Annotated in this window: 98 protein-coding genes, 3 tRNA genes, 2 rRNA genes and 1 riboswitch (1 of these 104 running past the window's edge); of the genes, 52 read left to right on the top strand and 51 right to left on the bottom strand. The window is 58.3% G+C overall.

Going from position 1 to position 115,343, the window contains the following annotated elements; all coding sequences use genetic code 11:
* From dnaA to C1N84_RS00055, 11 genes are all read left to right on the top strand, one after another.
* A complete protein-coding gene (gene dnaA / locus C1N84_RS00005) occupies positions 1–1,404 on the top strand; it encodes a chromosomal replication initiator protein DnaA (RefSeq protein ID WP_031279599.1) in 1,404 nt (467 codons plus the stop codon).
* Between the two features lie 5 nt (positions 1,405–1,409).
* Entirely contained in the window at positions 1,410–2,510 is a 1,101-nt protein-coding gene (gene dnaN / locus C1N84_RS00010) for a DNA polymerase III subunit beta (protein ID WP_010617831.1), read from the top strand.
* A 171-nt stretch (positions 2,511–2,681) separates the two neighbouring features.
* A complete protein-coding gene (recF, locus tag C1N84_RS00015; protein WP_211727252.1) occupies positions 2,682–3,767 on the top strand; it encodes a DNA replication/repair protein RecF in 1,086 nt (361 codons plus the stop codon).
* Positions 3,768–3,784: 17 nt separating this feature from the next.
* Positions 3,785–6,193 (top strand): DNA topoisomerase (ATP-hydrolyzing) subunit B, encoded by a 2,409-nt coding sequence (gyrB, locus tag C1N84_RS00020; RefSeq protein WP_058758200.1) that lies wholly within the window; start codon positions 3,785–3,787, stop codon positions 6,191–6,193.
* A 174-nt stretch (positions 6,194–6,367) separates the two neighbouring features.
* Positions 6,368–7,177, top strand: coding sequence for a sugar-phosphatase (gene yidA / locus C1N84_RS00025; RefSeq protein ID WP_058758197.1), 810 nt, complete (start codon positions 6,368–6,370; stop codon positions 7,175–7,177).
* A gap of 216 nt (positions 7,178–7,393) precedes the next feature.
* A complete protein-coding gene (locus tag C1N84_RS00030) occupies positions 7,394–8,092 on the top strand; it encodes a FadR/GntR family transcriptional regulator (RefSeq protein ID WP_058770730.1) in 699 nt (232 codons plus the stop codon).
* The gene (locus C1N84_RS00035; protein ID WP_264441836.1) at positions 8,089–8,967 is read left to right on the top strand and encodes a 2-dehydro-3-deoxygalactonokinase; all 879 of its coding nucleotides are present in this window, start codon (positions 8,089–8,091) and stop codon (positions 8,965–8,967) included. Before C1N84_RS00030 ends, C1N84_RS00035 begins: the two co-directional genes overlap by 4 nt.
* Positions 8,951–9,568: a 2-dehydro-3-deoxy-6-phosphogalactonate aldolase gene (locus tag C1N84_RS00040; RefSeq protein WP_264441837.1), complete on the top strand. Its 618-nt coding sequence runs from the start codon at positions 8,951–8,953 to the stop codon at positions 9,566–9,568. The genes C1N84_RS00035 and C1N84_RS00040 overlap by 17 nt, the downstream gene beginning before the upstream one ends.
* Positions 9,565–10,713: a galactonate dehydratase gene (dgoD, locus tag C1N84_RS00045; RefSeq protein WP_394541695.1), complete on the top strand. Its 1,149-nt coding sequence runs from the start codon at positions 9,565–9,567 to the stop codon at positions 10,711–10,713. The genes C1N84_RS00040 and dgoD overlap by 4 nt, the downstream gene beginning before the upstream one ends.
* A 244-nt stretch (positions 10,714–10,957) precedes the next feature.
* Positions 10,958–12,250 (top strand): MFS transporter, encoded by a 1,293-nt coding sequence (locus tag C1N84_RS00050; RefSeq protein ID WP_264441839.1) that lies wholly within the window; start codon positions 10,958–10,960, stop codon positions 12,248–12,250.
* Positions 12,251–12,356: 106 nt separating this feature from the next.
* The gene (locus C1N84_RS00055) at positions 12,357–13,619 is read left to right on the top strand and encodes a DUF3748 domain-containing protein (RefSeq protein WP_264441840.1); all 1,263 of its coding nucleotides are present in this window, start codon (positions 12,357–12,359) and stop codon (positions 13,617–13,619) included.
* Here the strand turns inward: C1N84_RS00055 and C1N84_RS00060 are convergent.
* Positions 13,597–13,956: a YceK/YidQ family lipoprotein gene (locus C1N84_RS00060; protein ID WP_040679624.1), complete on the bottom strand. Its 360-nt coding sequence runs from the start codon at positions 13,954–13,956 to the stop codon at positions 13,597–13,599. The genes C1N84_RS00055 and C1N84_RS00060 overlap by 23 nt on opposite strands.
* Before the next feature lie 285 nt (positions 13,957–14,241).
* On the opposite strand from C1N84_RS00060, the gene ibpA reads away from it, so the two are divergent.
* A complete protein-coding gene (gene ibpA, locus C1N84_RS00065) occupies positions 14,242–14,658 on the top strand; it encodes a small heat shock chaperone IbpA (protein WP_010617843.1) in 417 nt (138 codons plus the stop codon).
* A 58-nt stretch (positions 14,659–14,716) separates the two neighbouring features.
* Here ibpA and C1N84_RS00070 read toward each other — a convergent pair whose 3' ends face one another.
* The 6 genes from C1N84_RS00070 to C1N84_RS00095 are packed head-to-tail and all read right to left on the bottom strand — an operon-like array spanning position 14,717 to position 20,435.
* Entirely contained in the window at positions 14,717–15,622 is a 906-nt protein-coding gene (locus C1N84_RS00070) for an EamA family transporter (RefSeq protein ID WP_021506902.1), read from the bottom strand.
* Between the two features lie 21 nt (positions 15,623–15,643).
* Complete coding sequence (locus C1N84_RS00075; protein WP_058775617.1) at positions 15,644–16,144, bottom strand: YbaK/EbsC family protein; 501 nt, start codon at positions 16,142–16,144, stop codon at positions 15,644–15,646.
* A 26-nt stretch (positions 16,145–16,170) separates the two neighbouring features.
* Entirely contained in the window at positions 16,171–16,971 is an 801-nt protein-coding gene (locus C1N84_RS00080; protein ID WP_159377278.1) for a 2OG-Fe(II)-dependent halogenase WelO5 family protein, read from the bottom strand.
* Positions 16,972–16,975: 4 nt separating this feature from the next.
* The gene (locus C1N84_RS00085) at positions 16,976–17,686 is read right to left on the bottom strand and encodes a class II glutamine amidotransferase (protein WP_058758189.1); all 711 of its coding nucleotides are present in this window, start codon (positions 17,684–17,686) and stop codon (positions 16,976–16,978) included.
* Positions 17,674–18,951, bottom strand: a complete 1,278-nt coding sequence (locus C1N84_RS00090) for an ATP-grasp domain-containing protein (RefSeq protein ID WP_104094312.1) — start codon at positions 18,949–18,951, stop codon at positions 17,674–17,676. Before C1N84_RS00090 ends, C1N84_RS00085 begins: the two co-directional genes overlap by 13 nt.
* A 17-nt stretch (positions 18,952–18,968) precedes the next feature.
* Entirely contained in the window at positions 18,969–20,435 is a 1,467-nt protein-coding gene (locus C1N84_RS00095; protein ID WP_104189508.1) for a hypothetical protein, read from the bottom strand.
* Positions 20,436–20,606: 171 nt separating this feature from the next.
* Here C1N84_RS00095 and C1N84_RS00100 point away from each other — a divergent pair, with 171 nt between their 5' ends.
* A complete protein-coding gene (locus C1N84_RS00100; protein WP_264441841.1) occupies positions 20,607–22,052 on the top strand; it encodes an aminotransferase-like domain-containing protein in 1,446 nt (481 codons plus the stop codon).
* On the opposite strand, the gene C1N84_RS00105 is transcribed toward C1N84_RS00100, so the two are convergent.
* The 9 genes from C1N84_RS00105 to C1N84_RS00145 all read right to left on the bottom strand — a co-directional run bounded on the left by C1N84_RS00105 (position 22,049) and on the right by C1N84_RS00145 (position 31,272).
* On the bottom strand, positions 22,049–23,296 hold the full coding sequence (locus C1N84_RS00105) for a valine--pyruvate transaminase (protein ID WP_264441842.1): 1,248 nt from the start codon (positions 23,294–23,296) through the stop codon (positions 22,049–22,051). The genes C1N84_RS00100 and C1N84_RS00105 overlap by 4 nt on opposite strands.
* 80 nt (positions 23,297–23,376) lie before the next feature.
* The gene (gene ghrB / locus C1N84_RS00110; protein WP_058758185.1) at positions 23,377–24,351 is read right to left on the bottom strand and encodes a glyoxylate/hydroxypyruvate reductase GhrB; all 975 of its coding nucleotides are present in this window, start codon (positions 24,349–24,351) and stop codon (positions 23,377–23,379) included.
* A gap of 66 nt (positions 24,352–24,417) precedes the next feature.
* Positions 24,418–25,701: an MFS transporter gene (locus tag C1N84_RS00115; RefSeq protein WP_021506893.1), complete on the bottom strand. Its 1,284-nt coding sequence runs from the start codon at positions 25,699–25,701 to the stop codon at positions 24,418–24,420.
* Positions 25,702–25,829: 128 nt separating this feature from the next.
* On the bottom strand, positions 25,830–26,777 hold the full coding sequence (locus C1N84_RS00120; protein ID WP_264441843.1) for a sugar kinase: 948 nt from the start codon (positions 26,775–26,777) through the stop codon (positions 25,830–25,832).
* 10 nt (positions 26,778–26,787) lie between these two features.
* Entirely contained in the window at positions 26,788–27,537 is a 750-nt protein-coding gene (locus C1N84_RS00125) for a sugar phosphate isomerase/epimerase family protein (protein ID WP_058770742.1), read from the bottom strand.
* A 157-nt stretch (positions 27,538–27,694) separates the two neighbouring features.
* On the bottom strand, positions 27,695–28,720 hold the full coding sequence (locus tag C1N84_RS00130) for a LacI family DNA-binding transcriptional regulator (protein ID WP_262264848.1): 1,026 nt from the start codon (positions 28,718–28,720) through the stop codon (positions 27,695–27,697).
* A 58-nt stretch (positions 28,721–28,778) separates the two neighbouring features.
* Positions 28,779–29,783, bottom strand: a complete 1,005-nt coding sequence (locus C1N84_RS00135) for a LacI family DNA-binding transcriptional regulator (RefSeq protein ID WP_262264847.1) — start codon at positions 29,781–29,783, stop codon at positions 28,779–28,781.
* 156 nt (positions 29,784–29,939) lie between these two features.
* A complete protein-coding gene (locus C1N84_RS00140) occupies positions 29,940–30,602 on the bottom strand; it encodes an OmpA family lipoprotein (protein ID WP_021506888.1) in 663 nt (220 codons plus the stop codon).
* Positions 30,603–30,711: 109 nt separating this feature from the next.
* Positions 30,712–31,272 carry a DNA-3-methyladenine glycosylase I gene (locus C1N84_RS00145; RefSeq protein WP_058781878.1) on the bottom strand — a complete coding sequence of 187 codons (561 nt, stop codon included), beginning with the start codon at positions 31,270–31,272 and terminating at the stop codon, positions 30,712–30,714.
* Positions 31,273–31,459: 187 nt separating this feature from the next.
* Here C1N84_RS00145 and C1N84_RS00150 point away from each other — a divergent pair, with 187 nt between their 5' ends.
* The 6 genes from C1N84_RS00150 to C1N84_RS00175 all read left to right on the top strand — a co-directional run bounded on the left by C1N84_RS00150 (position 31,460) and on the right by C1N84_RS00175 (position 36,585).
* Positions 31,460–32,149, top strand: a complete 690-nt coding sequence (locus C1N84_RS00150) for an autotransporter domain-containing protein (protein WP_058781879.1) — start codon at positions 31,460–31,462, stop codon at positions 32,147–32,149.
* 78 nt (positions 32,150–32,227) lie between these two features.
* A complete protein-coding gene (locus C1N84_RS00155) occupies positions 32,228–32,905 on the top strand; it encodes a hypothetical protein (RefSeq protein ID WP_150361089.1) in 678 nt (225 codons plus the stop codon).
* Between the two features lie 101 nt (positions 32,906–33,006).
* Complete coding sequence (dnaT, locus tag C1N84_RS00160; protein ID WP_264441844.1) at positions 33,007–33,543, top strand: primosomal protein DnaT; 537 nt, start codon at positions 33,007–33,009, stop codon at positions 33,541–33,543.
* Entirely contained in the window at positions 33,543–34,283 is a 741-nt protein-coding gene (dnaC, locus tag C1N84_RS00165) for a DNA replication protein DnaC (protein ID WP_021506883.1), read from the top strand. Before dnaT ends, dnaC begins: the two co-directional genes overlap by 1 nt.
* 99 nt (positions 34,284–34,382) lie before the next feature.
* Positions 34,383–35,513: an ROK family protein gene (locus C1N84_RS00170; RefSeq protein ID WP_021506882.1), complete on the top strand. Its 1,131-nt coding sequence runs from the start codon at positions 34,383–34,385 to the stop codon at positions 35,511–35,513.
* Between the two features lie 79 nt (positions 35,514–35,592).
* Positions 35,593–36,585, top strand: a complete 993-nt coding sequence (locus C1N84_RS00175; protein ID WP_264250098.1) for a LacI family DNA-binding transcriptional regulator — start codon at positions 35,593–35,595, stop codon at positions 36,583–36,585.
* A 48-nt stretch (positions 36,586–36,633) separates the two neighbouring features.
* Here the strand turns inward: C1N84_RS00175 and C1N84_RS00180 are convergent, their stop codons facing one another.
* Positions 36,634–37,671 (bottom strand): acyltransferase family protein, encoded by a 1,038-nt coding sequence (locus tag C1N84_RS00180; RefSeq protein WP_058758174.1) that lies wholly within the window; start codon positions 37,669–37,671, stop codon positions 36,634–36,636.
* Between C1N84_RS00180 and C1N84_RS00185 the strand changes: the two genes are divergently transcribed.
* A complete protein-coding gene (locus tag C1N84_RS00185) occupies positions 37,561–37,890 on the top strand; it encodes a hypothetical protein (protein WP_164861029.1) in 330 nt (109 codons plus the stop codon). The two genes, C1N84_RS00180 and C1N84_RS00185, sit on opposite strands and share 111 nt — an antisense overlap.
* Positions 37,891–37,916: 26 nt before the next feature.
* Here the strand turns inward: C1N84_RS00185 and C1N84_RS00190 are convergent, their stop codons facing one another.
* Positions 37,917–38,993: an EpsG family protein gene (locus tag C1N84_RS00190; RefSeq protein ID WP_223815726.1), complete on the bottom strand. Its 1,077-nt coding sequence runs from the start codon at positions 38,991–38,993 to the stop codon at positions 37,917–37,919.
* 490 nt (positions 38,994–39,483) lie between these two features.
* On the opposite strand from C1N84_RS00190, the gene C1N84_RS00195 reads away from it, so the two are divergent.
* The gene (locus tag C1N84_RS00195) at positions 39,484–40,227 is read left to right on the top strand and encodes an alpha/beta hydrolase (protein ID WP_338117722.1); all 744 of its coding nucleotides are present in this window, start codon (positions 39,484–39,486) and stop codon (positions 40,225–40,227) included.
* 9 nt (positions 40,228–40,236) lie between these two features.
* On the opposite strand, the gene C1N84_RS00200 is transcribed toward C1N84_RS00195, so the two are convergent.
* Together C1N84_RS00200 and C1N84_RS00205 are read right to left on the bottom strand one after the other, a co-directional pair.
* Entirely contained in the window at positions 40,237–43,425 is a 3,189-nt protein-coding gene (locus tag C1N84_RS00200; protein ID WP_264441845.1) for a transporter substrate-binding domain-containing protein, read from the bottom strand.
* Positions 43,422–44,090 (bottom strand): response regulator, encoded by a 669-nt coding sequence (locus C1N84_RS00205; RefSeq protein WP_264441846.1) that lies wholly within the window; start codon positions 44,088–44,090, stop codon positions 43,422–43,424. The genes C1N84_RS00200 and C1N84_RS00205 overlap by 4 nt, the downstream gene beginning before the upstream one ends.
* Before the next feature lie 363 nt (positions 44,091–44,453).
* On the opposite strand from C1N84_RS00205, the gene C1N84_RS00210 reads away from it, so the two are divergent.
* Positions 44,454–44,918, top strand: a complete 465-nt coding sequence (locus tag C1N84_RS00210; protein ID WP_211724998.1) for an Rrf2 family transcriptional regulator — start codon at positions 44,454–44,456, stop codon at positions 44,916–44,918.
* 12 nt (positions 44,919–44,930) lie between these two features.
* On the opposite strand, the gene C1N84_RS00215 is transcribed toward C1N84_RS00210, so the two are convergent.
* Positions 44,931–45,308 (bottom strand): DUF1360 domain-containing protein, encoded by a 378-nt coding sequence (locus C1N84_RS00215; protein ID WP_211724997.1) that lies wholly within the window; start codon positions 45,306–45,308, stop codon positions 44,931–44,933.
* 233 nt (positions 45,309–45,541) lie between these two features.
* On the opposite strand from C1N84_RS00215, the gene C1N84_RS00220 reads away from it, so the two are divergent.
* The gene (locus C1N84_RS00220; RefSeq protein ID WP_058775597.1) at positions 45,542–45,940 is read left to right on the top strand and encodes a helix-turn-helix domain-containing protein; all 399 of its coding nucleotides are present in this window, start codon (positions 45,542–45,544) and stop codon (positions 45,938–45,940) included.
* Here C1N84_RS00220 and C1N84_RS00225 read toward each other — a convergent pair.
* From C1N84_RS00225 to xylF, 6 genes are all read right to left on the bottom strand, one after another.
* Positions 45,897–46,745: an AraC family transcriptional regulator gene (locus C1N84_RS00225; RefSeq protein WP_264441847.1), complete on the bottom strand. Its 849-nt coding sequence runs from the start codon at positions 46,743–46,745 to the stop codon at positions 45,897–45,899. The two genes, C1N84_RS00220 and C1N84_RS00225, sit on opposite strands and share 44 nt — an antisense overlap.
* 20 nt (positions 46,746–46,765) lie before the next feature.
* Positions 46,766–46,860 (bottom strand) — tRNA-Sec (locus tag C1N84_RS00230).
* Positions 46,861–46,920: 60 nt separating this feature from the next.
* Positions 46,921–48,099, bottom strand: a complete 1,179-nt coding sequence (xylR, locus tag C1N84_RS00235; protein WP_021506871.1) for a D-xylose utilization transcriptional activator XylR — start codon at positions 48,097–48,099, stop codon at positions 46,921–46,923.
* A gap of 93 nt (positions 48,100–48,192) precedes the next feature.
* Positions 48,193–49,374 carry a xylose ABC transporter permease XylH gene (gene xylH, locus C1N84_RS00240; protein WP_058758166.1) on the bottom strand — a complete coding sequence of 394 codons (1,182 nt, stop codon included), beginning with the start codon at positions 49,372–49,374 and terminating at the stop codon, positions 48,193–48,195.
* Positions 49,367–50,887, bottom strand: a complete 1,521-nt coding sequence (locus tag C1N84_RS00245) for a xylose ABC transporter ATP-binding protein (protein ID WP_058758165.1) — start codon at positions 50,885–50,887, stop codon at positions 49,367–49,369. Before C1N84_RS00245 ends, xylH begins: the two co-directional genes overlap by 8 nt.
* 27 nt (positions 50,888–50,914) lie before the next feature.
* Entirely contained in the window at positions 50,915–51,907 is a 993-nt protein-coding gene (gene xylF, locus C1N84_RS00250) for a D-xylose ABC transporter substrate-binding protein (RefSeq protein WP_058758164.1), read from the bottom strand.
* Positions 51,908–52,265: 358 nt separating this feature from the next.
* Between xylF and xylA the strand changes: the two genes are divergently transcribed.
* The 3 genes from xylA to C1N84_RS00265 all read left to right on the top strand — a co-directional run bounded on the left by xylA (position 52,266) and on the right by C1N84_RS00265 (position 56,120).
* A complete protein-coding gene (gene xylA / locus C1N84_RS00255) occupies positions 52,266–53,588 on the top strand; it encodes a xylose isomerase (protein ID WP_127833456.1) in 1,323 nt (440 codons plus the stop codon).
* Between the two features lie 17 nt (positions 53,589–53,605).
* Positions 53,606–55,048 (top strand): xylulokinase, encoded by a 1,443-nt coding sequence (gene xylB, locus C1N84_RS00260; RefSeq protein ID WP_394541696.1) that lies wholly within the window; start codon positions 53,606–53,608, stop codon positions 55,046–55,048.
* A gap of 139 nt (positions 55,049–55,187) precedes the next feature.
* Positions 55,188–56,120: a GlxA family transcriptional regulator gene (locus tag C1N84_RS00265; RefSeq protein WP_141496809.1), complete on the top strand. Its 933-nt coding sequence runs from the start codon at positions 55,188–55,190 to the stop codon at positions 56,118–56,120.
* Here the strand turns inward: C1N84_RS00265 and C1N84_RS00270 are convergent.
* Positions 56,105–57,100: an acyltransferase gene (locus tag C1N84_RS00270; RefSeq protein WP_264441849.1), complete on the bottom strand. Its 996-nt coding sequence runs from the start codon at positions 57,098–57,100 to the stop codon at positions 56,105–56,107. The two genes, C1N84_RS00265 and C1N84_RS00270, sit on opposite strands and share 16 nt — an antisense overlap.
* A gap of 203 nt (positions 57,101–57,303) precedes the next feature.
* Between C1N84_RS00270 and glyQ the strand changes: the two genes are divergently transcribed.
* Both glyQ and glyS read left to right on the top strand, forming a co-directional pair.
* The gene (glyQ, locus tag C1N84_RS00275) at positions 57,304–58,215 is read left to right on the top strand and encodes a glycine--tRNA ligase subunit alpha (RefSeq protein ID WP_021506863.1); all 912 of its coding nucleotides are present in this window, start codon (positions 57,304–57,306) and stop codon (positions 58,213–58,215) included.
* A gap of 9 nt (positions 58,216–58,224) precedes the next feature.
* Positions 58,225–60,294 carry a glycine--tRNA ligase subunit beta gene (gene glyS / locus C1N84_RS00280; protein WP_264441850.1) on the top strand — a complete coding sequence of 690 codons (2,070 nt, stop codon included), beginning with the start codon at positions 58,225–58,227 and terminating at the stop codon, positions 60,292–60,294.
* Between the two features lie 51 nt (positions 60,295–60,345).
* Here glyS and selB read toward each other — a convergent pair whose 3' ends face one another.
* The 7 genes from selB to fdnG all read right to left on the bottom strand — a co-directional run bounded on the left by selB (position 60,346) and on the right by fdnG (position 69,853).
* Positions 60,346–62,199, bottom strand: a complete 1,854-nt coding sequence (selB, locus tag C1N84_RS00285; protein ID WP_264441851.1) for a selenocysteine-specific translation elongation factor — start codon at positions 62,197–62,199, stop codon at positions 60,346–60,348.
* Positions 62,196–63,575 (bottom strand): L-seryl-tRNA(Sec) selenium transferase, encoded by a 1,380-nt coding sequence (selA, locus tag C1N84_RS00290; protein WP_104189538.1) that lies wholly within the window; start codon positions 63,573–63,575, stop codon positions 62,196–62,198. The genes selB and selA overlap by 4 nt, the downstream gene beginning before the upstream one ends.
* Positions 63,576–63,583: 8 nt before the next feature.
* A complete protein-coding gene (locus C1N84_RS00295) occupies positions 63,584–64,195 on the bottom strand; it encodes a glutathione S-transferase (protein ID WP_021506859.1) in 612 nt (203 codons plus the stop codon).
* Positions 64,196–64,326: 131 nt separating this feature from the next.
* Complete coding sequence (gene fdhE, locus C1N84_RS00300) at positions 64,327–65,253, bottom strand: formate dehydrogenase accessory protein FdhE (RefSeq protein WP_264441852.1); 927 nt, start codon at positions 65,251–65,253, stop codon at positions 64,327–64,329.
* Positions 65,253–65,894, bottom strand: a complete 642-nt coding sequence (gene fdoI, locus C1N84_RS00305; RefSeq protein WP_136546271.1) for a formate dehydrogenase cytochrome b556 subunit — start codon at positions 65,892–65,894, stop codon at positions 65,253–65,255. The genes fdhE and fdoI overlap by 1 nt, the downstream gene beginning before the upstream one ends.
* Positions 65,894–66,793 (bottom strand): formate dehydrogenase subunit beta, encoded by a 900-nt coding sequence (gene fdxH / locus C1N84_RS00310; protein ID WP_021506856.1) that lies wholly within the window; start codon positions 66,791–66,793, stop codon positions 65,894–65,896. The genes fdoI and fdxH overlap by 1 nt, the downstream gene beginning before the upstream one ends.
* Before the next feature lie 12 nt (positions 66,794–66,805).
* Positions 66,806–69,853, bottom strand: coding sequence for a formate dehydrogenase-N subunit alpha (gene fdnG, locus C1N84_RS00315; protein WP_081049407.1), 3,048 nt, complete (start codon positions 69,851–69,853; stop codon positions 66,806–66,808).
* 143 nt (positions 69,854–69,996) lie between these two features.
* Here fdnG and fdhD point away from each other — a divergent pair, with 143 nt between their 5' ends.
* Positions 69,997–70,827: a formate dehydrogenase accessory sulfurtransferase FdhD gene (fdhD, locus tag C1N84_RS00320; protein WP_264441853.1), complete on the top strand. Its 831-nt coding sequence runs from the start codon at positions 69,997–69,999 to the stop codon at positions 70,825–70,827.
* Positions 70,828–71,032: 205 nt separating this feature from the next.
* Positions 71,033–72,148 carry a glycosyltransferase family 9 protein gene (locus C1N84_RS00325; protein WP_264441854.1) on the top strand — a complete coding sequence of 372 codons (1,116 nt, stop codon included), beginning with the start codon at positions 71,033–71,035 and terminating at the stop codon, positions 72,146–72,148.
* A gap of 51 nt (positions 72,149–72,199) precedes the next feature.
* On the opposite strand, the gene C1N84_RS00330 is transcribed toward C1N84_RS00325, so the two are convergent.
* Entirely contained in the window at positions 72,200–72,973 is a 774-nt protein-coding gene (locus tag C1N84_RS00330) for a DeoR/GlpR family DNA-binding transcription regulator (RefSeq protein WP_088516188.1), read from the bottom strand.
* Positions 72,974–73,146: 173 nt separating this feature from the next.
* Here C1N84_RS00330 and C1N84_RS00335 point away from each other — a divergent pair, with 173 nt between their 5' ends.
* Entirely contained in the window at positions 73,147–74,487 is a 1,341-nt protein-coding gene (locus C1N84_RS00335; RefSeq protein WP_058758150.1) for an aspartate aminotransferase family protein, read from the top strand.
* 90 nt (positions 74,488–74,577) lie between these two features.
* Here C1N84_RS00335 and alsE read toward each other — a convergent pair whose 3' ends face one another.
* The 4 genes from alsE to C1N84_RS00355 are packed head-to-tail and all read right to left on the bottom strand — an operon-like array spanning position 74,578 to position 77,332.
* The gene (alsE, locus tag C1N84_RS00340) at positions 74,578–75,258 is read right to left on the bottom strand and encodes a D-allulose 6-phosphate 3-epimerase (protein ID WP_058758149.1); all 681 of its coding nucleotides are present in this window, start codon (positions 75,256–75,258) and stop codon (positions 74,578–74,580) included.
* A gap of 49 nt (positions 75,259–75,307) precedes the next feature.
* Positions 75,308–76,570, bottom strand: coding sequence for a PTS ascorbate transporter subunit IIC (locus C1N84_RS00345; RefSeq protein ID WP_058758148.1), 1,263 nt, complete (start codon positions 76,568–76,570; stop codon positions 75,308–75,310).
* A gap of 35 nt (positions 76,571–76,605) precedes the next feature.
* On the bottom strand, positions 76,606–76,872 hold the full coding sequence (locus C1N84_RS00350) for a PTS sugar transporter subunit IIB (protein WP_021313417.1): 267 nt from the start codon (positions 76,870–76,872) through the stop codon (positions 76,606–76,608).
* 19 nt (positions 76,873–76,891) lie between these two features.
* Positions 76,892–77,332, bottom strand: a complete 441-nt coding sequence (locus C1N84_RS00355; protein WP_058758147.1) for a PTS sugar transporter subunit IIA — start codon at positions 77,330–77,332, stop codon at positions 76,892–76,894.
* A gap of 312 nt (positions 77,333–77,644) precedes the next feature.
* On the opposite strand from C1N84_RS00355, the gene C1N84_RS00360 reads away from it, so the two are divergent.
* The 3 genes from C1N84_RS00360 to C1N84_RS00370 all read left to right on the top strand — a co-directional run bounded on the left by C1N84_RS00360 (position 77,645) and on the right by C1N84_RS00370 (position 80,586).
* On the top strand, positions 77,645–78,670 hold the full coding sequence (locus tag C1N84_RS00360; RefSeq protein ID WP_021506846.1) for a LacI family DNA-binding transcriptional regulator: 1,026 nt from the start codon (positions 77,645–77,647) through the stop codon (positions 78,668–78,670).
* Positions 78,671–78,828: 158 nt separating this feature from the next.
* The gene (gene sodA / locus C1N84_RS00365; protein WP_021506845.1) at positions 78,829–79,446 is read left to right on the top strand and encodes a superoxide dismutase [Mn]; all 618 of its coding nucleotides are present in this window, start codon (positions 78,829–78,831) and stop codon (positions 79,444–79,446) included.
* 177 nt (positions 79,447–79,623) lie between these two features.
* Complete coding sequence (locus C1N84_RS00370) at positions 79,624–80,586, top strand: VirK/YbjX family protein (protein ID WP_264441855.1); 963 nt, start codon at positions 79,624–79,626, stop codon at positions 80,584–80,586.
* Between the two features lie 6 nt (positions 80,587–80,592).
* On the opposite strand, the gene C1N84_RS00375 is transcribed toward C1N84_RS00370, so the two are convergent.
* The 6 genes from C1N84_RS00375 to priA form a co-directional block, all read right to left on the bottom strand.
* Positions 80,593–80,955, bottom strand: coding sequence for a YibL family ribosome-associated protein (locus C1N84_RS00375; protein WP_021506843.1), 363 nt, complete (start codon positions 80,953–80,955; stop codon positions 80,593–80,595).
* A 149-nt stretch (positions 80,956–81,104) separates the two neighbouring features.
* The gene (hslU, locus tag C1N84_RS00380) at positions 81,105–82,439 is read right to left on the bottom strand and encodes an HslU--HslV peptidase ATPase subunit (RefSeq protein ID WP_021506842.1); all 1,335 of its coding nucleotides are present in this window, start codon (positions 82,437–82,439) and stop codon (positions 81,105–81,107) included.
* Between the two features lie 11 nt (positions 82,440–82,450).
* Positions 82,451–82,981 carry an ATP-dependent protease subunit HslV gene (gene hslV / locus C1N84_RS00385; protein ID WP_031279590.1) on the bottom strand — a complete coding sequence of 177 codons (531 nt, stop codon included), beginning with the start codon at positions 82,979–82,981 and terminating at the stop codon, positions 82,451–82,453.
* 142 nt (positions 82,982–83,123) lie between these two features.
* On the bottom strand, positions 83,124–84,026 hold the full coding sequence (ftsN, locus tag C1N84_RS00390; protein ID WP_072209006.1) for a cell division protein FtsN: 903 nt from the start codon (positions 84,024–84,026) through the stop codon (positions 83,124–83,126).
* 153 nt (positions 84,027–84,179) lie between these two features.
* The gene (gene cytR / locus C1N84_RS00395; RefSeq protein ID WP_370586247.1) at positions 84,180–85,184 is read right to left on the bottom strand and encodes a DNA-binding transcriptional regulator CytR; all 1,005 of its coding nucleotides are present in this window, start codon (positions 85,182–85,184) and stop codon (positions 84,180–84,182) included.
* A 199-nt stretch (positions 85,185–85,383) separates the two neighbouring features.
* Complete coding sequence (gene priA, locus C1N84_RS00400) at positions 85,384–87,582, bottom strand: primosomal protein N' (protein ID WP_264441856.1); 2,199 nt, start codon at positions 87,580–87,582, stop codon at positions 85,384–85,386.
* 276 nt (positions 87,583–87,858) lie between these two features.
* Between priA and rpmE the strand changes: the two genes are divergently transcribed.
* Positions 87,859–88,074, top strand: coding sequence for a 50S ribosomal protein L31 (gene rpmE / locus C1N84_RS00405; protein WP_021506837.1), 216 nt, complete (start codon positions 87,859–87,861; stop codon positions 88,072–88,074).
* A gap of 77 nt (positions 88,075–88,151) precedes the next feature.
* Here rpmE and metJ read toward each other — a convergent pair whose 3' ends face one another.
* Complete coding sequence (gene metJ, locus C1N84_RS00410; protein WP_007885403.1) at positions 88,152–88,469, bottom strand: met regulon transcriptional regulator MetJ; 318 nt, start codon at positions 88,467–88,469, stop codon at positions 88,152–88,154.
* A gap of 279 nt (positions 88,470–88,748) precedes the next feature.
* Here metJ and metB point away from each other — a divergent pair, with 279 nt between their 5' ends.
* From metB to metF, 3 genes are all read left to right on the top strand, one after another.
* Positions 88,749–89,909 carry a cystathionine gamma-synthase gene (gene metB / locus C1N84_RS00415; protein WP_264441857.1) on the top strand — a complete coding sequence of 387 codons (1,161 nt, stop codon included), beginning with the start codon at positions 88,749–88,751 and terminating at the stop codon, positions 89,907–89,909.
* A gap of 2 nt (positions 89,910–89,911) precedes the next feature.
* Positions 89,912–92,344, top strand: a complete 2,433-nt coding sequence (locus tag C1N84_RS00420; protein WP_264441858.1) for a bifunctional aspartate kinase/homoserine dehydrogenase II — start codon at positions 89,912–89,914, stop codon at positions 92,342–92,344.
* Positions 92,345–92,558: 214 nt separating this feature from the next.
* The gene (metF, locus tag C1N84_RS00425; protein WP_021506834.1) at positions 92,559–93,455 is read left to right on the top strand and encodes a methylenetetrahydrofolate reductase; all 897 of its coding nucleotides are present in this window, start codon (positions 92,559–92,561) and stop codon (positions 93,453–93,455) included.
* A 74-nt stretch (positions 93,456–93,529) separates the two neighbouring features.
* Here the strand turns inward: metF and ppc are convergent, their stop codons facing one another.
* Positions 93,530–96,181 (bottom strand): phosphoenolpyruvate carboxylase, encoded by a 2,652-nt coding sequence (gene ppc, locus C1N84_RS00430; protein WP_264441859.1) that lies wholly within the window; start codon positions 96,179–96,181, stop codon positions 93,530–93,532.
* Between the two features lie 249 nt (positions 96,182–96,430).
* Positions 96,431–97,579 (bottom strand): acetylornithine deacetylase, encoded by a 1,149-nt coding sequence (argE, locus tag C1N84_RS00435; protein WP_021506832.1) that lies wholly within the window; start codon positions 97,577–97,579, stop codon positions 96,431–96,433.
* 167 nt (positions 97,580–97,746) lie between these two features.
* Here argE and argC point away from each other — a divergent pair, with 167 nt between their 5' ends.
* The 6 genes from argC (at position 97,747) to oxyR (ending at position 104,421) form a co-directional block, all read left to right on the top strand.
* A complete protein-coding gene (argC, locus tag C1N84_RS00440; RefSeq protein WP_021506831.1) occupies positions 97,747–98,751 on the top strand; it encodes an N-acetyl-gamma-glutamyl-phosphate reductase in 1,005 nt (334 codons plus the stop codon).
* An 18-nt stretch (positions 98,752–98,769) separates the two neighbouring features.
* Positions 98,770–99,546, top strand: a complete 777-nt coding sequence (gene argB / locus C1N84_RS00445) for an acetylglutamate kinase (RefSeq protein ID WP_021506830.1) — start codon at positions 98,770–98,772, stop codon at positions 99,544–99,546.
* Between the two features lie 14 nt (positions 99,547–99,560).
* Positions 99,561–100,778: an argininosuccinate synthase gene (locus tag C1N84_RS00450; protein ID WP_021506829.1), complete on the top strand. Its 1,218-nt coding sequence runs from the start codon at positions 99,561–99,563 to the stop codon at positions 100,776–100,778.
* Positions 100,779–100,853: 75 nt separating this feature from the next.
* The gene (gene argH / locus C1N84_RS00455) at positions 100,854–102,233 is read left to right on the top strand and encodes an argininosuccinate lyase (protein ID WP_264441860.1); all 1,380 of its coding nucleotides are present in this window, start codon (positions 100,854–100,856) and stop codon (positions 102,231–102,233) included.
* Between the two features lie 100 nt (positions 102,234–102,333).
* A complete protein-coding gene (locus tag C1N84_RS00460; RefSeq protein ID WP_125310729.1) occupies positions 102,334–103,209 on the top strand; it encodes an Ig-like domain-containing protein in 876 nt (291 codons plus the stop codon).
* A gap of 294 nt (positions 103,210–103,503) precedes the next feature.
* On the top strand, positions 103,504–104,421 hold the full coding sequence (gene oxyR / locus C1N84_RS00465; protein ID WP_021506826.1) for a DNA-binding transcriptional regulator OxyR: 918 nt from the start codon (positions 103,504–103,506) through the stop codon (positions 104,419–104,421).
* On the opposite strand, the gene sthA is transcribed toward oxyR, so the two are convergent.
* A complete protein-coding gene (gene sthA / locus C1N84_RS00470; RefSeq protein ID WP_021506825.1) occupies positions 104,404–105,804 on the bottom strand; it encodes a Si-specific NAD(P)(+) transhydrogenase in 1,401 nt (466 codons plus the stop codon). The genes oxyR and sthA overlap by 18 nt on opposite strands.
* 193 nt (positions 105,805–105,997) lie before the next feature.
* Between sthA and fabR the strand changes: the two genes are divergently transcribed.
* Entirely contained in the window at positions 105,998–106,642 is a 645-nt protein-coding gene (fabR, locus tag C1N84_RS00475; protein WP_031279587.1) for an HTH-type transcriptional repressor FabR, read from the top strand.
* 18 nt (positions 106,643–106,660) lie between these two features.
* Positions 106,661–107,017, top strand: a complete 357-nt coding sequence (locus tag C1N84_RS00480; RefSeq protein WP_264441861.1) for a YijD family membrane protein — start codon at positions 106,661–106,663, stop codon at positions 107,015–107,017.
* Between the two features lie 35 nt (positions 107,018–107,052).
* Here C1N84_RS00480 and trmA read toward each other — a convergent pair whose 3' ends face one another.
* Entirely contained in the window at positions 107,053–108,156 is a 1,104-nt protein-coding gene (gene trmA / locus C1N84_RS00485; protein WP_394541697.1) for a tRNA (uridine(54)-C5)-methyltransferase TrmA, read from the bottom strand.
* A 112-nt stretch (positions 108,157–108,268) separates the two neighbouring features.
* Positions 108,269–108,450, top strand: a riboswitch (cobalamin riboswitch).
* 68 nt (positions 108,451–108,518) lie between these two features.
* Here trmA and btuB point away from each other — a divergent pair.
* The 6 genes from btuB to C1N84_RS00515 all read left to right on the top strand — a co-directional run.
* Entirely contained in the window at positions 108,519–110,399 is a 1,881-nt protein-coding gene (btuB, locus tag C1N84_RS00490; RefSeq protein ID WP_264441862.1) for a TonB-dependent vitamin B12 receptor BtuB, read from the top strand.
* Positions 110,344–111,195: a glutamate racemase gene (gene murI, locus C1N84_RS00495; RefSeq protein ID WP_040679621.1), complete on the top strand. Its 852-nt coding sequence runs from the start codon at positions 110,344–110,346 to the stop codon at positions 111,193–111,195. The genes btuB and murI overlap by 56 nt, the downstream gene beginning before the upstream one ends.
* Positions 111,196–111,592: 397 nt before the next feature.
* Positions 111,593–113,134 (top strand): 16S ribosomal RNA (locus C1N84_RS00500).
* A 74-nt stretch (positions 113,135–113,208) separates the two neighbouring features.
* A tRNA-Ile gene (locus C1N84_RS00505) sits at positions 113,209–113,285 on the top strand.
* A 144-nt stretch (positions 113,286–113,429) separates the two neighbouring features.
* Positions 113,430–113,505: transfer RNA gene (locus tag C1N84_RS00510), tRNA-Ala, on the top strand.
* Positions 113,506–113,703: 198 nt separating this feature from the next.
* Positions 113,704–115,343: ribosomal RNA gene (locus tag C1N84_RS00515) — 23S ribosomal RNA — on the top strand; it runs 1,265 nt beyond the window's last position.
* Together the 16S and 23S rRNA genes with 2 tRNA genes alongside form the textbook arrangement of a ribosomal RNA operon.

The raw sequence follows: 115,343 nt of genomic DNA on the forward strand, positions 1-115,343 counted from the left end.
GTGTCACTTACGCTTTGGCAACAGTGTCTTGCCCGTTTGCAGGATGAGCTTCCTGCCACCGAATTCAGCATGTGGATTCGTCCGCTCCAGGCTGAATTGAACGACAATACGCTGGCCTTGTATGCACCAAATCGGTTTGTACTCGACTGGGTTCGGGATAAATATCTCAATAGTATCAATGGGCTGCTGAATGAATTCTGCGGTGCGAACGTGCCGCTGCTGCGTTTTGAGGTCGGCACGCGCCCGGTTGCGCCGGTGGCTGCTACGCAACCCGCCATGGCCAGCAGCGTCAGCGCGCCCGCACCGGCTGAGAATCGTCCGGCACCGGCACAGCCGCTGCGCCCGAGCTGGGATTCGGTTCCGGCACCGGCTGATGTGACCTACCGCTCGAACGTGAATAACCGCCACAACTTCGACAACTTCGTTGAAGGTAAGTCCAACCAACTGGCGCGCGCGGCGGCACGTCAGGTGGCGGATAATCCTGGCGGCGCTTATAACCCGCTGTTCCTGTATGGCGGCACCGGCCTCGGCAAAACGCACCTGCTGCACGCGGTGGGCAACGGCATCATCGCGCGCAAGCCGAATGCCAAAGTGGTTTATATGCACTCTGAACGCTTCGTGCAGGATATGGTGAAAGCGCTGCAGAACAACGCCATCGAGGAGTTTAAGCGCTACTACCGTTCGGTGGACGCGCTGCTGATCGATGATATTCAGTTCTTTGCCAATAAAGAGCGCTCGCAGGAAGAGTTTTTCCACACCTTCAACGCGCTGCTGGAAGGTAATCAGCAGATCATCCTGACCTCGGATCGTTACCCGAAAGAGATCAATGGGGTGGAAGATCGTCTGAAATCACGCTTTGGCTGGGGATTAACCGTGGCGATCGAGCCGCCTGAGCTGGAGACGCGTGTCGCGATCCTGATGAAAAAGGCGGACGAAAACGACATCCGTCTGCCGGGCGAAGTGGCCTTCTTTATTGCCAAGCGTCTGCGCTCTAACGTGCGTGAGCTGGAAGGGGCACTGAATCGCGTGATTGCCAATGCCAACTTTACCGGGCGTGCCATCACCATCGATTTTGTGCGCGAAGCGCTGCGCGACCTGCTGGCGCTGCAGGAAAAGCTGGTGACCATCGACAACATTCAGAAGACGGTGGCCGAGTACTACAAAATTAAAGTGGCGGATTTGCTGTCGAAGCGCCGTTCGCGCTCGGTGGCGCGTCCGCGTCAAATGGCGATGGCGATGGCCAAAGAGCTCACCAACCACAGCCTGCCGGAAATTGGCGATGCGTTTGGTGGCCGTGACCATACCACCGTGCTTCATGCCTGCCGTAAAATCGAGCAGCTGCGTGAAGAGAGCCACGACATCAAAGAAGATTTCTCTAACCTCATTCGAACATTATCTTCCTGACGCATATGAAATTTATTGTTGAACGTGAGCAGTTGCTGAAGCCGCTGCAACAGGTGAGTGGCCCGCTTGGCGGACGCCCGACGCTGCCGATCCTCGGAAATTTACTGCTGCAGGTGAATGAAGGCACGCTGCTGCTGACCGGTACCGATCTTGAGATGGAGATGGTGGCGCGCGTGGCGCTGACCCAGCCGCACGAACCGGGCGCGACGACCGTGCCGGCGCGTAAGTTTCTTGATATCTGCCGTGGCCTGCCTGAAGGCGCAGAGATCAGTCTGACGCTGGAAGGTGACCGCATGCTGGTGCGCTCCGGCCGCAGCCGCTTTTCGCTGTCGACGCTGCCAGCCAGCGACTTCCCGAATCTCGACGACTGGCAGAGCGAAGTGGAATTCACGTTGCCGCAGGCCACGCTCAAACGCCTGATTGAAGCCACGCAGTTCTCCATGGCGCATCAGGATGTGCGTTACTATCTCAACGGCATGCTGTTCGAGACCGAAGGCGAAGAGCTGCGCACCGTTGCCACTGACGGCCATCGTCTGGCGGTCTGTTCGATGCCTGTCGGACAGGCGCTGCCGAACCATTCGGTGATCGTACCGCGTAAAGGTGTGATTGAGCTGGTTCGTCTGCTGGACGGCGGTGAAACGCCGCTGCAGGTGCAGATTGGCAGCAGCAACATTCGCGCGCATGTCGGCGACTTCATCTTTACGTCGAAGCTGGTTGATGGCCGTTTCCCGGATTATCGCCGCGTGTTGCCGAAGAATCCTGACAAAGCGCTGGAAGCGGGCTGCGATCTGCTGAAACAGGCTTTTGCCCGCGCGGCGATCCTGTCGAACGAGAAGTTTCGCGGTGTTCGCATCTATATCACCGAAAATCAGCTGCGCATCACCGCCAATAACCCGGAGCAGGAAGAGGCGGAAGAGATGCTGGACGTGTCGTACAGCGGCACCGAGCTGGAGATTGGTTTTAACGTCAGCTACGTGCTGGATGTGCTGAACGCGCTGAAGTGCGAAAACGTGCGTCTGCTGCTGACGGATTCGGTTTCCAGCGTGCAGATTGAAGATGTAGCCAGTCCGGCTGCGGCCTACGTCGTGATGCCCATGCGTTTGTAATAGAAAATATCGGCCTGGCTTACTTGCCATTCTGGTCCCGGGCAGTGCTCGCCCCTGGTCACATACTTCAGTATGCTCCCAGGGCCTGCGCGCTGGCCGTGGCCAGACTGCCTGCGCCGCCAACGGCCTGGATTGTTAATGTTAGGCAACCCCCTCTGGCTGGATTGATTCATGGCTTTAACCCGCCTCCTGATTAAAGATTTTCGTAATATCGAGCAGGCCGATCTCACGCTGGCGCCGGGCTTTAATTTTCTCGTGGGTGCCAACGGCAGCGGTAAAACCAGCGTGCTGGAGGCGATTTATACGCTGGGCCACGGCCGCGCATTCCGCAGTTTGCAGGCCGGACGCGTAATTCGTCACGATCAGGACGCGTTTGTGTTGCACGGGCGGATTGAAGGCAGCGAGCGCGAGCTGGCGGTCGGCCTGAGTAAAAACCGCGCCGGCGACAGCAAAGTCCGCATCGACGGCAGCGACGGCCACAAAGTCGCCGAGCTGGCGCAGCTGCTGCCGATGCAGCTGATTACGCCAGAGGGGTTTACTTTGCTCAACGGCGGCCCCAAATACCGTAGAGCCTACATCGACTGGGGCTGCTTTCATGCTTATCCCGGTTTCTTTCTGGCCTGGAGCAACCTGCGTCGCCTGCTCAAACAGCGCAACGCGGCGCTGCGCCAGGTCGCGCGCTACAGCCAGATCCGGCCATGGGATCAGGAGCTGGTGCCGCTGGCAGAACAGATCAGCGCATGGCGCGCTGAATACAGCGCAGCCATTGCCAGCGAAATCACCGCCACCTGCAGCCAGTTTTTACCAGAGTTTGCGCTGAGCTTCTCCTTCCAGCGTGGCTGGGACAAAGAGAGCGACTTCGGCGATCTGCTGGAGCGCAACTTCGAGCGCGATCGCGCGCTCACCTACACCGCCAGCGGTCCGCACAAAGCCGATTTTCGGATTCGTGCTGAAGGCACGCCGGTGGAAGATTTACTCTCACGCGGTCAGTTAAAGCTGCTGATGTGTGCGTTGCGGTTAGCGCAGGGCGAGTACCTGACGCGCAGCAGCGGACGTCGCTGTTTGTACCTGATTGACGACTTCGCCTCCGAGCTGGATGACACCCGTCGTCGCCTGCTGGCGGAACGCCTGAAAGCCACGCAGGCTCAGGTGTTTGTCAGCGCCATTGGTGTCGAGCATGTAATCGATATGAGTGACGAAAAGGGCAAGATGTTCCGCGTGGAACAGGGTAAAATAGCGGTTCAACCTGAAGATTAAATGAGCGAGAAACGTTGATGTCGAATTCTTATGACTCCTCAAGTATCAAAGTCCTGAAAGGGCTTGATGCGGTACGCAAACGCCCGGGTATGTACATCGGCGATACGGATGACGGCACCGGTCTGCATCACATGGTATTCGAGGTCGTGGATAACGCCATCGACGAAGCGCTCGCCGGCCACTGTAGTGATATCGTGGTCACCATCCATGCCGACAACTCTGTCTCCGTACAGGATGACGGCCGTGGTATTCCGACCGGTATCCACCCGGAAGAGGGCGTCTCTGCTGCCGAAGTGATCATGACCGTACTGCATGCCGGCGGTAAGTTTGATGACAACTCTTATAAAGTTTCCGGTGGTCTGCACGGCGTCGGCGTATCGGTGGTGAACGCCCTGTCGCAGAAGCTGGAACTGACCATTCGTCGCGACGGCAAAGTGCATCAGCAAACCTACGTGCACGGTGTGCCGCAGGCGCCACTGGCGGTGACCGGTGATACCGACGCTACCGGTACGCGCGTGCGTTTCTGGCCGAGCCACGATACGTTCACCAACGTCACCGATTTTGAATATGAAATCCTGGCGAAGCGTCTGCGCGAGCTGTCATTCCTTAACTCCGGCGTGTCGATTCGCCTGGAAGACAAGCGCGACGATAAAAACGACCATTACCACTACGAAGGTGGTATCAAAGCGTTTGTTGAATATCTCAACCGCAACAAGAACCCGATTCACCCGAATGTGTTCTACTTCTCCACCGAAAAAGACGGTATCGGCGTTGAAGTTGCGCTGCAGTGGAACGACGGTTTCCAGGAAAATATCTACTGCTTCACCAACAATATTCCGCAGCGCGACGGCGGAACGCACCTTGCCGGTTTCCGCGCGGCGATGACGCGTACGCTCAACGCCTACATGGATAAAGAAGGTTACAGCAAAAAAGCCAAAGTCAGCGCTACCGGTGACGACGCGCGTGAAGGGCTGGTGGCAGTGGTTTCGGTGAAGGTGCCGGATCCGAAATTCTCCTCTCAGACCAAAGACAAGCTGGTCTCTTCCGAGGTGAAATCGGCGGTGGAACAGCAGATGAACGAACTGCTGAGCGAATACCTGCTGGAAAATCCGTCTGACGCCAAAATCGTGGTCGGCAAAATTATCGATGCCGCGCGTGCGCGTGAAGCCGCACGTCGTGCACGTGAAATGACCCGCCGTAAAGGCGCGCTGGACCTGGCGGGCCTGCCGGGCAAGCTGGCGGACTGTCAGGAGCGCGATCCGGCGCTGTCTGAAATCTACCTGGTGGAGGGTGACTCTGCAGGCGGTTCTGCCAAGCAGGGACGTAACCGTAAGAACCAGGCGATTCTGCCGCTGAAAGGTAAAATCCTTAACGTGGAGAAAGCGCGTTTCGACAAAATGCTCTCTTCACAGGAAGTTGCCACGCTGATCACCGCACTGGGCTGCGGTATCGGCCGCGATGAGTACAACCCGGACAAGTTGCGCTATCACAGCATCATCATCATGACCGATGCGGACGTCGATGGTTCGCACATCCGTACGCTGCTGCTGACCTTCTTCTATCGCCAGATGCCGGAAATCATCGAGCGTGGCCACGTCTACATCGCGCAGCCACCGCTGTACAAGGTGAAGAAGGGCAAGCAGGAGCAGTATATTAAAGATGACGACGCGATGGATCAGTATCAGATTGCCATCGCGCTGGACGGTGCAACGCTGCACACCAACGCCAGCGCACCGGCGCTGGGCGGCGAGCCGCTGGAAAGCCTGGTGGCGGAATACAACAGCACCCAGAAGATGATCAAGCGTATGGAGCGCCGCTTCCCGTCTGCGCTGCTGCGCGCGCTGGTTTATCATCCGACCCTGAGCGATCTCAGCGATCAGACGGCAGTGACCGCATGGCTGGAGAGCCTGGTGGCTTACCTGAACGAGCGCGAAGCGCATGGCAGCAGCTATGTGGCACAGGTGCGGGAAAACCGCGAACAGCAGCGCTTTGAGCCGGTGCTGCGCGTGCGTACTCACGGTGTTGATACCGATTATCCGCTGGACAGCGAGTTCATTGACGGCGCGGAATACCGCAAAATCTGTGCACTCGGCGCGCACCTGCGTGGTCTGATTGAAGAGGATGCCTACATCGAGCGTGGCGAGCGCCGACAGCCGGTTGCCAGCTTTGAGCAGGCAATTGACTGGCTGGTGAAAGAGTCGCGCCGCGGTCTGTCAGTGCAGCGCTACAAAGGTCTGGGCGAGATGAACCCGGATCAGCTGTGGGAAACCACCATGGATCCGGACAGCCGCCGCATGCTGCGCGTCACCATCAAAGACGCCATCGCCGCCGACCAGTTGTTCACCACGCTGATGGGCGATGCGGTTGAACCGCGCCGCGCCTTCATCGAAGAGAACGCGCTGAAAGCCGCCAACATCGATATCTGATATCGCAAAACCCTTCCCAAACGGGAAGGGTTTTTTGTTTTAATCGCCGTTATTAATTCCCTCCTGAGCACCAACCTCTTTGTTCGCAAAGCATCTTCCGCTGCCGATTAACTGGTCAATGTGAGCTGAATCGCGCTAGCATTAAAGCCAGACCCTGAATTAACCGAGGACGTTATGGCGATAAAACTGATTGCGATCGATATGGACGGCACGCTGCTGAATCCGCAGCACGAAATCACGGCGGGCGTCAAAGCGGCGATTGGCCGGGCGCGGGATAAAGGTGTGTCGATCGTGCTGGCCACCGGACGCCCGTTTGTTGGTGTGGAGCGCTACCTGATGGAGCTGGATCTGCGTCAGCCGGGGCAGTATTGCATCAGCAACAATGGCGCACTGGCGCACAGCGCGGACAGCGGTGAGGTGGTGGCCGAGAAGACGCTTGGCTTTGATGACTATCTCTACCTGGAACAGCTGGCGCGCGACCTTGGGGTACATTTTCAGGCGTTCGACAAATCCTTCCTCTACACGCCAAATAAAGACATCAGCGAATACACCATTCACGAAGCCAGCCTGACCGGCATTCCGGTGCGCTATCGCGCCGTAGAGGAGATGGACCCGGCGACGCGCTTCCCGAAACTGATGATGATCGACAAACCGGAGCTGCTGGATAAAGCCATCGCCGCCTTACCGGCGCGCGCCCGCGACAGTTATACCATTCTGAAAAGTGCACCTTACTATCTCGAAATCCTTAATCCGCTGGTCAACAAAGGCTACGGCGTAAAAATGCTGGCGGAGAAACTCGGCCTGCAGCCGTCAGAAGTGATGGCGATTGGCGATCAGGAAAACGATCTGGCGATGATTGAATACGCCGGCACCGGCGTGGCGATGGGCAATGCGATTGATTCCGTGAAGCAGATTGCGCAGTTCGTGACCAAGACCAATATGGAAGATGGCGTCGCGCACGCCATTGAAGAGCTAGTGCTGTAACCCTCCTCTGATGCGGGCGGCGTTCTGCTGCCCGTCACTTCTCTGCTGAATTTTTTGCTGCCAGTACGCTGGTGGGTTGTCTGTTTTGTGATCCGTATTGTAGTACAAACAATACATGTGGTACTACAATCTCCGCTACAGGATGCGTCAGGGATTGGGCTTTGCACTACGAAAGCAGTAATCTGATTTCTCACGCCTTTCATGGAATCGAACACGATGACGCAGGAACCACTGAGTAAAACAGAGCGCATCATCCAGACGCTGGGTGAAGAGATTGTTGCGGGAAAATATGTGCCGGGCGCCGCGCTGCCGGCGGAAGCGGAGCTGTGCGAGCGATTTTCAACCTCGCGCAATATTATCCGCGAAGTGTATCGCTCCCTGATGGCTAAACGCCTGATGGAGATGAAGCGCTATCGCGGCGCGTTTGTCACTTCACGTAACCAGTGGAACTATCTCGACAGCGATGTACTGCAGTGGGCGCTGGCGCACGATCACGATCCGCGCCTGATTGCGGCCATGAACGAGGTGCGCGTGCTGGTGGAACCGCAGATTGCGCGCTGGTCGGCCGAGCGGGCAACGTCGACCGATCTGGCGGCGATTGAGCTGGCCTACAACGAGATGGTGGCCAACCACCTCAACCGTGATGCCTTTAACGACGCAGATATCCGCTATCACGAAGCGGTGATGGCCTCGGTGCATAACCCGGTGCTGCAGCAGCTTAATGTGGCGATCAGCCAGCTGCAAAAAGCGGTGTTTGCGCAAACCTACATGGCGGACTCCGGCAACATGCCGCGCACGTTAGCCGAACATAAAGCGCTGTTCGATGCCATTCGTCACCAGGATGGCGATGCGGCGGAACAGGCGGCGAAGGCGATGATTGCCAGCTCAACCGCCCGACTCAAGGAGATTTTGTGACCGGTTATATCGCTATTGACTGGGGCTCCACCAACCTGCGCGCCTGGTATTACCGCGCCGGTGAATGCGTCGATGAGCGCCGTTCGGAAGCGGGCGTGACGCGCCTCGGCGACCGCACGCCTGCTCAGGTGTTTGCCACCATTACCGACGGCTGGCCGGTGGCCGAAGTCCCGGTGATCATGGCCGGTATGGTGGGCAGCAACGCTGGCTGGCTGGCAGTGCCTTATCTCGCCTGTCCGGTGGCGCTCAATGCATTAAGCGATCGCCTGACCTGCGTGGAAGGAAAAGCGTGGATTGTGCCGGGACTGAGCGTCGAACGTGACGACAACTACAACGTAATGCGCGGTGAAGAAACCCAGCTGCTCGGCGCGGTCACGCTGCAGCCCGCGCCGCTGTATGTCATGCCGGGCACGCACGCCAAGTGGGTGCAGATGGAGCAGGATCGCGTCATCGATTTCCGCACCGTGATGACCGGCGAGCTGCACCATTTACTGCTGAAGCAGTCGCTGATTGGCGCCGGTTTACCCGCGCAGGAAGCCAGTCCGGACGAGTTCCGGGACGGTTTGCAGATTGGCAGCCATGACCCATCCATTCTGGCGCGCCTGTTTGAAGTGCGTGCCGCCCATGTGCTCGGCGCGCGCGATCGGCGCCATATCAGTGATTTTCTCTCGGGCCTGTTAATCGGCCATGAAGTGGCACAGATGACGCAGCAGTTAACGCATAGCCGCCAGCCGATTGTCATTATCGCCGGCAGCGAACTGGCGCTGCGTTATCAGCAGGCGCTGGCCTTTATCGGCACAGATTCAGTTACGCTGGAGGGCGATCGCGCTTTCCAGCACGGAATAAGGAGTATTGCGCATGTCCTGGCCCACTAAACTTCCGCTGATCGCCATTCTGCGTGGCATCACGCCGGATGAAGCTGAAGCGCACGTCACGGCGCTGATCGATGCCGGTTTCGATGCGATTGAAATTCCGCTCAACTCGCCAGAGTGGGCGAAAAGTATCGGCGCGATGGTGCAAACCTTCGGCGATAAAGCGCTGATCGGTGCCGGCACCGTGCTGCAGGCGACGCAGGTCGATCAGCTGGCGGCGCTCAACAGCAAGCTGGTGGTGACGCCCAATACCGATGCTGCGGTGATTCGCCAGGCCGTGGCGCACGGCATGCTGGTTGCCGCAGGCTGTGCCACCGCCAGCGAAGCCTTTACCGCGCTGCAGGCTGGGGCGCAGGCGCTGAAAATTTTTCCGTCGTCGGCGTTTGGTCCGGGCTACATCAAAGCGCTGAAAGCGGTGCTGCCGCCGGAGGTGCCGGTCTTTGCCGTGGGCGGCGTCACGCCGGAAAACCTGCATGAATTTATCGCCGCCGGTTGCGTCGGGGCTGGCCTGGGCAGCGATCTCTATCGCGCCGGTCAGCCGCTGTCGCGCACCGTGGAGAAGGCCCGCGCATTTATTGCTGCCTATAAGGACGCTGTACGATGAAAATTACGAAACTGACCACTTATCGCCTGCCGCCGCGCTGGATGTTCCTGAAAATCGAAACCGATGAAGGCATCATCGGCTGGGGCGAGCCGGTGATTGAAGGGCGCGCGCGCAGCGTCGAAGCGGCGGTGCATGAGCTGTCGGAATATCTGATTGGGCAGGATCCGGCGCGGATTAATGATCTGTGGCAGGTGATGTATCGCGGCGGTTTTTATCGCGGCGGCCCGATTTTAATGAGCGCCATTGCCGGTATCGATCAGGCGCTGTGGGATATTAAAGGCAAAGCGCTGGGCGTGCCGATGTATCAGCTACTGGGCGGTCTGGTGCGTGACAGCATCAAAGCATACAGCTGGGTGGGCGGCGATCGTCCGGCTGAAGTGATTGATGGCATTAAGAAATTACGTGGTATCGGCTTTGACACCTTCAAACTCAACGGCTGTGAAGAGATGGGCATCATCGACAATTCACGTCAGGTCGATGCCGCTGTTAACACCGTAGCGCAGATCCGTGAAGCCTTTGGCAGTGACATTGAGTTTGGCCTCGATTTCCACGGTCGCGTCAGCGCGCCGATGGCCAAAGTGCTGATCAAAGAGCTGGAGCCGTATCGTCCGCTGTTTATTGAAGAACCGGTGCTGGCCGAGCAGGCAGAATACTATCCGCGCCTGGCGGCGCAGACGCATCTGCCGATTGCCGCAGGCGAACGCATGTTCTCCCGCTTCGAGTTCAAGCGCGTGCTGGAAGCCGGTGGGCTGGCGATTCTGCAGCCGGATCTGTCGCACGCCGGCGGCATCACCGAATGCTACAAAATCGCGGCGATGGCCGAGTCCTACGACGTGGCGCTGGCGCCGCACTGTCCGCTGGGGCCGATTGCGCTGGCTGCCTGTCTGCACGTGGATTTCGTGTCGCGTAACGCGGTGTTCCAGGAGCAGAGCATGGGCATTCACTATAATCAGGGCGCTGAACTGCTCGATTACGTGATCAATAAAGAGGATTTTAAAATGGATGACGGCCATTTCTATCCATTAAATAAACCCGGCCTCGGTGTGGAAATTAATGAAGAGCTGGTGATTGCGCGCAGTAAAAATGCGCCAGACTGGCGCAACCCATTATGGCGCTTTCCGGATGGATCGGTAGCCGAGTGGTAATAACCGTGGTATTTCGTCCGGTTGCTGCGTTTACCGCTTTATAACAGCGCCGATTATCAGGCGATTAAACATCTGACTATTTAAACCATGTGCGGAATATATAAGGCACAGGGCAGCGCTCAACCTGTTTTCACCGCGCTGCCAGTTTACCGCTGCTGCGGCTTTTATCTTCGATAACCTTACCCTGCGTTGGCTGCGGCGTGTTTCGGCACGTCCGCCAGCTGACATCTGACGGAGAAACACCATGGATCTCTCTGCTGTTCAGGCGAAACCTACGCGTCGCCGTTATATTACGCTGCTGATGATTTTTATTACGGTAGTCATTTGTTATGTCGATCGCGCTAATTTAGCCGTTGCCTCGGCGCATATTCAGCAGGAGTTTGGCATCAGCAAAGCGGAAATGGGCTATGTGTTTTCGGCGTTTGCCTGGTTATATACGCTGTGCCAGATTCCCGGCGGCTGGTTTCTCGATCGCGTAGGTTCACGCCTGACCTATTTTATCGCTATTCTCGGCTGGTCGGTGGCGACATTATTGCAGGGATTCGCCAGCGGCTTATTATCGCTGATAGGTCTGCGCGCCATTACCGGTATTTTTGAAGCGCCGGCTTTCCCGACCAATAATCGCCTGGTTACCAGCTGGTTCCCGGAACAGGAGCGCGCTTCGGCCGTCGGCTTTTACACCTCCGGTCAGTTTGTCGGCCTGGCGTTTCTCACGCCGCTGCTGATCTGGATTCAGGAACTGCTGAGCTGGCACTGGGTGTTTATCATCACTGGCGGGATTGGCATTATCTGGTCGCTGGTGTGGATGAGGGTTTACCAGGCGCCGAGCCAGAGCAAAGGCATCAATCAGGCCGAGCTGGATTACATTCGTGCCGGTGGCGCGATGGTCGACGGCGATGCGCCCGGCGAGATAAAAGCACGCGTTAAACTCACCGCGGCCGACTGGAAACTGGTGTTTCATCGCAAGCTTTGCGGCGTGTATCTCGGCCAGTTCGCGGTGACCTCAACGCTGTGGTTTTTCCTTACCTGGTTCCCCAACTATCTGACGCAGGAGAAACATATTGCCGCGCTGACGGCCGGCTTTATGACTACCGTGCCGTTTCTCGCCGCCTTTGTTGGCGTGATCCTCTCCGGGATGGTGGCCGATCGTCTGGTGCGCAGCGGCCGCTCGCTCGGCTTTGCCCGCAAGACGCCGATCATCTGCGGCCTGCTGATCTCCACCTGCATTATGGGCGCAAACTACACCAACGATCCGCTGTGGATTATGGTGCTGATGGCGCTGGCCTTCTTCGGCAACGGGTTCGCGTCCATCACCTGGTCGCTGGTCTCGTCACTGGCGCCGGTACGCCTGATTGGCCTGACCGGCGGCATGTTTAACTTTATCGGCGGCCTCGGTGGCATCACGGTACCGCTGGTGGTGGGGTATCTGGCGCAGGATTACGGCTTTGCGCCCGCGCTGGTGTACATCTCCGCGGTTGCGCTGATTGGCGCGCTCTCTTACATCCTGCTGGTGGGGGATGTGCAGCGCGTGGGCTAAGCTTCCGGGTGCGCATGCCTGCGCACCCGCATTAGCTGCTCAGCTTTTGCTTAACTGAACGGCATCACGTAATTTGTCCGGCAACGGTTACATCTGAGGTTGCCCCATGTCAGAAAAACAACTCACCTTTACTCAGCGCCATCATCAGCTGACCAATATCAACGTCTGGACCGCCGACAGCCAGTGGCTGGCATTTGATGTGCGGCCGTCCGGCGCCTCGTTTACCAGCCTGACCATTGAGCGCGTCAACGTGCACAGCGGCGCGGTCGAGGTGCTGTATCAGGCGCGCGAGGGCGCGCACGTCGGCGTGGTGACCGTGAGTCCGGATCTGCCGCCGCGCTATGTCTGTATTCATGGGCCGGAGCATCCCGATGCGCACTGGCATTATGACTTTCATCACCGGCGCGGCGTGATTGTTCAGCAGGGCATCGCAGAGAACCTCGACGCCTGCGATATCACCGCGCCCTATACGCCGGGTGCGCTGCGTGGTGGCTCGCACGTGCATGTGTTCAGTCCGGATGGCTCGCGGCTGAGCTTTACCTATAACGATCACGTAATGCATGAGCGCGATGTGCGTGACGACCTGCGCAACGTCGGCGTGGCGGTGCCGCTGCATCCGGTGTGTCCGCCAAAACAGCATCCGCGCGAATATGACGGCAGCCACTACTGCGTGCTGGTGAGCCACACCCGGCGCGATCCACAACCGGGCAGCGATCAGATTGACCGCGCTTATGAAGAGTGCTGGATTGGCGCGCGCGGCTACCAGAAAGCGGACGGCAGCTGGCAGCGCTGGGCCATCGCCTTTATCGGCGATACGCGCAATGCCAGTGGTGAGAAGGTGCCGGAAGTGTTTGTGGTCGATCTGCCTGAGGCGCTGGCGGACTATGCCAGAGCCGGCAATGCACCGCTGCAGGGCACGGCAGAGCAGCTGCCGGCACCGCCGGCTGGCGTGCAGCAGCGGCGCATCACGCACGGTAAAGGGCTGGCGCTGCAGCCGCGCCACTGGTTGCGCGCTGCGCCGGATGGCAGCGCAATCGCCTTTTTGCAGGCTGACGAGCAGGGCATTGTGCAGCTGTGGACAGTCTCACCCAACGGTGGCGCGGCGCGTCAGATCACCTCACTGCGCAGCAGCATTCAGTCTGCTTTCAGCTGGCAGCCGGACGGCGCAGCCATCGCCTTTATCTGTGATAACAGCGTGATGCGTTGTGAGATAGCCAGCGGACAGTGTACGCGCCTTACCGCGCGCAGCGCGCAACCGCCGGGCGGCGACGCGGTGGTGTGGTCGCCGGACGGGAAGCAGATCGCCTACATGCGCGAGGTTGACGGCTGGCGACAGCTGTTCTGCGTCAGTGCGATTCCGCCGGCATAGCCGCCGCGGTGGCCAGGCTGGCCTGGGTGCCAGCCATCTTCTCGCTCTGCAGCACGCGTTCGCGCGGCGAATCTTTGGTTTTATCGTCGTCGGCGCGGAAGTAATCCCACGGCAGCAGCAGCGTATCCATCACCGCCGAAAAGGGCAGATCGATCAGCGCCAGCGGTTTAATCGCCCAGCTGGTATTGTCATCGGTCAGCATCTCTGCGCTGGCGCGCGTGCCGGGGTAGTAACCCTGGCTGGCACCGGTATGCGACATCACGCTGGAGCAGCCTGATGTGGCACAGGCGCAGCAGACCAGCAGGCCGGTGAGCGGAAAGCGTTTCATCATTTTCATCATCATCATCCCTACAGTCATGGCATGGCCCTGGCTGGAGTGTGTCACCTGACATCCGCATAACTCTGTGGTTATGTCCTTCCCGTCAGGCGAAGCGTCCCCTGAGTGTATGCCATATCGTCAGAATTGCTGCAAAAAAAAGCGCATTGCCCCTTGAAAGCGACCTGAGCGCACCCATCTTTAAGCTACGGTCACGACGCGGTCGCCGACAGGGACACCGACGGGCCGGACAACCTGTCCATGGTGGAAGGTTGCCAAAACTTGCTGATTATCAGGAGTCTTATTATGCGTAACTTTGATCTCTCTCCGCTTTATCGTTCTGCTATTGGTTTCGACCGTCTGTTTAACCTGCTTGAGTCCAATCAAAACCAGGCCAACGGCGGCTACCCTCCGTACAACGTCGAGCTGGTAGACGAAAACCACTATCGCATCACCATTGCCGTCGCCGGCTTTGCGCAGAGCGAACTGGATATCACCGCCCATGACAACATGCTGGTGGTGCGCGGCGCCCACCCTGAAGAGCAGCAGGAACGTAAATACCTGTACCAGGGCATCGCAGAACGTAACTTCGAACGCAAATTCCAGCTGGCCGATCACATCGTGGTGCGCGATGCGCGTCTCGAACTGGGCCTGCTGAGTATCGATCTGGAACGCATCGTCCCGGAAGAGGCGAAACCACGCCGGATTGAAATCCTGAAATAAGGCTAACGAAGTAAAGAAAAACGCCGCTGCAACGCGGCGTTTTTTTATGGCTGCATCATCAGGTACGTACCAGCAGGCGCTGGCTCACCATACCGCCAAACACATTCACCAGCAGCCCGAGAATGATCACCGACGCGCCGAGAATCTCCTGTGCCGACAGAGTTTCGCCGAGGATCAGCGCGGCGCTGAGAATACCGACCACCGGCACCAGCAGCGACAGCGGCGCCACGCGCCAGGTTTCGTAGCGGCTGAGCAGATTGCCCCAGATGGCGTAGCCAATGATGGTGGCGAAAAACGCCAGATAGAGCAGTGCCAGCACCGTCTGCAGCGAAATATCCAGCAGGCTGGTGACAATGGCGGATTCGCCCTCGAACCACCACGAACAGGCAAAGAACGGTGCAATCGGCACCAGCGCGCTCCACACCACCAGCGACATCACCGGCACCTTGCGGTTGCGCAGGATAATCTTGTTAGTGATATTGCCCAGCCCCCACGACAGCGCCGCCGCCAGCGTCAGCATCATGGTGGTCAGCGTGATGCCCGCGGTTGTCTGGCCCTCCATACCGGCGGTTGCCAGCATAAACATGCCGAGCGTGGCGACCAGAATGCCGGCGATGTGGTTCCAGCGCAGCTTCTCGGCCAGCAGCAGCGCGCCGAGCAGCAGGGTGAAAAATGCCTGCGCCTGCAGCACCAGCGAAGCCAGCCCGGCTGGCATGCCAAGCTTGATGGCGAGGAACAGAAACGCGAACTGACCAAAGCTGATGGTCATGCCATACACCACCAGCCAGCGCAGCGGAATTGCCGGACGACGCACGAAAAAGATCGCCGGAAACGCCACCAGCGTAAAACGCAGTCCCGCCAGCAAAAAGGGCGGCATGCCCTGCAAACCCAGCTTAATCACCACAAAATTTACGCCCCACGCCACCACGACGCACAGGGCTAACAACATATCTTTCACGGACATACGCATTCCTCAGCGCGGCAATCAGGCGGTTGCCGTCACCGGTGTGGCGATCTCTGCACCGCAGTCGTCGCCGATCAGTCGAAAATAATCATCCACATCCAAAGCTACCGAGCGGTCCAGCGCGCCGGCGTTAAACCACAGCGTCCCGACATCACGCAGCCGCGCATCCACGCGCAGCGCCAGTCGGTCATCAAAACTAAACGGCGGCACCGCGCCCATCACGCACTGCGTCAGCGCTTGTGCCTGCTCAGGGGTGGCAAACGTCGACTTCTTACCGCCAATGGCACGTGCGGCGTGTTTGAAGTTGATTTTGCAGTCGCCGGGTACGATCGCCAGCAGATAGCGCGGCGCGGCGCCGTCCGGCATAGTGACTTCCAGCACCATCGCTTTGGCCGCCTGCTGGAGATCGTTTCCGCGGATAGCGCTGATCACCTCGGTCTGGCCGATGGCCTCATGCTCCACCACGCGGTAGCGGGCCTGCTGCGCATCCAGCAGCGCAATCACTTTGTCATAGGTTGTCATACTGTCTTCCTCGTCTAAGGCCGGGATTAACTCCAGGCAATGGCGTGCTTCATTTTTTTGTCGGTCAGGCCAAAGAAAAAGCCCATGGTGATGCGCGTGTCGCCCTCAACGCGATCGATTTCATGATAAAACGCGGGATTAAACAGATAGATATCGCCACTGCGCGGCGCGAACTCGCAGGTCTCGCTGCCGGCGATGACGCCGCTCTGGTAGCCCAGCTCGCCGGGCGTTTTAAAGCGCTCGTCTTCCGGCTGCCATTTCTTATTGAAGATGCGCAGCGCGCCGCCGGCGTTGCACTCCTGCAGGCACACGACGCAGCTCAGCTGATGCAGAATGTGCGTCACCGCCAGACCGCTGCCAGCGGCATCGCGCACGATGTTGTCGTTATGCAGCGGATTAGCGACGCCGTCAGCGTGGAAACGCACAATCGAGCCGGCGTAATCACCCAGTGCCGGTTCGGTGGCGGTTTGCAGACTCTCAAGGCGCAGCGCATGCTGCACCCAGTGGTAAATCTGCGCGCGCAGGGCGTGCAGCGAGGCCGGCAGCGCCGGCTGGATGTCGCGCAGTTCGGTGAAATAGTTTTCCGGCGCGGCGGTGTGCTTCGCCAGATACGGGCCGAGCGTGGTCAGCGCGCCATTTGGATAGTGAGAAACCCGTACCTGCTCGCGGCACTGCTGGAGATCAGCCACCACCGCGTTGCGCACCTCTGGCGTGAGGAAATTGCGCAGCACCAGCAGCGGCACGCGCGCGGTGACGATGTCATCCAGCCAGGTGCTTTCGACGAACATGTTGGGGTTAATGACGCGAATCTGATTGAAAATGGCCATGGGTTCACTCTCCAAAAGGAATTTCATGAAGTTCATGGTTGCTCATACGGTGCCATGCTGACGCCGTGCCCAGTGTTGAAACAGGTTCAGAGGAGATAAAGGTGCTGTTGTTCTGCTGACAACGATGCAGGGTGAAATAGTCGGGGTAAGGCGTGTCATCAGGATGCCATTGCCACGCCCAGGCCTTCTCGCGGGTGACGAAAATGGCGTTTGCCGCGCTGCCACCCGGCGCCACCCGGGCCATTTTTTCGCGCAGGTAGTCGCGGGTGAAATCGGCGGGCGTGACGCGGTCGACGATATATTCCAGATATTCAGCGGAATCAAAGCGCGACTGCGCCATGCCCAGCTGCGCATAGACGGTCGGCAAAAAGCCGTTGTGCATCATGTACCACTGGGTGGTGCCGCTGGTGCGCCGCAGCGGATGGGAGAACGCAATGCCCTGATTTTTGCTGAGCGTGGCGTGACGCACGTGCACCGCCAGAAAGCGGCTGTGCTGCATGCGCGTGACGTCAATGCCTGGCAGTGCTTCGGCAAAGGTGCCGGTGCCATGCAGCGTACGGATCTGACCGTGCTCCAGCCACAGGCAGCCCCAGCCGTTGGGATGTTGTTTAATCGGGCCATCGTGCGCGGCGGTTTCACCGCAGCTCATGGCGCGTGCGGCGTCCAGTACCGCAGCGGCGTCAAACTGGCCGTGTGCCAGAATCATTCTGCACATAGTAAATCTCTCCGTGAGGTCAAAGCGGGCACAGCAAGAAGGGCGTGAAACACCGCCAGAATTTCGTCGCGGCTGGCGGCAGGCAGACGCAGCGTGGCGAGAATCCCGGCGTGGCGCGTCAGATCGGCGTACAGCGATGAGCGTGGCGAGACCTCCAGCGCCGGTAAGTTGAGCGGCGGTAACAGCTGGCCGCGCTGATGCTCGGCAATCCAGCGCTCGGCGGCGTCATACTGCAGCCGCTGGCGCAACCGCAGCCGGCCGACGGCCTGTGACGGTGCGGCGAAGTGCAGTTCAGGCAGGCCGCGTCCGGCTTCAACCTGAAAGGCCACCTCGGCCCAGTTGATGCCGGTGACCTCTTCCACCAGGTTCACCACGCCCATGCCGGACAGGCGAAAGCCCATTTCGAGAAAGTGCGGCTCGCCGTTCACCATAATGAAATCAATGTGGAAAGCGCCGCGCCGGTAGCCGAAGGTTTCACAGCAGAAACTCATCAGGCTGGTGAAAGCGGCGGGCAGCTGCTGCGCCGCCATCGCTACATGGCCGGATTCGTAAAAGCTGATACAGCCGTCGGCCTCGGTATGCTGCTCAATCACCTTCTGGCAGCAGGTCAGCGCCACCGCGTGTCCATTCTCCACCACGCCCTGCAGCGAATATTCGTCACCGGCCAGCCAGCTTTCGACGATAAAGCCGGTAAAGCCGCGTCCGCCATAGTTCATGGTGTCGAGCAGCCGGGCAATCACCGCATCCAGCTGGCTGGCCTCTTCCACCAGCCAGATGCCCAGCCCGCCGCCGCCGTCGACCGGTTTGATCACGCAGGGGTAGAGCAGTGCATCCCGCGCGTCGCCAATGCTGAGCGGTGAGGCAAAGAAGCGAAACTCCGGTTGCGGAAAACGCGGCCAGGCTTTGCGCAGCGCCATGCGCTGTGCATATTTATCCGGCGGGATAAAACCCGGACCGGCATCCGGGCCGGCCAGCAGTTCACGCACCCGGCCAGCGCTGGCGTTGTAAGCCTCAAAACCGGCCAGCACCACCTGTGGATGCTCCAGCAGACCGGCGTGCAGACAGGCATTGAGGACATCCCACGGATTTTCCGGGCGATCGAGACGCACAATCAGATCGAACGGCAGGGCGATGCTGAGCGATTGATAGTCGACAAAATCCCCCATTTCGGCCAGTACGGTAAAATAGCCTTCGCGTTTTGCCACCGCGCAGTAGGGATTTTGCCCGTCGCGCGTGGCGCCAATCTGCAGAAAAATCTTTCTCATCGCGTCGCCTTACCGGGTTAACGCCCGGAAATCACTTCAGTAACGATGTCCTGTAACGCACCGTTGTTAACCTGAATCACCGCTTTGTGCGGGTCGAAACGCAACACGCGCGACAGCGCATCGCCGCGCGCGCCGTCCAGCAGCGAACTCACCGCCGCGCTGCGCCAGCAGTGCCGCATCTGTGCCACGCTGAGGCCAGACAGCTGCGTGAGCTGCTGCGCCAGCGCCACATCCTCGCTCTCTCCGCTCAGTAAGGCGCGCACCGCGGCTTCTTCCGGCGCGGCCGGCAAATGCAGCAGCCAGGCTTTCAGCTGCTGGCCGGCGGCGATAAACGGTGAATAGATCATGCATACCAGTTGGGTTTCACTGAGGCCGAAAGCATCGAGTGCGAACTGCGCGGCGCGCTGGCGTGCGCGGGCAATCGCGGCGTCATCCTGATAGCGCGCGGCCATCTCATCGATCAGCTGCGGCGGAAAGTCCTTCTGCACCATCAGGCCGAGCGCAAAGCGCACATATTCGCGAATGCCTTCGGCGTAGCTGCGCTGCAACAGCGTCTCCGCACGCAGACCGCGAATATGTGCCATTAACGTCGGGTTGCCGCAGTCCGATTCGGAGAAGCTGAACATCAGCTCGTCGAAGCGGAAATGCATGAATTCGGTCAGCAGCGCCCAGTGCGCGCCAGCCTCATAAGCGGTGTCCTGATAGATGTTGAAGAACAGCGGGTCGCGCGCCAGCTGCCAGGTAATGCGATGTGCCGGCGTGACCTGGTCAGCGCCGTAAATGTCGGCGAAGTAGCGCGCCGCCACGCCGTCCAGCGTGTGCAGAAAGCCGCTGAAGCCGCGCGACTTATCGGCCATTGGCGCATCAAACAGTTTTGACAGGTGGCGCGCCCACGCAAGGTAAGCGGTCTGTTCCTGCGGCGAATCGCCGGTGATGATCACATCGACGCCGCCATCGTAATGCGCCGCCAGGCCAAACGAATTCACCATACTCAGGTTGCAGGCGTTGCAGAAGGTGGAGCGCGCGTCGGCACGGAAGCGGTGACCATTCATCAGCACATCGTCGCGGTTCTGCTGGCGCACGCTCTGCGGCATCGGCAAATGGCGATCGAAGGGACGAATCTGCAGCCCGTCGGTCACCAGGCATTCGGTGAACGCGTCGTCATGGATACGCAGCGCGCGATAGACGCGGTCGATGTTTTCCATCACGCTGTCGTTCATGGCGGCATGGCGATTAGTGCTGATGCGCAGCTGAAACGTGCTGTTGCGCTGTTGCCAGATTAACCCCTGAATGTAACGTACGTAGGCCACCATATAGCTGCTGTCTTTGCCGCCGCCATAGGCCAGCAGTACGCGGTTACGTTCGGGATGGTCGGGATCGGGCAGGGCGGCGAGCAGTCGCTGAGCACAGTGCTGGGCGGAATCGAGAATCGCGGGCGTCAGGTATTCTTCAATTTCACTCATCATCGCGGACAGATTATTCATTTTTCACTTCATCCTTTGGCTAATAAAATCGCCGCTGCCGTGCGGGCGACAACGGGCTGGAAAACGGGCCACGAAGGTGCTGCGTGAAGCTGAATTAACAGATGCAGCCTAAAGTACTTTGAATGTAATCTGATGAATACGCACAGATCAGCACGATATGGGGTGGAACAGATGGCGGGTGAAACGCAGGAACAGGAGAGTCAGAGCAGTCGTTACCGTCAGATCGCTGAGCAGATAAAACAGGCCATTCATAGCGGATCGCTACCGCCCGACAGCCGTTTGCCGTCGGTGCGCACGCTGGCGACGCAGTATCGCGTCAGCATGACCACTGCGCTGAAAACATTACGCACGCTGGAGGATGAGCACTACGCGGTGGCGCGGCCGAAGTCTGGCTTTTTTGTCGCACCGCGTCCCACAGCGAAAAAAGTGCCGGCGGTATTCAGCGAGCAGCCGCGCGAAGTGGCGCCGCTGGATGAGCAAACCGAACTGCACCTGGCGATGCTGGGATCGGACTGCCGCGTGCGGCTCGATCTGGCCAACGGCGATATCTCACTCTATCCGGTGAAAAAAATTGGCCTGCTGATGCGGCAGATGGGTTACAGCAAACCGGCGCTGCTCGGTAATACGGTGAAAGGCACCGGCTATGCGCCGCTCAAGGCGGAAATTGCCCGGCGCGCGGTGGATTATGGCTGCAATATCAGCGCCGATGACATCCTGGTCACTAACGGCTGCATTGAGGCGATTTCGCTGGCGCTGCGCGCCACCACGCGGCCGGGCGATATCGTGGCGGTGGAGTCGCCGTGCTACTTCGTGCTGCTACAGATGCTGCATAATCTCAACCTGCGCGTCATTGAAGTGGAAGCCGGGCCGGAGGGTTACGTTAACGTCGCGAAACTCACCGGGCTGTTCCGGCGTAAAGCGGTGCAGGCCTATCTCACCATCAACAACATCAATAATCCGCTGGGCAAAAGCATTCCCAACGAGCAGAAGGCGTATATCGCGCGCCAGGCCGATGAGAATGATGTGGTGATCATTGAGGACGATATCTTTGGCGATACGGCTTTCGGCGAGCGCCGGCCGTTTCCGATGCGCGCCTTCAGTCCCAATGCCATCCTGTGCAGCGGCTTCTCCAAAACCGTGGCGCCCGGCATCCGTATTGGCTGGGTGCACAGCACCAAGTACATGCGCAAAATCGCCTCGCTGAAGTACACCACCAGCATGGGCACGTCGGTGCTGTCGCAGGCGGCGATTGCCGAACTGCTGCGCAGCGGCGGTTACGATGCGCACCTGCGCAAGCTGCGGCGCGAGCTGAAAAATCAGATTCACCATATGCGCCAGGCGGTGCTGCGCTACTTCCCGGCGGGCACGCGTGTGTCGGATCCGGAGGGCGGTTACGTGCTGTGGGTGGAGATGCCGCAACAGGCGCTGAACGTGCGCGCGCTGTTTCTCAAGGCGCGCAACGCGGGCATCGGCATCGCGCCCGGGCACATCTTCGCCACCGATCACCGCTACGATCACTGCTTCCGGCTCAACGCCGGTTTTGGCTGGAATGCCGAAGTCGAACAGGCGATTCAGCAGCTGGCGCAGTGGTGCCAGCTGTCGTTAAGCGCGGATTAAGCGTTCCAGGCGTTATCCAGCTCTTCCGCCAGAATCTGTACCGCACGCTCAATCTTGTTGCTGTCCGGTACGTAATTCATGCGCATGCACTGATGGGTGTGCGGCCAGGCCTGTTCCAGCCCCGGGAAGAAGAAGTGGCCCGGCACCATCAGCACGCCGCGCGCTTTCAGACGCTGATACAGCGCTTCGGTGCTGATCGGCAGGTCGCGGAACCACAGCCACAGGAAGATAGCGCCTTCCGGTTTGTGGATCAGGCAGCGATCTTCGCTGATATAGCGGCGAATAATCGCGATAGTTTCGCTAACTTTGGCCTGATAAAACGGTTTAATCACTTCCTGCGACAGGCGCAGCAGATCGCCACGCACAATCATCTCAGTAGCAATCGCCGGACCGATGCTGCCTGGTGCCAGGCTGATAATGCCATTCATGTTACCAATGGCACCGATCGTGCTCTCATCGGCAACGATAATCCCGCAACGTGCGCCCGGCAGGCCCAGCTTCGACAGGCTCATGCACAGAATGGTGTTGGGGTTCCACAGCGGACGTGCCTCACTGAAGATGATGCCGGGGAACGGCACGCCGTAGGCGTTATCGATTAGCAGCGGGACGCCGTGCTGCTGTGCCAGCGCATCCAGCTGCAGCAGTTCGTGGTCGGTGATGACGTTGCCGGTTGGATTGGTCGGACGCGACACGCAAATCAGGCCAGTCTCATCATTCAGCGGCAGATGGTCGAAATCGACGTGGTATTTGAACTGGCCTTCCGGCAGCAGTTCAATGTTGGGTTTGGCGGAGATGAACAGATCCTCCTCCAGCCCGGCATCGGCATAGCCGAGGTATTCCGGTGCCAGCGGGAACAGCACGCGCTTTTTGCTGCCGTCGGCGCGGCGGCCGGCAAACAGATTAAACAGGTAAAAGAACGCGCTCTGGCTGCCGTTGGTGAGCGCGATATTTTGTGGCGTCACCGGCCAGCCGAGTTCCTCGCGCAGTAGCGTAGCCAGCGCCTCCAGCAGCAGCGCTTTGCCGCGCGGGCCGTCGTAGTTGCACAGCGCTTCGTTCAGCTTGCCGTCCTGATGCATCTGCAGCAGCAGCTGACTGAAATAATCATTGATGGCCGGAATCTGCGCCGGATTACCGCCGCCCAGCATGATCGTGCCAGGCGTGCGCAGCCCTTCGCCCATATCTTCCATCAGACGAGAGATGCCGGAATGTTGCGTAAATTTGTCGCCGAACTGAGAAAAAGCCATAGGAGGTAAAAACATTGTTATCAGGGGGAAGACCACCATAGCGCCCGCAACCGGCAGGCGCAATGGCTAAAGCCGAGGGATCAAGCCTGGACCTGCGGGTTAACGCAGTTTTTCTCCACTTTACCGCTCAGCGCGGCGATCAGGTTGTCGACCGCATCGCGCGCCATGCCGTAGCGCGTTTCATGCGTGGCGGAGCCGATGTGCGGCAGCGCGACCACGTTCGGCAGCGTGAGGATTTCCGCATCGGCCGGTACCGGCTCGACTTCAAACACATCCAGCCCGGCGGCGTGAATAGTGCCGTCTTTCAGTGCGGCGGTCAGCGCCTGCTCATCGACCACCGGACCGCGTCCGGCGTTGATCAGAATCGCGCTCGGCTTCATCAGTTTCAGCTGTTCCGCACCGATCATATGGTGCGTCTGCTCGGTCAGCGGCAGGCTGATGCAGACAAAATCGCTCTCTTTCAGCAGCGTTTCCAGATCGCAGGCGCGCGCGCCAAAGCGGGTTTCTGCCTCTTCATGCTGGCGGCGGGCGTTGTACAGAATGTTCATGCCGAAGCCAAAGTGCGCGCGCTGCGCCAGTGCCAGACCAATGCGGCCCATGCCGAGAATGCCCAGCGTCTTGTGGTGTACGTCGATACCGAAGTGCTCAGCGTCGATACTCTTTTTCCACTCACCGGCTTTGACCCACTTATCCAGCTCGGTGACGCGACGCGCGGTGCTCAGCACCAGCGCCATCATGGTATCGGCCACGGTTTCGGTCAGTACGGTGGGCGTGTGCATCAGCAGAACGTTGCGCTGGTTGAGCGCATCAACGTCAAAGTTGTCATAGCCGACGGAGACGGTAGAACAGGCACGCAGTGCCGGCATGCTGGCCAGCAGCTCATCATTCACTTTGCCGCCGGAGCCCAGCAGACCCTGCGCTGCGGCGAACTGCGCCGCATGCTGTTTCACCGTCTCCGGCGAGACATCTTTCACTTCCGTGACGCTGAAGTGCTGGTCCAGCTTGGCACGCAGGTCATCGGGCAGGCTCTTATACAGAATCACAGCAGGTTTCATTATTTGCTCCCTGTAGAACGTGTGACGGGCGACCTGAGTCGCCCGGAAAAGTCATCGCTTACGCTTTCAGGCGTGCTTCGCCCCGTGAATCGGCGGCGGCGTTTTGTTGGCCGCCGGTTTAACAATCAGCGTCAGCCACACCGACGCCAGTAGCGCAGCACCCATAAAGACATAGGAGGCGGCAGGACTGCCGGTCGCCCCATTAAGATAGCCTACGATCCATGAACCGATGAAGGAACCCAGTGCGCCCATACTGTTAATCAGCGCCATGGCACCGCCGGAAACATTGCGCGGCAGCATCTCCGGAATGATGGCGAAGAACGGGCCATAGGGGGCGTACATTGCCCCGCCGGCAATCACCAGCAGCGCATACGACAGCCAGAAGTTGCTGGAGCCCACCATCCACGAGCCGAGGAACGCCAGTGCGCCAATCAGCAGCAGCGGCCAGACAAACAGCTTACGGTTTTGCGTCTTGTCCGACGCCCACGACACTACCAGCATGGCGATGGTCGCCACCAGATACGGTACCGCCGACAGCCAGCCCGCTTCGACCATGCCCATCTGCGTGCCGTTACGCAGAATCGACGGCAGCCACAGCACGAAACCGTACACGCCGATGCTCCAGGCAAAATATTGCAGGCACAGCAGGATAACGTTGCGGTTGCGGAAGGCTTCGCTGTAGTTGCGCACCGCTTTAATGTTCTCCTGCTCCTTCTGCAGCTGCGCCTGCAGCGCCGCTTTCTCTTCGTCGCTCATCCATTTGGCCTGGGCCGGTTTATCCTGCACCATAAACCACCAGGCAATCGCCCAGATCACCGCCGGGAAGCCCTCGATGATGAACATCTCGCGCCAGCCAAAGGAGTTAATCAGGTAGCCGGACACCACTGACATCCACAGCACCGTCACCGGGTTGCCGAGGATCAGGAAGGTATTGGCGCGTGAGCGCTCAGATTTGGTAAACCAGTTGCTGATGTAGATCAGCATCGCCGGCATCACCGCCGCTTCCACCACGCCGAGCACAAAGCGGATGGCGGCCAGCATCGGAATATTGCTGACGATACCGGTCAGCGAGGCGCAGCCGCCCCACAGAATCAGACACCAGAAAATCAGTTTTTTTACGCTGCGGCGCTCAGCATAGACCGCGCCGGGGATCTGAAAGAAGAAGTAGCCAAGGAAGAACAGGGCACCGAGCAGCGATGACATGCCTTTGGTGATACCGAGATCCTCATTTATCCCTGCGGCAGAGGCGAAGCTAAAGTTCGCCCGGTCCAGATACGCCAGACTGTAGGTGATAAACACGATGGGCATGATATACCACCAGCGTTTTGGCGCGATTGTCTGCGATTTCATGGGTGACTCCTCTGGTTGAGGCGGGCGCATTCTGTGGATGCGTCTCGAAATTAGGGTGTAGAGACAGTTTTTTTCGGTGCGCATGAATGCGCACCCTACGTTGGGTCGCCATTGATGGCGACCTGGTTTTAATAATCGCCGAGCGCTGCGCGCGTCGGCAGACCTTCGCTGTCGCCGGCAACCTGAATCGCCAGCGAACCAATTTTGTTACCGCGCAGAATCGCCTGCGGCAGCGATTTCCCTTCCAGCAGCGCGCTGATCAGCCCGACCGCAAAGCCATCGCCCGCGCCGACGGTATCCACCACATTCTCCACGTGGATCGGCGCAATCTGGCCCTGTTCGCCCGCGGCGGTTTTATACCAGGCGCCGTCGCTGCCGGTTTTGATCACCACCGCCCGCACGCCTTTATCGAGGTAGAAATCCGCAATCGCTTCAGGCTGACGGTAGCCGGTCAGAATCAGCCCCTCTTTTTCACCTGGCAGCACCCAGTCGGCGTATTCTGCCAGCAAATTCAGATGCTTACGCATCTCTTCTTCACTGCGCCACAGCACCGGACGGAGATTAGGATCAAAGGAGATGGTTTTGCCGCGCGCGCGCATCTCTTTCGCCGCATGTTTAGCCAGCGCCAGCGAGCTATCGGAAAGCGCGGCGGCCACGCCGCTCAGATGCAGATGGCGCGCGCTGCCGAAATAGCTTTCGTCGAAATCATCCGGTGACAGGTGGCTGGCGGCGGAGCCTTTACGGAAATACTCCACTTCCGGATCGGAGCCGTCGTCCACGCGCGCTTTGAGCTGAAAACCGGTGCGATAGCGGTTATCAATGGTCACGCAGCGGTGGTCGACATGCTCTTTCGCCAGCTGCTGCAGGGTAAAACGGCCGAAGCTGTCGTCGCCGACGCGGCTGACCCAGCCAACCTGCAAACCGAGGCGCGCCAGACCAATCGCCACGTTAAGCTCGGCACCGGCAATGCGCTTCGTGAACTGATCGGCTGCGGCGAGATCGCCGGTTTGCCCGGCAATAAACATCGCCATCGCCTCACCAATGGTGACGACATCCAGCTGAGAGGTGTGTGTCATGCTCAACTCCTTACACCGCGCGCAGCAGATCGACATAGTGGCGGGTCACCGCCAGTAAATCTGCGCCGGCTAATGGGAACTCAATACCGCGCGGTGCATCGGCCGGCAGCGCCTGCAGCAGCGTGCGCCAGCTGTCGTCGGCGTCATCCAGCGCAATGGCGCGGAAGCTGTCACCGTGCGGCACCGCCGCCTTAACATGAATGTAGCTCACGTAGCGACTGAGCTGCGCCGCTGCCTGCAGGGCGTCCTCGCCGGTCCAGCGCCAGTTGCCCATGTCGAAGGTCATATCCAGCGGCAGCGCGGCATCGCAGGCGTGATGGAAGAAGTGCAGCATCGGCGTGAGTTTGCTGTCGGGCGTCTGATCGTTCTCCACCACCAGCGTGACGTGCGAGCCGGCCAGCACTTCAACCAGCTGGCGATCGGCCAGCGAGACATAGTGACCCAGCGCCAGCTTGAGGCGCTGAGCGCCCAGCAGCTCAGCTTCCTGCAGGAACTGCGCCAGACGCGGATTGAGCGCACCGTCCGCCTGCCACAGCGCTTCCGGCACTGAATAGCTGACGCTGAGCTGATGCTGGCGCAGCGCGTCGCCGAGCGAATGCAGCTGGCACAATTCGTCGTCGCTGAACAGCTCGCGGCGGATCTCGACGCCATCGGCACCGGCCGCTTTAATCAGCGGCAGCAGCGCTGCCTGGCCGCCCAGTTCTGCCACCTTGTGCGCGCCGTAGGCGGCCGTGACCACAATAATTTCCGCTTTCGACATCTTTCCTCCAGCCTGTCTCGCTGTGCTGCCCGCCGCATCGTTATGCGCCGGACAGCACGTTAATGTGCTGTAAAAAGCTTAATGGAACCGGTTCCAAAGGAAAGTAGCAGAGTGCGGAATTATGATCCTGCTCACGAAGTGAGCCGTGAAAAGCGGGTTAGCGCAGCGGCTGGCTGGAGCCGCGCACAATCAGCTCACCGGAGAAAACCTGCTCGCGAATCGGCTGTTCGCTGCCTTCGATACGCGCGATCACCTGCTCCAGCGCGGCATAGCCGATCTGCCAGGTGGGCTGTTTCAGCGTGGTGATGCCGACGCCGGCCAGCGCCGCCCACTCCAGTTCGTCGAAGCCCAGCAGGCCAATGCTCTCGCCCCAGCGCAGCGTCAGGCGCTGTAACGCCCGCGCCACCTGTAGCGTCAGCGCACCGTTGGCGGCCATCACCGCGCAGCATTTGCCCGGATGGCGCTGATGAAACGCCTGCAGCACCTGTTCCAGCTGCGCCGGCTGATGCAACACCACTTCGGCATTCTCTGCCACCACCTGTGGCGCGCTGCTGATGGTGTCAAAGAAGGCGGCGAGACGTTCGCGGCGGGTATTGACGCTGCCGAGCGGCTCACTGAGAAACAGCAGCGCTTCGTAGCCGTTATCCAGCAGATGCCGGGTGGCGATGCGGGCGGCCTCCGGGTTGTTGAGCCCGACCACGTCGCAGGCGAAGTCGGGGATTTTGCGGTCAATCAGCACCATCGGCAGCATCGACTGCTGCAGACGGTTGAGCACCTCTTCGTGCATCCCGACTGCATTCACCACAATGCCTTCCACCTGATAGCTGCTGAGCAGCTGCAGGTAGTGCTGTTCGAGGTCAACTTCGTTGTTGGTGTTACACATCAGCAGCGTGAAGCCGCGCGCGCGGCAGGCGGCTTCAATGCCGCTCAGCACATCCACCGAGTAGGGATTGGTGATATCGGCAATGATCAGGCCTATCAGCCGGGTGCGGCCGCGTTTGAGTCCGCGCGCCATCTGGCTGGGGCGGTAGTTGAGGTCGGCAATCGCCTGTTCGATACGGGCTTTCAGATCCGGCGAAAGCAGATGAACTTCGCCATTCAGATAGCGGGAAACGCTGGTTTTACCGGTTTTTGCCGTGCGGGCAACGTCACTGATTGTGGCTCGTGGCGGCCTGGTTTTCATCACATACACCTGATTAATTGCATCAGGCGAAGACTATCACAGCGCGGCACCCGCGCAATCACTGTGCGTCAGAAGTGAGGCGCAGCATTGGCTGCCACAGCGTCTGTAACTGCGCGGGCGGCGCGCCTTCCAGCAGCAGCAGCACCATTTCGGCGACGCGTTCGCCAATCCGCTGCTGTGATGATTGCAGAATCGCGTTGACCGGTTGCGTGATAATCGAGTCGTGCGGCAGACCATCGTACACGTACAGGGGAATTGCCTGCGCGCCGCTCAGACGCCCGGCCTGCTGCAGGGCAATCGCTGCGCCTTCGCCGAGCGGGCTGCAGTCGGTGATGATGGCGTCAGGCTGGATAACGTGCGCCAGCCAGGCACGGGTTTGCTGATAGCCCGCGCGGCGCGAGGGCGGCAGCGCGGCCATCCAGCCAGCCTGCTGCGCGCATGGCGTGGCGGGCAGCGCGTCGATAAACCCCTGCCGGCGGTCAAGAATGTAGGTGCTGGGCTCGTTACCACCGAGATAAGCGATGCGCGTATAGCCCTGCTGCTGGCAGTGCTGCGCCGCCAGTAGCGTTCCGGCATGGTTATCATAATCAAACCAGGCGTAAGGCTGCGGCAGCTGACTGCGCCCCAGCGTAAGAAAGCGAAAACCCTTCTGCTGCAGGCGCTGCAATCGCACATCCTGCGGCGTGGTATGGGTGACAATCAGCGCGTCCAGCATGCCGCTGCGCAGCATGCGCAGCAAATTGCGCTGCTGATCCTGCGGTTTGTCGGGGAGCAACAGCAGATCGATCTCGTGCAGGGCAAGGCGCTGATCGAGCGTCAGCAGCATTTCACTGTAGTAGCTGTCGTTGAGTGAGGCATTGCTGACCGGAAACACCAGCCCGACCGCATTGGCACGGCCGGTCTTCAGGCGACGCGCGGCGGCATTCGGGCGATAACCGCGCCGGTCGGCTTCCTCTTCGATGCGTTTGCGGGTAGCAGCGGCGACATCATCAAACCCATTCAGCGCGCGGCTCACGGTGGTCACAGAGAGGCCAAGGGCGGAGGCGATAGCTTTGAGTGACATGATGGCATTCCACTGATCAAATTTTGATCACGCTAGCATAAACTCATCGCTGGCTCTATCGTCCGGCGACGTTTACGCTTATCTGCTGCTTTGCGCGTCAATAAGCGCGTAAAAACACGTCAAAAGCCGGCCTGCAGCGGCAGACCGGCCTGTGCCTTAGCCCAGCGGACTCAGGGTAATTTCGACGCGACGGTTTTGTGCTTTACCGGCTTCGGTGCTGTTGCTGGCGACCGGGTTATCCGGGCCCATGCCCTGGGTGCGCAGGCGGTTCTGCGCCACGCCCTGCACGATCAGCGCGCTGGCGACGCTTTCTGCACGCTGCTGCGACAGGCGCATGTTCAGCGCGCGCGTGCCGGTGCTGTCGGTAAAGCCGACCACATTGACGGCGGTTTTCGGATACTCTTTCAGCACCATCGCCACGCCGGTCAGCGTATTTGCGCCGGCCGGTTTCAGGTTGGCGCTGCTCGAGTCAAAGGTCACGTTATTCGGCATGTTCAGCACGATGTTATCGCCCTGACGCGTTACGCTGACGCCGGTGCCGCGCATCTTGTCGCGCAGTTTGGCTTCCTGCACATCCATGTAATAGCCGACGCCGCCGCCCAGTGCCGCACCGGACGCTGCGCCAATCAGCGCACCTTTACCGCGATCTTTCTTCGACGAAGAGAGCACGCCCACGCCAGCGCCCAGCACCGCGCCCAGACCCGCGCCGATGCCCGATTTCCCGGCCTGCGATTCGCCGGTATAAGGATTGGTGGTACAACCCGACAGCGCCACGCTGCCGCTCATTAACAAGGCCAGCGCCAGTACACGCTTTTTCATGAAAAAGTCCCTCATACGGAAACGGGGAAAATGCCCCAAAACGGCACTATTATGCCGCTCAATGATGGGGAAATTCGTGAGGCGCAGTCTTAATTTGTAAACTTTTGCCTTAAAGATTATCGGGATGGCAGAAACAGCTGGTTTGATGATCGTTTATCAGCCCGCAGGCCTGTAAAAAAGAGTGGCAGGTTGTAGGCCCGACGAATTTAAAACCACGCTTCTTAAGCGCTTTAGACAGCGCAATGGCCGGTTCGGAGGTGGTGGGCGCCAGTTTATAATCCGCATAACGGTGCAAAATCGGCTGGTTATCGACAAATGACCAGATAAAGCGGGAAAAGTCTTCACCGGTGGCCTCCAGCGCCAGCAGCGCTTTGGCATTATTGATGATGGCTTCCAGCTTGCCGCGATGGCGGATCAAACCGCTGTTCTGCAGCAGGCGCAGCAGATCGGCCTCATCCATCAGCGCCACCGCCTGCGGATCAAAATCATGAAACGCCTGGCGGTAGTTCTCGCGCTTTTTCAGCACGGTGATCCATGACAGGCCAGCCTGTTGCCCCTCCAGACACAGCATCTCAAATAAGGCGCGCTTATCGGTCTGCGGCACGCCCCATTCCGTGTCGTGGTACGCCAGATAAAGCGCATCCTGTGTTACCCAGCCACATCGCTGCATTGCATCACTCCCTAAGCATGAGGAAAAAGCGGTCAGTCGCTTGACGTTTGAAAGAATCGATTAATAGTTAATCAATGGGTGCCGATAATAACGTCATGGACGTTCGCGCTGCAACCGGGTGAACGCTTCAGGATCATCATCAATTTCAAGGCCAACCCGATCCCTTCCGGCTCGTCAGGAGTCTTTCATGTGGCAGAACAGTCAGCGGACCGGCCAGCGTCTCCTTGCGCTGGCCTTTAGCGGTGGGTGGCTACTGGTGGCGGCCCTGCCGGCGCACGCCTGGGATCAGGCCAGCGAGAGCAGCGCGCCGGATTACAATGCGATACTTGCCGAAAAAATTTCCAGTAATCATCTGATGTTGACAGAAAACCGCGAGAGCGATTTGCTTGATGCCGCGCTCAATCCGCCCGGCGGCGGCATGGCGCTGCACAGCGAAACGGCCAGCGTCGGCAACTCGCCGCTGGTGAACCGCTACTCGGCAGGCTGGAACCTGCCGATGAATGACCGCCTGCGCACCGGTCCGGTGGCGCAGTTTGCTGTCGATGATTCCACCCTGAGCTGCGCCGCCTGCGCGCCGGTCGATCGTAATAACGCCGAACACATCGCTTCACTGGGCTGGCGCGTGGATTCCAGTTTTGGCTGGATATCGCCGTGGGCGCAGGTGAGTTACAGCCATCAGCTCAGCTTCGACGGCACGGCCGCGCCACGCGATCGGCCGGAAGAGATGAACCGGGAAACGAACTGGATGGATGTCAGCGTCGGTGCCCGTCTGCCGCTCGGCCAGAACATGGCGGCGTTCGCCTCCTTCGCCCAGACCGGCGCGGTCAGCAGCGGCGAACAGTTCATTTACAACCTCGGTGTCAGCGCCAGCTTCTGAAGCGGCATGAAATGAGAAGTGGTGCCAGCCAGCGGAAATATAATAAGCGCGCTAATTATTTTCTGATTTGGTATCACAATGCGCGAAAACATTATTCTTATTAGCCGCGAACTGGCGGCCTTTATCATCAGTGGATTGGTGCTGGTCTTCTGTATGGCGATGGTCTACATCGACGTCAACTGGATGAACGATGCACTGCACGAAACCTCTTTCACCGAAGCGACACAGGAGCTGATGCTGGCGGTCATTGCCGCACTGTTCTTCTTCGCCGCCTGGCAGCGACCGCAGCAGCGCAGCGCGCTGATTCTGGTCGGTGGCTTCTTCAGCTGCATGCTGATTCGTGAAATGGATTTTCTGTTCGACGTGGTGCAGCACGGCGCATGGCTGTGGTTTGCGCTGGCAACGACCGCGGCCTCGCTGGCGATGGCGCTGCGTCAGCCGCGGCAAATCCTGCCGGGCCTCGCGGCACTGCTGCAGCATCGCAGCTGGCAAATGATGGCCGCCGGGCTGCTGGCGGTGCTGGTGTTCTCGCGGCTGTTTGGCATGCATGAGCTGTGGCAGCAACTGATGCTGGATGGCTATAACCGCGTGGTGAAAAACATGGCGGAAGAGGGCAGCGAGCTGTTTGGCTACAGCCTGTGTCTGGTGGCATCGCTGCGCTATCTGTGGCAAACCCGCCCGGCGCTGGCAACGGCCCACGCCAGCCGTCGCGTGGTCAGCATTGAGGCGGCTGAACCGCACTTCGCCTCGCGCTAAATCCGCGCGGTTTTATGGCGATCCCCGGTGCTAAAACAGGTACACTGACCGCTTAGCACCGGGTCGCCGGTGCACCGGGTGAGTCAACGTCAGGTTTCTTCATGTCAGTCAAAATCTTATCTTCAACGCTGGTGGGGCTGGACGGCTTTTGCCACGATCCCCTCACCACGCTGCAGCAGGCCGATAACGGCACGCTGGCGGTGCTGCACAACAATGTTCCGGCGTTTTACGCGATCACGCCGCAGCGCCTCGCGCACCTGCTGGCGCTGGAAGCGGCGGCGCAGCAGCCGAATGATGTCACGCTGGACGACAGCCTGTTTCACAGCGACGCCGCGCCGATCGCCGTGCCGGTGGGCAAGTTTGCCATGTATTCGGGCTGGCAGCCGGACAGCGACTTCCAGCGCCAGGCGGCGATCTGGGGCGTGGCGCTGAGCGAGCCAGTGACCGCCGCAGAGCTGGCGGCTTTTGTCGCCTACTGGCAGGCGGAAGGCCGGCTGTTTCACCATGTACAGTGGCAGCAGAAACTGGCGCGCAGCGTGCAGATGAACCGCGCCGCCAATGGCGGTCAGCCAAAGCGCGATATCACCCAGATCAGCAATACTGATTATGATATTCCCGATGGATTCCGAGGTGAGTAATGAAAACGCCGAACGATCTTTTCAGTCGCCTGAAAAAAATCATGCCCGCGGATGTGCAGCCGAAGTTTAAAAACGGTGCTGAACTGCTGGCGTGGAATCAGGAGCAGGGCCGGCTGCGCTCAGAAGCGATTGTGCGCGAAAACCGCGCCATGAAGATGCAGCGCATCATGGGCCGCTCCGGCATCCGTGAGTTGCACATGAACTGCTCGTTCGACAACTACCGCGTCGAAAATGACGGCCAGCGCAAGGCGCTCAGTCTGGCGCGTGAATACGCCGCCGGCTTTGAGAACAGCATCGCCAGCTTCGTGTTTTCTGGTCGTCCCGGCACCGGCAAAAACCATCTGGCGGCGGCGATTGGTAACGATCTGATTCTGCGCGGTAAAAGCGTGTTGATTGTTACGGTGGCCGATCTGATGTCGAGCATGAAAGGCACCTTCAGCGGCGGCAGCGACCTGACCGAAGAGCGGCTGCTGCAGGATCTCAGCCATGTCGATCTGCTGGTGATCGATGAGATCGGCATGCAGAGCGAATCGCGCTACGAGAAAGTGATCATCAATCAGATTGTTGATCGCCGTTCGTCGTCAAAGCGGCCGACCGGCATGCTCTCCAACCTCGATCCGGCCGGCATGAATACGCTGCTTGGCGAACGGGTGATGGATCGCATGCGCCTCGGTAATAGCCTGTGGGTGCGTTTTGACTGGGAAAGTTACCGCAGCCGCGTGCGCGGCGACGAGTACTGATACGCGGCAGAAGCGGTAAAAACCCGGTTTTACCGGCGATTAACCGCCGGTGCGGGCTGCTAAACTTACACCTATTACTCTTTGTCAGGTGAGGGTGCGATGAAAGCAGCCGGGAAAGGACCAGCGGTACTTCGACTGAACAACCTCAAGCGGGTGATGACGCAACTGCGTACCACCCGCATCACTTCCCGCCAGGATCTGGCGCTGGCGCTCGACCTGAGCAAAAACACCGTTTCCCTGATTATCGATGACCTGCTGGCGCAGGGGCTGATTCACGAGCTTGGCCCGGTCAGCGTGGCTGCGGCCGGTCGGCCCAAAATTGAGATCGAACTGCGCGCGGGTCAGCTGAAAAGCGCGGGCATCATGGTCGAGCGCCAGGCGATTCACTGGCGCGTGTGCGACTACTTTTCGCGCGTGGTGGCCGAGCAAACCTGGCGCACCGAAACGGCCGATGCCGACGGGCTGCTGCACGAACTGACGGAAGTGTGTCAGACGCTGCGCGCGGCGCATCCGGCGCTGCTGGGCGTGGCCATCGGTTTTCCCGGCATCATTGATTCTCAGCGCGGGCGGGTGCACTTTTCTGCGCCGCTCGGCTGGCAGGATGTCGATGTGCTGACGCCGCTGCGGCGTGGCGTTGAGCTGCCGCTGCGCATCATGAATAACGTCAAAGCGGCCGCGCTGCTGGCGGTGCAGCAGCTGGAGCTCAATAAAGCGCAAAGCCACTTCTATCTGCGCATCGCCGACGGCGTGGGCGGCGCGCTGGTGGAGCGCGGCGAGGTGTTCAGCGGCAGCAGCTGGACCGCCGGTGAGATTGGCCATCTGAGCGTGCAGCCCAACGGCGCGCGCTGCAGCTGCGGGCGACAGGGTTGTCTGGAGACGCTGGTCAGCCTGCCGGCGATCCAGCAGCAGCTGGCCCGGCGTAAGCCCGGCTTACGCTGGCAGTCTGGCGACAGCGAGCCGGAGATCGTGTATGAGCTGATGGCGCAGACCGGCCGCTATCTCGGCCATGCGCTGAGCCAGGTGATGCAGCTGGTCAATCCGGCCAGCATCATCATTGACGGCCCGTGGAATGCGCAACCGGCGTTTGTGCAGGCGGTACAGCAGGCGGCACAGGCCGGCACGCTGGCGTTTACCTTTGCCCATACCGCGCTGCACTTTCTGCCGCAGCGTATCGATCCGGCCAACGGTCTGGCGCTGGCGGTGATTGAGCACTATGAACGAGCGGTATGACCGGCGGAGCAGCGTTTCTTTTTTGACTCGCCAGCGGGCATAATACGTTGATTGACAGGCTCTCTTTGCGGACCGCGCAATGAAAACGCAGCGCATCACTCTGGACGATATTGCGACTCTCGCAGGGGTCACCAAGATGACGGTGAGCCGCTATCTGCGCACGCCGGAAAAGGTCAGGGCGGAAACGGCGGCGAAAATCGCCAGCGTGATGGCCGAAATCGGTTATATCGCTGAGCAGGAAAATACCGCGGCGTCGCGGCACAATCCGCCGCGCATCGGCGTGCTCATCCCCTCATTCAATAATCAAATCTTTGCCGATCTGCTGGCCGGTATCGAATCGGTCACCAGCGCCCACGGCTATCAGACGCTGGTGGTCAACTACGACTACAATCCGCAGCGCGAAGAGGAGCAGATTGCCACGGTACTGGCTTTTAACGTGCAGGGATTGATTCTGACCGAGTCGGTGCACACCGTGCGCGCGGAAAAGTATCTCAACGCGGCCACCATTCCGGTCGCCGAAGTGATGGGACTGAGCGAGACCCGCGGGCGCATTAACGTCGGCTTTGATAATTACCGTGCTGGCTACGACATGACTGCGATGCTGCTGGCCAGCGGTAAACAGCGGGTGATTTATTTTGGCTCGATGTCCGATCGCCGTGACCAGCAGCGCTACGCCGGCTATTGCGATGCCGTGGCGGCGGCCGGATTGCCGGCCGGACGCATCGTACCGAACAAAGTCTCTTCGGTGTCGATTGGCACCGGCATGATGACGCTGGCGCGCCAGCTCTATCCGCAGATGGATGCCATTCTCTGTACCAACGATGATCTGGCGGTCGGCGTGCTGCAGGAGTGTCAGGCGGCAGGCATTGCAGTGCCGCAGGCGCTGGCGATTGCCGGATTCCACGGACTGGAGATTGGTCAGGCGACAACGCCGCGGCTGGCTAGTGTGATTACACCGCGCTTTGAGATGGGCAAAGTGGCAACGGAAATTGTGCTGAAGAAGATTAACCAGCAGCCCACCATTGAACAGGTGGATTTGCATTATCAGCTGTCGATGGGCGCCACCATTTGATCGGAGGCGCTTTGGTGCAGGCGCGACGTGCGCCTGCATGATTAACGTTTAGTCGCGTGCAGCGGTGGGCGGCACAATCGACGGCTGAGCGTGATGGGTGCGCTTCAGGAAACGGCTCTCCAGCAAATTCCACGAGGTGTAAGCCAGCGCCAGCGTCATCACAATCGTCAGCCCCAGGCCAGCAAACGCATTGGCATCAAACACACCAAAATGCTGCAGTACCTGAATAATCGGCCAGTGATAGAGGTACATGCCGTAAGAGAGATCGCCGTACTGGCTGATTTTAATCTCTTTACACAGGCTGGTGCAGAACAGAATCACTACCGCCGAAAACGCCACCGGCTCAACGATAAACGCGTAATCCGTGCTCTTGAACAGCAGGAACACCACCAGCGACACAATGGTGATCTCTTTCAGGCGGTCAAAGGTTGGCTGATGCACCGCCAGCAGGCTGCCAAAGAAGAAGTAGGACGACAGCGCAATAAACTGCTTGGCCAGCGTATCGGCTTTCGGGCCGCTGTACAGCGCGGTGAAGTAGAAGTACCAGGCGCAGGAGATAATAAAAATCACGCTCCACACTTTCAGCGGGCTTCGCTTCAGCAACGGCACGATAAAGGGCAGCAGCACGTAGAGTGTCAGCTCGGCTTTGATGGTCCACAGTGAACCATCCAGCGGCTGATTGGGGTTGTTGGTAAACACGCCCGGCAGCGACGGCTGAATAAAGTTAAGAAACGAGAAGTTGGCGACCAGATATTTAAGGGTTTCTTTATTTTTCAGGAAATCCATCAGCGGCAGGGTAGTAAGACACATGCCAATCACAAAACACATGATGATGGTGAAAATATAAGCCGGCAATATACGTTGTGCACGCTTAATAAAATAGGAGGTCAGCGATTTACTTCTTAAGTAACTTTTTGCAATAAGAAAACCACTTATTGCGAAAAATCCTTTGACGGCAAAATCACTATTGAGAAAATGCGCCAGGAAACGGATATCGGCGTTTCTCGTCACCTCAGCGGAATGCACCAGCATTACGATAAAGGCGAGGGAAAGTCGTACGATGTCAAAATTGTTTTTTTCGTTCATGTCAGCATTCTTTCATTGAGTGACGACGTGCCAGGAAAAGCCATGAAAGACTTTGCATGGTTGCTTCGGAATATTCTTATCACAGGTGTTCTGCGTGAGCAGATGCAATCTATTAGAATTTTAATCCTCATAAAAAGCAAGCAATGTTCAGGACCAGTAAAATATTCGGATTTTCCCTGGATGACGATGAGAAAGGGCTTATTAATGAAAAAACGCTAACCAGTTGGCTAGCGTTATTTCTGGACCTAACGGAACAGCTGGAAGGTGCGTGATACCTCATAGCCGACAATCGACTGCTTGCTCGATACGGTGTTGTAGTAGAGATAGTACAGCACCATCAGAATGGTGACAGCCACGGCAAGCACCTTCTTCAGCTTTCTGGTTTCCCAGATACACAGCGAAATAAGCACCGGCTCCACCTGCAGCAAATAGTTCGCCAGACGACCACCAGAAGCGTAATCCTGTAGCGCCATCCTCAGGCCACTGCCGATGGCAAAAGTGATCACCAGAATGTAATAGGTATTAAACTTTTCCGGGTCGAAATTTTTAATTTTATCGCTCAGCAACATGTAGCTGAAGATAAAGACGAAGCCGATATTCTTCAGGTTCGACAGGGTCAGAATACCCTGTTCCTGGCGAGAATCGGCATCGGCATAGCCCATGGCCCTGTCGCCCAGCGCACCGAGGTGGCTGGAGAGCGCGGCGATCAGCGCTGAACTGCCGAGAAACGCCAGCGGCAGGCTGGCGACCACGATAGCAATCGGGATGTATTTGTTTTTACGCACAATCATCGCCAGCGGAATCAGCAGCGCGACAATCGCGGTGGCGTGGCTGATAAACGACAGGATGAAGGTGGTGATCATGCCAGACTTGCTGCGCCGCGACATGTGCCAGACGAAGCCCATTAAAAACGCCGAACATAAACCGAAGCGAATCTGGTTCATGTCTTTGTTGATAAACAGGTGCGCAGAGTAGACGGCGAGGGCCACCAGCGGCAGCGGTGTCAGCTTACGGAAGTAGTGCGCGTTGACACCAACAGCGATGACCGCGAAGACAAAGATGAAAATGTCCGGATTAGCGGTAAAGATGCGTGTCGCACCGGCAATGGCGTAAATGGCTGGTTCATAACGGAATTCCACGACAGCACGCCAGAAACCTTCGATAATAATTTTATCGATAAACTGGGCATAGAAGTCGCGATACTGGAAGTCATCAAGGCCGGTTCCCAGGCCACGAATACCGCCAAAAGTAAAAAGTACTACAACGGCAACAAAATAAAGCCACGTCCTGATTTGCGCTGTGTTTTCATTTTTACTTAACATGATTTCGACAATAGCGACGAAAGTCAGGCTAAGACTTATGATCCAGTAAATTCCCATGGTCACAGATTCTTATAGTTTAAAATTCACTTATAACATACGACCTTGTTAACGTAAACATGAGAAAAGTCTAATTTTTCCTGGTCCGATATTATATTGAATAGGTTTTGCCATATTTATTTGCTACCGTTTCCACAGACATTTTTCGATGAGTACGTTTTTTTCATTATCTCGCGGGGAGCCGGAGCGTCACTGAGCGATTTTATCCGCTCAGTTTGACTTTTGTTACTGTTTTTATTCAGGATTTGGAGCCAGTGCGATGAGAGGGTTGCGGATATTTAGCCTGTTTTTTTTACTGTATCTTCCGGCCGCGTTTGCCAATAAGGAAATTCCGATCTGGCCAGATGAAGTGTCAGCAAATAATAAATTTATTAATTTTAGTAAAAACCCGGCCATTAATAACCGGGCTGTTACCCACGTCGATGCGCCACAAATGATTTATGTTCCGGCAACAGGAAAAAATAATCATGCGGCGGTGCTAATCATTCCCGGTGGGGGTTTTTCTTATATTATGAAAGATCTTGAAGGGCTGGACGTGGCCAACGTGCTTAGCCAGCAGGGCTACGCTTCATTTGTGTTAATTTATCGTCTGCCACACGACGGTTCAGCGCAGTATCGCCAGCAGGCTTTTGCCGATACCCAGCGAGCGCTGCGGCTGATTCGGGCCAATGCGCAGCAGTACCAGGTAGCGCCTGACCGCATTGGCGTGATGGGCTTTTCCGCCGGCGCCTTTCTCGCCGCCAATCTGAGCAACACTCCCGATGAAGCTAACTATCAGGCGGTCGATGCGCAGGATAAGGTGTCGGCGCGCCCGGATTTCAGCGCGCTTATCTATCCGGTGCTGTCGCTGAAACAGGGCGTGACCCACCCAGGCACGCGCGCGGCGCTGTATGGTAAAGATCTCACTGCCCAGCAAATGGCGCAGCTTTCACAGGAAGATCTTGTCAGCGCACACACGCCGCCGACTTTTCTGGTGCAGGCGCTGAATGATGGCACCGCCTCACCGCAAAACGCGCTGGGCATGTTCAGCGCCCTGCGGCAGAACAAGGTCAACGTGGAGCTGCATCTGTTCCAGCAGGGCGGTCACGGCTTTGGCACCGGCCAGAAGCAACATCTGCCGGTGCAAAACTGGCTCACCCTGTTCCACGCCTGGCAAAGCAGCCTGGTGAAGCGGTAAGCGGGATGTTTATTGCTTTACAACACGATTGAACGGCAGCCAGCAATCAATGGCCAGCTGTAGCTGCTCGATACGCGTAGTCAGGCCAGCCAGACCCACGCTGAGCAGGTCGCCATCGTGCGCATCGACGCAGGCCTGCTCCAGCTGCTGGCAAAGCTGATTGATATCTGCCGCATAGATAATTTGCGCTGCGCCGGCCAGCCGGTGCAGCGTGCGTGCCAGCGCGGGCCACTGCTGCTGCGCCAGTTCCTGCTGGGCCTGTTGCAAATCGCGCTGATTCTCTTCGCATACCCTGAGCAGCAGTTTTGCCACCATATCGTCATCGTGGTGCACCATGGCGCGCAGCTGCGGCAAAGACAGCAATGCCGGCAGGGCAGCAGGCTGCGCCAGGGCAGCGTTAAGCTGATCCGGATGCAGCGGCTTAAACAGGCACGCATCCATACCAGCCGCGAGGCCGCGTTCGCGCGTCTCAGCCAGTGCACTGCCGGTAAGTCCGATGATTTTGTGACGATAACCACGGCGACGTAACACACTGGTCAGCGTAAAACCATCCATCTGCGGCATATGGCAATCGGTGATTACCGCGTCAATCTGCTGTGTTGCGATGATCTCAGCTGCGAGGTCAGGCTGGCCGATCGCGGTAACACGATGCTGCAGCGCTTCCAGCTGACGGGTCAGCAGCAAACAATTCGCCGGATGATCGTCAACCACCAGGATATGCAGTGCCGGCACGGCGGGCGGCGCATCAGTCGCGCACAGGGTTACCGGCGGCGGTGCGCGACTCGGTAGCGGCAGCGTGACGTGAACCAGGGTGCCTTCACCCGGCTCGCTGTGCAGGCGCATGCTGCCCTGCATCTGTTGCAGCAGCTGCGCGCTGATCACCAGTCCCAGTCCGCAGCCGGTTTGCTGACGACCGGCTGTGGTCTGCGCAAACGGCTGAAACAGCTGTTGCTGCTCCTGTTCACTGATGCCAATGCCGCTATCCTGCACTCCAATTTCCAGCACCAGTTCGCCAGTGGCGTTTTGCTCACCGCTGAGATACACCGCCACGTTTCCCTGCGGCGTGAATTTAATGGCGTTGCTGATGTAATTGGCGATCACCTGACGCAGGCGCGGCGCATCAACCCAGACTTCAAGATCAGGCAGCGTAGTGTGATAGCTAAGCGTAAGGTTTTTTTCATGCGCCAGCCCCTGATAGAGCTGCAGTACCGGCTGGCACAGGGTCGCGATGCTATGCCACTGCGGTGCCAGCGTCAGCTGCCCGCGCTCAATCTTCGCCATATCCAGAATATCGCCCACCAGGCCGCTTAATGCCTGTGCCGATTGCCATGCAGTCAGCAGCGCCTCGCTGGCACCGGCCTTACGCGCTTCCAGCGCCAGCAGGCCGATGATCGCGTTGACCGGATTGCGAATCTCATGGCTCACGGTAGCAACCCAGCGGCTTTTGGCCTGATTTTCACGATCGGCACGATCGCGGGCGATCTGCAATTGCCGCTGCGCCCGGCGGCGGCGGCGGATTTCCCGGCCGCGCTGATACACCCAGAGCAGGCAGGCGAGGGAGACGACGGCTGCCACGCCCGCCAGCGCATAAAATGGCGTGCGATACAGTGGCCAGCTGCTGGCCGTCACCTCGGGCGTACCCTGCCAGCGGCTGGTGAGCTGCGAGATCTCACTGGGTAATATTTCATTCAGGGCCTTATTCATGATGCTGAGCAGCTCGGGATCGCCAGCGTGCACGGCGAAACTGATGTGAGCGGGCTGGGTGCCGACGCGCTGGGCAATGCGCATCCGTCCGGAAAAATAGCGTTTGATCAGGTAAGCGGCGCCCAGCTGGTTATGCACCATGCCATCGGCTTTGCCTTCCAACACTTGCTGCATGCCGAGACTGGCGTTGTCCACCAGCTGTAGCTGTACTTCAGGATAGTGTTGCTGCAGCCAGCCAATGACCGGGCTGCCTTTCATTACGCTGATACGTAAGCCCGAGTGCAGCGCGGCGGGTGCACCCGCGGTAGCGGCAGTAATCAGCACAAACGGCGTGTGCAGCCACGGCTGGGTAAAACGGCCTGGCCACTGCGCGTTATAGGAGAGTGCGGCTACCATGTCGATTTTATGCTGTTGAAGCTGCATCAGGAGCGTGTCTTCGTGATACTCCGGCACGGCGACAAAATTGATACCGGTGCGCAGGTGGATTTGGTGCAGCAATTCGGCACTGATGCCCTGAAACTGGTTACGCCCATCCAGCAGTGCCAGTGGCGCAAAAAACGGATTAAAACCCACGCGCACGCTACCGTGCTGCTGTAGCCAGCGCTGTTCAGCAGCCGTAAGTGCCAGCGGTTGCTGCAGACGCCAGATGTCCGGGCGCTGTGTCCACTGGCGTGAGATCGCGCGATGCTGCTCTGCGGGGATCGCCGCGATGACGCGATTTATGGCACGCAGCAATACCGGCCTGCGCTGACTGACCAGTAGGCGACTGGCATCCTGTGCGCGTGGGGCGAGAATGTCGGCCAGCGCCAGCTGATTGAGGTAGTTGCGTTCAATTAAAAAGCTGGCGGAGGTCAGATTATCGAGCGCGTAATCCGCCTCGCCGGTCGCCAGCGCCGACAGTGCGACGCGACTGGAGGCATAACGCATGATGTGCGCCTGAGGAAATTGCGCCCGGATTACGCTGTCGCTGAGATAGTGCTGGTCCACCGCCAGTCTGACTGGCGCTGCATAAGGCACCGGCTGCATGGCGCGATCGCGCTGGGTTACCACCACCGGTCGGTTGATCAGCAGATTCTGTGAGGCGTCCAGCTGGGCGTTGGAAGGCACAGTGTTCCCGGCTTTGCTAAACAGCATATCAGCCTGGTCGGCAGCGATAGCGGCCAGCGCCGCGTCACGATCGGCATAGCGCAGCATCTCTATCCGCATGCCAAGTGCCTGGCTAATCAGCCGGGCGTAATCAGCAAATACGCCTTCCACGTTTTTTTCCTCGGATGACATATCAAGGAAGGTGAGATAAGGCGGAATATCAGGCGCCCACAGCGCAATGCGCAGCGTGGGCAACTGACGCAATACCTGCCAGTCGTCCTGCGACAGTTGCGGTATCAGCGGTGCCAGCGGTTCCCGCTCCAGCGGAATATAGAGCTGTGGCATCGGCTGCGCCACCGTGGAGCTGCAGCACAGCACCAGTCCGATCAACATCAGCAGACGGATCATGAGGCTTCCATTTGATTGCGGTGCACGAAAGCAAATAAATCACTCATGGTTTTGCAGTGAAGTTTATCCATTAACCGGCTTTTATAGGTACTGACGGTTTTATTACTGACGCCCATCCGCGCCGCGATGCGCATATTATTCAGGCCCTTAATAATATGATGAAAAACCTGAAACTCCTGTGGTGACAATGATTCAATCATTTTTTTCTCCGCCTGCGTGCTTTCCTGCTCCATTTGCTGCATAAAACCGCCCAGCGGGAAATAACCATAACCACGTTGTGTCGCCTGAATAGCACTGGCGATCTCTGGCATATCGGTTTTTTTACTGACAAAGCCATTGGCACCGCTGCGCAGGCTCTGCACAGCATACACGTTTTCATTTTTCCCGGAGATAACAATGATTTTTCCTGGAAAACTCTGATCGCGCAACGACTTAACCACTTCAATTCCGTCCAGCGACGGCAGGTCGATATCAATGATGACGATATCCGGCGGCTGCTGCTGAATCAGCGTTACCGCTTCCCGGCCATCGGCGCTTTCGGCCAGCACCGTATGTCCATTTTGTTCCAGCAAATAACGAACGGCCATCCGCGCGATCGGATGGTCATCAACCACAACGACCTGAGCCATAGTTAACCTTTTCCTGATGAGTGAATGACAGGTCAAACTTTAGCCGCTCGTTGAATTATATATATTGCGTATGATCAAGAACAACAAAATAATTATTTGTAGTCTATGTCCTACAAGATTAAATTAATTATAAAAGGGAAATGGTTATTCCGCCTGGAGGAGTTATCTTTCCTGGTGGGAAATAAATATTCCCTTTCTTTCACTCGGTTCATTAATTAATTAACTGATGCCCAATCGCCTTTTCACCGTAATTTCTTTTACTGTGGCGGTCTGCCTTTTCCCATTTGGCAGCCTGATTAACGCGGATGCCTGGTCAGGGCGTCATCCACGCTCAGCCGGGATAAATTGTTGCCGCCAGCGTGGTTTGCTACAGTAGCGGGAATTTCAGAGGAAACGTCCATGCCACGCGATAACCGCCTGTCCCGCTCGCTGCACGCGCTCATTCATCTTGATCGTCACGTTAAACGCGCTACTTCCGATGCCATGGCAAAAATGCTCGGCACCAATCCGGTGGTGGTGCGTCGCATGATGTCGGGGCTGCGTGAAAAGGGGTATCTGGTGTCGGAAAAGGGGCACGGCGGCGGCTGGGAGCTGCGCGCGGACCTGCGCGATATCACGCTGCTGGATGTGTACCAGGCCATCGGCTCACCGGCGCTGTTCAGCATTGGCCCGGCGGCCGATTCTTCGCCCTGCCTGGTGGAACATGCGGTGGACGCCCGGCTTGACCAGGCGCTGGGTGAAGCCGAAGCGCTACTGCTGCAGCGCTTCGGCCAGATTACCGTGGCGGACATCGCCGACGATTACCTGCAAAAAATGGCCAGCCTCGGGCTGGATCCGCACACCTTTCCGCGCTGCAGCGACTAACCCGCGCGGCCGTTAATCCTGCTTCTGCAATTTGATCTGCGCGTCATGCTTCATCACATGCGTGGTGACGGCGGCCTGAAACACTTTAAACATCATACCGCTGACAAACGTGGTCAGCGTCAGCGTGATAAAGGCTGTCATGATCCAGTCGACCAGCGGCCAACCGCTATTCAGCAGCGTCGGGTGGTAAATCAGCATAGCGGCAAACACCACCCAATGGCTCAGGCAATAGAAACAGTGAAACAGATGACCGAGCAAGGCGTGTTTGCGTGCGGTCCAGGCGCGCAAACCTGCAAACAGTTCGGTCTGTGTCATGGTCATCGCGATGCTGGCTGAGGCCAGCGCAATCGCCAGGCACACACCCATGTCAGAGAGTAAAAAGGCATGCATAGATTTTCTCCTTTGTGACGATTGGCGCAGCGGAAAGAACGGCGGCTTATCTTTCATGTAACTTACAATATTACATGATGTGCGCTGACGCAACAGCGTGTCCTCCCCGCCAGAGTAGTGACATGTAAATTGGCGAGATATCGCTATTTATTGGCTTTATGCGCAAACACAGCCAGTCGTCCTGTTTTTACAATGTCGCAGATTGAGTCGCACCACGGCATCAGGAGGAGAGGATGGATATTCACGCAGCCTTTATGCATCAGCTGATGATGTGGATAGAGGCGAATATTGAACAAAAGCTCATGCTGGAGACGGTCGCGCGGCGGGCCGGTTATTCGCAGTGGCATTTGCAGCGGCTGTTCCGCAGCTACACTGGCGTGGCGCTGGGAGCCTATATCCGTGAACGCAAGCTGACGGCTTCCGTCATCACCCTGCTCAGCAGTAATACGTCGCTGATGCAGATTGCGCTGCAGTTTGGCTTCGATTCACAGCAAACCTACTGCCGCACCTTTCGGCGCATGTTTGACCTGCCGCCCGGCGCGTTTCGCCGCAAATACCGGCACAGCCTGCCACCGATTGACGGTCCGGCTAGCCTGCTGATGCTGCATTCGCAGAGTCGGCTGGCGTCGTAAAGTATTTGCCTGGCGTTGAGCCGAAGGCGGCGCGAAACGAGCTGATATAGCTGCTGACGCTGTCGAAGCCCACCTGCCAGGCAACCTGCTGCACGCTGTGGCCTGCCGCCAGCCCTTCCAGCGATTTCAGCAGGCGCGACACCTGACGATATTTACTCAGGCTCATGCCAACCGCGCTGGACCAGTGGCGACTCAGGCTGCGCGCGCTTAGACCAGCCCACTGTGCCAGCTCCGGCCCGGTGCGTGTATCAGCCGGATCGTCCATCAGCAGGCGTGCAATCTGCCGCAGCCGCGGCTCTTCCGGCAGCGGCAGGGTGAGTTCCTGCGGCGTGGATTCGTACAGTTCATCAAGAAACACCTGACCCAACCGGGCATAGCGCGCGCTGCTCCACAGTTCAGGCTCCAGCACCGCCAGCCGTTCTGCCAGCGGCTCCAGCACGGTCGGGCAGGAGAGCAGCACCGGCCGATCAGGCAACGGCGCAGCCAGCGCTTCGTCAATCAGTACCGTCCAGCCCAGCACGCGCCCCGGCCCGACAAGGGCATGGTCAAACCACGGCGGAATCCAGCCGACCAGCCGCGGCGGATTAGCAAAAATGCCCGACGAGGTGTTCACCGTCATCAATCCCTGGCGCAGACAAAACAGCTGACCGGCGGCATGACGATGCGTGCGTCGCTCGCGATCCAGCTCCTTCGACAGTGACACGGCAATGACTTTGGGCGCATCCGGTCGCATCAGCCGTTGGCGCAGCTCTTCCTTACGCGGATCGCCAGAGAACGGAAGGTTGTCGGATGGATGGATGAGCATGGCTGGGCCTGAGTGGTGAGTGGCGGAAGATCACAGGAGTCGAACCTGCCCGGGACCGCTGGCGGCCCCAACCGGATTTGAAATCCGGCCGCCTCACCGGAGACGACGATCTTCCTTTGAAGATGCCGCGCAGTATAGCGGCAATTGGCGGCAAAATCTTGATCGCAGCGGGGCGTTATTGCACCTTCTCGCCGTGATGCTGCCGATACTCCTTTGGCGTGGTGGCGTAGCTTTTCTTAAACACCGAATAGAAGTACTGCAGGGAAGGATAGCCGCACATCTGCGAAATTTCATTAATATTTAATGAAGAGCAGGCCAGCAGTTCACGCGCTTTCTCCAGCTTCTCGCGGTGAATCATGGCGTGAATGGTGTCGCCGGTCTCATCGCGAAAACGCTTTTCCAGATTGGAGCGCGACATGCCAATCGCATCCAGCACCTGTTCGACCTTGATGCCTTTACAGGCGTTAAAGCGGATGTAATGCATCGCCTGAATCACCGCCGGATCGCGCAGCGAGCGAAAATCGGTAGAACGGCGGGCAATGACTTTCACCGGCGGCACCAGAATGCGTTGCAGCGGCAACGTTTGCCGATCGAGCAGACGATGCAGCAGTTTGGCGGCCTGATAACCCATCTGGCGCGTGCCCTGGGCTACCGAAGAGAGCGCCACGCGGGACAGATAGCGCGTCAGCTCTTCGTTATCGATACCGATTACGCTGAGCTTCTCCGGCACCGGAATTTTCAGGTGTTCACAGGCCTGTAGCAAATGACGCGCACGCGCGTCGGTCACCGCGATAATGCCGGTCTGCGGCGGCAGCGTTTGTAGCCAGTCGGCGAGGCGGTTTTGCGCGTGCTGCCAGTTTTCCGGCGCGGTTTCCATTCCCTGATACACTACGCCCTGATAGCGCTCGCGCATCACCAGCTGGCGAAACGCCTGCTCGCGCTCCTGCGCCCAGCGTTTGCCGCTGGCGGCGGGCAGGCCGTAAAACGCAAAGCGATGAATGCCTTTCTCTTTCAGGTGCAGAAAGGCACTCTCCACCAGCGCAGCGTTGTCGGTGGCGATATAGTGCACCGGCGGATAATCCTGCTGCCGGTGATAAGAGCCACCAACGCCGACAATCGGCACCGGCACATTGCTGAGCAGGCTCTCGATTGAGCTGTCGTCGTAATCCGCAATGACGCCGTCCCCCAGCCATTCGCGGATGTTGTCGATGCGGCAGCGGAAATCCTCTTCAATGAAGATATCCCAGTCGGTTTGCGAAGCCTGCAGATACTCGCCGACCCCTTCCACTACCTGGCGGTCATACACCTTGTTGGCGTTAAACAGCAGCGTAATACGGTAACGTTTTTCGTGCATCGTGGCGCGCTCCCTTAAACCTGTTGCGCATTGCATAGCACGGCGGAAAAGGCAGCAGAAATTGTTTGCGCCACATTGTGATCGCCCACGCGATTACACCCGGCGGCGCGTAGCCGTATCCATCCACACCGCCAGCAGTAAAATCGCCCCTTTGACGATGTACTGCCAGAAGGTCGGCACGTCCATCATGCTCATGCCGTTATCCAGAGACGCCATGATGAAGGCGCCCATCACCGCGCCGGCCACCGAACCGACGCCGCCCGCCAGGCTGGTGCCGCCAATCACGCAGGCAGCGATGGCGTCCAGTTCGGCAATATTGCCCGCCGAGGGCGAGCCAGCACCCAGACGTGAGCTGAGGATCAGGCCGGCGATAGCCACCATGACGCCGTTGATGGCGAACACCGCCAGCTTGGTGCGCGCCACGTTGATGCCCGACAGGCGCGCTGCATCAATGTTGCCGCCGATGGCGTAAATCCGTCGTCCGAAGGCGGTGCGCGTGGCCATAAACATGCCGCCGAGCAGCAGCAGTGCCAGCAGCAGGACCGGTGTCGGCACGCCGCGGTAATCGTTCAGTAACCAGATGGCACCCAGCACCAGAACAGCGGTAATCGCCTGGCGTGCCACCGTGCCGCTGGCGGCTGGTTGTGATAACCCCAGCTGCTGGCGACGCAGCCGCAGCCGCCATTGCCAGAGAATAAACAGTGCCAGACCGGCGAAGCCGAAGCCAAAGCCAACACCGCCGGGCAAATAGCTTTGCCCGATCTGCGACATCGCCGGCGTCGTTGGCGCAACGGTGGTGCCATCGGTAATACCAACCAGAATGCCGCGAAACGCCAGCATGCCCGCCAGCGTGACGATGAACGAGGGTACCTTACGGTATGCGACCCACCAGCCATTCCAGGTGCCCAATAACAGGCCAAGCACCAGCGTTACCACGATGGTCAGCGGCAGCGGCCAGCCGAGCCAGACGTCAAAGATGGCTGCGGCACCGCCCAGCAGGCCCATCATCGAACCGACGGAAAGGTCGATCTCCGCCGAGATAATGACAAACACCATGCCCACCGCGAGAATGCCGGTGATGGCGGTCTGGCGCAGCAGGTTAGAGACGTTGCGTGGGCTAAGCCAGGCACCGTCGGTGGTCCAGGTGAAGAACAGAGCGATAAGCACAATCGCTCCCAGCATCACCAGCACCTGCAGATTGAAGCGCGGAAACTTGCCCGGCGCTGGCTTGCCCGGGGTACCGGACAGGCTCTGGCTACTTTCAGTTTTAAGCATAATGTTCGCTCCGCAGGGCAGCTTCCATGACCTGCTCCTGAGTCAGGTTGTCGTTAATCAGATCGGCTTTGATTTGCCCTTCGTGCATCACCAATACGCGGTCACTCAGACCCAGCACTTCAGGCAGTTCGGAGGAGATAACAATCACCGCGATGCCCTGCTGCACCAGCGCGTTAATCAGCAGATAGATCTCCTGGCGAGCGCCGACGTCGATGCCGCGCGTCGGTTCGTCCAGAATCAAAATGCGCGGATTGAGCAGCAGGCATTTGGCGAGGATCGCTTTTTGCTGATTGCCCCCGCTGAGTCGGCCAATCGCCAGCTCGGGTGAAGAGGTTTTGACACGCAGACGGCGGATAGCATCGTTGATCGCCTGCTGCTCCTGCGCTTCATCCAGCGTGGAGAAGCGATGGCTGTATTGATCCAGCGCGGCCAGCGTGATGTTTTTCCCCACGCCCATCAGTGGCACGATGCCATCTTTTTTCCGGTCCTCCGGCACCATGGCGATGCCGTGCGCAATCGCTGCCCGGCAATCGTCGATCTTCACCTGCTGGCCATCAATCCAGATTTCGCCCTGCCAGCGACCGGGCCAGACACCAAACAGGCACTGGACCGTTTCGGTGCGTCCTGCGCCCACCAGCCCGGCAATACCGAGAATTTCGCCGCGCTTCAGGCTGAACGACACATTATTAACGCGGCGCACGTGGCGGTTGACCGGATGCCAGGCGGTGAGGTTTTCGACTTTCAGTACCGTTTCGCCGATCTCGTGCGGCTGGTGCGGATAGAGTGCGGTGAGCTCGCGACCCACCATCATCGTGATGATGTCATCTTCACTCAGCCCGGCCGCTGGCCGTGTGGCGATATGCTGACCATCGCGAATCACACAGATGGTGTCCGAAATCGCTTTGACCTCATTAAGCTTGTGGGAGATGTAGATGCAGGCAATACCGTGCTCGCGCAGGTTAGTGATAATCCCAAGCAGCACTTCGGTTTCCTGTTCGGTGAGCGACGAGGTCGGCTCATCAAGAATTAGCAATCGCACCTGCTTATTCAGCGCCCGCGCGATCTCTACCAGTTGCTGCTGGCCAAGGCCGAGCTCGCCAACTTTGGTGGCAGGCGAAACGTTAAGTTTGACCCGCTCCAGCAGCTGCTGGCAGCGCAGCGTCATGGTTTCATCATCGACCATACCGAAGCGACCGAGCTCGGCACCGAGGAAAATGTTCTCCATGACCGTAAGCTGCCGCACCAGCGCCAGCTCCTGATGAATAATCACAATGCCTTTGCGCTCGGTGTCGCGGATGGTTTGCGCCTCGATGCGATCGCCGGCAAAGCGAATTTCGCCGTCAAATTCGCCGTGCGGGTAAAGCCCGCACAGCACTTTCATCAGCGTCGATTTGCCCGAGCCGTTCTCACCGCACAGCGACATGACTTCACCGGCTTCGAGCCGCAGGCTGACGGCATCCAGCGCTTTCACCGCGCCGAAACGCTTGGTGATGTTGTTCATTTCCAGCAGCATCGATCTGCTCCTTCGCGTTTCAGGCGCTTAGAGTTCGCTCTGTTTATGGAACCCGTCTTTCACCACGGTACTTTCGATGTTGTCTTTGTTGACCGGAATCGGCTTCAGCAGGCGCGACGGCACCTCTTTCAGGCCATTATTCAGCTTGCTGTTGCTGGCGGGCGTTTTGCCATCGCCCAGTTCCACTGCAATTTTTGCCGCTTCGGTGGCAAGTTCGGTGATGGGTTTGTACACCGTCATGGTTTGCGTGCCGTTCATGATGCGTTTGATGGCGGCGAGATCGGCATCCTGACCGGAAATGGCGACTTTGCCCGCCAGTCCCTGCGCGCTCAGCGCCTGAATGGCCCCACCGGCGGTGGCATCGTTGGAGGCAACGACGGCATCAATGTGGTTGCTGTTAGCGGTCAGCGCGTTTTCCATGATTTTCAGCGCATTCTCTGGCAGCCAGGCATCAACCCACTGATCGCCCACCACTTTAATGCTGCCGTTATCGATGTAAGGTTTTAACACTTTCATCTGGCCGGCACGGAACAGACGTGCATTATTATCCACCGGCGATCCACCCATCAAAAAGTAGTTACCTTTAGGTACCTGTTTAACCAGACTTTCGGCCTGCAGTTCGCCGACTTTTTCATTATCAAACGAGATATAAAAATCGATGTCGGCATTATTAATCATGCGGTCATAAGCGAGGACTTTAATGCCTTCGCGTTTCGCTTCGGCCACCACATTACTCAATACCTGACCGTTATAAGGAATGATGACCAGCACATCGACACCGCGGTTGATCATATTTTCAATCTGCGAGATTTGCGTCTCTTCATTGCCGTTGGCCGACTGGACAAATACTTTGGCCCCAGACTTTTCCGCCTGGCTGACAAAAATGTCCCGGTCTTTCTGCCAGCGTTCCAGACGTAAATCATCGATCGCCATACCGATTTTCACTTCTTTCGCCAGCCCAGCGTGGCTGAACAGGGCCAGTGCAGCGCTGAGGGCTAACAGCGTGTGTCTCATTTTCATCATGGTCATCCTGTAGGTTGAGGCTATTGTCGTTGTAAGGCTATGAACCAGGGCGGATGAATTGTTGCCCTGCGACGTGAACAACATCAATTACTGATTTTTATCCTGCTATTACGTTTTTTTGTTTATTTGTGATTCTTTGAGCGCGATCGAAATTTTACGCGGCCATCTGTTAAATCTTGCAGCGGCGCTGCGCGCCGGCACGCGATGTAATTAAATACATGGATTTGCGAGCTGCCGCACAAATAATAATTATCTTAAGTTCAGTGTGAAATATCGTAATTGAGCTGAACGCTTACGCCTCCGCAAAATAACGCTTCACTGCTGACCATTCGGGTCTGATGCTAAGGAGCACAACATGCACGCTTATTTCGACCAGCTTGAGCGCGTTGGTTATGAAGGGGCCAATACCACTAACGCACTGGCGTTTCGTCATTACAATCCGCAGGAAGTGATTCTGGGTAAAACCATGGCGGAACACCTGCGTTTTGCCGCCTGTTACTGGCACACGTTCTGCTGGAACGGTGCGGATATGTTCGGCGTGGGGGCCTTTGATCGCCCGTGGCAGAAAAATGGCGATGCGCTGCAGCTGGCGAAGCTCAAAGCGGATGTCGCGTTCGAGTTCTTTTACAAACTCAACGTGCCTTATTACTGCTTCCATGATGTCGATGTGTCACCGGAAGGTGATTCGCTGCGCAGCTACCAGGAAAACCTGGCGGTAATGACCGATAAACTGCTGGAAAAACAGCAGGAAACCGGCGTCAGATTGCTGTGGGGCACCGCGAACTGCTTTACGCATCCCCGCTATGCGGCCGGCGCGGCGACCAGCCCGGATCCGGAAATTTTCGCCTGGGCAGCCAGCCAGGTGTGCAGCGCGATGCAGGCGACGCAGACGCTGGGCGGTGAAAACTATGTGCTGTGGGGCGGACGCGAAGGGTACGAAACGCTGCTGAATACCGATTTGCGGCAGGAGCGCGAGCAGATCGGACGCTTCATGCAGATGGTGGTGGAGCACAAGCATAAAATCGGTTTCCAGGGGATGCTGCTGATTGAGCCGAAGCCGCAGGAACCGACTAAACACCAGTATGACTTTGATGTCGCGACGGTCTACGGTTTCCTCCGGCAGTTTGGCCTGGAAAAAGAGATCAAAGTGAATGTGGAAGCCAACCATGCCACGCTGGCGGGTCACTCTTTCCATCATGAAATTGCGACGGCGATTGCACTGGGCATCTTCGGTTCGGTCGATGCCAACCGCGGTGACAGCCAGTGCGGCTGGGATACCGACCAGTTCCCGAACAGCGTCGAAGAAAACGCGCTGGTGATGTACGAGATCCTCAAAGCGGGCGGGTTCACCACCGGCGGCTTAAACTTTGATGCCAAAGTACGGCGCCAGAGCACCGACAAATACGATCTGTTTTATGGCCACATCGGCGCGATGGATACCATGGCGCTGGCGCTGAAAGTGGCGGCACGTATGGTGAGCGATGGCGAGCTGGATAAGCGCGTGGCGCAGCGCTATAGCGGCTGGAATGGTGAGTTCGGCCAGCAAATTCTGAAAGGCGAGTTTTCTCTTGCCTCGCTGGCGGCGCATGCTCAGCAGCTGCAACTCAATCCGCAGCATCGCAGCGGACGCCAGGAGCAGCTGGAAAATCTGGTGAATCACTATCTGTATAATTTCTAATCCATCGGGAGCGAAGCATGGTTATCGGGATCGATTTAGGCACCTCCGGCGTTAAAGTGGCGCTGCTGGATGCGCACGGCCAGGTTCAGGCCACGGCCAGCGCGCCGCTGCAGGTGACGCGTCCGCAGCCGCTATGGAGCGAACAGGATCCCGAAAGCTGGTGGCAGGCCACCGATAGTGCCATGCAGGCGCTGGCGCAGCAGCACGATTTACGCCACGTCAGCGCCATCGGCTTTAGCGGCCAGATGCACGGCGCGACGCTGCTGGACGCCGCGCATCAGGTGCTGCGTCCGGCGATACTGTGGAACGACGGGCGCAGCAGCGCGCAGTGCCACGAGCTGGAGCAGCGCGTGCCGACGTCGCGTCAGATTACCGGCAACCTGATGATGCCGGGTTTTACCGCGCCCAAATTGTTGTGGGTGCAGCAACATGAACCGGCGATATTTGCGCAGGTAGCAAAAGTGCTGCTGCCGAAAGATTATCTGCGCTGGCGGATGAGCGGCGATTTCGCCACCGATATGTCAGATGCGGCGGGAACGATGTGGCTGGATGTGGCACAGCGCGACTGGAGCGATGCAATGCTGGCGGCGTGCGGGCTGAACCGCAGCCACATGCCGCAGCTGTTTGAGGGCAACCAGAGCACCGGCACGCTGCTGCCGGAAATCGCAGCGCGCTGGGGGATGGAGCCGGTGCCGCTGGTGGCCGGCGGCGGCGACAATGCGGCTGGCGCTGTCGGCGTTGGCATGGTTGAGCCAGGACAGGGCATGCTGTCGCTCGGCACCTCCGGCGTCTATTTTCTGGTGAGCGAAGGCTATCTCAGCAATCCGCAACGCGCCGTGCACAGTTTCTGTCATGCGCTGCCGCAGCGCTGGCATCTGATGTCGGTGATGCTGAGTGCCGCCGCCTGTCTGGACTGGGCCGCTGCACTGACCGGCTGCGATGATGTGCCGCACCTGCTGGCCGAAGCTGAACGCGCCAGCGCGCAGGCCACGCCGGTGTGGTTTTTGCCTTACCTTTCCGGCGAGCGCACGCCGCACAATAATCCGCAGGCACAGGGAGCTTTCTTTGGCCTGACGCACCAGCACGGCCGGCCGGAACTGGCGCGCGCGGTGCTGGAAGGCGTGGGCTTTGCGCTGGCGGAAGGCATGGATGCGGTGCATGAGTGTGGCGTACTGCCCAACGCGGTGATGCTGATTGGCGGCGGTGCGCGCAGCGCGTACTGGCGGCAGATGCTGGCGGACATCAGCGGACTGACGCTGGATTATTGTCACGGCGGCGAGGTGGGGCCGGCGCTCGGTGCCGCGCGCCTGGCGCAGCTGGCGGTGGATCCGGCCAGCGAATGGCCGGCACCGGCGTTAGTGCAGCGCCATCAGCCGGACGCCGCGCAGCATCAGGCTTATCAGCCGCGCCGTGCGCGCTTTGCGCAGCTATACCAGCAGTTGTTACCACTGATGTCCTGATTTGGCTGACGCATGGCCGGATGAGGTCGCAAGGCGTGAACAGAGTCGGGTATGATGGGAAGAATCGCTGAAGATACGTGGCCGGATTTGGCTGCGCATCTTCGCCCATCGTTACCCTTCATCGCCTGAGGAACCCACCATGCCGCAGCCCGTCTATTTTCTTGTCCTGCCGGGCGTCATGGCGCTCGACCTCACCGGGCCGGCAGAGACGCTGCAGCTGGCGGGCGGACATTTTGCGCTGCACTACATCGGCCCGCAGGCGAGCGTCACCTGCTCGACCGGCATGACCATTGCTGATATTGCACCGCTGCCCGCCACGCTACCCGATAACAGTCTGCTGATTGTGCCCGGCGTGTTCGATTCCCGCATCTGGTTCGATACCGGGGCTGCCGGGCAGGCGCGCGACTGGCTGCGCCAGCAACGCAGCGCGATTCATACGCGGCGCATTACCCTCGTGTGTATTTGCTCCGGCGCGCTGCTCTCCGCGCAGGCTGGTCTGCTGGATGGCGTACAGTGCACCACGCACCATGATGTGTTGCCGCGCCTGAAAGCCGCCGCGCCGGCTGCGCTGGTGAAAGACAACCGTGTGTTTGTGGAAGATGCCGGCATCTGGACCAGCGCGGGGATTACTGCGGGTATCGATCTGGCGCTGCACCTGATCAACCGTCTGTGCGGCGCGCGGCAGGCGCTGACGGTGGCGCGGGAGATGGTGGTGTGGTTCCGCCGCTCGGGTGACGATCCGCAACTGTCGCCATGGCTGCGTTATCGTAATCATCTGCATCCGGCGATTCATCGCGCGCAGGACGCGATGATTGCACATCCGGAACATGACTGGTCGCTGGGCGCGCTGGCCGAACGTGCCCACGTCAGCGAGCGCCATCTGACGCGCCTGTTTCGCCAGCATCTGGGTATCAGCGTGCGGGAATATCACGAGCAGCTGCGGCTGGTGATTGCGCGCCAGCGCCAGCAGCAGGGGGAAGCGGCGGAAAAAGCGGCGCTGGCCGCCGGCTTCTCCTCGGCACGCCAGCTGCGCCGCGCCCGGCAGCGCTGGGACGATCAGCTCACCAGATGATGCTTGTCCACGCGTTTCAGCAACATCGCCAGCAGCAGGCTGCCCAGCAGGGTTACGCCAAAGACCCACGGCAGATCCAGCCACGGCCGCGACATATCGTCGTAATGATGGGTGCGCAGATAGTGAATGAATAGCGCATGGAAACCATAAATCGGCAGCGAATAGCGTGAAATGGTTGCCAGCAGCGGCAGCGGCCGGTGGTTCAGCACATTTTTAAACAGCACCAGCAGGCTTATCGCCGCGATAAACACCAGAGGGCCACAGTAAAGATACCAGGTGTCATTAAACGCGCCGTTAATCTTCAGCATCTGTCTGGTGCCAAGCGCGATACCGATGACGCAGGCGATAAAACTCAGCCCGGCCAGCCAGCTGATGCCGCGCCTGTCGGTATCCATCACGCCAATCGCCCGTCCAAGCAGCGCATACAGCAGGTAGTAAATCGAGTCGCCGCTGACATACAGATTGACAGGCAGCCAGTGGAACGGCCCCAGCGACTGGCTGACGGTGTTCGGATTGGCGATCACCGCGAGGATCAGCACCAGTAGCGCCACATAGCGCGGCGGCACGTTTTTCACCTGAATCAGCGGAGACAGCAGGTAGATGCCGATAATGGCGAAGAAGAACCACAGATGGTAGAACACCGGCTTCTGCAACAGCTTGAGCAGTGAGCGGCCTTCGCTGATTGGCGTCAGCCAGGTGATGTAGGTCAGCGCGACGGCACTGTAGAACAGCAGACACAGCACAATGCGCAGCAGATGACGGCCCTGCGCGCTGCGTTCGCCAAAGAACAGATAACCGGAAATCATGAAGAACAGCGGCACGCAGACGCGCGAAGCCGAGTTAAGCAGATTGGCGACGTCCCAGCTGGGGCCGGTGACTGCCATCGGTCCGGTGATGTACCAGGTGGTGGTGTGAATGACGATCACCATCAGACAGGCGACCGCGCGTAAGTTATCAATCCAGCAGATTTTTTGCGACATGGCTTCCTCGTGCGTACTCCGTGCGAAGAAGGGTAGCCAGTGCACAGCGGGCCAACAACCCCGCAGCCTGGTTTTCGGAGCTCTCTGTTAACCGCCGCACAACCGCACCCGCCTGCGCCAGGATTTCCGGCTGCACAATGCGCGGTCAAAGGGTATACTGTCGCACTCTTTTTAAATCCACCCGTATCGCGTGCGAATTCAACATGCAAAAGTTTGATACCAAGACCTTTCAGGGCCTGATCCTGACCTTGCAGGATTACTGGGCGCGTCAGGGCTGCACCATTGTCCAACCGCTGGACATGGAAGTGGGCGCTGGCACTTCTCACCCTATGACTTGCCTGCGTGCTCTCGGGCCAGAGCCGATGGCGAGCGCCTACGTGCAGCCATCGCGTCGTCCCACCGATGGCCGCTACGGTGAAAACCCGAACCGTTTACAGCACTACTACCAGTTCCAGGTGGTGATTAAGCCGAACCCGGACAACCTTCAGGAGCTGTACCTCGGATCGCTGAAAGAGCTCGGTATTGACCCTGGCGTGCATGACATTCGCTTCGTCGAAGATAACTGGGAAAACCCAACGCTGGGCGCCTGGGGACTCGGCTGGGAAGTGTGGCTGAACGGCATGGAAGTCACGCAGTTCACCTACTTCCAGCAGGTCGGCGGCCTGGAGTGTAAGCCGGTGACCGGCGAGATCACCTACGGTCTGGAGCGTCTGGCGATGTACATCCAGGGCGTGGACAGCGTGTACGATCTCACCTGGAGCGACGGCGCGTTCGGCAAAACCACCTACGGTGACGTGTTCCACCAGAACGAAGTGGAACAGTCGACCTACAACTTTGAGTACGCCGACGTCGATTTCCTGTTCAGCTGCTTCGAGCAGTATGAAAAAGAGGCACAGCAGCTGCTGGCGCTGGAAAAACCGCTGCCGCTGCCGGCCTATGAGCGCATTCTCAAAGCCGCGCACAGCTTCAACCTGCTTGATGCGCGCAAAGCGATCTCGGTAACCGAGCGCCAGCGTTATATCCTGCGTATTCGCACCCTGACGAAAGCCGTGGCGGAAGCCTATTATGCCTCCCGCGAGGCGCTCGGCTTCCCTATGTGCAACCGTAATAAGTAAGAGGCAGCCATGACCGATAAAACTTTCCTGGTGGAAATTGGCACCGAAGAGTTGCCTCCGAAAGCCCTGCGCAGCCTGGCAGAAGCCTTTGCTGCGCACTTTACCGCTGAGCTCGACAGCGCCGGTCTGGCGCATGGCGACGTCAGCTGGTTTGCGGCACCGCGTCGTCTGGCGCTTAAGGTGGCACAGCTGGCGGCCGCGCAGCCCGATCGCGAAGTAGAAAAGCGCGGCCCGGCCGTCGCTGCGGCGTTTGATGCCGAAGGCAAGCCGACTAAAGCGGCAGAAGGCTGGGCACGTGGCAACGGCATCACCGTAGAGCAGGCTGAGCGTATCAGCACTGACAAAGGCGAGTGGCTGGTGCATCGTGCTGCGGTAAAAGGCGAAAGCGCGCAGGCGCTGCTGCCGGCGATGGTCGCGACCGCGCTAAGCAAGCTGCCGATTCCAAAACTGATGCGCTGGGGCGCCAGCGACGTGCAGTTCGTGCGTCCGGTGCACACCGTGACGCTGCTGCTGGGTGATGAGCTGATTCCGGCCACCATCCTCGGTATTCAGTCCGATCGCGTTATTCGCGGGCATCGCTTCATGGGCGAGCCGGAGTTGACGCTGGACAACGCCGATCAGTATCCGCAGCTGCTGCAGGAGCGCGGTAAAGTGATCGCCGATTACGCCACGCGTAAAGCCAAAATCAAAGCCGATGCCGAAGCTGCCGCGCAGCAGCTGGGTGGTAAAGCCGACCTGAGCGACAGCCTGCTGGAAGAGGTGGCTTCGCTGGTGGAGTGGCCGGTGGTGCTGACGGCGAAGTTTGAAGAGAAGTTCCTCGCGGTACCGGCTGAAGCGCTGGTGTACACCATGAAAGGGGATCAGAAATACTTCCCGGTGTACGCCGAAGACGGCCAGCTGCTGCCCAACTTCATCTTTGTCACCAACATTGAATCGCGCGATCCGCAGCAGATCATTGCCGGTAATGAAAAAGTGGTGCGTCCGCGTCTGGCCGATGCCGAGTTCTTCTTCAACACCGACCGCAAAAAACGTCTGGAAGATAACCTGCCGCGTCTGGAAACCGTGCTGTTCCAGAAAGAGCTGGGTACGCTGCGTGACAAAACCGACCGTATTCAGGCGCTGGCCGGCTGGATTGCCGCGCAGATTGGCGCTGATGTCAATCACGCCACGCGCGCTGGCCTGCTGTCGAAGTGCGACCTGATGACCAATATGGTGTTCGAGTTCACCGACACCCAGGGTGTGATGGGCATGCACTACGCGCGCCACGATGGTGAAGCGGAAGATGTGGCAGTTGCACTTAACGAGCAGTACCAGCCGCGTTTCGCCGGTGACGATCTGCCGTCCAGCCCGGTGGCCTGCGCCGTGGCGATTGCCGATAAAATGGATACCCTGGCCGGTATCTTCGGCATCGGACAGCATCCGAAAGGCGATAAAGACCCGTTTGCGCTGCGTCGTGCCGCGCTGGGCGTGCTGCGTATCATCGTTGAGAAGAACCTGCCGCTCGATCTGCAAACCCTGACGGAAGAAGCGGTGCGCCTGTACGGCAGCAAGCTGAGCAACGCCAACGTGGTTGATGATGTCATCGACTTCATGCTGGGCCGTTTCCGCGCCTGGTATCAGGAAGAGGGCCACAGCGTTGACACCATTCAGGCGGTGCTGGCGCGTCGTCCAACCCGTCCGGCCGATTTCGATGCACGTATGAAGGCGGTTTCGCACTTCCGTACGCTGGAAGCGGCTTCGGCGCTGGCGGCGGCTAACAAGCGCGTGTCGAATATCCTGGCGAAAGCCACCGAAACCCTGAACGACAGCGTGCAGGCGTCCCTGCTGAAAGAGAACGCTGAAATTCAGCTGGCGACCTTTGTCACCGCGCTGGGCGACAAGCTGCAGCCGTACTTTGCGGAAGGCCGCTATCAGGATGCCCTGGTGGAGCTGGCGCAGCTGCGCGAAGCGGTGGATAACTTCTTCGACAACGTCATGGTGAATGCCGATGACGAAGCGGTGCGTATCAATCGCCTGACGCTGCTGGCGCAACTGCGCGAGCTGTTCCTGCAGGTGGCGGACATTTCGCTGCTGCAGTAAGCGATGGGCAGAAGTGAACCGAAGGGACGAGCAATCGTCCCTTTTTTTGTTTCAGGCGGCAGAAGAGGTGAACAGGCGCGCGTCGCGCAGCAGGTGATCGTTACCGCGACGGCGGGTAAAGCCGCTGCGGTCAAAGAATTCCAGAATCTGCACCGCGACTTTGCGGCCGGTACCCAGCTGGTTGCGGAAGTCGGCGGCGCTGGTGCTGCCTCCGGCGGCCGCACGCTGACGAATCAGATCGGCGAAGATCTGGATCTGCGCGCTGCGGTAGTAGCGATCGCGCACGATCGCTGTGATATGGCCGAGACGCGCCGCGGTGAGCAACAAACCACGAATCTGCTCTTCATCCTGCTGCAGCGTATCGGCAATGTCGCGCACCCACAGCGGCTGGTCGCTGAACAGCGGCTCGACCTGCTGCCACAGCGTGGCTTCCTGCGGATTAAAGCGCGGCGCGAAGTCGGGCAGGTGCAGCCAGCCCTGTTTCTGCCGCAACTCGCCTTGTGCCAGCATCTGGTCGATTAATCCCGGCACCAGCGGTGCCGGCGCATGCGGCAGCGCCACACGGCGCAGGCGATCGTGGCCGATGCCCGGCAGCTCCGGATGCTGCTGGTGGAAGGCGCTCAGCGCTTCCCGTAAACGCTGCTGCCAGGCGCTGGCCATGGTGTCGCTCATCAGGCTGGTCCCCAGCCGCACCGGATTCAGCGGCAGCAGCAGCGCGTCCAGCGCCGACGCAGTGAGCTGGCGCGCCCAGCCGAGCTCGTCATACGCGGCCGGTTGATACGCCAGATGCGCCTGCAGGCTGGCGCTGTCATCCCGCGCCGCGGCCAGCTGTTGCAGCCACTGCAGGTAGTCCGGCTGGCGTTTACCGCGCTTTTTGCTGTCGCACAGCAGTACGCGTCCGCCGCCCAGCGTGTGCTGCGCATTGCTGTCGCGAATAATTATCCGATCGTTTTCCGCCAGCCACAGCGGCTGGCTGAGCACCAGTTCAGCCACATCGTCCGTGAGCTGCGTTAAGCGGCCGGTGACGTGGCTGGCCGCGTGATGCAGATGCACCGGCTGTGAGGCCGTTTTCAGCGGCTGCAGCAGGCGCAGTGCGACGATCAGCCGCTGCGTGCCGGCGGGACGCGGCTGTGCCAGCAGCCAGTCGCCGCGCGTAATCTGTGCTTTCTCTACGTCACCGACGATATTCAGCGCGATGCGCTCGCCCGCCTGCGCGCGCGTCACTGGCTGGTTCTGCGCATGCAGCGCCCGCACGCGCAGCGGCAGGTTCAGGCTGCTGAGCCACAGCGTGTCGCCCACCCTGACTTCACCGCTCAGCGCGGTGCCGGTGACTACCAGCCCGGTGCCTTTCAGCGTGAAAGCGCGGTCGATGGCGAGCCGGAAACGGCGGCCAGGCTCAAACGCCGGTGCGTTCAGGCTGTTGAGGTGCTGGCGCAGCGTTTCAATGCCCTGCTGCGTATGGCTGCTGGTAACAAACTGCGCTGCCGCTGGCCAGCCGAGCTGCTGCGTGAGCTGCGCGACCTGCTGCTGCACCTCCGCGATGCGTGCGGCATCGACGCGGTCGGCTTTGGTCAGCGCCACGCTCAGCGGCGGCTGTCCGGCGAGGCTCAGCAGCTGTAAATGCTCACGGGTCTGCGGCATCACGCCATCGTCACAGGCCACCACCAGCAGCGCATGATGAATGCCGCCGATGCCGGCCAGCATGTTGGCGAGAAATTTTTCATGGCCAGGCACATCAATGAAGCCCAGCGTGCGGCCATCGGGCTGCGGCCAGTAGGCATAACCGAGATCGATGGTCATGCCGCGCCGTTTCTCTTCCGGCAGGCGATCGGCATCAACACCGGTCAGGGCCTGCAACAGCGCGGTTTTACCGTGATCGACATGTCCGGCCGTGGCAATAATCATGGTACTAAGGTCCGTATCAGGGCGGCTTCGTCATCAAGGCAGCGTAAATCCAGCCACAGTTTGCCCTCCTGCAGGCGGCCGATCACCGGGCGTGCCAGCTGGCGCCAGCGCTGCGCCAGGGCGTTGAGCTGGCTGCCGTGACCGTCGCGTGGCGTGAAGGTGATAGCAAAGCTGGGCAGACGTTCGACCGGCAGCGAACCGCTGCCAATTTGCGAGGAACAGGCAGCGATCGCCAGCGAAAAATCGGCGCTGAAGGCGTGCTCCAGCGCCGGCATCAGACGTTCAGCCTGTTGCAGAATATCGTGCGCGCTGCGCGTCAGCAGGCGCAGTGTCGGCAGCGCCTCGTGCAGGGTTTCCGGCTGACGGTAGAGCTGCAGCGTCGCTTCCAGCGCCGCCAGCGTCATTTTATCGACGCGCAGTGCGCGCTTCAGCGGATGCTGTTGCAGCTGGTCAATCAGCGCTTTTTTGCCGACGATAATCCCGGCCTGCGGGCCACCCAGCAGTTTGTCACCGGAGAAACTCACCAGGCTCACGCCGGCCGCAATCAGCTGCTGCGGCATCGGTTCAGGCGGCAACCCGTACGCCGTCATATCCACCAGCGAACCGCTGCCGAGATCGCTGATCACCGGCAGGCCGTGCGCGTCGCCTAACTGCACCAGCTCGGCTTCAGACACGGCATGGGTAAAGCCCTGAATCTGGTAATTACTGGTGTGTACCTTCATCAGCAGGCCGCTATCCCCGGCGATGGCGCCGCGATAATCCTTCAGATGGGTGCGATTGGTGGTGCCAACCTCCACCAATCGGCAGCCCGCCTGGCGCATCACGTCAGGGATACGGAATGCGCCGCCGATCTCCACCAGTTCGCCGCGCGACATAATCACGTCGCGACCCGCTGCCAGGCTGGCCAGCATCAGCAGTACCGCAGCGGCGTTGTTATTGACGATACAGGCAGCTTCGGCGCCGGTTAGCTCGCACAGCAGTGCGCTGACTGCGCGATCGCGATGACCGCGCGCCGCGTCGTCCAGCGCATACTCCAGCGTTACCGGCTGGCGCAGACAGGCGCTGACCGCCGCGATGGCGCGATCGCTGAGCTGCGCGCGCCCCAGATTGGTGTGCAGCACGGTGCCGGTCAGGTTAAACACCGGGCGCAGCGCGCTTTGCTGCTGCTGCTGTGCGCGGCGCAGCGCTTCATCCGGCCAGCTGGCGTGCCAGTGCGGTAACGATTGATGTTGCTGAATGTGGTCGCGCGCCTCCTGCTGCATGCCGCGCAGCTGGCGCGTGATAAAGGCGGTACCGGATTGTGCCAGCAGCGGCTGCAGCGCCGGATCGCGCAGCAGGCTGTCGATGGCAGGGAGCTGACTGTAGAGGGCTTTCATCACATCACTTAGTGGGTGGGCGGAACCGTACGGGCAAAGCTTTCCCGCTCGAACAGCGTTTCTGCCAGTTTAACCAGCGCCGGGCGATTGACGCACCAGTTGGGCAGCACGCGGCGAAAATTGAGATAGCCCAGGGTGCAGCCGGTGGCGATATCGGCGAGGTTGAGCGTGCCGCTGTTGAGCAACTCGCCCTGCGCGGCGGCGGTTTCCAGTGCGTCGAGGCCGCGTGCAATTTTCTCGCGATTACGCAGCAGTACCTCTTCCGACTGCCGATCGCCGGGACGCATCTGCTCGCGCACGATCATCACCGCTGCATCATTGATGCCGTCGGCCAGCTTCTCCAGCTGGCGGATTTGCAGGGCGCGCAGTGCGTCGTCGGGCAGCAGGGCAGGCGCATCGCCACGCAGTTCAATCACCTGAGCAATGATCGAGGAGTCAAACCAGGTCAGCTGCTGGTCATCAATGAAGGCCGGCACTTTACCCAGCGGATTGTACTGCGGGACGTGGCTGTCAGGCTCCCACGGAGAGTGGTTGACGAATTCAAACACCAGGCCCTTTTCCAGCAGGATCACTGAGATTTTGCGCACAAACGGGCTGGTATAGCTGCCAATCAGTTTCATCAGATGTCTCCGTTGCGATAAATGCCAGGCTCCACATTGTAGCGGCGCGATTTATCGCGCAGGGTTTGATGGTGCAAAACCGCGCGATAAATCGCGCCGCTACAAATCGCAGAATGAGTAAATTTACTGCATCAATCCCCGGGAAACATAAACGGATTCAGGCTGCTGCGCGCGAATCCTTCCTGCTCCATGCGGGCATCCAGCACCAGCGAGGCGAGATCGTCGGCCACCGGTTCCAGCGCCGGATCTTTCTCCTGGTATAGCATCTTCAGGTAGGTACCGCAGTCGCCGCAGCTTTCGGCTTTCACGGCAGCCTGCTCGCTGTCCAGCGACCAGTAATGCAGATCGCGCGTTTGCTCGCAGTTCGAGCACTTGCTGCGCACCACGTACCACTCGCTTTCGCACAGATTACAATGCAGATAGCGCAGACCCTGCTGGCCAACGTCCATGTGCACCACGCTGGCGACCGGCACGCTGGCGCACACCGGGCAGAACTGACGGTGCTCGCCATATTCGGCCCGCGCTTTGCCGGGGATCATTGACGCCATCTGCGCCCAGTAAATTGACAGCGCCGCCCAGATGAACGGGGCTTTATCACTGCTGACCTGGGCGAATTCGCCTTCCAGCAGCGCGCTGGCAAGGGTTTCCAGCTCGGTTGACGAGGCCTTCTCCAGATTCTCCAGCACCGCCAGCGCCTGGCCGCTCATCTCTGGTTTCAGCTCGGCGATCAGCGAATGCAGCAGCCGCTGCCAGTGCACGTCGCGCGGATAAGTGTGGATATCCAGCGGCGGTTTGCCCTGCTGCGCGCTCTCGGCCAGCCGCTGATGCAGATCGATCTGCAGCGGATGGTCATACAGCACGATTTCCTGGGCCTGCGCGATCACCGCGGCAAAACGCAGGTAGTCGCCCAGCGGATTTTTCGCCGCCAGATCACGCAACCGCGCCGCACGGCGGCTGTAGAGATTTTTCAGCCGGGGGAAAAGTAACGGCGGAACTTGCTCCGCCGTGTTCTTTTCGCTCTTCTCCAGCTGCTCCTGCGGGATGATGCGAATACTCATCAGGGACGTTTTTCCTGTTGTGTTTGGCGTTGGCGCTGCTCGCGATACCAGCGTGGGTGATGTTTCTTCGCCCACGCGGCCGGTACCCAGCCCTCAACCATGGCGGTAATGGTGCCTTTCACCCACAGGGCGGCATAAATATGCACCATAATCGTCATGATCAGTGCCACAGCCGAGACCGAATGCACCACCAGCGCGGCGCGAATCAGCGGAATGGTGAAGTACCCGGCGAACCAGGGGCGCCAGATAACAATTCCGCTCACCAGCAGCAAGACTAAGCTGATGATAGCAGCCCAGAACACACACTTCTGCCCGAAGTTGTATTTGCCGGTATCGCCCACCTCTTCGTTACGCACAATTTTGCGGATATTTTTCGCCCATACCAGATCTTCGCGCTGGATAAGATTGTGCTTCCAGTAGCGTAAGAACATGATAATAAAGGCTGCAAACATCACCACGCCGACGAACGGGTGCAGGATACGCGCCAGCTGCGGCGTGCCGAGCACGTGCATCAGCCAGTTAAACGACGGGAAAAAGAAACCCAGTCCGCTGAGCGCGGCAAACACAAAACAGAACGCGACAATCCAGTGATTGATGCGTTCCGGCGCGCTGTAGCGCACCAGACGATCGCGCTTTTTCATCATTCGCGCTCCTCTTTTTCATGCAGGTTTTCGTCGTCGTCCTCTTCCACCCGGTTCGGACCGACACCAACGTAGTGGAACACCGCGGCGGCGAAGGTGGCGGCAAAGCCGATAGCAGCCAGCGGTTTCCAGACGCCTTTCCAGAAGGTGACCGCCGGGCTGATGCTCGGGTTGGCCGGCAGGCCGTGATACAGCTGCGGTTTGTCGGCGTGGTGCAGCACGTACATGACGTGGGTGCCGCCGACGCCAGCCGGATCGTACAGCCCGGCGTTAGCATAGCCGCGCGTATTCAGTTCGGCGACGCGATCGGCAGCCAGCTGCTGCATGTCGCTTTTGCTACCGAAATGAATCGCCCCGGTCGGACAGGTTTTCACGCACGCCGGTTCCTGACCGACGTTAACGCGATCGACGCATAACGTGCATTTATACACGCGGTTGTCGTCTTTATTCAGCCGCGGCACGTCAAACGGACAGCCGGCAATGCAGTAGCCGCAGCCAATGCATTGCTCCGATTGAAAGTCGACGATCCCGTTCGCGTACTGAATAATCGCGCCTTCCGACGGGCAGGCTTTCAGACAGCCGGGATCGGCACAGTGCATGCAGCCATCCTTGCGGATCAGCCACTCCAGCTTGCCGTTCTCCTCGACTTCCGAGAAACGCATCACCGTCCAGGATTTGGCGGTCAAATCCGCCGGGTTGTCATACACCCCGACGTTATGACCGACCTCGTCGCGAATGTCGTTCCACTCTGAACACGCGACCTGACACGCCTTACAGCCGATGCAGGTGGTGACGTCGATCAGTTTCGCCACTTCCTGCTGATGGTCACGCGCCTGCGGGGCAGGCGTGAAACCATTGGTGGCGGAGCGGCGGATAATGTCTTGCGATTGATAAGCCATCTTCGTTCTCCGTTACACCTTCTCGACGTTAACCAGGAACGCCTTAAACTCCGGCGTTTGCGTGTTGGCGTCACCGACAAACGGCGTCAGGGTATTGGCGATAAAGCCTTTTTTCGCCACGCCCTGATAGCCCCAGTGAATCGGGATGCCAATGGTATCGACAGTTTTGCCATCGACGTTGAGCGGTCGCAGACGCTTGGTGACCACCGCTTTGGCTTTGATATAGCCGCGGTTGGAACTCACCTTCACCGTATCGCCCTGGGCGATGCCGAGCTTGTTCGCCAGCTTCTCGCCAATCTCCACAAACTGTTCCGGCTGCGCGATGGCGTTAAGCAACGCGTGTTTGGTCCAGTAGTGGAAATGCTCGGTCAGACGATATGTGGTGCCGACATACGGGAACTGCTCCGCTTTGCCCATCGCCGCCAGATCGTCTTTGAACACGCGCGCGGCCGGGTTGGAGACCACGTCAGGATGCAGCGGATTGGTGCCGAGCGGCGTTTCAAACGGCTCGTAGTGCTCCGGGAACGGTCCTTCTGCCATTTTGTCGATGGCGAACAGGCGGCCCATGCCTTCCGGCTGCATGATAAACGGCCCGACGTTACTGCCCGGCGCGGCCGTGCTGTAGTCCGGAATATCCATACCGCCCCACTTGCTGCCATCCCATTTGAGGATCTGGCGTTTCGGATCCCACGGGTTGCCCTGCGGGTCAGCGGAGGCGCGGTTATACAGGATGCGGCGGTTCAGCGGCCACGCCCAGCTCCAGTTCAGCGTATTACCCAGCCCGCTCGGATCGGTGTTATCGCGGCGCGCCATCTGGTTACCGTCCGGTGTCCAGCTACCGGCGAAAATCCAGCAGCCGCTGCTGGTGCTGCCGTCATCTTTCAGATGGGCAAAGGTGCTGAGCTGCTGGCCTTTCTTCACCAGCAGCGTGCCTTTGTCATCGTAAATATCCGCCAGCGCTTTGCCGTTGCTCTCCATCGCCACCTCTTCCGAGGCCGGATTGTCGGGCGTCAGGTAGTTCCAGGTCATGTTCAGCACCGGCTCTGGCTGCGCGCCACCTTCGCGTGCGTACATCTCACGCAGGCGCAGATAGATACCGGAGAGAATCTCGCCGTCGTTGAGCGCTTCGCCCGGCGCATCCTGACCTTTCCAGTGCCACTGCAGCCAGCGGCCGGAGTTAACAATGGAGCCGTTCTCCTCGGCAAAGCAGGTCGACGGCAGACGGAACACTTCGGTCTGAATCTGCGCCGGATCGACATCGTTAAACTCGCCGTGGTTTTGCCAGAAGGTCGAGGTTTCGGTGTTGAGCGGGTCGATGGTGACAAGGAACTTCAGCTTCGACAGCGAATCGATCACTTTGCGCTTGTTCGGGAACGACGCCACCGGGTTAAAGCCCTGGCACAGATAGCCGTTAACCTTGCCCTGCGACATCATCTCGAAGTACTGCAGCACGTCGTAGCCTTTGTCCCACTTCGGCAGCCAGTCAAAGCCCCAGCTGTTCTCCGCCTGTGCTTTGTCGCCAAAGAAGGCTTTCATCATGCTGACGAAGAATTTCGGGTAGTTGCCCCAGTAATTCACCTGGCCCGGCAGCGTCGGCTTCGGCGTGTTCGCCGCCAGATAGCTGGTGAGATCGGTCTGTTTTTCCGACGGCAGCGTCATATAGCCCGGCAGGCTTTGCGACAGCAGGCCGAGATCGGTCAGACCCTGAATATTGGAGTGTCCGCGCAGCGCATTGACGCCACCGCCGGCCATCCCCATATTGCCCAGCAGCAGCTGAATCATCGCCATGGTGCGAATGTTCTGCGCCCCGACCGAGTGCTGTGTCCAGCCCAGTGCATACAGGAACGAGGTGGTGCGGTCGCGCGCGCTGGTTTCACCAATCAGCTCACAGACGTGCAGGAAATCCGCTTTTGGCGTGCCGCAGATGCGCTCAACCATTTCCGGCGTATAACGGCTGACGTGCTGCTTCAGCAGATTCCAGACGCAGCGCGGATGACTCAGGCTGTCATCGCGTTTGGCAAAGCCGTCGTCGCCCAGCTCGTAGTTCCAGCTGGTTTTGTCATATTTGCGATTGGCTTCGTCGTAGCCGCTAAACAGGCCATCGTCGAAATGGTAATCCTCCCGCACGATCAGGCTGGCATTGGTGTACGCCTGCACATATTCATGCTGGATTTTGTCATTCTGCAGCAGCCACAGCAGCACACCCGACAGGAAGGCAATGTCGGTGCCGGGGCGGATAGGCGTGTAAAAGTCTGCCACCGATGCCGTGCGCGTGAAGCGCGGATCGATAACAATCAGTTTGGCTTTGTTGTGAATTTTGGCTTCCATCGCCCAGCGGAAACCGACCGGATGCGCCTCAGCAGCGTTTCCGCCCATCACCACAACCAGATTGGCATTACGGATGTCGACCCAGTGGTTGGTCATCGCACCGCGACCAAATGTTGGAGCAAGACTTGCTACCGTTGGTCCGTGTCAGACGCGTGCCTGGTTGTCGACCGCCAGCATACCGAGCGATCGGGTAAATTTTTGCGTTAAGTAGCCGGTTTCGTTGCTGGAGGCCGAAGCGCACAGCATGCCGGTGGAGAGCCAGCGGTTTACCGTCACGCCGGCGGCGTTCTGCGCGATAAAGTTGGCGTCGCGATCGGCTTTCATCAACTGCGCGATGCGCGTAAAGGCGTCATCCCAGCTGATGCGCTGCCATTTGTCGGAGCCTGGCGCACGGTATTCCGGATATTTCAGACGGCTGTCGCTGTGGACAAAATCAAGCAGGCCCGCGCCTTTAGGACAGAGCGCGCCGCGGCTCACCGGATGGTCCGGATCCCCTTCGATGTGGAAAATGGTCTCTTTGGCGTTTTTCGCGCCATCGCCGAGGCTGTACATTAACAGGCCACAGCCGACTGAGCAGTAAGTGCAGGTATTACGGGTTTCGCGGGCACGCAGCAACTTATACTGCCGTGTTTCCGCCAGCGCGGCTTCCGGCGTAAAGCCGAGCAGTGCTGCCGTGGTTCCTGCCATACCGCCAGCGCAGATCTTGAAGAATTTTCTTCGGCTGACGTTCATGGGTAATCCTTGAGTCGACATTGCTGTAATAATTTTTTTGCGCTGGATGGAGCCGGGGTTCAGAATGGCTCCACGCAGGATTGCGTCAAAAGCGACCTGATATTACCACTACTTTAATGTGGTTGTTATGCGAGACGAGAGAAGTGAAAGCGAAACAGCAAAAAAGTAACCAGAATGTGAATGAGATCGCAGGACTGAGCCAGACCACCGTATGGCAGCGCCACTCGATTACCGAAGCGGAAAGCGACTGGCTGGCGCAGGAAGTGCCGGTGGCGCTGGTCTACAACGGCATTTCACACGTGGTGATGATGGCGACGCCGGATAATCTGCAGGCTTTTGCGCTCGGTTTTTCGCTCTCCGAAGGCATTATTGAGCAACCCGGCGAGATCTATGGCATGGATGTGGTGCCGGGCTGCAATGGGTTCGAAGTGCAGATCGAACTCTCCAGCCGGCGTTTTATGGCGCTGAAGGCGCAGCGTCGCGCCATGGCGGGCCGCACCGGTTGCGGCGTATGCGGGGTGGAGCAGCTGGATCAAATCGGCAAGCCGGTGCAGCCGCTGCCGTTTACGCAGACCTTCGATCTGGCCTGCCTTGATAACGGGCTGGCACAGCTGCGCGATTTCCAGCCCATCGGCAATCTGACCGGCTGTACGCACGCCGCCGCGTGGATATCGCCGCAGGGCGAACTGCAGGGCGGCTGCGAAGACGTGGGTCGCCACGTGGCGCTGGATAAGCTGCTGGGTCAGCGCAGCCAGCAGCACTGGCAGCAGGGCGCGGTGCTGGTTTCCAGCCGCGCCAGCTATGAGATGGTGCAAAAATCTGCCATGTGCGGCGTAGAGATCCTGTTTGCCGTCTCGGCCGCCACCCAGCTGGCCGTTGAAGTGGCCGAGCGCTGTAACCTGACGCTGGTCGGTTTTTCTAAACCGGGACGCGCCACGGTGTACAGCCATCCGCAGCGTCTGATCAACGGTTGATGTGCGATACATGCCGGGAATCTCACCGTTCGCGGCATGCGGCGTACCGGGAGGTGTCAGGCAATCTTATATTACGCTGCGCTTTTTCTGGTTAGCCTGCTAAATAATATGCATGCAATAGTTTTTAATGTGACATTCTTTTCGATAGGAATGAAGAAGTTGATGCGCTATCATTAACGTCTCAATCAATAATAATATATTCATTATGGCTTTAATTAAAAAGCTGCGGCAGCTGAATCGCAGGCGTAATTATTTAAAGAAAGAGATTAAATATTCTCTTGATCTTTATTTTGCAGCAAGGAAATGGAAAAAGACTTCAAGCCACAAACCGAATAGACAGGATATCAAATCCATTCTGCTGGTTCGCAATGAAGGTAAAATCGGCGATGCCATCGTTTCTACGTGTTTTCTCAGAGCGCTGTTTGAAGCCGGGTATCGTGTAGATATTCTGGCGGTAAAGGAGAATGAGAGCCTTTTCCGGCATAATCCGTATATTCACAACATCTATCTCTCGGAGAGTTTCAGCGATTGTCATCAGCGCGATAAATATGACACCGCCATCGGGAGTGAGGTCGTTACGCTCCTGAGAAACAATGCTTACGATTTATTGATCGATACGGCTATCTGGCAAACCGCGCTGTATATGCCCAAAATGATTGCCGATATCAATCCTAAAATGACGCTGGGTTTCAACAAGCCTGGCTGGCTTAAACCTTACGATATCAACATTCAGTTCGATCACCTTAATAACCACGTTAAAAATATCTATCGTGCGGTTCTTGACTATCTTCAGGTTGAGACGGTTGATGGGCTGAATTATGAAATATTTTATCCTGAGCGCATTGATGCCGAAATTCACCAGTCCGGCATGTTTTCCGCTGATGAGCACAATATTTTAATCAATATTTATGCCAGTCATGCCGATCGTGACCTCTCTGAGCAGCAGCTGAATGAGCTAATCGGGGCGATTGTCAGGCACAATGCGGCCACCAATATCGTGGTGCTCGATCACAAAGGCGCGCTGGAACAGGCGTCGCTGCACCCCGCGAAGTTATACCGCGTTCCCTCGCTGTATCACGCTTTCGCTGCGGTTAAGCAAAGTGATTGCGTGATTACTCCCGATACCGCCGTGGTGCATATCTCGGCGGCTTATAACAAAGCCCTGGTTGGCATCTATCAGGACTCACTGAAAAATAATCAGCTGTGGTCGCCTGGCTACAGTAACGGCCATCAGATATTTTCCGATGAGTTTGTTTTTAAAAATGACGGACGGCTGGTTGAGAAAATAAGCCAAAAAATCCACACGCTGGTTCAGCCATAATCGATGAGGTCACTGTGCCGTCAGTACGGTGACCGTGCATCGGGCAGTTCCTTACACCACCTGCACCGCTAACGCCTGCTGCAGAGCGCTGAGCGCACCAGGCTTTGCCGCGCCGCCGTCGCAAATCAACAGATCGATATCGCCGACAGGGGCGTACTGAGTACGGCTGATCACGCCGAGTTTGCTGTGATCCGCCAGCAGCAGGGTGCGGCTGGCCTGCTGTACCATGGCGTGCGCGATGGCAGCTTCATGCGGATGGAAGCTGCTGGCGCCGTTTCGGGCATCGATGCCGACCGGTGACAGCAGCGCCACGTCGGCGCGATATCGATAAATTTCCCCCACCGTCATTTCTCCCCGCGTCTGCTGCGCGCCGGCCATCATCATGCCGCCCAGCAGCAGCACCTGGTTATTCAGGGTTTCATGCTCTTCGGCCGCGCTGAGCGCCAGTGCCGCCTGCAGACTGTTGGTGATGATGGTCAGGCCGGACATGGTGCGCAGCTCTTCAGCCAGCAGCGTGGTGGTGGTGCCGGCATCGAGGAACAGCGTCTGGCCGGGCTGCAGATGTTGTACCGCCGCGGCGGCAATCGCGCGTTTCTCTCTGGCCTGTGCGTTACGGCGCACCTGCAGCGGCGGCTCCGGTGGGCTCTCCAGCGCCACCAGACCGCCATGTACGCGGCGCGCCAGCCCCTGCGCCTCAAGCGAAATGATATCGCGCCGTGCCGTTTCCCGTGAAATGCCCAGCTCTTTGATGATGCGTTCAGTGCTGAGCTGATGTTGCGTGCTCAGCAGCGCGCGGATGCGATGTAAACGGGTCTCCTGCAGCATGACGTTTCCCTGTGGCAGAGCGAAGCTGGGCCTAAGCTTACCTGAGTGTCATCGTGGCGTCATGTGTATTTGGTTGTATTTGTGTATTTGGTTGCATTTTTCACTAAAGCAGGCATGATGTTCGCAGAGATCAGGCTGCAAACACCCCTTTCACCTTCGCAACGGGAGTTACCATGGTTACACGTTCCACCATCATGGATACCAACAGTTTTCGCGCCGAACACGCCGACGCGCTGGATCCGGCCACCCGCACTCTGACGGACAAGCGCAGCAAAGTGCTGGGCGAATCGTATCGTCTGTTTTATCGCAAGCCGGTGCATCTGGTGCGCGGCGAAGGGCAGTATTTGTGGGATGCGGCGGGTAACAAATATCTGGATGTGTATAACAATGTGGCGAGCATCGGCCACTGCCATCCGGCGGTCATTGAGGCGGTGAATCAGCAGATGAAGATGCTGAACACGCACACACGTTATCTGCACGAGCGCATTCTTGATTACAGCGAAGCGTTGCTGGCGACCACGCCGGAAGCTATCGATCGCGCCATGTATATGTGTACCGGCTCAGAAGCCAACGATTTGGCGATACGCGTGGCGCGCGCCTGGAGCGGCGGCACCGGCATTATTGTCTCGCAGGAGGCGTACCACGGTACCAGTGATTTGACCTCTGGCGCGTCACCGGCGCTGGGTAGCGGTCAGCCGCTGGCCGCGACCACCCGCCTGGTGCCACCGCCAGATGCTTATCGTGTCGATGCGCCCGACCTTGGTGCATGGTTCGCCGATCAGATTCAGCAGCAGATTGATGACATGAAAGCGCACGGCATTAAATTCGCCGGTTTCCTCGCCGACTCGATCTTCTCCTCCGACGGCGTGCTGCCTAATCCGCGCGGATTCCTGCAGCAAGCGGTGGATGTGGTGCATGCTAACGGCGGCATTTTTATCGCTGATGAAGTGCAGCCCGGCTTTGCCCGTACCGGCGATGCCTTCTGGGGCTTTGCCCGTCACGGCGTGGTGCCGGATGTGGTCACCACCGGTAAGCCGATGGGCAACGGTATTCCGGTTTCCGGCCTGCTGGCGAAAAGCGACGTGCTGGCCGCGTTCAGCGATGAGATCCCTTATTTCAATACTTTCGGCGGCAATCCGGTGGCGATGGCCGCTGCGCAGGCGGTGCTGACGGTGATTCAGGAAGAGGGGCTGCAGGAGCATAGCCGCGTGGTCGGCGCACAGCTGCTGGCGGAGCTGCAGAAGCTGATGGACCGCCATGACTGCATTGGTGATGTGCGCGGTGCCGGGCTGTTTATCGGGTTTGAGCTGGTGCAGGATCGCAGCAGTAAGACGCCGGACAAAGCGCTGGCGCTGGATTTGATCGAGAAGCTGCGCGATCACCATGTGCTGACGTCGGTGGCCGGGCCGTACGGCAACGTGCTGAAACTGCGTCCGCCGCTGGCGTTCCAGAGCGGTGATATCGACTGGCTGGTGGGAGCGCTGGATAAGTCGCTGACCGAGCTGGGGCGTTAATTATTCAGATCAGGTCGCCATGAATGGCAACCCATCAGCACAATGTGCCAGATGCGCGTTGATGCGCATCTGGCAGGGCGTGAAAAGACATCACGCCGCGGCAGTTTCCTGCATAAAAATTTGCTCCATCTTCTGCCACGCCTGTGCCACATCATCGTCGAGATTGAACAGGCCGGAGGTGCCGACAATGAACACGTCGACGCCCGAGGCGGCAATCTGCTTAAAGGTGCGCGCATTGCACGACCCATCGATTTCGGTCAGATAGTGATAACCGTGCGTTTCCCGCATAGCGATCAGCTGGCGAATTTTGTTCAGCGTTTCCGGAATAAATTTCTGCCCGGCGAAACCGGGATCGACTGACATCACCGTCACTTTATCCAGCAGATGCGCATATTCACGAATGCTGTCGGCTGGCGTCGCCGGATTCAGCACCACGCCGCAGCGACGACCAGCCTCTTTAATTTGCGTCAGCAGGCGAAAAATTTTGTTATTCGCCGTCTCCGGATGGAAACTGATAATATCCGCGCCGGCATCAATGCACATCGGAATAATATCTTCCGGATGGTTCACCATTAAATGCACATCAATCGGCACATCGGTAATTTTACGCAGGTTCTCAATAAAGAACGGCGACAGCGTAATATTCTTAACATAGCTGCCATCCATAATATCGACATGATAGAACGAGGCGCTGGCGTTCATCGCTTCGATCTGCTCGCGGAAGCGGGTCAAATCCATGCACATCAGGGACGGTGAAAAGCGGGCGTTCATGCTGATTTCCTCATTACGCAAACAGCGCCCGCAGGCGCTGTCTGTGACATCAATGGAAGAACGAAATAATATGGCCGAGCACAATGCCGACGATACCGAAGTCCGCATCACCAAAGGTGGTGGACGCGAAGCCAAGGTCACCCATCAGCGGCAGCAGAATGGCGGGCAGGAAGGAGATCAGCAGCCCCTGGACAAAGGAACCGATGATGGCACCGCGCCGTCCGCCGGTGATGTTGCCGTAGACGCCGGCGGTCGCGCCGCAGAAGAAGTGCGGTACCAGGCCCGGCACAATCACGCTCAGACCGAACAGCGGGCACAGGAACATGCTGATCAGACCGGCGGCGAAGCTGCACAGGAAGCCGATGATCACGGCGTTCGGCGCGAACGGGAAGACCGTCGGACAATCCAGCGCCGGTTTTGCGTTCGGCACCAGTTTATCGGCGATGCCTTTGAACGCCGGGACGATCTCGGCAATCACCATGCGTACACCGGCAAGAATGATGTAAACACCCGCAGCAAAGGTGATTGACTGGATAATGGCAAAGACGATGAAGTTCTGGCCGCCGCTCACCTGGCTTTCGGTAAACTCTTTACCGGCGACCAGCACCAGCGCGACAAACAGAATCATCATGGTCAGCGAAATTGCCACGGACGAGTCGCGCAGGAAGTTGAGGGTTTTCGGTACTTTCAGCTCTTCAATTGATGGGCTGCCTTTGCCCACCGCTTTGCCGACCAGCGCCGACAGCAGGTAGCCGGTGGAGCCAAAGTGGCCCAGCGCCAGGTCGTCCGAGTTGGTGATTTTGCGGGTGAACGGCTGCAGAATCGCCGGGCATACCACCATCATGGTGCCGAGAATCAGCGAGCCGATCAGCACCAGCCAGAAGCCGTGCACGCCGCCCACCGACAGGATCACCGCCAGCATGGCCGACATATACAGCGTATGGTGCCCGGTCAGGAAGATGTATTTCAGCGGCGTAATGCGCGCCAGCACAATATTCACCAGCATACCGAACACCATGATCATCGCGGTTTCGGTACCGTAGTTTTTCTGTGCCAGCGCGGCCATCGCATCGGTATTCGGTACCACGCCCTGAATATTGAACGAGTGCTCGAATAGCTGGCTGAAGATGGTCAGGGTGGCCGCAATTAAGTTGGCCCCGGCGATAAGAATAACAAAACCCATGATGGTTTTTAGCGTACCGGAAATCACATCGGATACCGGTTTCTTTTGCAGTAATAAACCAATCAGGGAAAAAAGGCCGACAAGTATAGCGGGTGTTCCAAGAACATCCTTAATTATAAACTGCAGCATAAATTACTCCGTGTGAGTAAATTTCGTCGGGTCAATTACAGGTTGTCGGCGAGAATTTCTTTAATTCTGGCGTTATCCAGTAAATTGCTCAGGCCAAATACCTGTGCGCTGTGGCTCGAAAGCTGGTCAGCGATATCTTTAGCGCTGATAATGATGTCGGCCTGCTCGGATTTGGCAGAGGTTAAATCGGTATGACCCACTTCAGCCTCTTTACCCAGCTCCTTAATAATTTTCTTCACGTTCATTTCCACAATGAAGCTGCTGCCTAAACCGTTTCCACACACAATCAGTACTTTTTTCATTTTCAGGTTTCTCTGGTGATTAATCTTTAATGACAGCTTCAATCGCTGGCAGGGTCGATGCCGACAGCAACTGCTGCAGGCGGGATTCGTCGCTGAACACCTCAGCCAGCGCAGTGATCATCTGAATATGATCGTCGCCAGACAGGGCGCACAGCATAATAACGACAAACACCGGGTCGTTTTCATCGGCGGCAAAATTCACGCCTTGTTTTACGTGCAGCAGCGACAGGCCGTTTTTGCGCGCACCCTGTTCCGGACGCGCATGCGGCATCGCCAGACCCGGCGCCAGCACATAATAGGGACCCAGCTCAGCGTGCGACGTAAAGATCGCATCCAGGTAAGCCGGGGTAATTGCCCCCTCCGCCAGCAGCGGCTCGGCCGATAAACGCACCGCTTCCTGCCAGTCGCTAACGTCGTCTACTATCCGGATATGTTGCGGTGTCAGCCATTGAGTGAGCATCAGTAATTCCTGTTTATTCGTCGATGCGGTGCACTGTAGGTGATTTTATCGCCTGGGTTCTGTGATGTTGCTCGCAAAAGTTAGCGCTAACACGAACGATGTTAAAAAGTGTGTTAGCGATAACATTTTTGCGCGCGCAGTTTGTCTCGCTGGGGCCGGGGTGACATGCTCAGGCCAGCGAAAATCACGCAGCCAATGAGACATGCCCGATTCTGTGGTTTTTAACATGGCACCAATTTGCTTTTGGTTTTAAGCTGCGTGCGGATAAATCGAGCGCTACCCGGAACCAGCAGGGTAGAGACAGGAGAACGCATGACAGAAAAACGACGGCGCAGTACCGGCAAAAGCACGCTGGCCGATGTTGCCCGTTTGGTCGGTGTCAGCGCCATGACGGCGTCGCGCGCTTTGCGTATGCCGGAGAAAGTGTCGCCCGAAATTCGCGCAAGGATCGACGCGGCCGTCGCGGAACTGGCCTATGTGCCAAACGTGCAGGCGCGTAACCTGGCATCGGCCTCGTCGCGGCTGATCACCATGGTAGTACCTTCTTTTGCTACGCCGGGCAGCGCGATTGTGTCAGAGGCGCTGCAGGAGGTGCTGCGGCCGCAGGGCTATAACATGATGCTGGCCGAAGCCAATCATTCGGCGGCGGAGGAGAGCGAGCTGATCGAGATGCTGCTCTCCTACAACCCGGCCGCGATGGTGCACTTCAATTTCGATAATGCCGCCGAAGCGCAGCGCCTGCTGAGCAACTCCGGCCTGCCGGTGATGGACATCGGCGGCGTGCATCAGGATTCTGCCGGCATCAGCATCGGCGTGGACTATGCGAAAGCCATTCGTCAGCTGGTAAACAGCCTGGTGGAGCGCGGCTATCGCCATCCCGGCCTGCTGTGCACACAAACGCACAGCACTATTTTCCGTCAGCTGCTCAATGGCTGGCACAGCGGGATGCTGGCGCTGAATCTGGCACCGCACCGCGTAGTGACCTCACCAAAAATGCCCACCTTTGCCGCCGGCCACAGCCTGCTGGCAGAGATCCGTCTCACCTGGCCGGAACTGGACGTCCTGATCTGTACCAGCGATGAAGTGGCGTGCGGCGCCATCATGGCCTGTCACGCAGCCGGCGTCTCGGTACCCAGCCAGCTGGCAATAGCCAGCATCGGCGGTGGCCCGCTGGCGGCGGTATGTTCGCCGCCGCTGACCAGCATTGTGCTGCCGTACGAGGAGATGGGGCGCATGGCCGGTAAACGCCTGCTGGCGGCGCTCAACGGCGACGAGCCGCCTGCCATCAATGAGCTGCCGGTGCAGCTTAAGCTGCGCGCCAGTACGCACAAGGTGTAGCCGTGTGTGCGCACCTTTTGCCAGATTGATCAAATCCTTATCATTACTAAGGCATTGATAACCCTTTTCCGGATCATGATTTTAACTATAATGATCCGACTGCTTATGCGGCACACCAGCAAGGTTGTGCTGCCAAACACTAAATGGAGAGGAAGAACATGAGTTATTCACTGCCATCCCTGCCGTACGCCTACGACGCACTGGAACCGCACTTCGACAAGCAGACGATGGAAATCCATCACACTAAACATCACCAGACCTACGTTAACAACGCCAACGCGGCGCTGGAAGGTACCGAATTCGCAAACCTGCCGGTTGATGAACTGATCACCAAACTGGATCAGCTGCCAGCAGACAAAAAAGGCCCACTGCGTAACAACGCTGGCGGCCACGCTAACCACAGCCTGTTCTGGAAAGGCCTGAAAACCGGCACCACGCTGCAGGGCGACCTGAAAGCAGCAATCGAAAAAGATTTCGGTAGCGTTGAGAAATTCCAGGAAGAGTTCGAGAAAGCGGCCGCGACCCGTTTTGGCTCTGGCTGGGCGTGGCTGGTGAAAAAAGGCGACAAGCTGGCGGTCGTTTCAACCGCTAACCAGGACAACCCGCTGATGGGCGAAGCCATCGCTGGCGTGTCTGGTTTCCCAATCATCGGTCTGGATGTGTGGGAGCACGCTTACTATCTGAAGTATCAGAACAAGCGCCCTGACTACATCAAAGCGTTCTGGAACGTGGTGAACTGGGACGAAGCAGCGGCACGTTTCGCCTCGGCAAAATAAGTTCTGGCTTACGCTATGTGAATAACCGGTGCCTGCGTGCACCGGTTTTTTTATCGCCATCCTAAACCGCAGCTCAACAAACTCCACGTCATGACCAGGCTAAAGTGGTTATTAACGCGCCGTTGATAATTTGGGGCATACAGTAGCCTTCAGTTATCTCGCGACGTAAAAATAATCATGTCTATTATTACACATTCTGAGCCGGACTCCGTTTCGTCGGCCGCGCTGTTTATACCTTTAGTCAGTGGAAAGCTGCGGCCAAATAAGCTGTGGAATAGCCAGCAATTTCGCCTGAAATTTGCCTTAAGGTCAGCGGTATTTCCACTGACCACTTTTAATTATCTCCATCAGCTGGCCAGACTCTCTTTTCTGCCGCAGCTGTTAAGCAGCCAGGGCTTACTGCCGGCTAAGCCGCATCGCCCGTATTTGCGCGCCGGTTTCAGCGTGGCGCAGCGTGCGCAGGCGATTCTCGATCATTATCAATTGATGGATAAGCTGGCGAATAATCAGCTGCGCCAGTTGCTGCTGAGCCCGAGCGGTAATCTCCTTGCCCGCTTCAGCGGCAAAAACGAGGAGCAATTTGCGCTCTATTGCTGCTCCGGCCATTACGACCGGGAAGGGGAAATTACGCTGCTGCTTAATTATCAGGATATGACGCTGGCCTCGCTGTCATTCTCTATTATTCAGGAACAGCAGCAGCGCACGCTATTAATTGGAGGCTTGCAGGGGCCGCGGAAACATATTTCCAGTGACGTTATTCGCGATGCCACCAAAGCCGCGCACGGTGTATTTCCTAAGCGTCTGCTGATGGAAGCGGTATTTATTCTGGCGGCACAGTGCGGCGTACAGGCCATTACCGCGGTTGGCGATACCACCCATGTTTTCCGCAGTCTGCGCTACCGTCACAGCAAAGGTGACAAATTCTTTGCCAGCTATAGCGAGTTCTGGCTGTCACTGGGCGGGGAAATGCGTGGTGATGAGTTGTTTACGCTGCCGCTGAGCATGGCACGTAAAGATCTGGAAGAGATTGCCAGCAAGAAGCGCGCGGAGTATCGCCGCCGCTATGCCTTGCTGGATACGCTGGCGCAGCAGGTGCTGCAGGCTGCCGGGGCAGAACGCGACGTGGCCCACGCCGCGTAACGGCAATCAGAACGGCTGCTTCGCGTAGCCGGTCATCACCTTCAGCCCCATCTCGCGTCCCAGCGCGGTCATCGGGTGTACCACCACCAGGCCGCGCACGCTTTTCTTCAGCGCGCCCATGTTCGCCTGCTCTTTTTTGGTGATTTCACGGCTGAACGGCAGCTTTTTCAGCTGCTGCGCTTCTTTGCTCAGCTTCTCTTCGCGCACGTTGCGCAGACGCTCAATTTCCTGCACCAGCGTCTCTTTCTCTTTCAGCAGCGCGCCAAGCTTTTCGGCATCGCCCGCTTCCAGCAGCTGCGGTTCTTTGCGATTCAGCGCGTCCAGCTGGTCGCTGAGACGTTTAATCTCGGCTTTTTCTTGTTCTTTCATTGGGAAAACTCATTAAGGAAAACAGGCAAAGGATACATCAAATCCGCCCGCTTTTGCAGCGCAGCGACAACAGAGGCAACGGGATAATCGGGTGCAGCGCGGCGGGCGGGCAAAAAAATACCCAGCGCAAGGCTGGGTATTGACTGGAATTACAGAATGAAGCGGCTGAGATCTTCGTCGGCCACCAGTTCATCCAGATGCTGACCAACGTATTCAGCATCGATGGTGATCGATTCGCCGTGGCGATCGCTGGCGTCATAGGAGATATCTTCCATCAGACGCTCCAGCACGGTGTGCAGACGACGTGCACCGATGTTCTCGGTGGTTTCGTTCACCTGCCACGCCGCTTCGGCGATGCGACGGATGCCGTCTTCGGTGAATTCAACGTTAACGCCTTCGGTGCCCATCAGCGCTTTGTACTGTACGGTCACGGACGCGTTCGGCTCGGTCAGGATGCGTTCGAAATCATTGACCGTCAGCGCCTGCAGCTCAACGCGAATCGGCAGACGACCCTGCAGCTCCGGAATCAGATCCGACGGGCTGGCCACCTGGAACGCACCGGAGGCGATAAACAGGATATGGTCGGTTTTAACCATGCCGTGTTTAGTGGACACGGTGCAGCCTTCCACCAGCGGCAGCAGATCGCGCTGTACGCCTTCACGTGACACATCCGGGCCCGACGACTGGCCGCCGCGCTTACAGATTTTGTCGATTTCGTCGATGAACACGATACCGTGCTGTTCAACCGCGTCGATGGCGTCCTGCTTCAGCTCTTCCGGATTCACCAGCTTGGCCGCTTCTTCTTCAATCAGCAGCTTCATCGCATCTTTGATTTTCAGCTTACGCGGTTTCTGCTTCTGGCCGCCGAGGTTCTGGAACATCGACTGCAGCTGGCTGGTCATCTCTTCCATGCCCGGAGGCGCCATGATTTCAACGCCCATCGGCGCAGCAGCCAGATCGATCTCAATCTCTTTGTCATCCAGCTGGCCTTCGCGCAGCTTTTTGCGGAACGACTGGCGCGCAGCGGACGGCTCAGCGCTCTGTTCCGGCTGGCCCCAGTTGTTTTTCGCTGGCGGGATCAGCACATCCAGAATGCGATCTTCTGCCATCTCTTCAGCGCGGTATTTGTTTTTCTCGATCGCCTGGCTGCGCACCATCTTGATGGCGGAGTCCGTCAGATCGCGAATAATCGAATCCACTTCTTTCCCGACATAGCCCACTTCGGTGAATTTAGTGGCTTCAACTTTGATGAACGGCGCATTGGCCAGCTTCGCCAGACGGCGGGCGATTTCGGTTTTACCGACGCCGGTTGGGCCGATCATCAGGATGTTTTTTGGGGTCACTTCATGGCGCAGCTCTTCGTCAAGCTGCATGCGGCGCCAGCGGTTACGCAGCGCAATGGCGACCGCTTTTTTGGCGCCGTCCTGGCCGATGATGAAGCGGTTAAGCTCGCTGACAATCTCGCGTGGAGTCATCTCAGACATGGTTTTGGTCCTTACGCCTTAGACGGTAATTCTTCGTAGTTAATGTTGTGGTTGGTGTAGATGCAGATATCACCGGCGATATTCAGCGCTTTGGCTACGATATCGTGCGCACCCATCTCCGTGTTCTCCAGCAGCGCGCGGGCGGCTGCCTGGGCGTAAGGCCCGCCGGAACCGATGGCAATCAGGTCATTTTCCGGCTGAATCACGTCACCGTTACCGCTGATGATCAGCGAGGAGTTCTCATCGGCAACCGCCAGCAGCGCTTCAAGGCGGCGCAGCATCCGGTCAGTACGCCAGTCTTTCGCCAGTTCGACCGCGGCTTTCACCAGATGGCCCTGATGCATCTCCAGTTTGCGTTCGAACAGTTCAAACAGGGTAAAGGCATCTGCGGTGCCGCCAGCAAAGCCCGCGATCACTTTGTCGTTGTAAAGACGACGCACCTTTTTAACATTGCCTTTCATTACGGTATTGCCGAGCGTCGCCTGGCCATCACCGCCGATCACGACCCGGCCGTTGCGTCGTACACTTACTATTGTTGTCACGGGCAGACCCCTTGTTGCAGTGGAAAAAAGACACCGCGCAGCGGGCGCGGCGTATCATGCAACCAGATATGGGGTAATCCTGTGGGGTTTCAACCCCCGGCAATATCTGATGCTGCAAATTGCCGGGGGCGAGCAGGGAGGGTTAAGGCAGGGCGAGCGGGATACAGCTGCTGTGGCCGGAGCTGTGCAGGCGCTTCACCGTGCTGTCTGCGCTGCTGCGGTCTTTAAACGGTCCAATCACCACGCGATTCCAGCCGCCGCCAGTCGTGATGCGGCTTTCGAAACCTTCAAACGCCAGACCGGCGCGTACCGATTCCGCCTGATCGGTGCCTTTAAACGAGCCACACTGCACCATCCAGCGCTGGGTGCTCGCTTTCTCTTCCGTTTTGGCTTTGGCGCTCTCCTGCGGCTTCGCCGGCTCGCGAGTGATCGGTGCGGCCTGTTGCTGCTGCTGGCGTGCCGCCTGCTGCTGCAATTCCTGCTGGCGTTGCTGCTGCAACTGTTGCTGACGCTGCTGCTGCTGTAACTGCTGCTGCTGACGCTGCAACTGCTGTTGTTGCTGTTGTGCCTGCTGCTGACGCTGCAGCGTTTGCTGGCGCTGAGCCGGGGTTTGTTCGTTCCACGGCACTTCATTCAGCTGGGTTGGCTGCTGGCGCATATCGGCCTGCATCTGCTCCAGCAGCTGACGCTGTTCGTCGGTCAGCTGGGTTTGCGACTTGATTTCGCCACCGGCAGACGGCTCGGTGGGCGACGGCACGGTCACCTGACGATTTTCCAGCTCTTTGATGTACTTCCAGCGCTCTTCCGGCTTCGGCGGCAGGCCATTACCGTTGGCTTTATGATTCGGAATCACCGGTGTTTCTTCTTTTTTGTGATGCGAGATGAACCATAAACCACCGGCAAAGGTCACCAGCACTGCCACGGCCAGTACTATCATCAGCTTTGAAGTGCCGGAGCCGCCTTTGCTTTTCTTGCTGCGGCCTGCGGGTTTTTTGCGACGCGTCCCTGTTGAACGCCCGCGGCCTACGTAATCTCTCTGTGCCACTTTCGTTCTGATACCCTTCAAAAAAATGCCACTGGGCGTGTAAATGGGGTGTTAATTTTGCCCGGCAAGGAATGCGTCATGTTACTCAAGGGCTGGAACTTTGACCAGCACAGTCTGCCTTCAGAATCTGCTGAAAATGCAGGGTTCCCGCATTCATTTTTCGCGTTTTGCTGCCGGTGCGGTACTGCCGCGGACGCGGAGTTCGGCGTCGAGCAGGCGTGAACCGTTATTGACCCGTTTGCCCTGCAGCTCATCCAGCAGCAGCAGCATCGCTTCGCGGCCAATGGCAAAACGCGGCTGTGCCACGGTGGTCAGGGGCGGATCGTAGTATTGTGCCAGCTCGATATCATCGAAGCCGACCACCGACAGATCCTGCGGAATACGCATTCCCAGCTTGCGCGCCTGGTTCATCGCGCCCAGCGCCATCAGATCGCTATGGCAGAACAGGGCTTTCGGCGGCTGCGGCAGGCTCATCAGCTGCTTCAGCGCGCTGGCACCGGCTTCAAAGGTGAAGTCGCCGTGCACAATCAGCGTGGGATCGATGGCGATATTGCTGCGGCGCAGCGCCTGGATGTAGCCCTGCAACCGATACTGGCTGAGCGGGATATGTTCCGGTCCGGTGATGCAGGCGATCTGCCGATGGCCCAGCTGTAACAGGTGATTCACCGCTTCAAAGGCCGCGGTCAGGTTATCGATATGCACCGTGGGCAGCGCCATCTCCGGCGCGAACTCGTTGCCCATCACCATGGGCGGCAGATTACGCTGATCTTCAATGCCGGCGTCAAACGGCAGCTGCGAACCCAGCAGTACCATGCCGTCAATCTGGCGCGTCAGCATCAGGTTAAGGAAGGTTTTCTCCTGCTGATCCTGATGCGCGCAGTCACCAATCAGCACCAGATAGCCTTCCTGCGCGGCGGTCACTTCCACGCCGCGGATAATCTCGCTGAAGAAAGGGTCACAGATGTCCGGCACAATCACCAGAATGGTTTGCGTGTCGCCGCGTTTAGCGTTGCGCGCCAGACCGTGCGGCGCATAGCCGACCGCCTGGACCGCCTGTTCCACTTTCTGCCGGGTCGCGGCGGAGACTTTTTCCGGATTCATCAGCGCGCGCGAAACCGTGGCGGTGGAGACGCCAGCCTGCTCGGCCACATCTTTCATGGTGGCTGCCGATGAGGGTTGCTTCTGATCCAACGTTAACTCCTGACGCGGTACAGCGCATAGATATTCACACATAGCCGGCCCAGTGCCGGGACGGGCACTATTGTTAACCCAAGGCCGTGTGAGGTTGTTACTTAATTTGCATAAAAATTGTGACTTGTGCGACTTTTTTCGATCTGGCTCGCAGATGTGGCGCGGCTTAACTCTCGGTGGGGTCGATATCCAGCGTCCATTTGACTTTGCGCGCGGCGGGCAGGGTGGTGACCAGCGGCAGTGAACTGCTCAGCAACTGCTGCAGCCGCTTGCGCGACGGATGCTGTAACAGCAGTTGCCAGCGCCAGCGTCCGCTGCGCTTCGGTGCCAGCGCCGGCACCGGCCCCATCAGCCACATCGCCTCATCTTTGAGCGGGCTGGCTTCCAGCAGGTTCCGCAGCTGAGTAAGGAACTCCGCCGCCTGCGCGTTATCAAGATCTTCAGCGCGAAACAGTGCGTGGCTGGTCCACGGCGGCAGCTGCACTGACTGGCGCTCCAGCAGCGTCTGATCGGCAAACGCAAAATAGCCGCGATGCAGCAGCGTTTGCAGCAGTGGATGCTCCGGATGGTGCGTCTGTAGTAACACTTCGCCCTGCTTACCGGCGCGGCCGGCGCGGCCGGCGACCTGTGTGTAGAGCTGGGCAAAGCGCTCGGCGGCACGGAAATCGGCGGAAAACAGCGCGCCATCAACATCCAGCAGCGATACCAGCGTCACGTCCGGGAAGTGATGGCCTTTGGCCAGCATCTGCGTGCCGACCAGAATGCGCGCCCCGCCGCGATGCACATCGGCCAGATGCTGTTCCAGCGCGCCTTTGCGGCTGGTGGTATCGCGATCGATGCGCGACACCGGTACGCCAGGAAACAGCGTGCTGAGCTGCTGCTCCAGCTGTTCCGTGCCCACGCCGACCGGCAGCAGATGGGTGGAACCGCAGCCCGGACACTGATGCGGCAGCGGACGCTGGCTGTCGCAGTGGTGGCAGCGCAGCTGACGATGCTGCTGATGCAGCGTGTAATAACTGTCGCAGCGCTGGCACTCCGCCAGCCAGCCGCAGTCGTGGCACATCAGCGCCGGCGAAAAGCCGCGGCGATTGAGAAACAGCAGAACCTGATTATCCGCCTGCAGGTGCTGGCGCATCCTGGCCAGCAGCGCTGGCGCGAGACCGCCTTTCAGCTGCTGCCCCTTGAGATCGATTAGCTGCTGCAGCGCCGGTTTGGCGTTACCGGCGCGTTTGGTCAGGTTGAGCTGGCGATATTTGCCGACACGCACGTTGTGCAGCGTCTCCAGCGCCGGCGTCGCCGATCCCATCACAATCGGCACATCTTCTTCGTGAGCGCGGAATACCGCCAGATCGCGCGCCTGGTAGCGCCAGCCTTCCTGCTGTTTGTAGGAGCTGTCGTGTTCTTCATCGATGATGATCACGCCCGGCCGCGCCAGCGGTGTGAACAGCGCGGATCGTGTGCCGATGACGATGGCGGTCTCGCCGCTGCGCGCGCGCAGCCATACCGCCAGACGCTCGCTGTCGTTGAGTGCCGAGTGCAGCACATCAATCGGCGCATCGAAGCGTTCACGAAAGCGGGCGATGGTTTGCGGCGTCAGGCCAATTTCCGGCACCAGCACCAGCGCCTGTTTGCCGCGCGCCAGCACGTTCTCCAGCACGCTGAGATAGACCTCGGTTTTACCCGATCCGGTAATGCCTGCCAGCAGCCACGCGGTGTAATGTTCATCCTCGCTGCGAATGGCGCCCACCGCCATCGCCTGATCGGTATTCAGCCGCAGCCGTTCACCTTTCACCGCGAAACTGGCGCGCCAGTCGTGCTGCTGTGGCGCATGTTCGCGCAGGTCGCACAGGCCTTTGGCACGCAGCGCCTGCAGCGCGGCATCGGTAAAATCCTGCTCGCCGATCTGATGCCGATACAGCGGCCGCTGACGCAACGCCGCCAGCGCCTGCTGCTGTTTCGGCGCGCGCTTCAGGCTTTCCAGCGCCACTTCGCGCCCGGCTTCGTTCACCACCCACTGCCACAGCGGCGCTTCCTGGGCCGGTTTGCCCTGACGCAGCAGTACCGGCAGCGCATGGCTGAGCACTTCGCCGAGCGGAGAGTGATAGTAGCCGGCGGCCCAGTTGAGGATGCGCCACAGCGCCGGCGAAAACAGCGAGCGGTCGTCGAGCAACGCATCAATCTGTTTCAGCTGGGCAAGGGGGAGATCGCTGGTGGCGCGCGTGCTAACCACGATGCCCGTCATTTTCCGGTTGCCGAACGGCACGTTCACGCGCGCGCCGGCCACCGGCTGCGGCGCATCGGCGGGCAGCAGGTAGTCAAACAGGCGAGGCAGCGGAACGGGCAGGGCAACCTGAACAACGGGCATGTCGATCTCTATCCGGTTCTGTAAAAAGGAGAAGTAGTGTACACGCTGGCGTCACCCCCGTCATACTTCAGCGCGCGGCGGCGCTGGCTGCAGGCTTTTACCCGGAGTGACAGAGCACGGCGCATTGCGCGGATTTGATCAATGCGCTCATTTTCTGTATACTATGCCGCCTTTGATGAGATGACTCGTCAAAGATACACCATTTATTAACCGCGTGTGGTGCTGTGCAGGTTCGCCTGGCACGGAGAGCGACACGGCCTTTTATGAGGTTCTCCCATGAAACAAGGTATTCACCCGAAATACGAAGCTGTGACCATCACCTGCTCTTGCGGCAACGTGATCAACACCCGTTCAACCATGACTGGTACCCTGAACCTGGACGTGTGCGGCAAATGCCACCCGTTCTACACCGGTAAGCAGCGTGTTGTTGACTCTGGTGGTCGTGTTGATCGCTTCAACAAGCGTTTCAGCATCCCAGGCAGCAAGAAATAAGATTATTTGCCGGCGAATCTTCACGATTCGGTTGCAAGAAAAAACCCAGCCTCGGCTGGGTTTTTTTATTTCTGGCCTCAGTATTCCCAGCTGTCGGGATCGATGCCCATCTCACGCATAATCTGTTTTGCTTCTTCCGGAATCTCGTCGCTGCGCTCTTTACGCAGATCAACATCATTCGGCAGCGGTTGCCCGGTGAAGGCATGCAAAAAGGCTTCGCACAGCAGTTCGCTGTTGGTGGCGTGACGCAGATTATTCACCTGACGGCGGGTACGCTCATCCGTTAAAATCTTCAGCACTTTCAGCGGGATAGAAACTGTAATCTTCTTAACCTGCTCGCTCTTCTTACCGTGTTCAGCGTAAGGGCTGATATATTCGCCGTTCCATTCAGCCATGGGTTACCTTAATCAATAAAAAGTTGAATATGGGGAAATCCGTTGATTATGCCCGATTTTTCGATGCCTGACCGCTTAAACTGCCGGTTTTATGCTTACACATCGCGTTTCACAGGAAAGCGCGCTGAACACCAGGCGATGACGCGTAATTTTAGCGGGTATTGCGGCTTTGCTCAATCTATACGCAAAGACATTTAGATGTCCAGATGTATTGACGTCCAGTTGCGGAATGTTATTCTGTTGCCACTTTTTTATTACACTTCAGGAACAGTAAGCACCATGACGCGTAAACAGGCAACCATCGCAGTACGCAGCGGTTTGAATGATGACGAGCAATATGGCTGCGTTGTCCCACCGATTCACCTCTCCAGCACCTATAACTTCCTCGATTTCAACGAGCCGCGCGCGCATGACTATTCACGCCGTGGTAACCCGACGCGCGATGTGGTCCAGCGCGCGCTGGCTGAGCTGGAAGGGGGCGCGGGCGCGGTGCTGACCAACACCGGGATGTCGGCGATTCATCTGGTGACGACGGTGTTCCTGAAGCCAGGCGATCTGCTGGTGGCGCCGCACGACTGCTACGGCGGCAGCTATCGTCTGTTTGACAGCCTGAGCAAGCGCGGCGCTTACCGCGTGAAGTTTGTCGATCAGGGCGATGAAGCGGCGCTGGCGGCGGCGCTGGCGGAAAAGCCAAAGCTGGTGCTGGTCGAAAGCCCGAGCAATCCGCTGCTGCGCGTGGTGGACATTGCGGCCATCTGCGCCGCCGCGCGTGCTGCCGGTGCGGTGAGCGTAGTGGACAACACCTTCCTCAGCCCGGCGCTGCAGAACCCGCTGGCGCTGGGTGCCGATCTGGTGATCCACTCCTGCACCAAATATCTCAATGGTCACTCGGACGTGGTGGCCGGTGCGGTCATCGCTAAAGATTCGGCGCTGGTCACGGAACTCGCCTGGTGGGCGAATAACATTGGCGTCACCGGCGCGGCGTTTGACAGCTACCTGCTGCTGCGCGGCCTGCGCACCCTGGCACCGCGCATGGCGGCGGCGCAGCGTAACGCCCTGGCGATTGTTGATTACCTGAAGCAACAACCGCTGGTGAAAAAGCTGTATCATCCGTCTCTGCCAGAGAATGCCGGCCACCAGTTTGCCGCGCGTCAGCAGCGCGGTTTTGGCGCCATGCTCAGTTTTGAACTCGACGCCGATGAGGCGCGGCTGCGCCGCTTCCTGAAAGCGCTGCAACTGTTTACGCTGGCGGAGTCGCTGGGCGGCGTGGAAAGTCTGATTTCGCACACCGCCACCATGACGCACGCCGGCATGTCGGCGGACGCGCGTGCCGCAGCGGGCATTTCCGACTCGCTGCTGCGTATTTCTGTCGGAATTGAAGATCACGAAGATTTAATCGCCGACCTGGATAATGCATTCAGGATCGCAGCCGAGGGGTAACCATGACGATTTCAGCAGGCGCGGGAACGCCGATCAAGCAGTTGCATAAATTTGGTGGCAGTAGCCTGGCCGACGCGCGCTGTTATCAGCGCGTCGCCGGTATCATGGCCGATTACAGCCAGCCGGGCGACTTAATGGTGGTCTCTGCCGCAGGCAGCACCACTAACCAGCTGATTAGCTGGCTCAAGCTGAGCCAGAGCGATCGCTTATCGGCCCATCAGGTGCAACAGGCGTTACGCCGTTTTCACAGCGAGCTGATCGCTGCACTGCTGCCTGCTGAATATGCAGAAACCCTGACCGCAGCCTTCATCCGCGATCTTGAACGCCTGGCTGCGCTGCTCGACGGCGCCATCACCGATGCGGTGTACGCCGAAGTGGTCGGCCACGGCGAAATCTGGTCGGCGCGGCTGATGGCGGCGGTGCTCAGCCAGCGTGATATCGAAGCGGCGTGGCTGGATGCACGCGACTTTCTGCGTGCCGAACGTGCGGCACAGCCGCAGGTAGATGAAGGCAAATCCTGGCCGCTGCTGCAGGCGCTGCTGGCGCAGCATCCGCATAAACGTCTGGTGGTGACGGGTTTTATCAGCCGCAGCGAAGCGGGCGAAACCGTACTGCTCGGCCGTAACGGCTCTGACTACTCGGCAACGCAGATTGGCGCGCTGGCGGGTGTGAACCGCGTCACCATCTGGAGCGACGTGGCTGGCGTTTACAGCGCGGACCCGCGTAAGGTCTCCGATGCCTGCCTGCTGCCGCTGCTGCGGCTGGATGAGGCCAGCGAGCTGGCCCGACTGGCGGCGCCGGTGCTGCACACGCGTACGCTGCAGCCGGTCTCCAACAGCGACATCGATTTACAGCTGCGCTGCAGCTATCAGCCGGAGCAGGGCTCAACGCGCATTGAGCGCGTGCTGGCGTCCGGCACCGGCGCGCGCATTGTCACCAGCCACGACGATGTCTGCCTGGTTGAGATTCAGATTCCTGATAGCCACGATTTTGCCACCCAGCAGAAAGAGATCGATCTGCTGCTGAAGCGCGCGCAGCTGCGTCCGCTGGCGATGGGCGTGCACCCGGATCGCCGTCTGCTGCAGCTGTGTTACACCTCGGAAGTGGTTAACAGCGCGTTTAACCTGCTGCAGGACGCGGCGCTGCCCGGTCATCTGCAACTGCGCGACGGTTTAGCGCTGGTGGCGCTGGTCGGCGCTGGCGTGACGCGTAATCCGCTGCACAGCCATCGCTTCTGGCAGCAGATCAAAGACCAGCCGGTCGAATTCGTCTGGCAGTCAGAAGATCACATCAGCCTGGTGGCGGTGCTGCGCGTCGGACCGACCCAGCATCTGATTCAGGGACTGCACCAGTCGCTGTTCCGCGCCGAGAAGCGCATCGGCCTGATCCTGTTTGGCAAAGGCAATATCGGTTCACGCTGGCTGGAGCTGTTCGCGCGCGAGCAGGAGACGCTGTCGGCGCGTACCGGGTTTGAATTTGTGCTGGCGGGCGTGGCGGACAGTAGCCGCAGCCTGCTGAGCTATGACGGTCTCGACGCCAGCCGGGCGCTGGCCTTCTTTGATGATGAAGCCGAAGCGCGCGACGAAGAGTCGCTGTTCCTGTGGATGCGCGCGCACCCGTTTGACGATCTGGTGGTGCTCGACGTCACCGCCAGTGATTCGCTGGCGCAGCAGTATCACGATTTTGCCAGCCACGGCTTCCACGTCATCAGCGCCAACAAAGTGGCCGGCGCTGCCAGCGGCCAGAGCTGGCGTCAGGTACGCGATGCCTTCGCCAAAACCGGTCGCCACTGGCTGTATAACGCGACCGTGGGTGCCGGATTGCCGGTCAATCACACGGTGCGCGACCTGCGCGAAAGCGGCGACAGCATTCTGGCGATCAGCGGTATCTTCTCCGGCACGCTGTCGTGGCTGTTCCTGCAGTTTGACGGCACGGTGCCGTTCAGCGAGCTGGTCGATCAGGCGTGGCAGCAGGGCTTAACCGAGCCCGACCCGCGCGTCGATCTCTCCGGTCAGGACGTTATGCGCAAACTGGTGATTCTGGCGCGCGAAGCCGGTTACGACATCGAACCGGATCAGGTGCGGGTTGAATCGCTGGTGCCGTCACAGTGCGAAGGCGAATCCATCGACCACTTCTTTGAAAACGCCGACGAGCTGAACGAGCAGATGCTGCAGCGCTTCGAAGCCGCACAGGAGATAGGTCTGGTGCTGCGCTACGTGGCGCGTTTCGATGCCAACGGTAAAGCGCGCGTCGGCGTGGAGGCGGTGCGTCCGGAGCATCCGCTGGCGGCGCTGCTGCCGTGCGATAACGTGTTTGCCATCGAAAGCCGCTGGTATCGCGACAATCCGCTGGTGATCCGCGGGCCGGGTGCCGGCCGGGATGTCACCGCCGGTGCGCTCCAGTCTGATATCAATCGTCTCGCCCAACTGCTGTAAACCTGCTGCGCAGACGGCGTCCGCTGTCTGCGTTTTTCCCTCTGCTTCCCCGTCAGGTGAATCCCTTTCACTTTGGTTGAATATTTGTCACGCCCGGCAAGCAATTTTATGTTGACGCTAAGCTGAAGATCGTTCATTTTGTGCATCTGGACGTCTAAACGTATGGATGTTCGCGGTTCGCAAATTAATCGATATGTGATGATGAGGTAACAGGATGAGTTTCTTTCATGCCAATCAGCGCGAAGCGCTGAACCAGAGCCTGGCTGAGCTGAACGGGCAAATTAATGTCTCTTTTGAGTTTTTCCCGCCCCGCACCAGCGAAATGGAAGCAACCCTGTGGAACTCCATCGACCGCCTGAGCAGCCTGAAACCCAAATTTGTCTCGGTAACTTACGGAGCCAACTCCGGCGAGCGCGACCGCACTCACAGCATCATCAAAGGTATTAAAGAGCGCACCGGACTGGAAGCGGCACCGCATCTCACCTGTATTGATGCGACGCGCGATGAACTGCGCGCCATTGCGCGTGACTACTGGAATAACGGCATTCGCCATATCGTGGCGCTGCGCGGCGATTTACCACCGGGCGGCGGCAAACCAGACATGTACGGCAGCGATCTGGTGTCGTTGCTGAAAGAGGTCGGTGATTTCGACATCTCGGTAGCGGCCTATCCCGAAGTGCATCCGGAAGCGAAGAGTGCGCAGGCGGATCTGATCAACCTGAAGCGAAAAATTGATGCCGGCGCCAGTCGCGCGATTACCCAGTTTTTCTTCGACGTGGAGAGCTATCTGCGCTTTCGCGATCGCTGTGTGGCCACCGGTATCGACGTGGAGATCGTGCCGGGCATTCTGCCGGTCTCCAACTTTAAACAGCTGCAGCGTTTCGCCACCATGACCAACGTGCGCGTACCGGGCTGGATGAACGCCATGTTTGACGGGCTGGATGATGATGCGGAGACGCGCAAAATGGTCGGTGCCAACATCGCCATGGACATGGTGAAAATCCTGTCGCGCGAAGGGGTGAAGGACTTTCACTTCTACACGCTGAACCGCGCCGAGATGAGCTACGCCATCTGCCATACGCTGGGTGTTCGCCCGACGCTGGCGGCATAAGCGTGAAAGGATAAAAAAGAGAAGGGGGCCTCAGGGCCCCCTTCTTGCTGTGATGCGTGATGCGCCGCCAGCCGTTAGCCAGTGTTACGCATGCCGGCCGCGACGCCAGCGATAGTGACCATCAGCGCCTGTTCTACGCGCGCATCAGGTTCATCGCCGCGCTCTTCCTGCGCACGCGCACGCTGCAGCAGTTCCGCCTGCAGCACGTTGAGCGGATCGGTATAGACGTTACGCAGCGCAATGGATTCGGCGATCCACGGCTGGTCCGCCATCAGATGCGCATCGTTCGCGATGGTCAGCACCGCTTTGATGTCGGCATCGAGCTGATCGCGCAGCTGTTTGCCGAGCGGCCACAGCGATTTATCCACCAGACGCTGATCGTAATACTCCGCCAGCCACAGGTCAGCCTTCGAGAACACCATCTCCAGCATGCCGAGGCGCGTGGCGAAGAACGGCCATTCGCTGCACATGGTTTCCAGCTGATCCTGATGGCCTTCGTCCATCGCTTTCTGCAGCGCCGCGCCGGCACCCAGCCACGCGGGCAGCATCAGGCGGTTCTGCGTCCAGGCGAAGATCCATGGAATGGCGCGCAGCGACTCTACGCCGCCGGTCGGACGCCGTTTCGCCGGGCGCGACCCGAGCGGCAGTTTACCCAGCTCCTGCTCTGGCGTCGCCGAGCGGAAGTAGGGAACGAAATCCGGATTTTCACGCACATAGCCGCGGTACATGGCGCACGAATAGGCCGACAGACCGTTCATGATCTCCTGCCATTCGCGTTTTGGCTCTGGCGGTGGCAGCAGGTTGGCTTCCAGAATCGCCCCGGTGTAAAGCGACAGGCTGGCGATGGTGACTTCCGGCAGGCCATATTTGAAGCGAATCATTTCGCCCTGTTCGGTCACGCGCAGGCCGCCTTTCAGGCTGCCCGGCGGCTGTGACAGCAGGGCTGCATGCGCCGGTGCGCCACCGCGGCCAATCGAACCGCCGCGTCCGTGGAACAGCGTCAGGGTAATGCCGGCTTTGTCGCAGGTTTTAATCAGCGCATCCTGGGCCTGATACTGCGCCCAGCTGGCTGCCATCACGCCGGCATCTTTTGCCGAGTCGGAATAGCCAATCATCACCATCTGCTTGCCGTTGATGAAGCCGCGATACCAGTCGATATTCAGCAGCTGGCTCATCACGTCATTGGCGTTGTTGAGGTCGTCGAGGGTTTCAAACAGCGGCGCCACCGGCATTGCGTAAGGGATGCCGGCCTCTTTCAGCAGCAGGTGCACCGCCAGCACGTCAGACGGCGTTTTGGCCATCGAAATCACATAGGCGGCAATCGAACCCTGCGGCGCTTCTGCCGCCACTTTGCAGGTATCCAGCACTTCACGCGTGTTGTCGCTGGGCTCCCACTGCCGCGGCAGCAGCGGCCGCTTGGAATTCAGTTCACGGATCAGGAACGCCTGCTTGTCGGCTTCTGACCAGCTTTCGTAGTCGCCCAGTCCGAGATAGCGCGTCACTTCGGCAATCGCTTCGGTGTGGCGGGTGCTCTCCTGACGGATATCGATACGCACCAGCGGCACGCCGAAGCACTTCACGCGGCGCAGCGTGTCCAGCAGCTGGCCGTTGGCGATGATGCCCATGCCGCACTGCTGCAGCGACTGGTAAATAGCAAACAGCGGCTGCCACAGCTGATCGTTAGAAACCAGCAGATCGGCCGGACGCGGCAGGCGCTCGCTCTTCAGGCGGCGCTCCAGATAGCTCTGGGTGCTCATCAGCTGGCTGCGGATACGTTTCAGAATTACACGATATGGCTCCAGCGCCTCCGCATCGCCACACAGTTCGCGCACTTCGTCGCTGCACTCGGACATTGACAGCTCGGACACCAGCACGCCGATGTCGCGCAGGAACAGGTCGGCGGCTTTCCAGCGGCTTAGCTGCATCACGTGGCGGGTAATCGGTGCGGTGACGTTCGGGTTACCGTCACGGTCGCCGCCCATCCACGAGGTAAATTTGATGGGCACAAAATCCACCGGCAGCTGGATGCCGAAGCTCTCTTCCACCTGCTGGTTCAGCTCGCGCAGAAACGCCGGTACGCCTTCCCACAGGCTGTTCTCCACCACCGCGAAGCCCCATTTGGCTTCATCTACCGGCGTCGGGCGATATTTACGGATTTCATCGGTGTGCCACGCCTGCGCCACCAGCTGACGCAGACGGCGCATGACCTGGTTGCGTTCGTAGTCGGTGATGTCGCTGTGGTCGAGCTGTTGCAGACAGCTGTTCACTTCGCCCAGCTTGTGGATCAGCGTGCGGCGGGTAATCTCGGTCGGGTGGGCGGTGAGCACCAGCTCCAGCGACAGCTCCTCAATCGCCTGGCGGATGGCCGGCTCGCTGAGATCGCTCTGCTGCTTCAGGCGCTCGAAGGTCTTTTTCAGCAGCTCCGGATGGTTAGCACCGTCGCCGCTGCGCGAAATGGTTTGATACTGCTCTGCCACGTTGGTGAGGTTAAGGAACTGGCTGAACGCGCGTGCCACCGGCAGCAGCTCGTCGTTAGACAGGTTTTGCAGCGTGGAGAGCAGTTCCTTACGATGAGTGTCATTTCCTGCACGGGATGACTTAGAGAGCTTGCGGATGGTCTCCACCCGATCGAGGATGTTCTCTCCCAGTGCATCCTTTATCGTATCCCCGAGCAGTTTGCCGAGCATACTGACATTACTTCGCATTGCGGAATATTGTTCGTTCATGTGACCCTGACACCCTTATCGTCTTAAATATAAAACCTCTATACCCAACGGGCATAACATCGTCTTTTATCTAGCCACGGTTCTTCCTGTTCGTCAATTGACTTAAATTGCCGGTATCGTGCTGCTAACTATCGGAAATTCATCGAATTTAATTGACAGGAGGTGGGATAAGTTATTCTTATTATCAAATCCCGGATAATGACGGGGCAATTTGCTGATTTCGCAGTGAAATGCCCCATCTTTTAATCATCAATGGCAAAAATGCTGCACAACCTGAGTGATAAGCGCATGAGTCGGCTTAATAAATGCGGTATCAATAAACTCGTCTGGCTGATGCGCCTGATTGATGGATCCAGGCCCTAACACCAGCGTCGGGCACAACTGCTGGATAAACGGCGCTTCGGTGCAGTAATTCACCACTTCTGTCGGCACGCCCAGTAGCTTCTCCACCACTTTGACCAGTTCATGATCGGCCGGGCATTCGTAACCGGGAATCGGCGGATGCAGCTCACCCACAGTCAGACGGCCTGGCCAGCGCGCGCTCACCGGTGCCAGCGCTTCATTGAGTAAACCGTCGAGATCGCTCAGCGTCAGTCCCGGCAGCGGACGGATATCCATATGCAGCTCACAGCAGGCGCAGATGCGGTTCGCCGCGTCGCCGCCATGGATATGGCCAAAGTTCATGGTCGGATAGGGAATGGCGAAGCCGTCATGGTGATAGCGCTCTTTCAGCGTATTACGCAGCTGCATCAGCTGAGTAATGGATTCATGCATCAGCTCGATAGCGTTCACGCCGCGCGCCGGATCGCTGGAATGACCGGACTGACCCTGAATGCGGATGGCGTGCGACAGGTGGCCTTTGTGGGCGCGCACCGGTTTCAGCGACGTCGGTTCGCCGATGATGGCGCAGTCCGGCCGCAGCTGGGTCGATTCAGAGAAGTATTTCGCGCCGGCCATCGTGGTCTCTTCATCGGCGGTGGCAAGGATGTACAGCGGTTTGCTGAGCTTCGTCACGTCAACGTCACGCAGCGCATCAAGAATAAAGGCAAAGAAGCCTTTCATGTCGGCGGTGCCTAAGCCGTACAGCTTGTTGTCGTGTTCGGTCAGGGTGAAGGGATCGCGCGTCCAGCGGCCGTCGTCATACGGCACGGTGTCGGTATGGCCCGCCAGCAGTAGGCCACCTGCGCCGCTGCCGCTGCGCGCCAGCAGGTTGAATTTGTGGCGTGTACCCGGCACCGGCTGGACTTCCACGCTGAAGCCGAGATCGCGGAACCAGCCCGCCAGCAAATTGATTAAAGTTTCATTGCTCTGATCCAGCGCGCTGTCGGTGGCGCTGATCGACGGTGTTGCAATCAGCTGGCGGTAGAGTTCGATAAAAGGTGGAATTTTTGTCTTCACTGTTGACGGTCCCTGGGTTAGGATGTATCAATATTAATGCATTAATAGTGAATAAAAATACATTAACGTCGTCTGCATGTGAACTGAAAAAAGCTGCAAACGGCATCGTGGGCAACGGGGCAATGCCGCGACCCGATACGTGTGACTGTAATAAGGTATACAGCCTGATGTTGAATACGCTGATCGTTGGTGCCAGTGGTTATGCTGGCGTAGAGCTTGCCACCTACCTGAATCGCCACCCGCATATGAACATAACCGCTTTGGCGGTTTCAGCGCAAAGCCCGGATGCCGGAAAGTTACTCTCCGATCTCCATCCGCAGCTGAAAGGCAGGGTCGATTTGCCATTGCAGCCGCTGGGTGATGCCGCAGAGTGGGCCGGCAAGGTCGATGTGGTGTTCCTCGCCACCGCACACGAAGTCAGCCACGATCTGGCCCCGGAATTCCTGAAAGCCGGCTGCGTGGTGTTCGACCTCTCAGGCGCGTTCCGCGTTAACGACGACGGCTTTTATCAACAGTATTACGGTTTCAGCCATCAGCACCAGGCGTGGCTCGACAAAGCCGTTTACGGCCTGGCCGAATGGAACCACGAGCAGATTAAAGACGCGCAGCTGGTGGCGGTGCCGGGTTGCTATCCGACCGCCGCGCAGCTGGCGCTTAAGCCGCTGATTAAGGCTGGCCTGCTTAATCCGGCTCAGTGGCCGGTAATCAATGCCACCAGTGGCGTCAGCGGTGCCGGGCGTAAAGCCAGCGTCACCACCAGCTTCTGTGAAGTCAGCCTGCAGCCGTACGGTCTCTTCAATCACCGTCACCATCCGGAGATTGTGGCCCATCTCGGCACGCCGGTGATCTTCACGCCGCATCTCGGTAATTTCCCGCGCGGCATTCTGGAAACCATCACCTGTCGTCTGAACGCCGGCGTGAGCCAGCAGGATGTGGCGGCGGCGTTCCACAGCGCTTACCACGATAAACCGCTGGTGCGGCTGTACGACAAAGGCGTACCGGCGCTGAAAGCGGTGGTTGGCCTGCCGTTCTGCGATATCGGCTTTGCCGTGCAGGGCGAGCACCTGATTGTTGTCGCAGCGGAAGACAACCTGCTGAAAGGCGCCTCCTCACAGGCGGTGCAGTGTCTCAATATTCGTTTCGGCTTCCCCGAAACGCTGTCTCTGATTTAACGGACGGATAACCTGACCATGAGCAATCCTCTGATCATTAAGCTGGGCGGCGTACTGCTGGATAGCGAAGAAGCGCTGGCGCGTCTGTTTGATGCCCTGCTGGCGTACCGCACGCAGTATCAGCGTCCGCTGATCATCGTCCACGGCGGTGGCTGCCTGGTGGACGAGCTGATGAAGAAACTGGCGTTGCCGGTGAAAAAGAAGAACGGTTTGCGCGTGACGCCAGCCGATCAGATCGACATTATTACCGGTGCGCTGGCCGGCACCGCCAACAAAACGCTGCTGGCATGGGCGAAGAAGTACGGCATTGGCGCAGTGGGTTTATGCCTCGGCGATGCCGGCCTGGTGAACGTGGCACAGTTCGATGAGGAGCTGGGGCATGTCGGCAACGCCACGCCGGGCAATCCGCAACTGCTGAATACGCTGCTGGACGCGGGCTATATGCCGGTGATCAGCTCGATTGGCATCACCGACGGTGGTGAACTGATGAACGTCAACGCTGACCAGGCTGCGACTGCACTGGCCGCGACCATCGGTGCCGATCTGGTGCTGCTGTCGGACGTCAGCGGTATTCTCGACGGCAAAGGTCAGCGCATCGCCGAGATGACCGCAGCCAAAGCCGAGCAGCTGATTGCCCAGGGCATTATTACCGATGGCATGATTGTGAAAGTGCATGCGGCGCTCGACGCGGCGCGTACGCTGGGCCGCCCGGTGGATATTGCCAGCTGGCGTCATGCTGAACAGCTGCCAACCCTTTTCAACGGCGTGTCGATTGGCACCCGGATTCTCGCATAATCAAGGATTACGACATGAGCACGCAAAACATCAAAAAAATCGTTCTGGCTTACTCGGGCGGTCTGGATACCTCGGCCATCATTCCCTGGCTGAAAGAGAACTACGGTGGTTGTGAAGTAGTGGCGTTCGTGGCCAACATTGGTCAGGATCCGGCCGATCTGGAAGGCGTAGAGAAGAAAGCGCTGCAGTCGGGCGCGTCTGAGTGCCACGTGGTCGATCTGCGTGAAGAGTTTATCAGCGAATACGTTTACCCGGTGCTGCAGACCGGTGCGCTGTACGAAGGCACCTATCTGCTGGGCACCTCAATGGCGCGTCCTATCATCGCCAAAGCGCAGGTTGAACTGGCGCTGAAAGTGGGCGCAGACGCGCTGTGCCACGGCGCAACCGGTAAAGGCAACGATCAGGTGCGTTTCGAAACCACCTATACCGCGCTGGCACCGCAGCTTAAAGTGGTGGCGCCATGGCGTGAGTGGAACCTGCGTTCGCGTGAAGCGCTGCTGGATTACCTGAAAGAGCGCAATATCCCGACCACCGCGTCGCTGGAAAAAATCTACAGCCGTGATGAGAACGCCTGGCACATCTCGACCGAAGGTGGCGTGCTGGAGAGCCCGTGGAACGCGCCGAACAAAGATTGCTGGGTGTGGACCGTCGATCCGCTGGAAGCGCCGGATCAGCCCGAAAATGTCACTGTCAGCGTGGAGAAAGGCCAGGTTGTCGCGGTGAACGGTGAGAAACTGAGCCCGTTCCAGTGTCTGGAAAAACTCAATGCGCTGGGAGCGAAACACGGCGTGGGCCGGATTGATATCGTGGAAAACCGTCTGGTGGGCATCAAATCACGCGGCTGCTACGAAACCCCTGGCGGCACCATCATGGTCAACGCACTGCGTGCGGTTGAGCAGCTGGTACTGGATCGCGACAGCTTCAAATGGCGTGAACAGCTGGGTCAGGAGATGTCTTACGTGGTGTATGACGGCCGCTGGTTCGCACCGCTGCGTCAGTCAATCCAGGCCGCTGCCGCATCGCTGGCAGAGCTGGTGAACGGGGAAGTGGTACTGCAGCTGTACAAAGGCCAGGCCACGGCGATCCAGAAAAAATCGGCGAACAGCCTGTACTCAGAAGAGTTTGCCACCTTCGGCGAAGACGAAGTGTACGATCACCGTCACGCGGGCGGCTTTATCCGTCTGTTCTCGCTCTCTTCACGCATTCGCGCGCTGAACGAGCAGAAGAAGTAACACCGGCGGCAGGCGACATATTTTGCAGGGGCGGCTTCGGGCCGCCCTTTGTTTAACAGATTCAGGAGCAAACAGATGGCACTTTGGGGCGGACGTTTTTCACAGGCGGCAGATCAACGGTTTAAACAGTTCAACGACTCACTGCGGTTTGACTACCGCCTGGCGGAGCAGGACATCATCGGTTCGGTGGCCTGGTCAAACGCGCTGGTAACGGTAAACGTGCTGAGCAGTGAAGAGCAGCAGCAGCTGGAAGCCGCGCTGAATGCGCTGCTGGAAGAGGTTCGCGCCAACCCGCAGCAGATTCTGCAGAGCGATGCCGAGGATATTCACAGCTGGGTGGAAGGCAAGCTGATCGACAAAGTCGGCGCGCTGGGCAAAAAGCTGCACACCGGGCGCAGCCGTAACGACCAGGTGGCGACCGATCTCAAACTGTGGTGTAAAACGCAGGTGGCACTGCTGCTGGAAGCCACGCGCGAGCTGCAGTCGGCGCTGGTAGCCACGGCTGAGGCCAATCAGGATGCCGTGATGCCGGGCTACACCCACCTGCAGCGGGCGCAGCCGGTGACGTTTGCCCACTGGTGTCTGGCCTACGTTGAGATGCTGGCGCGCGACGAGAGCCGTCTGCAGGATACGCTGAAGCGGCTGGACGTCAGCCCGCTGGGCTGCGGCGCGCTGGCCGGTACTGCTTATGAGATCGACCGTGAGCAGCTGGCCGGCTGGCTCGGCTTCGCCTCTGCCACGCGTAACAGCCTGGATACCGTGTCCGACCGCGATCACGTGCTGGAGCTGCTGTCTGATGCCTCGATTGGCATGGTGCACCTGTCGCGCTTCGCTGAAGACATGATCTTCTTCAACACCGGTGAAGCCGGCTTTATTGAGCTGTCCGATAAAGTGACGTCAGGCTCATCGCTGATGCCGCAGAAGAAAAATCCGGACGCGCTGGAGCTGATCCGCGGCAAGTGCGGTCGCGTGCAGGGCGCACTGACCGGCATGATGATGACGCTGAAAGGGCTGCCGCTGGCGTACAACAAAGATATGCAGGAAGACAAAGAAGGGCTATTCGATGCGCTCGATACCTGGCTTGACTGCCTGCATATGTCAGCGCTGGTGCTGGACGGCATTCAGGTGAAGCGTCCGCGCTGTCAGGAAGCCGCCGAGCAGGGTTACGCTAACTCGACCGAACTGGCCGATTATCTGGTAGCCAAAGGCGTGCCGTTCCGCGAAGCGCACCACATTGTCGGCGAAACCGTGGTGGAAGCGATCAAACAAGGCGTCGCGCTGGAAGCATTAAGTCTGGCGCAGCTTAAGCAGTTTAGCGCGGCGATCGGGGAAGATGTTTATCCGGTGCTGTCGCTGCAGTCTTGTCTCGATAAGCGTAACGCGCGCGGCGGCGTGGCACCACAGCAGGTGGCGCTGGCGATTGGCGAAGCGAAGCAGCGCTTAAACCTGGCGTAATGCGCGCCAGGAAATTTCTTTCGCAAAAAAGAGACAATTCTTGATCGGCCTGGCGTGAAGAGTTCTTAAAGTGTGCTCGCAGTTAATTTGGAGAACATAAATGAGCACTTCACGCTTTGGCTACCCTTTCTTTCCTCTGGAGCCGGCCGTTGAAAACCAGGTTCCTGTCACCTTCGATTCCGCCTCGGTGAATGACGGCGGTTTTATTGTCGATGGCGAAATCACCCGCGATACGCGCCCTGCGCTGAACGGCTATGCCGGCCGTGGCGTCACGCTTGAGTGTTACCATCACGGCGAGTTAGTGGGCAGCACGCTCAGCGATGCTCAGACCGGCTACTTCAGTTTTACGCTGCCTGCCGCGCTGGCGGGCGGGAGTCATCAGTTCGTGGCACAGGTGGCGGCAATGCCGCAGAGCGCCAGCGCGCCCTTCACGCTGATCGTCGAAGACGCTGGTTTTGTACCGGTCACGTTAACCGCCATGCACAGCGGCACGCAGTTTATCTGGCCGGAAGAGAGCACTACGCAAACCCAGCCGACTTTTTCCGGTAAAGGCCAGCCCGGCAGCCGGGTTGAGCTGTTTGATAACGATGAGCCGCTCGGCAGTGCGCTGGTCGATAGCGATCACAAATGGACCTTTACGCCGTCTCATGCGCTGGCCGCTGGCGAGCATCAGATCGTGGTGACATGCGGCGCAGGGAATGTCAGTGCGCCGGTCAGCCTGATTGTGGCGGAGGATGTTACGGCGGACGACGCGCGGCTGATGGAGCTCAGCGGCCTGCATCTGCACGATTTGCTGGCCAGCGTGCCGGTTAACCTGTTTCAGGACGCGGAGCTTAACCCGACTACGCAGCAGTATGAGCTGGTGCTGAATAATGACGATCTGCAGCAGGAGCTGACGCAGTCCGGTATCGTCGGCCACTCCCTGGTGCTGACGGAGCAGGATTTGCAGCAGTTGCTGGGTGATGTGCCACTGTGATGCAGAGGCAAAAAAAAGCGGGCTTTAAGTAGCCCGCCAACCTCTAGCTTCGGAATTACATATAGTTATAGGCACATCATCAAAGGGCTGGCACTCCCGGCCAACTCAGTGATTTCGTGAGCAGGTTGCAGGTGCTGCTCCAGATTGTTGTTGTTGCGTGTCTGCATTAGCCGCTTTAACAATCTGTGGTCTTAATCAGATGGCCGGTATTATTCCTGTTCACCGCTTGATAGGGCTAATCGTTCATTGCTATTCTATCTATCGCCACGGGCTATCGTGGTTTGGAGGCTATCAATGAACATTCGTGATCTGGAATATCTGGTTTCGCTGGCGGAACATCGCCACTTTCGTCGTGCCGCTGATGCCTGTCATGTCAGCCAGCCGACCCTGAGCGGGCAGATTCGCAAGCTGGAAGATGAACTGGGTGTGATGCTGCTGGAACGGACCAGCCGTAAGGTGCTGTTTACTCAGGCTGGACTGCTGCTGGTGGATCAGGCGCGAACCGTGCTGCGTGAAGTGAAGGTACTGAAGGAGATGGCTAGCCAGCAGGGCGAAACCATGTCCGGGCCGCTGCACATTGGTCTGATTCCGACCACCGGTCCCTATCTGCTGCCGCATATTATTCCGATGCTGCATCAGACCTTCCCGAAACTCGAGATGTATCTGCACGAGGCGCAAACGCAGCAGCTGCTGGCGCAGCTCGACAGCGGTAAGCTCGACTGCGCGATTCTGGCGCTGGTAAAAGAGAGCGAAGCTTTTATTGAAGTGCCGCTGTTTGATGAGCCGATGAAGCTGGCGATCTACCAGGATCACCCGTGGCACGATCGCGATCGCGTGCCGATGTCGGATTTGGCCGGTGAGAAACTGCTGATGCTGGAAGATGGTCACTGTCTGCGCGATCAGGCGATGGGCTTCTGCTTCGAAGCCGGCGCTGATGAAGATACCCATTTCCGCGCGACCAGTCTGGAAACGCTGCGCAACATGGTAGCAGCCGGCAGCGGTATTACTTTGCTGCCGTCGCTGGCGGTGCCGAATGAGCGCGTACGTGATGGCGTGTGCTATCTGCCGTGTTACAAACCGGTGCCGCAGCGCACCATCGCGCTGGTGTATCGTCCGGGATCGCCTCTGCGCAGCCGCTATGAGCAGCTGGCAGAAGCAATTAAAACCCACATGCAGGGTTACCTGGACCGTTCGTTAAAACAGGCGGTTTAAGCCGTTTAACGCCGCCACGCGGTAGGCTTCGGCCATGGTGGGGTAGTTGAAGGTGGTGTTCACGAAATACTCAATCGTGTTACCGCCGTTCTTCTGCTCCATGATGGCCTGGCCGATGTGAATGATCTCCGCCGCACGCTCGCCAAAGCAGTGAATACCCAGAATCTCTTTGGTTTCGCGGTGGAACAGGATCTTCAGGCTGCCGACGTGCATGCCGACAATCTGCGCGCGCGCCAGATGCTTAAACTGTGCACGGCCCACTTCATACGGCACTTTCATCGCCGTCAGCTGCTGTTCGGTTTTGCCGACGGAGCTGATTTCCGGAATGGTGTAAATCCCGGTCGGGATATCTTCAATCAGGTGCGCGGTGGCTTCCCCTTTGATGATCGCCTGCGCGGCAATGCGGCCCTGATCGTAAGCGGCAGAGGCCAGGCTCGGGTAGCCAATCACGTCGCCCACCGCATAGATATGCGGCTGTGCGGTCTGATACATACTGTTCACTTTCAGCAGTCCACGGCCATCGGCTTCCAGCCCGACGTTTTCCAGCGCCAGTGAATCGGTATTACCGGTACGGCCGTTAGCGTACAGCAGGCAATCGGCTTTGACCTTTTTGCCGGACTTGAGGTGCATGATGACGCCATCGCTGACACCTTCAATCTTCTCAAACTCTTCGTTGTGACGAATCACCACGCCGCTGTTCCAGAAGTGATAAGAGAGCGAATCAGACATCTCCTGATCGAGGAACGCCAGCAGGCGATCGCGGGTGTTGATCAGGTCAACCTTGACGTTAAGACCGCGGAAAATCGACGCATATTCACAGCCAATCACGCCCGCACCATAAATGATGACGTGGCCGGGTTCATGATGCAGGTTGAGGATGGAGTCGGAGTCGTAAATGCGCGGATGGGTAAAATCGACGTCCGCCGGATGATACGGGCGGGAACCACAGGCGATGACAAACTTCTCTGCGGTTAAGCGCTCGCGCGTGCCGTCTGGCTGTTCCACTTCGATGGTGTTGGCATCAACAAAATGGGCGTCGCCCTGATAAAGCTCACAGCGGTTACGCTCGTAAAAGCCCTGACGCATGGCAGTCTGCTGGCTGATGACGTTCTCAGTATGATTCAGAATGTCGGCGAACGAGGAGCGCAGGAGTCGGGTGTGATCGCTATAAAGAGGGTTTTGATTGAACTCGATGATACGGCTGACAGCGTGACGCAGAGCTTTGGAAGGGATGGTTCCCCAGTGAGTACAACCGCCGCCGATGTTGTGGTAGCGTTCGATCACTGCAATGCGCGCTCCCTGCTTCACCAGCCCCATCGCCGCACCTTCGCCGCCCGGACCGGAGCCAATCACAATGGCATCGTAATCGTAAGACTTTTGCATACCAGTACGTCCTATGTTTCTATACATTTTTACAACGAGATTCTAACATCTCGCCGCGCACATCTGAATTCTAACAGCGTAAATTGGCAAAGTTTGACAATCAGTGAGGTTAACAGGCGGTCACAAACTTTGCGCCGCTGTACGCTGAAAAGTTTGTTATAGTGCCTGCCTGATTACTCACAAGGCCGGGAAAATGGGCGTTCGAGCGCAACAAAAAGAACGTACACGACGTTCACTGATTGAAGCGGCATTCAGTCAGTTAAGTGCAGAAAGGAGTTTTGCCAGCCTGAGTTTACGCGAAGTGGCACGCGAAGCCGGCATTGCACCGACCTCGTTTTACCGTCACTTTCGCGATGTGGATGAACTCGGCCTGACGATGGTTGATGAAAGTGGCCTGATGCTGCGCCAACTGATGCGCCAGGCGCGCCAGCGCATTGCCAAAGGCGGCAGCATCATCAAAACCTCGGTCGCCACGTTTATGGAGTTCATCGGGAATAATCCCAACGCTTTTCGTCTCTTACTACGCGAGCGCTCCGGCACGTCAGCGGCTTTTCGTGCGGCGGTCGCGCGGGAGATTCAGCACTTTATCGCTGAACTGGCCGACTACCTTGAGCTGGAAAACCGCATGCCGCGCAGCTTTACCGAAGCGCAGGCGGAAGCGATGGTGACGATTGTGTTCAGCGCCGGCGCGGAAGCGCTGGATGTGGATATCGAACAGCGGCGCAAACTGGAAGAGCGTCTGGTGCTGCAGCTGCGAATGATCGCCAAAGGCGCGTATTACTGGTATCGCCGGGAGCAAGAGCGCCTGGCGGTTACCCTGGAAACCCCCGAAGAGTAATGTGATAAGGATAATGAAATGATTGAGCAAAACCCTCGCGATAAAGGAACGCTGTTACTGGCTTTTATCACCGGTTTAGCTATCAACGGCTCCTTTTCGGTGCTGTTCAGCACCTTTGTTCCCTTTTCGATTTTCCCGCTGATCGCCCTTGGCCTTGCCGCGTGGTGTCTGCATCAGCGCTATCTCAACCGCAATATGCCGGACGGCATGCCTTCGCTGGCGGCGGCATTTTTTCTGCTGGGGATTCTGGTGTACAGCGCGCTGGTGCGTGCCGAATATCCGGATATCGGGTCTAACTTCATCCCGACCATTCTGATGGTGGCGCTGGTGTTCTGGATCGCCATGCGCTTTCGCCGCGGCAAGAACAAGCACTGAAAACAATCACGGGAACCGCAGGGTTCCCGTTTTTTTTAGGCTTTGCGCGTCAGTAACACACCGCATTCCATATGGTGGGTGTAAGGGAACTGGTCAAACAGCGCCAGCCGCGTGATGTTATGCGTGGCACTCAGTACGCTGAGGTTGTCGCACAGCGTCTGCGGATTACAGGAAATATAGAGAATACGCGGATAGGCCTGTACCATCTTCACCGTCTCGTCATCCAGCCCGCTGCGCGGCGGATCGACAAAGATGGTCTCGCACTGATAGCTGTTGAGATCGATGCCTTCCAGACGGTTAAAGCTGCGCACGCCGTTCATCGCCTGGGTAAACTCTTCGGCTGCCATACGAATAATTTGCACGTTGTCGATGTGGTTGGCCGCGATGTTGTACTGCGCCGAAGCCACCGACGGTTTGGCGATTTCCGTCGCCAGTACGCGGCGGAAGTTACGCGCCAGCGCCAGCGAAAAGTTGCCATTACCACAGTACAGCTCCAGCAGATCGCCGCGCGAATCTTGCGTCACGTCCAGCGCCCACTCCAGCATCTGAATATTCATCGCCGCATTCGGCTGAGTGAAGCTGTTCTCCACCTGACGATAGATCATCTCCTGGCCGGCTACCGGCAGGCGCTCATCGACGTAATCGCGATCGAGACAGATTTTGGTTTTCGTGGCACGGCCAATCAGCTGCACATCAAACCCTTCTGCACGCAGGCTATCGCGCAGCGCAGTCGCGGCTTCGGTCCAGTCGGCTTCCAGCTTGCGGTGATACAGCAGTGAAATCACGATCTGGTTGCTGAGGGTGGAGAGATAATCGATCTGGAACAGTTTAAAACGCAGCGCGCGATTATCGCGGATCGCGGCGATCAACTTTGGCATCAGCGTGTTGATCAACTGGCTGGCCGCCGGAAACTGATCGACGCGGATACGCTGTTTGGTCTCTTGATCGAAGATGATGTGATAAAGATCGTCACCGTCGTGCCAGATGCGGAATTCGGCGCGCATACGATAGTGGCTGACCGGCGAGCGGAACACCTCCTCGTCGGGCGCTGCGTAGGGGGCCATCATCGCCTGTAAGCGGCTGACTTTTTCCGCCAGTTGCGCGTCGTATTGTTCAATCGGGAGTTGTTCGGGTGTCATCTTCAATCCTGGTGTTAAGCCTGCCTGCCGGGCGATTGTAGGCATTCACCTGCTGATGTCCAGTCCCAGACGGTGCAGGAAGGCTGGCAGTCTGGATTTCCGGCCTTCTTAAACGTAGACTGCGGCTGCCGGCCTCCTTGAGTTAAAAGGGAATCCAGTGTGAATCTGGAGCTGACGCGCAGCGGTAAAAGAATGTCGTGGTGATTGCAATTGCAGACACTGTCCTCGCGGATGGGAAGTCTTCACCACTTATGATTCCCAGCCCGAAGACCTGCCGGTGTGACGTCGCAACTTCTGAGATCATCGCGTGCTATCGATCCCGGACCTGCGGCATCCTGCTTCGTCTTTTGGATGCTATAACAATGAAAACAACACACGCTTCGCTGTTTGCCTTTAGTGCAACGGCGTTGTCGCTCTGGGCGCAATCTGGCTACGCGCAGCAGAATGATGATACGCAAATCGTTACCGCCAACCGGTTTTTGCAGCCGGTTTCCTCCGTTCTCGCGCCGACGACAGTCGTGACCCGCGACGATATCGATCGCTGGCAGGCGAAAAGCCTGACGGACGTCATGCGTCGCCTGCCTGGCGTGGACATCGCGCAGAACGGTGGCCTCGGCCAGTTGAGCTCGCTGTTTGTGCGCGGCACCAACTCCAGCCACGTACTTATACTCATCGACGGTATCCGGCTAAACCAGGCGGGTGTGTCCGGATCGTCTGATTTAAGCCAGATTCCGCTTTCTCTGATCCAGCGCATCGAATATGTGCGCGGTGCGCGCTCGGCGGTGTATGGCTCCGATGCGATTGGCGGCGTGGTGAACATCATCACCGGTCGTGATAAGCCGGGCACGACGCTGAGCGCGGGCGTGGGCTCGAAAGGCTATCAAAACTATGAAGGTTCTACCCAGCAGCAGCTGGGGGCAGCCACGACGCTGACCGTGGCGGGCAACTACACCTATACGCGCGGCTATGATGTGGTGGCGAACCTGCCGGATGTGTATGGCGATCCGGCGCAGAAAGATCGCGATGGCTTCATGAACAAGACACTGTATGGCGCGCTGGAGCATCAGTTCAGTGACGGGTTGAGCGGCTTTGTCCGCGGCTACGGTTTTGACAACCGTACGGCCTACGACGGCACCTACAGCTACGATAACAGTTTCAACATCAATGGATTAAACGATACCCGCCAGCTCTACAGCCAGACCTGGGACAGCGGCCTGCGTTACAGCAACGACATTTATTCGACGCAGCTGATCGCCAGCTACAGCCGCAGCAAAGACTATAACTATGATCCGCGTACAGGCCGCTACGGCCCGTCGACCACGCTGGATGACAGCAAGCAGTACAATGTGCAGTGGGGTAATACGTTGCAGGTGGCGCAGGGCAGCGTAAGCGCGGGCGTGGACTGGCAGAAACAGACCACGGAACCCGGCACGGCTTACGTGGCTGACAGTACTGAGCTGCGTAACACCGGCATTTATGCCACCACCCAGCAGCAGCTGGGCAGCGTAACGCTGGAAGGCGCGGTACGCGGTGACGACAACAGCCAGTTTGGCTGGCACGGCACCTGGCAGGGCGGGGCGTCATGGGCGTTTGTTGATGGCTATAGCGTGTTTGCCAATTACGCGACGGCGTATAAAGCGCCTCGTCTCGGCCAGTTGTATGGTTCTTATGGCAACAGCGACCTGAAGCCGGAAGAGAGTAAACAGTGGGAAGCGGGCTTCTCTGGCCTGACCGGGCCGGTAAACTGGCGCGTATCCGGTTATCGTAACGATATCGATAATCTGATTGATAGCGATCCCACCACGTATATCTATTACAACATCGATAAAGCGCGCATTAAGGGCGTAGAAGCCACGGCGTCGTTCGATACCGGTCCGCTTAGCCATCAGATTTCTTACGATTATGTCGATGCGCGCGATGCTGAAACCGATCAACCGCTGGTGCGCCGTGCGAAGCAGCAGGTGAAATACCAGCTCGACTGGACGATTTATGAGTTTGACTGGTCACTGACCTATCATTATCTCGGCGATCGCTATGATACGGATTACAACCACTCCTTTACCCCGCAGCGCGTCAAACTGGGCGGTGTAAGTTTATGGGATCTGGCAGTTTCGTATCCGGTCACATCACAGCTCACCGTTCGTGGTAGAATTGCCAACCTGTTCGATAAAGACTACGAGACAGTGTATGGCTATCAAACTCCAGGAACGGAGTACTATCTCAGCGCCAGCTACAGCTTCTGATTTGCGCCCCACCGTGCTGGTGTTTGATTCCGGCGTCGGTGGGCTCTCCGTCTATGATGAGGTCCGGCAACTGCTGCCGGGCCTGCACTATCTCTATGCCTTCGATAATGCCGGCTTCCCTTACGGTGAAAAAAGCGAAGAGTACATTGTTGAGCGGGTCGTGGCGGTGGTGGAGGCTATCGTGCAGCGCGTGCCGCTGGCGTTAGTGGTCATCGCCTGTAACTCCGCCAGTACTGTATCGCTGCCAGCATTGCGTCAGCGCTTTGAATTCCCGGTCGTTGGCGTCGTGCCTGCGATTAAACCGGCGGCCCGTCTGACGCGTAACGGCGTGGTCGGCCTGCTGGCCACGCGCGGCACGGTGAAACGACCTTACACCCATGAGCTGGTGGCGCAGTTTGCGCGCGAATGTAAAATCGAAATGCTGGGGTCGGCGGAACTGGTCGAACTGGCGGAAGCCAAACTGCACGGAGAAACGGTGTCGCTGGACGATGTGCGTCGCGCAGTACAACCGTGGCTGCGTATGAAAGAGCCGCCGGATACCGTGGTGCTGGGTTGTACCCATTTCCCGCTGTTACGTGAAGAGCTGCAGCAGGTGTTGCCTGATGGCACCCGGCTGGTGGATTCGGGCGCAGCCATTGCACGGCGCACCGCCTGGTTGTTAGAGCACGAAGCGCCTCAGGCGCGTTCCAGCGGACAGAATGTGGCATTTTGTACGCGTATGGATGACGAAGTGGTGCAATTATCACCGGTTTTGCAGCGTTATGGCTTCCCGCTGCTGGAAAAACTGGCGATTTGACGGGCTTTCGCCGAAAAAAACAGCACTCGAAAATTAATTTGCATTTAGCCCTTGTCAGCCCGAAAGAACTCCCTATAATGCGCCTCCACTGACACGGCACAACGGCTTACGAAGCGCCCTGTTAGTGAGGTGGCCCTTAACGGCAACCTTCAGAAAAGCAAAAATAAATGCTTGACTGAGAAAGCGGAAAGCGTAATATACGCATCCCGCGCCGCTTGAGAAATCGCGGCACTGCTCTTTAACAATTTATCAGACAATCTGTGTGGGCACTCGCAGGATTGATATCACAAGCCTACGGGCTTTAAAAAATATCAAGTCTTTGCTGAGTGAACACGTAATTCATTACGAAGTTTAATTCACAGAGCATCGCTGCACTCGTTGCAGCAAATCAAACTTTAAATTGAAGAGTTTGATCATGGCTCAGATTGAACGCTGGCGGCAGGCCTAACACATGCAAGTCGAACGGCAGCACAGAAGAGCTTGCTCTTTGGGTGGCGAGTGGCGGACGGGTGAGTAATGTCTGGGAAACTGCCCGATGGAGGGGGATAACTACTGGAAACGGTAGCTAATACCGCATAACGTCGCGAGACCAAAGTGGGGGACCTTCGGGCCTCACACCATCGGATGTGCCCAGATGGGATTAGCTAGTAGGTGGGGTAATGGCTCACCTAGGCGACGATCCCTAGCTGGTCTGAGAGGATGACCAGCCACACTGGAACTGAGACACGGTCCAGACTCCTACGGGAGGCAGCAGTGGGGAATATTGCACAATGGGCGCAAGCCTGATGCAGCCATGCCGCGTGTATGAAGAAGGCCTTCGGGTTGTAAAGTACTTTCAGCGGGGAGGAAGGCGGTGAGGTTAATAACCTCGCCGATTGACGTTACCCGCAGAAGAAGCACCGGCTAACTCCGTGCCAGCAGCCGCGGTAATACGGAGGGTGCAAGCGTTAATCGGAATTACTGGGCGTAAAGCGCACGCAGGCGGTCTGTTAAGTCAGATGTGAAATCCCCGGGCTTAACCTGGGAACTGCATTTGAAACTGGCAGGCTTGAGTCTCGTAGAGGGGGGTAGAATTCCAGGTGTAGCGGTGAAATGCGTAGAGATCTGGAGGAATACCGGTGGCGAAGGCGGCCCCCTGGACGAAGACTGACGCTCAGGTGCGAAAGCGTGGGGAGCAAACAGGATTAGATACCCTGGTAGTCCACGCCGTAAACGATGTCGACTTGGAGGTTGTGCCCTTGAGGCGTGGCTTCCGGAGCTAACGCGTTAAGTCGACCGCCTGGGGAGTACGGCCGCAAGGTTAAAACTCAAATGAATTGACGGGGGCCCGCACAAGCGGTGGAGCATGTGGTTTAATTCGATGCAACGCGAAGAACCTTACCTGGCCTTGACATCCAGAGAACTTAGCAGAGATGCTTTGGTGCCTTCGGGAACTCTGAGACAGGTGCTGCATGGCTGTCGTCAGCTCGTGTTGTGAAATGTTGGGTTAAGTCCCGCAACGAGCGCAACCCTTATCCTTTGTTGCCAGCGGTTCGGCCGGGAACTCAAAGGAGACTGCCGGTGATAAACCGGAGGAAGGTGGGGATGACGTCAAGTCATCATGGCCCTTACGGCCAGGGCTACACACGTGCTACAATGGCGCATACAAAGAGAAGCGACCTCGCGAGAGCAAGCGGACCTCATAAAGTGCGTCGTAGTCCGGATTGGAGTCTGCAACTCGACTCCATGAAGTCGGAATCGCTAGTAATCGTAGATCAGAATGCTACGGTGAATACGTTCCCGGGCCTTGTACACACCGCCCGTCACACCATGGGAGTGGGTTGCAAAAGAAGTAGGTAGCTTAACCTTCGGGAGGGCGCTTACCACTTTGTGATTCATGACTGGGGTGAAGTCGTAACAAGGTAACCGTAGGGGAACCTGCGGTTGGATCACCTCCTTACCTGAAGATACCTTCCCGCGAAGTGCTCACACAGATTGTCTGATAGAAAAGTAACGAGCAGAAAAAACCTCTACAGGCTTGTAGCTCAGGTGGTTAGAGCGCACCCCTGATAAGGGTGAGGTCGGTGGTTCAAGTCCACTCAGGCCTACCAGATTCGCACTCATGCGGCGTTATGCACTCGGTCGTTTACCCAAGTAAACTTCCCTCCTGCATGCCTTGCCTGAGCACGAATTGCCGTGGTTAAAACACGGAACTCCTGGTGAGTGGTAGTAGATGGTCTCTGCAGTGACTGTATGGGGCTATAGCTCAGCTGGGAGAGCGCCTGCCTTGCACGCAGGAGGTCAGCGGTTCGATCCCGCTTAGCTCCACCATTACAGTACTGAAACTTACTTCAGAGTATACCGGCGACGGTGTGCTGCGAAGTATTTGCTCTTTAACAATCCGGAACAAGCTGAAAATTTGAAACGACGCGTCGTATTCATTCTCCGTAATAAGAATGAAATCACGATGCGTTCGGGTCTCTCAAATGCTTGCAGTCTGCAGCGTTGCAAAACGCCTGTGGGTTGTGAGGTTAAGCGACTAAGCGTACACGGTGGATGCCCTGGCAGTCAGAGGCGATGAAGGACGTGCTAATCTGCGAAAAGCGACGGTAAGGTGATATGAACCGCTACAGCCGTCGATGTCCGAATGGGGAAACCCAGTGTGTTTCGACACACTATCGTTAACTGAATACATAGGTTAACGAGGCGAACCGGGGGAACTGAAACATCTAAGTACCCCGAGGAAAAGAAATCAACCGAGATTCCCCCAGTAGCGGCGAGCGAACGGGGAGCAGCCCAGGACCTGAATCAGCTTGTGCATCAGTGGAAGCGTCTGGAAAGTCGCGCGATACCGGGTGACAGCCCCGTACACGAAGATGCACAGGTTGTGAGTCCGACGAGTAGGGCGGGACACGTGGTATCCTGTCTGAACATGGGGGGACCATCCTCCAAGGCTAAATACTCCTGACTGACCGATAGTGAACCAGTACCGTGAGGGAAAGGCGAAAAGAACCCCGGCGAGGGGAGTGAAACAGAACCTGAAACCGTGTACGTACAAGCAGTGGGAGCCTACCTGTTAGGTGACTGCGTACCTTTTGTATAATGGGTCAGCGACTTATATTCTGTAGCAAGGTTAACCGCATAGGGGAGCCGAAGGGAAACCGAGTCTTAACCGGGCGTTAAGTTGCAGGGTATAGACCCGAAACCCGGTGATCTAGCCATGGGCAGGTTGAAGGTTGGGTAACACTAACTGGAGGACCGAACCGACTAATGTTGAAAAATTAGCGGATGACTTGTGGCTGGGGGTGAAAGGCCAATCAAACCGGGAGATAGCTGGTTCTCCCCGAAAGCTATTTAGGTAGCGCCTCGTGAACTCATCTCCGGGGGTAGAGCACTGTTTCGGCTAGGGGGCCATCCCGGCTTACCAACCCGATGCAAACTGCGAATACCGGAGAATGTTATCACGGGAGACACACGGCGGGTGCTAACGTCCGTCGTGAAGAGGGAAACAACCCAGACCGCCAGCTAAGGTCCCAAAGTCATGGTTAAGTGGGAAACGATGTGGGAAGGCACAGACAGCCAGGATGTTGGCTTAGAAGCAGCCATCATTTAAAGAAAGCGTAATAGCTCACTGGTCGAGTCGGCCTGCGCGGAAGATGTAACGGGGCTAAACCATGCACCGAAGCTGCGGCAGCGACACTATGTGTTGTTGGGTAGGGGAGCGTTCTGTAAGCCGCTGAAGGTGTGCTGTGAGGCATGCTGGAGGTATCAGAAGTGCGAATGCTGACATAAGTAACGATAAAGCGGGTGAAAAGCCCGCTCGCCGGAAGACCAAGGGTTCCTGTCCAACGTTAATCGGGGCAGGGTGAGTCGACCCCTAAGGCGAGGCTGAAAAGCGTAGTCGATGGGAAACAGGTTAATATTCCTGTACTTGGTGTTACTGCGAAGGGGGGACGGAGAAGGCTAGGTTATCCGGGCGACGGTTGTCCCGGTTTAAGCGTGCAGGTGTGAAGACCAGGCAAATCCGGTCTTCTTTAACACTGAGGCGTGACGACGAGCCGCTACGGCGGTGAAGTAACTGATGCCCTGCTTCCAGGAAAAGCCTCTAAGCTCCAGGTAACACGAAATCGTACCCCAAACCGACACAGGTGGTCAGGTAGAGAATACCA

Source organism: Pantoea sp. SGAir0418, assembly GCF_043529865.1.

What these genes read in the sequence shown, in the direction of transcription:
- C1N84_RS00180 (WP_058758174.1), bottom strand. Translation starts at nt 37,671, where the DNA reads ATGAACGAAAAAAACAATTTTGACATCGTACGACTTTCCCTCGCCTTT.
- yidA (WP_058758197.1), top strand. Translation starts at nt 6,368, where the DNA reads ATGGCGATAAAACTGATTGCGATCGATATGGACGGCACGCTGCTGAAT.
- C1N84_RS00355 (WP_058758147.1), bottom strand. Translation starts at nt 77,332, where the DNA reads ATGCTCACTCAATGGCTGACACCGCAACATATCCGGATAGTAGACGAC.
- C1N84_RS00135 (WP_262264847.1), bottom strand. Translation starts at nt 29,783, where the DNA reads ATGTCACTCAAAGCTATCGCCTCCGCCCTTGGCCTCTCTGTGACCACC.
- C1N84_RS00040 (WP_264441837.1), top strand. Translation starts at nt 8,951, where the DNA reads ATGTCCTGGCCCACTAAACTTCCGCTGATCGCCATTCTGCGTGGCATC.
- metJ (WP_007885403.1), bottom strand. Translation starts at nt 88,469, where the DNA reads ATGGCTGAATGGAACGGCGAATATATCAGCCCTTACGCTGAACACGGT.
- C1N84_RS00080 (WP_159377278.1), bottom strand. Translation starts at nt 16,971, where the DNA reads ATGGCCATTTTCAATCAGATTCGCGTCATTAACCCCAACATGTTCGTC.
- C1N84_RS00330 (WP_088516188.1), bottom strand. Translation starts at nt 72,973, where the DNA reads ATGCTGCAGGAGACCCGTTTACATCGCATCCGCGCGCTGCTGAGCACG.
- C1N84_RS00145 (WP_058781878.1), bottom strand. Translation starts at nt 31,272, where the DNA reads ATGCAGCGATGTGGCTGGGTAACACAGGATGCGCTTTATCTGGCGTAC.
- metB (WP_264441857.1), top strand. Translation starts at nt 88,749, where the DNA reads ATGACGCGTAAACAGGCAACCATCGCAGTACGCAGCGGTTTGAATGAT.
- fdxH (WP_021506856.1), bottom strand. Translation starts at nt 66,793, where the DNA reads ATGGCTTATCAATCGCAAGACATTATCCGCCGCTCCGCCACCAATGGT.
- C1N84_RS00075 (WP_058775617.1), bottom strand. Translation starts at nt 16,144, where the DNA reads ATGACAACCTATGACAAAGTGATTGCGCTGCTGGATGCGCAGCAGGCC.
- C1N84_RS00050 (WP_264441839.1), top strand. Translation starts at nt 10,958, where the DNA reads ATGGATCTCTCTGCTGTTCAGGCGAAACCTACGCGTCGCCGTTATATT.
- C1N84_RS00090 (WP_104094312.1), bottom strand. Translation starts at nt 18,951, where the DNA reads ATGAGAAAGATTTTTCTGCAGATTGGCGCCACGCGCGACGGGCAAAAT.
- xylB (WP_394541696.1), top strand. Translation starts at nt 53,606, where the DNA reads ATGGTTATCGGGATCGATTTAGGCACCTCCGGCGTTAAAGTGGCGCTG.
- C1N84_RS00055 (WP_264441840.1), top strand. Translation starts at nt 12,357, where the DNA reads ATGTCAGAAAAACAACTCACCTTTACTCAGCGCCATCATCAGCTGACC.
- dnaC (WP_021506883.1), top strand. Translation starts at nt 33,543, where the DNA reads ATGAAAACGCCGAACGATCTTTTCAGTCGCCTGAAAAAAATCATGCCC.
- glyS (WP_264441850.1), top strand. Translation starts at nt 58,225, where the DNA reads ATGACCGATAAAACTTTCCTGGTGGAAATTGGCACCGAAGAGTTGCCT.
- sthA (WP_021506825.1), bottom strand. Translation starts at nt 105,804, where the DNA reads ATGCAAAAGTCTTACGATTACGATGCCATTGTGATTGGCTCCGGTCCG.
- C1N84_RS00225 (WP_264441847.1), bottom strand. Translation starts at nt 46,745, where the DNA reads ATGCTCATCCATCCATCCGACAACCTTCCGTTCTCTGGCGATCCGCGT.
- selA (WP_104189538.1), bottom strand. Translation starts at nt 63,575, where the DNA reads ATGAAAGCCCTCTACAGTCAGCTCCCTGCCATCGACAGCCTGCTGCGC.
- C1N84_RS00140 (WP_021506888.1), bottom strand. Translation starts at nt 30,602, where the DNA reads ATGAAAAAGCGTGTACTGGCGCTGGCCTTGTTAATGAGCGGCAGCGTG.
- murI (WP_040679621.1), top strand. Translation starts at nt 110,344, where the DNA reads ATGGCTATCAAACTCCAGGAACGGAGTACTATCTCAGCGCCAGCTACA.
- argB (WP_021506830.1), top strand. Translation starts at nt 98,770, where the DNA reads ATGAGCAATCCTCTGATCATTAAGCTGGGCGGCGTACTGCTGGATAGC.
- C1N84_RS00150 (WP_058781879.1), top strand. Translation starts at nt 31,460, where the DNA reads ATGTGGCAGAACAGTCAGCGGACCGGCCAGCGTCTCCTTGCGCTGGCC.
- C1N84_RS00115 (WP_021506893.1), bottom strand. Translation starts at nt 25,701, where the DNA reads ATGAAATCGCAGACAATCGCGCCAAAACGCTGGTGGTATATCATGCCC.
- C1N84_RS00325 (WP_264441854.1), top strand. Translation starts at nt 71,033, where the DNA reads ATGGCTTTAATTAAAAAGCTGCGGCAGCTGAATCGCAGGCGTAATTAT.
- C1N84_RS00350 (WP_021313417.1), bottom strand. Translation starts at nt 76,872, where the DNA reads ATGAAAAAAGTACTGATTGTGTGTGGAAACGGTTTAGGCAGCAGCTTC.
- C1N84_RS00030 (WP_058770730.1), top strand. Translation starts at nt 7,394, where the DNA reads ATGACGCAGGAACCACTGAGTAAAACAGAGCGCATCATCCAGACGCTG.
- xylA (WP_127833456.1), top strand. Translation starts at nt 52,266, where the DNA reads ATGCACGCTTATTTCGACCAGCTTGAGCGCGTTGGTTATGAAGGGGCC.
- C1N84_RS00220 (WP_058775597.1), top strand. Translation starts at nt 45,542, where the DNA reads ATGGATATTCACGCAGCCTTTATGCATCAGCTGATGATGTGGATAGAG.
- ibpA (WP_010617843.1), top strand. Translation starts at nt 14,242, where the DNA reads ATGCGTAACTTTGATCTCTCTCCGCTTTATCGTTCTGCTATTGGTTTC.
- ppc (WP_264441859.1), bottom strand. Translation starts at nt 96,181, where the DNA reads ATGAACGAACAATATTCCGCAATGCGAAGTAATGTCAGTATGCTCGGC.
- C1N84_RS00070 (WP_021506902.1), bottom strand. Translation starts at nt 15,622, where the DNA reads ATGTCCGTGAAAGATATGTTGTTAGCCCTGTGCGTCGTGGTGGCGTGG.
- fabR (WP_031279587.1), top strand. Translation starts at nt 105,998, where the DNA reads ATGGGCGTTCGAGCGCAACAAAAAGAACGTACACGACGTTCACTGATT.
- xylR (WP_021506871.1), bottom strand. Translation starts at nt 48,099, where the DNA reads ATGCACGAAAAACGTTACCGTATTACGCTGCTGTTTAACGCCAACAAG.
- C1N84_RS00170 (WP_021506882.1), top strand. Translation starts at nt 34,383, where the DNA reads ATGAAAGCAGCCGGGAAAGGACCAGCGGTACTTCGACTGAACAACCTC.
- C1N84_RS00190 (WP_223815726.1), bottom strand. Translation starts at nt 38,993, where the DNA reads ATGTTAAGTAAAAATGAAAACACAGCGCAAATCAGGACGTGGCTTTAT.
- C1N84_RS00265 (WP_141496809.1), top strand. Translation starts at nt 55,188, where the DNA reads ATGCCGCAGCCCGTCTATTTTCTTGTCCTGCCGGGCGTCATGGCGCTC.
- argC (WP_021506831.1), top strand. Translation starts at nt 97,747, where the DNA reads ATGTTGAATACGCTGATCGTTGGTGCCAGTGGTTATGCTGGCGTAGAG.
- dnaN (WP_010617831.1), top strand. Translation starts at nt 1,410, where the DNA reads ATGAAATTTATTGTTGAACGTGAGCAGTTGCTGAAGCCGCTGCAACAG.
- C1N84_RS00420 (WP_264441858.1), top strand. Translation starts at nt 89,912, where the DNA reads ATGACGATTTCAGCAGGCGCGGGAACGCCGATCAAGCAGTTGCATAAA.
- glyQ (WP_021506863.1), top strand. Translation starts at nt 57,304, where the DNA reads ATGCAAAAGTTTGATACCAAGACCTTTCAGGGCCTGATCCTGACCTTG.
- C1N84_RS00195 (WP_338117722.1), top strand. Translation starts at nt 39,484, where the DNA reads ATGATTTATGTTCCGGCAACAGGAAAAAATAATCATGCGGCGGTGCTA.
- C1N84_RS00100 (WP_264441841.1), top strand. Translation starts at nt 20,607, where the DNA reads ATGGCGGGTGAAACGCAGGAACAGGAGAGTCAGAGCAGTCGTTACCGT.
- dgoD (WP_394541695.1), top strand. Translation starts at nt 9,565, where the DNA reads ATGAAAATTACGAAACTGACCACTTATCGCCTGCCGCCGCGCTGGATG.
- priA (WP_264441856.1), bottom strand. Translation starts at nt 87,582, where the DNA reads ATGCCCGTTGTTCAGGTTGCCCTGCCCGTTCCGCTGCCTCGCCTGTTT.
- C1N84_RS00200 (WP_264441845.1), bottom strand. Translation starts at nt 43,425, where the DNA reads ATGATCCGTCTGCTGATGTTGATCGGACTGGTGCTGTGCTGCAGCTCC.
- C1N84_RS00295 (WP_021506859.1), bottom strand. Translation starts at nt 64,195, where the DNA reads ATGAAACTGATTGGCAGCTATACCAGCCCGTTTGTGCGCAAAATCTCA.
- C1N84_RS00460 (WP_125310729.1), top strand. Translation starts at nt 102,334, where the DNA reads ATGAGCACTTCACGCTTTGGCTACCCTTTCTTTCCTCTGGAGCCGGCC.
- C1N84_RS00215 (WP_211724997.1), bottom strand. Translation starts at nt 45,308, where the DNA reads ATGCATGCCTTTTTACTCTCTGACATGGGTGTGTGCCTGGCGATTGCG.
- C1N84_RS00375 (WP_021506843.1), bottom strand. Translation starts at nt 80,955, where the DNA reads ATGAAAGAACAAGAAAAAGCCGAGATTAAACGTCTCAGCGACCAGCTG.
- cytR (WP_370586247.1), bottom strand. Translation starts at nt 85,184, where the DNA reads ATGAAAGATGTGGCCGAGCAGGCTGGCGTCTCCACCGCCACGGTTTCG.
- metF (WP_021506834.1), top strand. Translation starts at nt 92,559, where the DNA reads ATGAGTTTCTTTCATGCCAATCAGCGCGAAGCGCTGAACCAGAGCCTG.
- recF (WP_211727252.1), top strand. Translation starts at nt 2,682, where the DNA reads ATGGCTTTAACCCGCCTCCTGATTAAAGATTTTCGTAATATCGAGCAG.
- sodA (WP_021506845.1), top strand. Translation starts at nt 78,829, where the DNA reads ATGAGTTATTCACTGCCATCCCTGCCGTACGCCTACGACGCACTGGAA.
- trmA (WP_394541697.1), bottom strand. Translation starts at nt 108,156, where the DNA reads ATGACACCCGAACAACTCCCGATTGAACAATACGACGCGCAACTGGCG.
- C1N84_RS00175 (WP_264250098.1), top strand. Translation starts at nt 35,593, where the DNA reads ATGAAAACGCAGCGCATCACTCTGGACGATATTGCGACTCTCGCAGGG.
- C1N84_RS00270 (WP_264441849.1), bottom strand. Translation starts at nt 57,100, where the DNA reads ATGTCGCAAAAAATCTGCTGGATTGATAACTTACGCGCGGTCGCCTGT.
- C1N84_RS00120 (WP_264441843.1), bottom strand. Translation starts at nt 26,777, where the DNA reads ATGACACACACCTCTCAGCTGGATGTCGTCACCATTGGTGAGGCGATG.
- C1N84_RS00450 (WP_021506829.1), top strand. Translation starts at nt 99,561, where the DNA reads ATGAGCACGCAAAACATCAAAAAAATCGTTCTGGCTTACTCGGGCGGT.
- dnaT (WP_264441844.1), top strand. Translation starts at nt 33,007, where the DNA reads ATGTCAGTCAAAATCTTATCTTCAACGCTGGTGGGGCTGGACGGCTTT.
- C1N84_RS00185 (WP_164861029.1), top strand. Translation starts at nt 37,561, where the DNA reads ATGCGCCAGGAAACGGATATCGGCGTTTCTCGTCACCTCAGCGGAATG.
- gyrB (WP_058758200.1), top strand. Translation starts at nt 3,785, where the DNA reads ATGTCGAATTCTTATGACTCCTCAAGTATCAAAGTCCTGAAAGGGCTT.
- argH (WP_264441860.1), top strand. Translation starts at nt 100,854, where the DNA reads ATGGCACTTTGGGGCGGACGTTTTTCACAGGCGGCAGATCAACGGTTT.
- C1N84_RS00345 (WP_058758148.1), bottom strand. Translation starts at nt 76,570, where the DNA reads ATGCTGCAGTTTATAATTAAGGATGTTCTTGGAACACCCGCTATACTT.
- alsE (WP_058758149.1), bottom strand. Translation starts at nt 75,258, where the DNA reads ATGAACGCCCGCTTTTCACCGTCCCTGATGTGCATGGATTTGACCCGC.
- C1N84_RS00370 (WP_264441855.1), top strand. Translation starts at nt 79,624, where the DNA reads ATGTCTATTATTACACATTCTGAGCCGGACTCCGTTTCGTCGGCCGCG.
- oxyR (WP_021506826.1), top strand. Translation starts at nt 103,504, where the DNA reads ATGAACATTCGTGATCTGGAATATCTGGTTTCGCTGGCGGAACATCGC.
- selB (WP_264441851.1), bottom strand. Translation starts at nt 62,199, where the DNA reads ATGATTATTGCCACGGCCGGACATGTCGATCACGGTAAAACCGCGCTG.
- ghrB (WP_058758185.1), bottom strand. Translation starts at nt 24,351, where the DNA reads ATGAAACCTGCTGTGATTCTGTATAAGAGCCTGCCCGATGACCTGCGT.
- C1N84_RS00335 (WP_058758150.1), top strand. Translation starts at nt 73,147, where the DNA reads ATGGTTACACGTTCCACCATCATGGATACCAACAGTTTTCGCGCCGAA.
- fdhE (WP_264441852.1), bottom strand. Translation starts at nt 65,253, where the DNA reads ATGAGTATTCGCATCATCCCGCAGGAGCAGCTGGAGAAGAGCGAAAAG.
- C1N84_RS00125 (WP_058770742.1), bottom strand. Translation starts at nt 27,537, where the DNA reads ATGTCGAAAGCGGAAATTATTGTGGTCACGGCCGCCTACGGCGCGCAC.
- C1N84_RS00085 (WP_058758189.1), bottom strand. Translation starts at nt 17,686, where the DNA reads ATGTGCAGAATGATTCTGGCACACGGCCAGTTTGACGCCGCTGCGGTA.
- C1N84_RS00060 (WP_040679624.1), bottom strand. Translation starts at nt 13,956, where the DNA reads ATGAAAATGATGAAACGCTTTCCGCTCACCGGCCTGCTGGTCTGCTGC.
- C1N84_RS00360 (WP_021506846.1), top strand. Translation starts at nt 77,645, where the DNA reads ATGACAGAAAAACGACGGCGCAGTACCGGCAAAAGCACGCTGGCCGAT.
- btuB (WP_264441862.1), top strand. Translation starts at nt 108,519, where the DNA reads ATGAAAACAACACACGCTTCGCTGTTTGCCTTTAGTGCAACGGCGTTG.
- rpmE (WP_021506837.1), top strand. Translation starts at nt 87,859, where the DNA reads ATGAAACAAGGTATTCACCCGAAATACGAAGCTGTGACCATCACCTGC.
- C1N84_RS00105 (WP_264441842.1), bottom strand. Translation starts at nt 23,296, where the DNA reads ATGGCTTTTTCTCAGTTCGGCGACAAATTTACGCAACATTCCGGCATC.
- C1N84_RS00130 (WP_262264848.1), bottom strand. Translation starts at nt 28,720, where the DNA reads ATGAAAACCAGGCCGCCACGAGCCACAATCAGTGACGTTGCCCGCACG.
- fdoI (WP_136546271.1), bottom strand. Translation starts at nt 65,894, where the DNA reads ATGAAAAAGCGCGATCGTCTGGTGCGCTACAGCGCGCCGGAACGCATC.
- C1N84_RS00155 (WP_150361089.1), top strand. Translation starts at nt 32,228, where the DNA reads ATGCGCGAAAACATTATTCTTATTAGCCGCGAACTGGCGGCCTTTATC.
- xylF (WP_058758164.1), bottom strand. Translation starts at nt 51,907, where the DNA reads ATGAAAATGAGACACACGCTGTTAGCCCTCAGCGCTGCACTGGCCCTG.
- C1N84_RS00480 (WP_264441861.1), top strand. Translation starts at nt 106,661, where the DNA reads ATGATTGAGCAAAACCCTCGCGATAAAGGAACGCTGTTACTGGCTTTT.
- C1N84_RS00245 (WP_058758165.1), bottom strand. Translation starts at nt 50,887, where the DNA reads ATGCTGCTGGAAATGAACAACATCACCAAGCGTTTCGGCGCGGTGAAA.
- hslU (WP_021506842.1), bottom strand. Translation starts at nt 82,439, where the DNA reads ATGTCTGAGATGACTCCACGCGAGATTGTCAGCGAGCTTAACCGCTTC.
- C1N84_RS00095 (WP_104189508.1), bottom strand. Translation starts at nt 20,435, where the DNA reads ATGAATAATCTGTCCGCGATGATGAGTGAAATTGAAGAATACCTGACG.
- C1N84_RS00210 (WP_211724998.1), top strand. Translation starts at nt 44,454, where the DNA reads ATGCCACGCGATAACCGCCTGTCCCGCTCGCTGCACGCGCTCATTCAT.
- xylH (WP_058758166.1), bottom strand. Translation starts at nt 49,374, where the DNA reads ATGCTTAAAACTGAAAGTAGCCAGAGCCTGTCCGGTACCCCGGGCAAG.